Source organism: Deltaproteobacteria bacterium (genome assembly GCA_040223695.1).
Classification (GTDB): Bacteria; Desulfobacterota_D; UBA1144; order Nemesobacterales; family UBA2774; genus JAVKFU01.
On the sequence record JAVKFU010000009.1, the window covers coordinates 1 to 115,343 of the forward strand.

Consider the following 115,343-nt stretch of genomic DNA (forward strand, 5'->3'; position numbering starts at 1 on the left):
GAGCGTGCGGAAGAACCGGATGCCATTACCTCAAATCTACATAAGCTCGTTAAATCCAGGCAGATCGCTTCTACATTTAAAAGAGATTAAGGGGGGTGTGAAACCTCTCTAACACAACCAGCGGGCGCATTCCGCCCGCTCGTCCTGAGCCTGTCGAAGGATGTCATGTCAGGGAATAAATGATTTGACATCGGACTTAATTATTTATTAGTATCATTGAATGAAGAATAGAAGTAACCGGTTTGTTGTATTCGCCGCCTGTGTTTCATCTCTGGGCGGTATGATTTATGGTTACGATCTGGCGGGAATTGCGGGCGCCATTCTATTCATCAAGAAGGAGTTCGGTCTTTCAGACTGGATGCAGGAACTCGTGATGAGCTCGACTTTATTCGGGGCTATGATAGGCGCGGGTTTCGGGGGCAGACTGGCGGATCGTTTGGGACGCCGGAGGATATTGATTATTAGCGCATTGGTTTCGTTGCTCGGGGTTCTGGGCACTGCTCTGACGCCGGATGTCTTTGGGTTGATAATTGCCAGAATAGTCGTCGGTATGGCCTTCGGCGTGCTTTCATTCGCCGTACCGCTCTATATATCTGAAATATCCACTCCGAAGAAACGGGGCATGCTTGTTTCTATCTTTGTCGTAGCTATTCTATCCGGGTTATTGCTCTCCTATATTGTGGATTACCTGTTTTCAGCTCACAGGCAATGGCGTTATATGTTTGCTGCGGGCGTTATCCCCTCATTCTCGTTGCTCGTCGGTATGTTATTCCTGCCTGAGAGCCCGCGCTGGCTTGTTAAACACGGCTTTATTGATAGAGCCAGGGACGTATTGATGCGCATTAGGGGAACCCGGGACGTTGAAGAGGAATTGTCAGGGATTAAAAATGCTCTCAAGCAATCAAAAGCTGACTGGCGGGAATTGCTGAGTCCTGTGATTAAGCCTGCATTAGTACTCGGTTTGGGCCTTGCGCTGATAAGACAGTTAACCGGTCTTTCTCTGGCTACTTTTTACGCTCCGACCATTTTTGAGCTCGCAGGTTTTCATTCCGCCTCCACGGCGATACTGGAAGCTGTCCTGGTGGGTATTGTGTTCGTAGTTATGTCAATTGTGGCGATGAACCTTGTGGACAGGCTGGGCAGAAGACCTCTCATGTTATGGGGATATATAGGAATGTTTCTCGGATTGGTCATTCTGGGGCTCACTTTTTATCTTCCAAAAACCGATGGAAGCATTTTGGGATGGCTGGCTGTTGGGAGCCTGATACTTTTCGTGGCGGCTTGGACGATCGGACCCGGCTCCGTTGTTCAGCTGGTTATTGCGGAGATCTATCCACTAAGCATCAGGGGATTGGCAATGAGTGTGGCGACGGCGGTCATTTGGGCGACATATTTAATTGTTACTTTAACATTTCTAAGCTTAGTCGATGTGTTGGGAAGGCCCGAAACCTTCTGGCTCTATGCGGGGCTGTGTATCGTGTCCTACTTCTTCGTTTATTACTACATGCCTGAGACGAAGGGGATGAGTCTTGAAGAGATAGAGGATTACTGGCGAAGTGGTAAGCGCGCGCGTGATATGAGGAAATAACACACATAGTGTGTCTCTATAGCTACTCCCCCCGCTCCTCCGAATATCATCAGCGGGCAGTTTCCAGCCCGCTCTTCCTGATCCCGTCAAGCATGTCATTGCGAGCGCAGTGAAACGGAGCGCGGCAATCTTGCCTTTCAAGGATTGTCATTCTGAACTTGTTTCAGCATCTCGTTTTTTATTTTTGCCATCCTTAACTCTTTCTCTTTGTCATTGTCAGCTAGAAAAGCAACCGCTGCAATCTCCTCTTTGTCTCTTCATTTCCCCCCTTAGAAAAAGGGGAATTAAGGGGGATTTTCTTTTTGCTTAAGTCATTCTGAACTTGTTTCAGAATCTAGTATTTAATAAGCGCCCGTTCTTCCGGAGCGTACACAAAGAGTGCAGTCGAGGGATGCATTCGATTAATCAGTCATTCCGAAGAGGGCAAATTCCCTGTGGCAATCTCATACCTTTTTATCCTTACCTCCTTTGAAAAGGGAAGCCGTTCCAAGCGTGCGGAAGTACCGAACGCCATTACCTTAAATCTACATAAGCTCGGCACATGCAACCCGCTCACCCTGAGCCCGTCGAAGGGTATCACATTTAGTCCAACAGTGGAACTTTCTTCGTTGTCATTGCGAGGCTCCAAGGAGCCGCTGCAATCTTAAATCAGTCATCCTCAAAAGCCTTTTTCTCCGACATCACAGAATAGGCGTTTAAAAAATCTCATGTTAAAGCGTAAAAATGTTTTAGGACTGTGGGTGGAATTAAAACATTTTAGCGTTAACATGAGATTTTTAGCCATATTCTGTGTAGTCTTGATTTTTGTTTCTTTTTATCAAGAAAAAGAAAATACGGCATTTGTCTTACCTGCTCTCGACTCTATTTCAAAATCTCCCCCGTCTTCTCGCTCCACAGCACGAGATCAAGCTCGTCCATCGGAATACCTATATCGTCCGCAAATTGCTTCAGGCAATATTCTATGGCTATATATCTGTCCCTGGTGGCGGGCGGTTTCGGGCTTTCTATCAAACCGAGCTCGTAGAGTGTATTGAGAATGTGCTTGTCCAGAATACCGTAGCCTGAAAAGCCGATATTCCTCAGGAAATGACTCGCTTCCTTGTACCCTATTCCCTTTATATCCCTGTTCCCGGCGAAAAAATCCCTTCTTGCGTGCGGGTCTTCGATGGAGGCGGTCAATTCTTTTAATTTGAAGCCGTGCTCTCTTTTCAGATAGTCCCTTGTGTGAATTATGTAGGCCGGTCTATAGTTGGGGAACCTGTGGATACCTTTCAGTCTACTTTTGAGCTCCCCGAGACTTCCGTCCAGAAGGATATCCCTTATTGCTTCGACTGACTTGAGACCCATCCTGGCGCTTGCCCCTGCCGTGCAAATACAGAACGCAAGCTCTTCAAATATCTTGAGGTCGTCCGCCTCCCCGTAGATAGTCCTGAAATCGTTCAGTCTTGTTCTGATTAGCTCCTTCTTTTCGTAATAGGAGACTCTGAGCCTTTCGTAGCAATCCTTTGTCATTTTAATTATAAGTTATCTGTTGTGCAGGCAAGGAAAGGAAAAACCGGAATTATTTATAAATCGTCAATCTGTCGCCGGGTGTAAGGCTGGGAGATTCAAGGTTGTTCCACTTCTTGATACTTGTGACGGATACGTTATGTCTGCTCGCGATTTCCCACAATGTATCGCCTTTCTTGACTTTATATTTTATTACGTCGCTGCTTGCCGTCTGAGTAGATTTAGAGTGCCCGTTGGGTATTACAAGCACCTGTCCCGATCTTATACTAGTGCCGCTCAGGTTGTTCGCGCTCTTGAGCGATGCCAGCCTGACCCCGTGTTTTTGAGCAATCCCCCCAAGTGTATCGCCAGGTCTGACCTTATACTTCGAGCTGCCGTTAGTGCTTGCGTACCCGCTTGAGCTTGTGTGACTCCCGCCGGACGAGCCCGGGATACTCAGCACCTGTCCGTATTTTATAACCGACCCTTTTATGCCGTTGGCGCCTTTTATGGATGCGACCGAAACCCCGTGCCTTTGAGCTATGCTGCCCAAAGTGTCGCCGCGCTGCACTTTATACTTCGCCGCGCTTTTCGTGGTTCCGCTCGAGCCTGAGTAACTGCCCGTAGAGGAGCCGGGAATCGTCAGGACTTGCCCCCGTCTGATAGTTGAGCCATTTATATTATTTGCGCCTTTTATAGATGCGACCGAAACCCCGTGTCTTTGAGCGATACCGCCCAGAGTGTCCCCTGGTTTTACCTTATAACTGCCGTTGGAAGCGGTTCCGGCGGAATTGTTATTCGAAGCGGCATAGGTACTGCCGTTTGCGATGTAGGGAATGGTCAGCTCCTGTCCCGCCATAATGGTTGACCCTTTTATTCTGTTTGCCTGTTTTATTGTTGAGATGCTTACGTTGTGCCTGGCCGCGATGCCTCCCAGAGTATCTCCCGGTCTGACTTTGTATTTCGCCGCTTTAGCGGTATTGGTCGCGCTTGCCTGCGTATCGTAGTAACGTCCGGAAGCGCCCGGAATTGTAAGCACCTGTCCAGATTTAATTAGCGAGCCCCTGAGGCCGTTTGCGTTCTTGATTGATCCGATGCTCACCCTGTGCCTTGCGGCTATGGCCCCGAGCGTATCCCCGCGCCTCACCCTGTATTTAGCTGTCGTCGTATAATCCTTTGAAGAAGAATATGAGGAGGATGAGCCGGAACCGCCCGGTATTCTGAGCACCTGGCCGACTCTTATGGTCGAGCCTCTGAGCCCGTTCGCCCTTTTAATGCTCGATACGCTTACTCTGTAGCGTCCGGCGATTTTGCCGAGCGTATCCCCCCGCCTTACCTTATGTCTCGAAGCCACGCTTCTCTGAGACACGGCGGGATTAACATCTTTTAGCGCGTAAAGCTCTTTGCTCTTCCTTGAAGTTGCCGAGGCGTAGCCCAAAGGAACATTTAGTTCGTACATCCCTCCCGGAGGGGTGGCGTTCAATTGTAATGCGGGATTCAGCTCTACAAGCCTCGTCTGGCTCATGCCTATTACTTTCGCAATGTCGTTCAGGCTTTTTTGCGGCGGAACCATAACTGTTTCGGATGTTTCGGGATCGTGATAATCAATCCCTACGAATCCGTACTTGTCGGGGTTCTTGGCTATAATGAGGGCGGCCATCAGTTTTGGAACGTAGTTTTTAGTTTCCGTCGGTAGTGTGAATTCCGATATTTGCCAGAAATCGTTAATCTGATATTTGTCTATTGCGGCCTGGACGCGGTCCTCACCGCAATTGTATCCCGCTGCCGCCAGTTCCCAGGATTGAAACATGGCGTAGAGATCGCTGAGATAGTTTGCCGCTGCTATGGTCGATTTTCTCGGGTCCATTCTTTCGTCAACCCAATTATCCACTCTGAGACCGTATCTTTTGGCGGTAGGTTTTATGAACTGCCAGGGACCCACGGCAGCCGCGTGTGATCTGGCTTTTACATTGAATCCGCTTTCTATCATCGAAAGATAAACAAGATCGGGCGGCATACCTCTTTCTTCCAGTATCTCCTTCATGGACGGTATATATTTCCCCGAGCGGGCCAGCCATATACTGAAAGACTTCCGCCCCCTGTTCTGAAAATAAGACATGTAGTGGATTACCCTGTCGTTCAAAACTACGGGTATTTCGGTTTCCGTCTCCGGGACTACGTCCGGGAATTGTTCAAAAATGTTTTCAATGTAATAGTATGTTTTCCAGCCCTGCACCTGAGGATTCAGTATGAAGAAGCTTGATCTTATGTCCTCTGCCTGATTTATGGTGCTCTCTCTATCAATAAATCGTATCTCCGGATCGGCTTCAGTCTGGCTCATATGAATTCCCGGAACGGATGATCCAGAGGTTTTTGAGGTAAAGGATTTGCTCCCGCATCCGATCAGCAGAAGCGAAATGGTAGCCGTAAGTAGGAAATACCTGAAAAGCATTGACTGATTTTTTATCATAATTTGAATGTTAAGTCAATGGTTTAAGCTGAAAATCTAAGTATTTTTCTTAAAAAGCCGAAGATTACGCTGTATCTGATAAAGTATACAGCCAAATTTACGATAATTGCTTAAAACATGAATTATTTAACACAAGACCCGAAAAGGGCCGCGATTAAATCTATTTATCTGAGTATTGCGTCTGCAAAATACGATTTAAATTCACCCGGTTTCATATTCGCCGTTTTCGCTAGTATCTTCAGTTTTGCCTTATCTTCAAGATCGTCCCTGTTGAGTTTGATCATATACTTCTCCGCTACCTCATAGGACTCGGTGTTTATATCTACGTAACGTATCCTGCTTTTTTTTGTTTTTGGGTCTATAAATTTATCCAGTTTAATCGGGACCATTTTGGCTCTCTGTATGCTGATTAAATCTCCCGAGCCTCCGCCGGCCAGGTACTTTACCGCGCTGTAGCCCAGGCTTCTCGTGTAATTCGCGTCGAAAGGTATCGGGGGGGCCGACCTGAGCTCGTATCCTATGGTCTTATCTACTATTCTCAGTTTAATTCCCTTCTCTCCCAGAAATTGTGTGACTTGTCGTTTGAGCAGTTGTCCCAGATCGACTTCGGACAGTCTTATCCTGCCGAGCTCGTCCAGGTTTAAATCTTTCAGGTTCTTTAGTTCTTCCTCGTCGAGTTTCTCGGTTAGTCCCTCCGCCAGAATGACGACCCCGTCTTCCCTGCCCATAGAGAGCCGTTTTATTATTGAGCCTTCAAGTACTGTAACGAGCTTTCTGAGTGATATTTTACCTCTGCCGAACTCTTCGGGGATCAATGTAAGGGTTGCTCCCGAGGCCTTGCCGATTCCAAGGGCGAGGTGGCCGGTTCGCCTGCCCATGGTTACCACAAAATACCACCTGCTCGTTGTTCGGGAATCTTCCATCAGGTAGTCAACGAGGCTTGTTCCTATATGCCGCGCGCTCTCGAATCCGAATGTCGGAATGCGTCCGGGAAGCGGTATATTATTATCTATCGTTTTGGGCACATGGGCTATCTGAATTCTTCCCTTCATATCCTTCGCTAGCCTCTCGGCAAGGTAAATCGTGCCGTCTCCCCCGACGGTTATGAGGTACTTCACGCCGAGTTTTATCAGACTGCTTATGGTATTTTCAATCCTTTGCGCGCTTGTCGTGGGGTTCGCCCTCGAAATCCCGATTACGGAGCCCCCCCTGTTGTGGATACGGGAGGTGTTAGCTATGGTCAGATTTTCAATGTGCTTTGTATCCCCTTCGCAAATCCACTTGAATCCGTCCCTTATGCCGATCACTTCTATTCCTCTGTTGACAGCCTCGATCGTAGCCGCGCTTATCACCCCGTTTATTCCAGGAGCGGGACCTCCGCAAACGACGATTGCCAGTTTGTTTCTCTTTTGTTTCTTCGATTTCGCCATCGCTTAAAAACCCCTTGCGGGAAACTGTGAGAAACCTCTTTACCGGTAACTCTTGTAAAGTGATATTTTACAAGAAACGGGAAGATTTAGTGATAATATCTCCCGGTTGATTCCCTTAAATCATAGCGTCTTTTTACAAAATAACGCGCCAAAATCAGTCCCGAGATAAATCCCCCGATATGCGCCCAGAAGGCGACCCCTCCCGTTTCTACAGGGCCTCCGAGTGCGCTGACGCCGCTCAGAAATTGTATTATAAACCATATAAATATAAATACAGCGGCGGGTACGTGTATAAGTTGTATAAAGAAGAAAATCGGCACCAGAGTCAATATTCTTGACCTCGGGAAAAAGATAATATAAGCGCCAAGAACGCCCGATATGGCGCCGCTTGCTCCCACCATCGGTATCTCGGAGTGAATGTTCGTTATAAATTGAAACACGGCCGCCGCAAGCCCGCATATTATATAAAAAAGAAGATATTTGAAATGGCCCATTCTGTTTTCGACATTGTCACCGAATATGTAGAGGAACAGCATGTTCCCGATCAGATGAAGCCATCCCCCGTGAAGAAACATGGAGGAGAGGAAGGGATACAGGCGGTCATAAATCCCGGAACCCGAAGCCGAAGAAATTACTTTCTCCGGAACAAGGCCGTACTCGTATATGAAAATTATCATATCTCGGCCGAGCGAGACCTGGTAGAGAAAAATTAGAACGCTTATAATTATCAGTGTTATGTTGATGAATGGGAACCCTGCCGATTTGGTCGTATCCCGAAGCGGTATCATGACTTTTAAAATTATACATAGCTGAGTTCTCTCTCTCTACTTGCAATAACTGATTAATGGCTTACAATGCTAGGCTGACAATCTGCTTGTTATAAATAGACTAAATGTTTCAGAAACTCAGGTCCGACCTCTTTTTAAAGTTCTCTCAAATTAAGCTGGTTCTGGTTAATGCGGACGGCTTCGTCACCGATGGCCCTGAATCCGCAAACGGGAGTTTTATTAACGGCAACCACATAGAAGAGTTAAGGGAGTACGATGTGGAATTGATTGCGTTCTCAGAAACAAAGTCTCAGACGGTATCTTCCGTTGCGGAAAAACTTGGCATAGTTCTGCATCAGGGGATATCCGAAAAATCACTGTTTTATACAAAAATTAAGGAAGAATATTCCGTATCGGACAATGAGATCGCTCTTATTTGCAGGGACGATGCTGATTTGCCTCTCGTGCGCAAAGTAATTTTCTCGGCGGTCACTCCCGAAGCGCCCCTTCCTGTAAAGGCTCAGGCTTATTTTGCCACCTATAGCGCCGGCAGCGGAGCGGTAGGCGAGATTGCCGCCTTGATAGTGAAGGCAAAGAAATACCCGGGCGGATGGTCCGAATGATACTTGGCTGAATGCCGGTCGCGTGTTCACATGTTCCCCGGTACTGGGTGTTCCAAAGCTTATGCCCAATGAAATAGACTTTAAATCGCCGGTTGAGGCCGGCTTCTCTTTCGAAAAACCGGTTCGGCTTTCAGTTGACGATATATCCGAATTCGCGACACTTTCAGGCGACCTCAACCCCCTTCACCATAAGGCGCGGATTGCGGGAGCCAGCCGATTCGGGGGAATCATCGCAAGCGGCACCCATAGCGGCTCTCTCCTTATGGGCTCGGTCGCGACATATCTTGCCCCGGGATTTCTGACTCTGGGACTCTCGTTTGAGCTGGAATTTAGGGCCCCTGTGCGTCCGGGTATTGAACTGCTGATTCACTGGGAGGTTAAAACCGTCGAGCCCAAACCGAGCCTCGCAGGGTACATCGTGACCGTAGAGGGCGGCATAGCGGATAAAGGGAAAGATTTGGCTTGGTGCAGGGGCGCCTGTCTTATAGTAAACGAATCAACTTGAAAAGAATCGGCCACAAGCGTCTGGAATGCCTCTTTTCCTTTGTGATACAATTAATCCTGATGGGTATTAAGGAGCTGACCGATTCCATAAAATCCGAGGCGCTCGCGTTGGGATTTAATCTGGTGGGTATCTCTCCGGCCGATAAATTTCCGGAAAATCAGTTTTACAAGCAGTGGCTTTCAAAGGGATACGCGGGGCGGATGAAGTACATGGAGAGAAATCCCGAGAGGCGCCAGGACGTGCGGCAAATAATTCCAGACGCGAAATCCGTTATATCCTGCGCTCTCAATTACAATACGGATCACCCCTATTCGATCCGGGAAACCGATAAGACAAAAGGCTGGGTAGCCCGTTACGCCTGGGGGGACGATTATCACGATGTAATGGATCGGAAGCTCGGTTCACTTGGGGAATTTATAAGTGAGAAGATATCACCGGGGGCTGTTTCCCGCCACTACGTCGATACGGGCCCGGTACTCGAAAAGGTGTACGGAAAATACGCCGGTATAGGCTGGGTCGGAAAGAACACCTGCCTTATCAATCAGGAAATCGGTTCCTGGATATTTCTGGGGGAGATTATAACGAGTCTTGAGCTCGAGTATGACAACCCTGCGCCCGACAGATGCGGCACGTGCACGAAATGCCTGGACGCATGCCCGACAGACGCGCTGCCGGAGCCGTATGTGCTTGATTCGAGGCGGTGTATATCCTACTTGACGATCGAGCTAAAGGATAATATCCCTTTTGAATTAAGAGATAAAATTGACAATAACATTTTCGGCTGCGATATCTGTCAGGACGTATGTCCCTGGAATAAAAGGGCGGAGAAAACCGATGAGCCCGCGTTCCTCCCGCGGGAGGGGATATACAATCCTGACCTGGGTTCACTTTCGCAATTAAGCCCGGAGGATTTCAGAAATTTTTTTAAGGGTAGTCCCGTAAAGCGGGCCAAGAGACGGGGGCTGCTGAGAAATGTTCTCACCGCCATGGGAAATTCGGGAAACAGGAGTTTTGTACAGCTTGTAAAAGACTGCTTGTCGGACGAGGAGCCTCTCGTTAGAGTGCACGCCGCATGGGCACTATGGAAGCTCGAAGGGCAGGGCGCAAGGGGTACTCTCCTCCGTCAAAGGGAGAACGAAGATGCTCCCGAAGTTCTGGAAGAAATCGATTTTCTTTTAAACAATATCTGACCCATAAATTTTCATTAAATGGATACAATTTTAATATTTGGTTAAAATTAAGAGCCTGAATATCCTGGCAAAGTTTTTTGCCGTCGATAGTAAAAATGACAGGACAACTTAAAGATCAGGTCTTGAAGGCTAATGAAAAGTTTTATAGCGCTCTCGGGTCAGGTGATCTGGAGCTCATGCGGGAGGTCTGGGTCAGGGACTCCAAAGCCAGGTGTGTCCATCCCGGCTGGCCGATGCTTTACGGGTGGGATGCGGTAATGGAGAGCTGGAAAAAAATCTTCGAGGAAGGCGGGCCTGCGGGTATCGAGGTGTCCGACGTCAGGATTCGGATTTCGGGAAACCTGGCATGGGTTGTCTGCATTGAGAAAATCAGTCAGAGGGTAGATGAGGAAATAAGGTCCGGTTATGCCCAGTCCACCAATGTATTTGAGTACCGGGATTCATCCTGGCTGCTCGTTATCCATCACGCTTCGCCCGTACCGGTGCCCCGCGGGGAAGGAGCGTCCGACCACAGTTTGCAGTGAGACTGTGACAGGCCCGGCGTGATCTTTAAAAGCGCCTGCCATTTCACATGATAATCATTACGGGTGGAATGCGGAGGTAATAAGTGGAACTTCGATTTACTTGTAATTAAAGTTATAGAAGATATCAACTCCCGGATTTTCACCGCCGACATCGGCGTCTAGGGTTACGTTGTTAAAGATATTATACTCCACCAGGACCTTGTTTGTCGTTATTGTCGTAGAATCAAGAATTGAATCCGATGTGCCTCTTTCATAGGCTATGTAGAGGTCTTCTGTTAGGTATTTACCCACTTCGATTTGAGGGCCGTTCGTGCCGCCCCCGATGCTGACAACGTCCAGAGCGAGCTTGTCTCCAAAGACTTTCTCCAGTTGGGCTGCCGCTATACCTCCGGCAAGCCCGGTGGCGACACCCTGGATGGACGCCCTGTCTCCGGAGCCTATCTGGTCCGAAGGCGCCCCGAAGACGACATAGGAGACTATATCGGTTTGAGTCATCGGGGGATTGCTCGTCAGCTTTATTTGCGGAGAATCCGCCGTACCGCTTATGTTGACATAGATCTGGACATTGGAAACACGGTACACTGCTCTTATATCGAGATTCGGATTTATGTTTTCGCTGCCCGAGAAGCTCACCCTGCCTCTTTCTATCCTGAAAAGCTTTCCGAGGGTCTCGTATGTGCCCCTTACGGTGCTTATAATACCGCTAATTCTCACAGGTCTGCCGAATTCCTTACCTACATCGAGATCACCCTTAAGCTCTATATTGGCGCCGCGCCCCCTTACCCAGTTGTTTCTTGTCATTTTTACCTGCAGGTCAAGAGCGAAGTTTTCTTGAAAAAAGTCTGTGTCATTACCGCTTTTGACAACGAATTCCTCTTCTCTTTCATCGGCGAATTTAATCTCTTCTAATTGCTTCTCCTCCTGATCGGGAATTGTTATTCGGCTCTTTGCGACGGTTATCTTTCCTGATGCCTTGATTTTGCTCCCCTCACCCTCGACATTTATATCCCCGTCCAGATTTGCCGAAATTCTTTCCGGCTTGATAAGGAAATTTTCCATATTGCCCGTCAGGTTATAAGACATGTCCGAAACATCGATCTGTCCCTCGAATGTTCCTTTCCCCTTGCCTGACTGAATTTCAAGCTGCCTGAGAATCCCCTTCTGTCCCTGGAGCTCGACCAGGGCGTCGGCTACCTTAAACTGGTTGCCGAGCGACTGTATTTTAAAAACGGCGTCTTTTAAGCTTATCTGTCCGGTCGCCGCAGGGTTTTTTATGCTTCCCGTTACCTTAACGTCCACTAAAAGGGTGCCTTCAGATTTTTCGATCTCCTCGCTTATACTGGCGAGCGGGCTCAGGTCGACCCCGGCAGAATTTACCGTAAGGCTGATGCTGGCTTTATCGATATTCTCGTTCAGCTTTTTGAAATTGAGGTCAATATTGGAGTTTCCCGTAGCCTGCATTACTGTGGCCGTGTCGTCCGTGATTAACAGCTTGAAATTTAGGTTCTGATTTAGATAGGTGAGGTCGAAAGTTACCGTGTCGTTGTCGAATCCTCCGTAAACAAGGTCCCGGGTTGTTATGTTCGCGTTTAATTGCGGAGCTTCCATCGTGCCCTTGAGGTTAACGGTTGCCGAGATATTACCCTCAACAGAGGTTTTGACCTGAAACGGTTTGGTGATGTCGTCCAGGTTGAGATTGTTGAGCTTCAGGTCCGCATCGAGAGAGCCGTCATAAAAAATCCTTGCGTCGGCGAGCGCCGATGAGTCGCCGTAATAAAGATTGAATGAATCTATTATAAGTTTTTCGGGAGCTACTGTTATGAATATCGTATCCTTGTTTTTGAGTTCCGTATCCTCAAGGTCGAGTTTTATTCTGCTTATTTCTATATTTTTCTCGCGCCCGCCCAGGTTTTTTAGAGTTGTGTTTATTTCATAGTTTAATTGATCGTTTTCGACTATCTTGGCGTTAAGGTTGACTCCCTCCCCCTCGCTTTCAGCGTCGACCTCGATGCTTTCGATCTCCCTCTCTTTTACCTTCACGTCCTCGGCCTTTATTTCCGCTTTTAGCTCAGGATTGTCGAGATTTATTAATCCCTCTCCGTTTATTTTTACCGATTCCGCTGCGAAATCCTCATTTACCTCAAAGCCCTTCGCTTCAGCGTCGATTGTTACTTTGGGGCTGCTTATATCTCCCGTCACATCCCCCCGGGCTTTCAAAGAGCCGGCGAATTCCGTGCCGGACACAATAGCCGAGATGAAGCTCAAGTCCTCCACTTCGAGATCATAGCTGAAATCGAGACCCCTGGTTCCCGCGCTTCCGTCCTCGACCTTTAGATTAAAGGAGTCTCCGACGATGGACAGTGCTTTTATATCGAGGAGCTCGTTTTCATATGATAAGTCAACCTCTCCCTTCTTAATGTCAATCTTGTAGATTTTAGATGGACTTATTTCTCCCTTGACGCTCAAGGACGACTGCTCCATTATGTCTCCCTCGAGGGGAATCGTTCCTTTTATATCGAGTTCTGACGTTATATTGCTCTCGAGGTTTTCTTTGCTCAGGATGATTCCCAGGTCCACCTGCTTCAGGCTTGAGTTAATGTCGAGACTGAGACCGGAACTCGAATAGCCGGCCGTGCCCGAGAGCTTCAAGTCCCCCGCTTCCTTGCCCTTGATTTCGAGACTCTCGATTTTGGCGTCGGCGGTTAAGTCGCCGAATTCAACCCAGCTCCCCTCCGCGCGGATCTGAGTGTTGAGCACGGCCCCGAGCTCAGTGTTTATCGCCTCTGTCGTTGTACCTGACTTTTCTTCCAGGAGGGAAAATACCTCGGTTGTTTTTACATCCTTTAACGCAAGATTGATATTGAAATTATTGGCTCCCTCTCCCGCGATTATTCGGCTTAGGTCGGCGTTGCCCCCGATGGACAGTTCTCCGAGCTCTGTCTTGATATTCCCTTCGCCGATCTCAATTGTAGTGCCCGACATGGTGATTTTTTCGAGAGAGCCTGTTAGCTTCTTTCCGTATGCTTCCGATTCGGGAATTTTTATAGTGGCGTTCGCCCTTATGTCCTTCGGGCTTACGAATTTACCCTCACCCTTTGTCTCCAGATTGAAAGTGCCCACATCCTCGAGCTTGTAATTATGAGCTGACAGGTTAAATGAGAACTCGGGGTTGTCCTTCAGGTTGTCCGCTTTGGCGTCTATCTTTATCTCGGCTCCGTTGAGTAAAACCTGGAGATTGTCAATCTCCGCTTTTTCTTCTGAGTAAACGGCTTTTGCGGATAATCCTCTTACGCTTAAGTCCTGTGAAGGGGCGTCTAGGTCGGCGTTTTTGAGATCGACCTCTATCTTTTCTGTTATATGGGTAAGCGTGGCGGAGAGACCGGTTTCATGTATCTCATACCTGGTGACCTTATCGTTCTCCCGGTCGTCCAGGGTTATTTCAGCGTTCTTAAGCAAAGCGTCACGGATTATTATGTTCCAGACAGGGGGAGCCTTTTTTTCTTCGTCCTTTTCTTTGTCCTCGCCGCTTCCTATTTTGCTGAAGTTCCACGTACCGTCCTCGTATTTAATGAGATTTGCATTGACTCCCTTTATGTAAATTTTATCTACAGGAACCACCTTGCTGAAAAGCATAGTTCCGTCCAGCATGTGCGGTATGGAGTAATTGAGTGAAATTTCCTCTATGGAAACGAATTTTTCGTCTTCGACTGTGAAAGAGACGTCTTCGAGTTTTATATTGTAAAAGAAGTTGCCCTCTATTCTCCCGATCGAAAACTGTTGACCAGTGGAGGAGCTGACAATACTTTCGGCTGTTCTCCTGACAAGGCTCCTGAAGTATTCGGTCTGCGTGAAAAAGAACGCCGCTACAATAAGGACAATTAATACGGAGAAGAAAACGCCTATTGTTATGAGAATTTTATTACGCATGGTACGGAGTTAAAGGGAATCGGAGCTCAATGGCAATTATAAGTTCCTTTTGTAAAAAATGCTCAACTCCACTTATAGCTCATTACTGTCAAGTATACCCAAATGTGTATTCAAAATGAACTTTTAATATACGGTTTCAAATTTTGATTTATTTTCTGGAAATCCTGTAAATTCCGGCGATTATGAGCACCCCGCCCAGAACGGTTCCCGGGTCGAGCCTGTTCCCCAGTATAATCCAGTCGAAAATGAGTCCGAAAACGGGAACGAGCATCGATGAAAAGGTCGTAATGTTTATATCCAGCTTTTTTATGAGGTAAAACCATATCGTAAAGTCAACAGCCGAGGCGACGAGCCCCGTGAAGACAAGTATATATATAGAGTAAGCGGTCCACTCGATATTAAATATTCCGTGCGTCGGTATAGCCAGAATAATAAGCCCGACTGTCCCGAATGTGAGCTGTAGAGTGCTTACCTTGTAAACATCCTCCCCGGACATCCGTTTCTTGACCCATATGTTTGCAATCGCCCACGAAATCGCCCCTGTTATGATCATCAGTTCCCCCAGAAAAATTTGCAGATTCTGGTTTATGATAATGTCCCATCCCAGGATTGAGAGGATTCCGGCGCTTCCCAGCACTACGCCAGCCCACTTACCCGCGGTAAGTCTTTGCTTAAGGTAGAAGTGAACAAGCAGGATGGTCCAGATGGGCATCGTATAGAGGAGCACCGATGTTTTGCCTGCGGTAATCCGCTTCATCCCGAAAAGCATGAAGCCGAACATGAGCGTAGTCTGGAAAAGCCCGACCATGATATAGTCGGGCCAGCTTTTGACTGCGGGCCATTCGAGTCCCCGGAATTTCATGTATGCGATCAGGGCCGCCGCCCCTATTGCGCAGCGCCACGCGGCGAATGTAAGGGGTTCTGCGTAACCGAGGCCGATTTTCATAAGCACCCATGAATATCCCCAGGTCAGGATTACAAAGACGAGCAATATGATGTTTATCGCAGTATTATTCATGGCCGTTCAGGTAGCCGCGACTGCCGCTATCTTCAGGTTTCTTTTCGGAGTTGCCGCTCGAAATCACTACAAGTCCGTCCTTAATCCTAAGCGGTTTTACCGTCTTGACAAGGAATGGCCGATAATTATAATTACTTACCTTTTTGAATAAAAGTTGAATCCGGTCTTTATTCTTTTTGAGTTTTTAGTTATTTTACATATCCGGTCTGGGTAGCAAAGAGTTCCTGGAATGCCAAAGTAAGCTGGTCTTAAGTGCTCTAATTGAATCGCTTTTCTTTAATTATTTTGCTGCGCCGGGCTTGTAGGTTAATCCAAAAATCGGAGGTAGGCTAAAGGTGAAGATTTTAGTAATAGTAAGTCAGACCCAGGATACGGAGGCTAAAGTTAAGGTCTCCTCAAGCGGTGATTCGATAGATACCGACGGTATGAAATGGATCATGAATCCATACGACGAGTTTGCCGTCGAGGAAGCGATTCAGACCAAGGAGAAGCACGGGGGCGAAGTTATAATAGTAGCGATGGGACCCGGCAGGGTGATTGAGACGATCAGGCAGGCACTTGCTATGGGAGCCGACAGCGCAGTTCACATTAAGGACGAAGGATTCGCGGACGCCGATTCTTTCGCGATAGGGAAAGTAATCGCGAGCGAGATTAAGAAGCTGGGCGAATTCGACATTATTTTTACGGGTATGAAGATTATAGATTCGGAGTCGGGGCAGATAGGAATTCAGGTAGCCGAGGAATTGGGGATTCCCCATGTTTCCCTTGTAAGTAAAGTCATGGAAGTCGATCCGGACGAGAAAAAGGCGGTTTGTCAAAAGGAGATTGACGGAGGGCATGTTGTCGAAGAGGTTCAGCTCCCCTGTATGATTACTTGTCCTGACGCAATGAACGATCCCCGTTACGCGTCCCTTCCCGGAATTATGAAAGCCAAGAAAAAACCGCTTACCGAGGTCGCTCTTGCCGACATCAACGTACAAGAGTTGGGATTATCCGCGGATGCCCTAGGCAAGGAAGGCGCCAGGATTAAGACCGTAGAGATAAAGGTTCCTCAAATCGAGAGAAAGCTGAAGATTATTAAAGGACAGGACGAGCCCATGGTTAAGGGGGCTGAAGTCGAGCAGTCGGCTGAGGAACTTATAAAGCTTCTCAGGGAAGAAGCCAAGGTAATATAGGGCCTGAGCTTACTTATATTTTAGGAGGAATAAAATGAGCAACGAAGTCTGGGTAGTAGCGGACATGAAAATAGACGGCAGCGTCAGGCAGGTAACCTTTGAGGCCCTGTCGGAAGCGAAGAATAAAATCGCGGGAAAACTCGGAGGGAAGCTGTGCGCTGTCCTCATTGGCTCCGGGGTTTCCGGCCATGTAGCTGAATTGGGGAAATACGGGGCTGAAAAGGTCTATGTAGTCGATAACGAGCTTTTGAAAAACTTTAACACCGAAGGATATACGATCGCGCTCAGTGAATTAATAAAAAAACATGAACCTGCGGTAGTGCTGGCCGGAAACACGGTTTTCGGGCAGGACTATTTTCCGAGGGTTGCCGCGCGCGTGGGCGCGGGCGTTTCAATGGACGCTATAGAAATCGATCTCACAGACGACAATACTCTCAAGGTGCAGCGTTTTTCCCACTCCAGTAAGGCCATCCCGACCGAGGTATTCCACGCCAATTATCCCATGATGGCCACGGTCAGGCCGAATTCTTTTAAGGCTGTGGAGGACCCCAGGGAGCCCGAAGTCGTCGAAGGGGGGATCGAAATAAATCCAGCCGATATAAAGACCAAGGTCATTGAGCTAAAAACCAAGGAATCCGACCGGCCGGAGCTGACCGAAGCCGAAAGGGTTGTTTCGGGCGGCAGGGGTCTCGGAAGTGAAGAGAATTTCCAGTATATATATCAGCTTGCCGACATACTCGGAGCCGCCGCGGGAGCGACCCGCGCCGCGGTTGACGCGGGTTACTGCCCCTATGATATGCAGGTGGGTCAGACCGGAAAGGCGGTTTCCCCCAATCTTTACATCGCAATAGCTATTTCAGGCTCGGTCCAGCATTTTGCCGGAATGGGTTCATCGAAGGTTATTGTCGCGATTAATAAAGACCCGGAAGCCCCCATTTTCGAGAAGTGTGATTACGGCATCGTAGGCGATCTTTTCGACGTGCTTCCTCCTTTTACGGAGAAAGTAAAGTCTATTCTATCTCAAGGTTAACGATAATCTCCGGGGGCGGCTAAATCGCCGTCCCTATTATGTCGACCATATCTATCTTTTCTATATTTTCCCCGAGGAACCTTCCCGCGACCGACAGGAAGCTGTCCGAGACGTCCGTCAGAAAATACTGTCTTGACGGCGAGCCGGACCCCCGGTTCACAATATCATTCTCGCTCAGAATTTTCTCTATCTCCTTCGCGGTCTCCTCGGCGGAGTCTACGAGCGTTATGTCCTCACCCACGACTTTCTGTATTGTCCGCTTTAAAAGAGGGTAGTGTGTGCATCCGAGGACGAGTACGTCGATTCCGATCTGCCTGAACGGCTCGAGGTACTGTTCGGCTATGAGCTCGGTTATTTCCCCCTCTGTCCATCCTTCATCGGCCAGAGGCACGAAGAGGGGGCAGGCGCTCGAGTGAACTTTTATGTCCGGCGATATTTCCTGAATGGCTTTTTTGTAAGCGCCGCTCTTTATTGTAGAAGGCGTTCCTATGACACCGACATTTTTAGTCCCGGTTGCCGCGGCCGCTTTCTTCGCGCCCGGCTCTATAACGCCCAGCACGGGTATATCGAATTCGCGTCCGAGGCTCGGGAGCGAAACAGCCGAGGCCGTGTTGCATGCGACCACCAGAAGTTTTATCCCCTTCTTGATCAGGAACTCCGAATTGCTGTGGGAGTAAGCTATAACCGTCCTGCTTGATTTTGTCCCGTAGGGAACCCTGGCCGTGTCCCCCAGATAGATGATATTCTCCCGGGGCAGTCTTCCGATGATCTCCCTTACTACGGTCAGCCCCCCGATCCCCGAATCAAATACACCTATCGGCGCGCTGTTTGTTTCGTTGCTCATAATATCTCTCGAGTGAAATGATATACGGTTATCCGTCAGAAAAATACTTCGATTGCACTTTCCACGGAATCAACTCCGATAAGGGAAATAGAATCATCCCCGGAGCCGATTCTGTCAAGATTTATCCTGGGCAGAACGCACTTTTTAAATCCGAGCTTCCGGGCCTCGTTTATTCTCAGATCAACCTGAGACACCCCCCTTATTTCCCCCGCGAGTCCCACCTCCCCGAATACTACCGTATCCGGTCCAACCGGTTTGTTGAGGAAGCTCGAGACAAGCGCCATCGATATGGCGAGATCAATCGCGGGCTCCTCTATCTTTACTCCCCCCGCGACGTTCATAAAAATGTCCTGTCCCAGTATCTGAAGCCCCGCTCTTTTTTCCAGAACCGCTACGAGAAGGGAGACCCGGTTATTGTCGAGTCCGATAGTCGTTCTCCTCGGCACCCCGAATCCGCAGGGGGAGACGAGCGCCTGTATCTCCACCAGTATGGGCCGTGTACCCTCGATGCTCGGCGTCACAATAGAGCCCGAAGCGTTCTCCGGTCTTTCGGATAGGAATATCTCGGACGGATTTGCTACCTCCCTGAGCCCGCTGTCCAGCATCTCGAACACCCCAATTTCGTTAGTAGATCCGAATCTGTTTTTGACCGCTCTCAAAATCCTGTACGGGTGGTCCTTTCCCCCCTCGAAGTAGAGCACCGTGTCCACGAGATGCTCGAGAACCTTCGGGCCCGCTATAGTCCCTTCCTTCGTCACGTGGCCTATAAGAAAAATCGCGGTACCCCTGGACTTGGCGTGCTGCATCAGCTTGGCCGTGCATTCCCTTATCTGCCCCACGCTCCCCGGCGCAGAGCCGAAATCCTCCGTAAACATGGTCTGAATCGAATCAATCACCGCTATTTCAGGTTCGAGCTTCTCTATTTCCTCGAGTATCGTCTCGACCGAAGTTTCCGTAAGCACGAACACCGTATCCGAGGACACCCCTGTCCTCTCGGCTCTCATCCTGACCTGCTGCGGCGATTCCTCGCCGGTTACATAGAGGAGTCTGTAATCAGAGGAATTACGGCCCTCTTTTTTCCCGCCTATATCGTTCAGCATCTGAAGGGCCAGAGTCGATTTCCCGATTCCGGGATCGCCCCCTACGAGTATCACGGAACCCGGGACGAACCCTCCCCCGAGCACCCTGTCGAGCTCCTTATTCCCCGTCGAGATCCTGTCCTCCTTATCGGTCACGATTTCCGTAATGGCAACGGGCTCGACGGAATGCGCTTTTCGTGCTTTTCTCTTTCCCTTTTGGGTCTTCTCCTCGACGTAAGTGTTCCAGCTCCCGCATTCCGGGCATTTCCCGAGCCACCTGGGGGAGGAGTTGCCGCAGTTCTGGCATACGAACTGAGAGTGTGTTTTTGTTTTCTTCATCGGGCTGGCTTTAATCCACTCAGTCAGGGAAATTATACTATAAAAATTGAGACTGTCTTGAAGGCTTTTCATAAAAACAGGATGTATCCTTTATGGGAAAGGGAGATATCGGGTTATGATGGCTGCGCTTTTTCTACTGTTCGTAGTTACGATGCTGCTTGCATGGTACGGCAAACGAAGAGCATCGATTTATTTATTCTTTATTACGCTCGTTCTTTGCGCGTTGTGGTTCAGGCATCATATAACCGAGCATTTAAATATTAATTTGTGAATAAGAGCTTAAGTCATGAATCCTGCGCTTGCCAGAAACTTAAACGCCCTCGGCGTGCTTGGAATTTGCGGCGTTCTCCTGGGGGCCTACTTTATACAGTTCGTTAAAGGGGAGTTCCCGTGTCCGCTCTGCCTGCTCCAGAGACTAGGCATGCTGGGCGTCGCCTTCGGAGCAATGCTCAATCTGAGATTCGGGATTCGCCCCTCGCATTACGGTATTTCTCTCTTGAGCGCCGTATTCGGAGCCTCGGTCTCAGTCCGTCAGATACTTCTTCATATTGTGCCTGGTACGGGAAGCTACGGGTCCCCTGTCCTGGGTCTTCACCTCTACACATGGGCGTTCGTCGTCTTCGTTGCGGCCATTTTCCTTATCGGACTCATGATGCTCTGGGAGCGGCAATTCAGGGAAAATCATGAAAGTAATTCTCCCGAAAATATGAGCCGGTTCATTAAAACCGTATTCTTTCTGGCGGTTTTCATATCGGCCTCAAACGTAGTTACGACTTTTCTCGAATGCGGACCCGGTCAGTGTCCCGATAATCCCGTATCCTATGAAGAGCTTCGTTAAGGCTTCCCTGGCTAAACACGGTCGGCTGAGACGATAGCGGGATTCAGGATATAACTGAATTCGTTCCCGACAGGATGCTGACTTCTACAGTTTTAGCAGTATAATTAGTGACAAATATTCACTAAAGGAGGAATTCATCAATGTCAGACGGTTCAGCTTTTTCCAGACGCAGGTTTTTGCAAATAGGCGGAGCAGGAGTATTGGGCGCGGGATTTATTGATCCTTTGGGGAATTTTCTCCTGACCGGGGAAGCGAGGGCGGAGGATGTTAAGACTCCTAAAAACGGTGATGAATCTTTAAAGAAGCTGATGGAAGGCAACAAGCGCTTTGTCAATGCCACAAAAGAGGGTTATACGAGAAGAACTCCCGAACGCAGAGAGATCACGGCTCAGGGGCAGAATCCGTTTGCCGTAATTCTAGCTTGCGCCGATTCCAGGGTCGCGCCCGAGATTCTTTTCGATCAGGGCATAGGTGATCTGTTCGTCGTAAGGGTTGCCGGGAATATCGTCAATCCTCAGAACTACGGAATAAAGGGCAGTATCGAATTCGGTGTAAAGGCTCTGGGAGCGAATCTGATAATGGTGCTCGGACACAGCGCCTGCGGGGCTGTGGCGGGGGCAATCCAGGCTTTGGAGTCGGGGACCAGTTTTCCGGGCTCTATAGAAAATATAGTCAAAACAATCGAGCCCGCCGTGAAAAAGGTCAAAGGCGAGCCCGGAGACCTGCTCGAAAATTCTATCGTTTCCAATGTGAAGTTCGGAGTCCGGAAATTAAATAACTCCGAGCCGGTTATAGCTCCGATGGTGAAAGAGGGGAAGGTGAAAATCGTAGGAGGCAATTACGATTTAAAGACCGGCGAAGTCACGATTGTGACGTAGAATTTTTTGTTGATTGCGTGTTTCAGGTTAATTATTATTACTCAAGTGACGGGAGCGTTTTGCGTACTCTATTTAATCCATCTCACCTAAAGGACAGGAGTATTCGAAGTTGGCGTCGTCGTCCAAAAAAGTCATTTACGCGGCCCTGGTCGGCAACGCGCTCATTGCAGTTACGAAATTCATAGCGGCTATATTAACAGGAAGCTCCGCAATGCTGTCGGAGGGCATTCACTCGGTTGTCGATACGGGCAACCAGATGCTCATACTTCTCGGACTAAGGAGGGCTACAAAACCGCCCGACAAGAATTTCCCCTTCGGCCACGGAAAGGAGGTTTATTTCTGGAGCTTTGTTGTTGCGATTCTGATATTCGCCCTGGGCGCGGGAATATCCATTTATGAAGGCGTCCTCCACCTGATGCATCCCGAGCCCGTCGAGAGTCCTTACATAAACTATATTGTTCTGGGGCTGGCGATGCTCTTTGAGGGAGCCGCATGGTACTTCGCGTTTAAGGAGTTCAGCAGCGCCAGGGGCAAGTGGAGTTATCTCACGGCCGTTAAGCGCGCTAAAGACCCTACCGTATTCGTAGTGCTCTTCGAGGATTCGGCGGCTCTTCTCGGACTTGCCGTTGCTTTTCTGGGGATTTTTCTCGGCCAGATTACAGGTGTGGTTTATTTTGACGGAGCGGCGTCGATTGCAATCGGCATAATTCTCGGAGGAACGGCGGTATGGCTTGCCTACGAGACAAAGGGACTCTTGATAGGCGAGAGCGCCAATGAGTACATAGTGGAGGGGATACGCCAGATTGCGGGTAAAAATAAGATAATAGATCATGTAAATGAAGTTCTCACACTCCACATGGGGCCGGAGTTCATATTGGCCAATATAAGCATTGATTTCAGGGACGACGCCAGGGCCGAGGAAATTGAGATTGCCGTAGAGAAACTGGATAAAGAGATAAAGGGGCAATTCCCTCTTGTTAAAAGAATATTTGTTGAAGGCGAGGCGAGAAGAGAGCGTACCGGGAAGCGTAATAGCTGATCGGGCGTATCGACATGTCCCCTGTAATCCTGTGAGTTAAACCCTTGAAATTCTACCCGTGATGAATATCTTTCTATCGAATTATTGAGATACTGCAGGTTACTTAATCATCATTAGATATAGTCGGGAGGTTTTAATCGAAAATGGCCGGGAAATCCGCTAAAAAACATGAATTCCAGGCAGAGGTGAAGCAGGTCCTGGATATCGTTATCAACTCACTGTATACGGATAAAGAGGTATTTATACGGGAGCTTGTCTCAAACGCCTCTGACGCCCTGGAAAAAATGAGATATTTACAGCTCACTGAAAAAAATATATACGACGAAGAGCTTCCGCTCGAGATTAATATAAGAACTGACGAAAAAGAGAATACTATAGCGATAGAGGATCACGGTATAGGCATGAACGCCGAGGAGCTTGTAGAAAACCTCGGCACTATAGCTCATTCAGGCTCGAAGGCTTTTTTAAACGCCGTAAAGGAATCGGGGGAGGTGAATGACAACCTGATCGGGCAGTTCGGAGTGGGGTTTTACAGTGTGTTTATGGTCGCAGGCTCAGTCGAGGTTTATACCCACAGCTGGAAGAAGACGGGCAAGAGCCTTTTATGGAAGAGCGACGGCTCCGGGACGTACGAAATAGAGACGGTAAAAGGCGCAAGGCGGGGAACCAGAATAGTTGTCCGTCTCAAGGAAGATGATAAGGAATTTTCAAACGCCGAGCGTGTAAAAGAGGTTCTCACCCACTATTCGAGCTTTGTCCAGTTCCCCATAAAGCTGAACGGCGAGCAGATTAACAATGTTCAGCCGATATGGATGCGCGGCAAGGGTGAAATAACGGACGAGGAATATACGGAGTTCTACAAATTTCAGGCAAACGCGTTTGATGAGCCTCTCTATAGACTGCATTTCAGCTCGGACGCTCCCCTCGATATTAACGCGCTGATTTTCGTTCCCGGGGAAAACCCCGAGCGCTGGGGCCTGGGCAAGACAGAGCCCGGAGTGAGCCTCTACTGTAAGAAAATACTTATCGACTCCAAACCCGAGGGTCTCCTGCCCGATTGGATGCGGTTCTTAAAAGGCGTGGTGGACAGCGCCGACCTGCCGCTTAATATCTCGCGGGAGACCATGCAGGACAGTGCGCTTGCGAAAAAGATAGGGCAGGTAATAACGGGGCGCTTCATCAAGTTTCTGGAGGACGAATCCAAAAGGGACGCCGGGAAATTTGAGGAGTTCTACAAGGGCTTCTCGATATTTATCAAGGAAGGGGTCGCTGCAGATTTCAAAAACAGGGAGCAGCTCGCAAAGCTCCTTCGCTTTGAGTCCTCCAGTACCGAAAAAGGGAAGCTTGCAACATTAGACGAATATGTCTCCCGCATGAAAGAAGATCAAAAGGAAATCTACTATCTTTATGCGCCGAACCGGGAAACTCTGGAAGCGGGACCTCAGCTGGAGGCTTTCAAGGCGCAGGGGCTTGAGGTCCTTTACCTCTACGACCCGGTGGACGAGTTCGTAATGACGAGCCTCAAAAAGTACGGCGACAAGGAGCTAGTATCCGCCGACAACGCCGATATCAGGCTCGACGAGGCGTCGCCCGAATCGAAAGAGGAGGCGATTCCCGAGGACGAAGCAAAAGCCCTCTGCCAGTGGATAAAGGAAGCCCTGGGCGAAAACGTAAACGAGGTGAACGTGAGCAAGAGGCTCGTGGACAGTCCCGCAATCGCGCTTAACGCGGATAAGTTTTTGACGCCCTCGATGAGAAGGATGATGAAAGCCATGAAGCAGGACGTCGATATGAAAGACTCGGTTAACCTGGAGATCAACCCCGGCCATAAACTGATTAAGAACCTCAGCTCGCTCAAAGATAAAGATTCGGAGACGGCCAAGCTGGTTGCGGAGCAGATTTTCGACAACGCTCTAATTTCAGCGGGTTTTCTCGACGACCCGAGAGTTATGGTCAGCCGCGTTTATCAAATTCTCGAGCGGGTCGCCGAATCCTGAGTCGCGCTTCTTCGTGGCATAGAGGACTCTGCGGGTATGCGCCCCCGTTCCGCGTCCGGACGACGGGATCCATCTGATAAGATTTGACGGTTCAGTACCCCCTCTGAATCGCCGGTTGAGCCGCTATCCGGAATTCTGTTAATCGTGATGCGGTTTCCCGACAGTTTGATATACACCTTTATAAAAAGTATACTTTTATTACTTAGGGGACTGATACGGCTCGGATTGCAGTTAAGTATAATTCCTAATCTGAATTCAACTCGATAATAAATTAAGGGGTCAGAGAAATGAAATTCGAAGGCACAGAAAACTATATTTCGACAAGGGATTTGAATCTTGCGGTTAACGCTTCAATTACTCTGCAAAGGCCGCTCCTCATAAAGGGGGAGCCGGGCACGGGAAAGACCATGCTCGCTTTCGAGGTGGCTGAAGCCATCGGAAAGGAGCTGATAACATGGCACGTGAAATCATCTACGAGCGCGCAGCAGGGCCTTTACGAATACGACGCCGTCTCGAGGCTGCGTGATTCCCAGCTGGGTGACGAAAGGGTCAATGACATATCGAATTACATAAAGAAGGGCAAGCTGTGGCAGGCGTTTGAGTCTGAAGAACAGGTTGTATTGCTTATAGACGAAATAGACAAGGCCGATATCGAGTTTCCGAACGACCTCTTGCTGGAGCTGGACAGGATGGAGTTCTACTGCTACGAGCTTCGGAAAACGATAACAGCTAAAGAACGCCCTATAATAATAATCACTTCCAATAACGAAAAGGAGCTCCCCGACGCATTTCTCAGAAGGTGCTTCTTTCATTATATCAGCTTCCCCGACAGGGAGACACTGAAAGCCATAGTCAAGGTCCATTATCCCGACCTGGAGGACAAGCTCATAGAAAACGCCATGAATGTGTTTTACGATATCAGGGAAATCGACGGGCTCAAGAAAAAGCCTTCTACGAGCGAATTAATCGACTGGCTCAAGCTTATAATGGTCGGCAAGATTACGGAATCCGAGCTCGGGTCAGTGGACTTGTCCGAAAAGCTTCCTCCGTTCGCAGGCGCTTTGTTGAAGAATGAGCAGGATCACGAGCTTCTCACCCGCATCAGGCTCAGGTACAGGCGATAGCATTAATCCATTTACTTTATATTGGTAGATTCGGCGGTTAATCAAAAAAAGGTGCATGATGTTTTTGGATTTTTTTCTACTGCTTAAAAATGACGGCATTCCGGTTACGATAAGGGAGTATCTCACCTTCCTTGAGGCCCTGGACGAGGGCATAGCCGAGTACAGCGTCGATGATTTCTACTTCCTGAGCCGAACCACGCTTATCAAGCACGAGCATCATCTGGACAGGTTCGACCTACTTTTCGGATATTACTTCGAGGGGGTGGAGAAAATCGACACGGAAGATTTCATTAAAATCCCCGAGGAGTGGCTCCGCAAGAGCTTCGTAAACGCCCTGACCGAGGAAGAGAAGAAAATGATAAAAGCCATGGGCGGGCTTGATAAAATCCTCGAACGGCTTAAAGAGCTCATGGAGAAGCAGAAGAAAAAGCACCAGGGCGGAAACAAATGGATAGGCACGGGAGGGACATCTCCATTCGGAGCTTACGGCTACAATCCCGAGGGGATAAGGATAGGGCAGGAGGAGAGCAGGCACAGAAGGGCGGTCAAGGTCTGGGACAAGAGAGAGTTCCGCGATCTGGACGACGGAGTGGAGCTTCAGACGAGGAATATGAAGATGGCGCTCAGGAGACTCCGCATATTGACCCGGGAGGGAGTGGACGAGGAGCTCGACCTCGATAAGACTATCGACAGGACGTCGAAGAACGCAGGACTGCTCGAGCTTGAGATGGTTCCTGCCAAGAAGAACAATGTTAAGGTGCTCCTCTTTCTCGATATCGGGGGTTCGATGGACGACCATATCGAGCTCTGCTCAAGACTGTTCTCGGCGGCCAGGTACGAGTTCAAGCATTTGGAGTACTACTATTTTCACAACTGCCTATACGAGTTTGTCTGGAAAAACAACCAAAGGAGATGGCAGGAAGCCATTCCCACCTTCGAAGTTCTTCATACGTACAACAGCGATTACAAGGTAATCATGGTGGGTGACGCTTCAATGTCCCCTTACGAGCTGCTCTACCCGAACGGCAGCGTCGAGCACAATAACGACGAGTCCGGCTTCGTCTGGCTCGAGCGGCTCAAGACTCAATACCCCGACATTGTCTGGCTTAACCCCGTGCCCGTCCAGCAGTGGCGTTACACGGAGTCTATCGGCATGGTGAGGGAATTTATGGACGACCGCATGTTCCCCCTTACTCTGTCCGGGCTTCAGCAGGCAATCAAGGCGCTTAAAAACAAGAAAGTGAAATTTGACCAGCACTGATCTGCTTTAAGCACTATGTTCTTCAAAACTGATGATCCGCGCAATAGACCATATTAACTTCGTCGTTTCAAACCTCGAAAAATCCGTCAAGTTCTACACAGAGCTTCTCGGTTTTAAAGAGTCCAAAAGGGCGCACCTGGAAGGGGACTGGATAGAGTCTATCGTGGGCCTGAAAGGGGTTGTCGCGGACGTGGCATTTATTATAGCGCCTGCCGGCGAGCCGAGAATAGAGCTGCTGTGCTATAAGACTCCAACGGGAGAAGCACTGCCCGCTAACTCCCTCGCCAACACTATCGGAATAAGGCATCTGGCTCTCAGGGTGGACGACATAAACGGCATGGCTGAGAAACTGAAAAATGCCGGGGTCAGGCTTCTGAGCGACCCCGTCGTAGTTCCCGAGACGGTTGTCACTCACGACGCCGGACACAAGATGCTTTGCTACTTCCATGACCCCGATGGTGTGCTTCTCGAAATCACCGAATATAAATAGCCCGTGAGTTGATTCACAGGAAGCTGATGAAAGCCTTGTTCGAGACGTTGATCACAAGGTGCATTATATAGGCGGGCCAGAACGAGTTTCCCCTGTAGCAGATATAACCCCAGACGATGCCGCTCAGTATGGTGCTTATGGTTTCGATCTCGGGCTTTCCGATATGAAGGAGCGCGAAAGGGATCATCTGAATCAGAATGCTTCCCTCCCTGAATTTGTCCTTTAGACCGAAGAGCATGAATCCGCGGAATAAAAACTCCCACCCCAGGAAATAGACCGCCATCTGAACCGCGTACCATGCAAATTCTGTATGCCGCTTTGTATAGTATCTTTGTACCGATGACACGTCCGATGCCAAATAGAGTATCGGGATTGCTATTAGGAGGAATATCAACGCGTAAGCCGACCATAGCCTTACGTTTCCAATCCTGAGGCCGAAGTTGAGGGGATTCTTCCTCAGCACTATTAAAATCGTGGCTATCGGCAGAGCGGCAAAATAGATCAGAGAGCTTACCCAGAAGCTCCCTATTTGATGGTACTCATTGAGTATCATAAAGAGAGTGGCCGATGCGACGACGATTATTTCGGAAGAATAGGTAACGAGGAAGCTTCTCAGATTCTTGAGGTCGGAGGGGAATGAGTCGGACATGGCTTAATACTGATTGAAACTTTAAGCCGGGTCAAATTGAGAAATCATACGGGGTATTCAATAAAACAGAAAGTCAGTCTGTTCTGGATATTGCTCTCATGGTTTCGTTCGTTATGGCGGGTCCCCTCTCGATGAATTCCCCCTCCGGGCCGTAAATAATGAAATACGGCAGCGAAGGCAAATTGTAGTATTTCGGGAGAGGATTCTCCCAGTTGATAATATCTATCTCCCTGAGGGCGAGTGTGTCGCCGTCTCGCGCGAATTCTTCGAGCTTCGGTTTTAGTGTCTTACATGGCGCGCACCAGTCGGCGTAAAACATGAAGGCAGTATATTTGCCCGGCTCAATATAATCTATAACATTGATCAGTCTTCCCCTGCTGATTATTTTTACCTTATCGTAGCTGCCGTGCTGCTGCTCGTAGTCGTAACCGTCATGCGTGCTCGACGGGGGAGTGGAGTCGGTGTCGGTTCGCGATTTTGCTTCGCTCTTTATAATCTCGCTTTTGTGCCCGGAAGGGCAGGGGCTTGTCTTATAAGTCACACTGCCTTCTTCGTCCGTACACATATAGGTATCCGAAAGCGCATCGAACGGTTGCGAAGATAATAAGAGGAGAATTATGCTGATGCGGCATATGGTTTCGATTGCAAGGTCTTTCATCTGAAGCGTCCTGTTGATTGATACCCGGTCTAACTATACATTTATAAAGATGTGTAACGATAATTGTGTTGAATTCAGGCGTACCGGTTTACGCTCTCAGTCAAAAATGAGAGTCCTGTTTCCATAGACGAGTATCATCCTTTTCAGGTGGTACCAGATCGCCTGCGAAAGGACTACCTTTTCCAGGTCCCTTCCCTTCCTGACCAGATCCTCAATACTGTCCTTATGGGATACGCGTACGACGTTTTGTTCTATTATCGGCCCCGCGTCGAGATCGGCTGTGACGTAATGGCTTGTCGCGCCGATAATTTTGACCCCTCTCTCATAAGCCGAGTGGTAGGGCCGCGCGCCCGGGAAAGCCGGAAGGAAGGAATGGTGGATATTGATTATCCTGTTCTGATAGTGGCTTACGAAATCCTCGCTCAGAATCTGCATATATCTTGCGAGGACGACGAAGTCTATCTCATATTCCCTCAGAAGGTCGAGCTGCTTTTTCTCCGCGGCCTTTTTGTCCTCTTTCACATTCGGGGTAACGTGAAAATCGATCCCGAATGTCTTTGCTATCGGCTCCAGATCGCCGTGGTTACTGATAATGAGCGGCACCTCGACTTTCCATTCATCCGGATGGCATCGGGACAGTATGTCGTGGAGGCAATGAGGGAGCGTGGAGACGAAGATAGCCATCCGTGGGGTGTAGTCTGAGAAATAGAGATTCCACTTCATTCCGAATTTCTCCGCTATTAAGGTCTGGAAGTACTCCCCGATCTTCCCGGCTGGAATCGAAAAGTTAGTAAGATCCCATTCCACACGCATGAAGAACACCTTTTCCTGAGTATCCACGTGCTGATCGAGATATATGATGTTGCCGTCGTTCTTGAATATGAACTCCGTAATCGCGGCGACAAGCCCCTTCTTGTCCGGGCAGTGAATTAACAGTATTGCGGAGGGGCTTTGCTCTATATTGTTTTCTATGCTCATTTATTTATTTTCCGGCTTGTAAATAGATTCAGTCCCTTCCCATAAGCTCGTAGATCTCATCATCGGACAAGCCGAAGTAATGAGCGATCTCATGCTTGAGAACTTCATTTATCCTCTCTTCGATTTCCCTGTCGTTCCTGCAAACCTTTTCAATGTCTTTTTGAAAAAGCACTATTTCATCGGGGAGCCTCACGCCCTGCCAGACGCTTCTCAGGTGAAGCGGGGTTCCCCTGTAAAGACCTAGCAGGAGGCTGTCGCCCCGTACTTTAAGCTTTTCCAGATCGTCCCTGGTGGGATAGTCCTCTACTCTTATAACGACGTTATCGATTTTTTTCTTAAATTCTTCGGGAATTCTCTCGTAAGCCTTATCTACCAGTTCTTCAAACTTTTTTCTATTCAAATCAGTTGGGCGGTATCCGTTCGGGAATTTATAGTTGTAGTAATATTATAATAAGACGGAGCAGCTTTCAATCAGAATTAATTCGGAATTGAATTTGATTCGGTTTAATTATCCCCTGATCCGTTTTGCCTGTAATTCTCGACGAAGCTTATGACCTGCGGGAAAAATTCATGGAAGCTGTCCTCGAGCCGGTCGTAATTCGATTCGATTTCCTCGACCGCGCCCGCGAGTGTGTTTTCCCTGTTAAAACGTCTCCTGAGCCTGCCGGAGATTCTGTCGAGAGTCCTGCCTATTCCGTCAAGCTCCCTGTATGATCCGAGCCAGTCCTCGTCAATCATCCTGGGGAGAAAATACTGAAGTTTCTCAGGAAGAATTTCTCTGTGCCTCATTAAAAGCTCGTACGTATTTCCTATGAAGCCGGTTAATTCCGAACTTGAGTAGTCGGACCAGTTCTTTGCGAGGAAATGATCGAAAGTGAGGTCGATAATGACTCCGGCGAACCTGCGCCTCTCAGCGCCTATCATTCTTTTACTGGTGAGAAAATTTTCGTGGGAGTCCGTGAAGAGATCGACTTTCCTGTGAGTCTTTATCCCTTTGATTATCTCAGGCCCGTATTCGTCCCTTAGCGGGCCCTTGACGAAATCTCCGAGCAGATTGCCGAGAATCGACTCGTCCGAGTCCTCGGCCAGATATAAGTGCGCCAGATAGTTCATGATGAATTAACGGGCCTTTTCCTGGTATAGAGCGGCTTGTCCCTGCTATATTGAAACGCCGCTGCGGGGATTTTGACAGGAATGATTATTTCGATATATCTACCAGCTCCACGTCAAATATCAGTGTCGAGCTTGGCGGAATTACGGGCGGGTATCCCCGTTCACCGTAAGCCAGGTCCGGAGGTATTATCAATTGACGTTTGCCTCCCACCTTCATGTCTGAAATGCCCTCGTCCCAGCCCTTTATTACCTGTCCCACTCCGAGTACGAACTCGATAGGCTCCCCTCTTTTTACCGAGCTGTCGAAAACCGTTCCGTCCTCTAATTTTCCCGTGTAGTGGACGCTTACCGTTTGTCCCTTCTCGGGCTTGGTTCCATCCCCTTCCTCAATTACTATATATTGCAATCCTGATTCTGTCTTTTCGATTTTGGGTTCCTCCTTTTTTTCGTCTGCGTCCGCATAGAAGCTCACCAGGCTGGGAGCTATAAATGCCAGTAATAAAAAAACGGCGGTGCTTGTTTTCATAATCTTTGTCATATAGATGTCTCCGGGGGGCGGGTTATTTTGTCTGTTTACGCGACTGGGTTATCAATTTACCTGATTTTATTTAACAGAGCTAATTATTTTTGCTCTTGTTGCGGGCCTTCTTCAAATAACGGATTTATGTCTATATAACTGTAGAGCTTCTGAATCCTGTCGTCCCTTAAGTTATATATATCCGCGAATATCCTTTTTTTCTGCTTGTCTTCGGTCTATATATTCTGTGCGGTTCTGACGCGGAACGTATATTCTCCAAGCTACATAATGATGCGGTCTTGGTTCTTTCCCGCGTTGTTTATCGAGGAGTTCCCTCTCGGCAATGAGTATATTGAGAGGACCGGACAGCGGAAGACGGTCATAACCTGAGTTCTGTTGATCTACGTGAATATTACGACGGCAATAACGTGAATAATTTATATAAGTATACACAGCCTGTTTGTTAATTCCCCAAATCTCAAAATCCGGAGAATTCACGTTAGAGCCTCCGTTCAGGTGCAAACTAACACCGGGAATATATCTTCCGTGTATTTAACAGTAGGCTCCATTTTCGGATACTCGGAGTGAGTAGAGAGAGGGGGAGAAAGAATCAACCGCATCCAATGCATATATTGCTGTTCAGGTCCCAGCCGGTAATATCCCTGTAATTCTGCCAGTCCGAGCGCTTATCGCCATTCCATATCCAGAGGGTGCCTGCAACCCTCCAGATATTATTGTCAACGAAACTGTCCTCTGATTCGGAATCATAGACCTGAACCGCCGCAAAGTCAGGGAGACTGGTATGGAATTCATTATTTGTAATCGTATTATCTTGACTTTTCCAAATGCCGATAAAAGTCCAATCAACGTCATCAGTATTCGGCCTTGAGTCACCTATGAATATATTGTTAGTTATCACCGCACCTTCCACGTTGTAGTAGAGAGCTAGTCCCCATGAGTTGTTCTCAATCAGATTCCCGTCAACCAGCGTATCCGTCATTTTGCTCTGGCAGCCCTGACCGTTCCACTGAATCCCTCTTCCGCCATGGCCGAGAATATAATTATTGCGTATAACGATATTATCGATTCCCGAGCACTCGAAGTCGCTCATGTATATACCGTGGCAGTGTTTCGGGGATGACACACCATCGAATTGACATTCACCTGGATCAACCCCGTTATAAGCTATAGTATTGCTTTCTATAACGATATTGTCGGTAGAAATTATCAATATCCCCTGATAAAGATTATCATGTATGTAGTTGTTCCTTATGGTGTTATTCCCCTGATAAAACTTCACTCCGTCATATCCGCCTCTTATCTCGAAACCTTCGAGCACTACGTAATTGGCATTAAACTCCACACGGTTCCCTCTCTCGGTACCGGGGACAATAACAGGGTTGTGGTCGGGAAAGTTCGCTATCGTAATCGGATTCCCCGGGGCGCCACTCGTCATGATATTGATTTTACCCCTGTAAGTTCCGTTCTTAACGAGAATGACCGTGCCCGGTGAAGCGCCGTTCAGGGCCGATTGTATATCCCTGAAATCACCGCCCCCGCTTGCATCAACTATCCTTTCCGCGGAATCAGGAGTACCTGTAGACGACCCACCACCACTGCACGTGATACACAGAAAATACAATAATAGAACTGAAAAAACCGAAACTACCCTTTTCATTTGCATATTCCCCCTCGAAGCAAAGCACTTTAAAGCACTACCCTGAAAACTAATCCTTTTATCAAGGCGGAAGAAACACGGTCTTCATATTTCTCTTTCCAGCCTGATGCCTTACTTCGACCCCCCCATCCGATCGGTTGAATATAATACATCAGGAGTGTCGGAATAACCAAGGGGAAATCGCAAATTATATAATCGATAGGATGTAATTACTAATCATCACGGCTGGTTAAACAGCCTGCTTGATAGTTGTATTTTGCTGAATAAGGGGATAAGGGGTGACAACCGGGGGAAGTACGCGTTACGTGGTTGAAGATCCTCCCAGTTCATGAGACGGGTGGCGTAGACTTATCGCCAATCTGCTCCAAGGATTCACGCTTCCGAAATTGGTAAGTAATAATGCCCCTAATATAAGTAAGCTAAATCTCGGCTTCAAATTAGCAGTTACGTCTCTCTCGTTTGGTTGGGGTTATTTGTTGTTTGTCTAGAGTTCGGAGGTTAGATAAAACGTTACTAAAATGTTTGAGCTAATTCGGGTTCTGTTTTATGCACTGTCCCGTTCAAATAACGGATTTATGTCTATATAACTGTAGAGCTTCTGAATCCTGTCCTCTTTAAGGTAATAAATGTCCGCGAAAGGCAGGGTTATTTCGCTGTCGTCAAGCCTTGTGAACGTTACCTCCCCCTGAACTATTATCGAGTCCGGATGAATCCATCTTCTTATGACGTTAAATTTCACCCCTCCGATAAGCTCGAAGAAATCGCCTACCGCCTTTCCTATGGCCTCTCTTCCGACCAGGGGTTCGTTGTTCCCGTCCTGCAAGATAGCGTCATCGGTCAGAAACTTTATCAACTTGTCCGCGTCTTTAGTTTCAAAAGCGTTTAAAAATTTATCGAGATTGAAAGCCATTATGAATCCCCGGCCAGTAGCGTAACTACTTCTTTTTATCTAATAAACTAACATAACGACAAGCGAATTTCATGGTCAGGCTATTTTAAGCCTCGGATTAAGTATATGAGAGTTCGAATGTGCCTGGGCAATCCGATTTGCCGGCGTGTCCGGGGATTGACAACCCCCGTTTACCCTGTATTAATATCAGCTTTACGTAGAGAAGCTCAATTAACCTGTCGAGGAGGAGTCAAATGGGATTTGAATTTATCGGCTACGAAAGAGAACCGAACGATATAGGAGTTCTTACAATTAACCGTCCGAAAGTTCTGAATGCGCTTAACTGGGATACACTCAGAGAGCTCAAAGTTTTCCTGCAGGACGTAATGCCGAAAGAGGATTTGAAAGCCCTGATTGTAACCGGGGCGGGCGAAAAGGCTTTCGTAGCGGGCGCTGATATAGCGCAGATGAACGAAATGAAAGAACGGGATTTTCAGGATTATGTCGATTATGCTCACGGGGTTTATCAAATGATTGAAAACGATCCGTGCCCGTCTATCGCCGCTATTAACGGTTATGCTCTGGGGGGAGGCTGCGAGCTTGCGCTTGCCTGTGACATAAGACTGGCGTCGGATAAGGCGAGGTTGGGGTTTCCTGAGGTGAAGCTCGGAATATTTCCGGGATGGGGCGGGACACAGAGAATCACAAGGATACTCGGTCTCGGTAAAACGAAAGAGCTTGTGTTTACCGGGGAAATGATAACCGCTGAAGAGGCTCTCAGGATAGGCCTTGTCGAACGTGTGGTGCCTCATGAGGAAGTAATGAATGAGGCGAAAAAACTCGCGGGTGCTATTGCCAAAAGAGGTCCGATTGCTGTCAGGTTATCTAAAACTGCAATCAATGCGGGCTCCGAAATGGACTTACAAAAGGCGCTTCTGCTTGAAAAAACGCTGGTTTCACTGTGCTTTGACTCTAAGGACAGGGTAGAGGGCATGGAAGCCTTTCTGCAAAAGAGGGAGCCTGAGTTTACGGGCGAGTGAGAAGTTAGCAGACGCCCCAAATACTCCCGGGTTTCTAACTGCCCTGAATCCTTGAATATAACTTATACGCTTATATAAATTCCGTATGCCGGAGAAAGGCTTTTCCATTTCCGGGCACTGTTTCTAATCCTCCCCTCTTCAAGTTGACAAAAGAGCTATTAGGAATAAAATCTATAATCTTTGTTTAATGGGACTGTAAATTCTCAAGCTCTAGGAGGTGCTTTATGCTGGAACAGTTGCACGATTTAACTGACAAGGTTGCGGTAGTGACCGGAGGATCAAGGGGAATCGGCAGGTCTATATGCCTCGCTTTGGCCGAGGCGGGCGCCGATATATTACTCAACTATTCGCGTAGTGACAAAGAAGCCGATAAGGTGAAAAAAGAAATAGAAAAAATGGGCAGGAAATGCGTTACTTTGAGAGCCAATGTAGGTAATTTTCAGCAGGCGCAAAACCTTGGAAAAGCCGCCATGAACCATTTCGGAAAAGTCGACATTCTAGTCAATAACGCGGGTATAAACCGGGACAGGACTCTCAAAAGAATGACCTTCGAGCAGTGGAACGAAGTAATACAGACCAATCTTTCAAGCGTATTCAATTGTACCAAAGCCGTAATCGATCCTATGATGGAAAACGGCGGGGTAATTGTCTCAATATCTTCAATCATAGGTGAGATGGGAAACATGGGACAGTGTAACTACGCTTCTACAAAGGCAGGAATAATCGGTTTTACCAAAACTATGGCAAGGGAGCTTTGCCGGAATAATATACGCGTTAACGCCGTTGCCCCGGGTTTTGTTGAAACGGACATGCTCGGTACCGTGCCGGAGGATATCAGGGAGGGGATAAAGAAGGAGATAGCTCTCGCCAGATTCGGCACGCCCGAGGAGATAGCTCTTGCCGTTGTTTATCTTTGCTCTCCGGCCGCCTCCTGGATAACGGGAGTGACCTTAAGAATAAACGGCGGTCATTATATATAAGACTCATTTTGGAATCGTCCGTATTTGTGAACATTTAACGGCGATTTCACATGTTCACAAATACGGATCATCTATGTTTTTCTTCAATCCTGTTAAGAAGATCTCTTTATCAGCCAGTCGGCTACTTCCGGCCATAATCCCTTCAGCGACCTGCTGCTTACAGAGAGGCCGATATGACCTGTGGGGTATACAATTGTTTCCTTGTCTTTACTGGATATAAGATCGTTAAAAACAAGGCTCGAGGCAGGGGGGACAAGGTGGTCGTGTTCCGCGATCAGGTTCAAAACTGAACATTTAATCTCTTTAAGGTCAATCAGCTTGCCGTTAATCCTCAGCCTGTTTTCTGCCAGCTGATTTTCCTGATACAGATATTTTACGAATTCCCTGAATACCTCCCCCGCGACAGCGATGTTATCGTTGAGCCATTTCTCCATAGCGAGGAAATTATCGACAAAAGCCTCGTTATCAACATTTTCATAAAAGTTCACGTATTTTGAAACGAGGTTTTGCACCGGCTTCATAAATAAAAATCCCGATTGAAGAAATTCAGCCGGAGCGTTACCGTAGGCTTCGATGAACTTGTCTACATCGAAATTCGACTTGTCGCCCCAGAGGTTTAAGGTGCCATCCACCTTAAAGTCGATACCCGCCGTCATGAGTACGAGGTTTTGTACGTCCTCCGGGTAGAGAGCCGTGTACATCGCGGACATGGTGCCGCCCATGCAGTAACCGAGAATGCTTACCTTATCGGAACCGGAGTCTTTTTTAACCTTCTCGACCACTTTTTTGATATATCTGTTTATATAGTGGTTGAAACCGAGGTCTTTATCTTCATCCCCGGGGGCGCCCCAGTCAATCAGGTAAACATCGATTCCCTTTTTGAGAAGCACTTCCACAACGCTTCTTCCTGGTTTTAAATCGAGAATGTAAGGGCGGTTGACGAGAGCGAATATCATTATAAGCGGAACCGGCTGAGTCTTTTTCGCGACCGGATGGTAATGAAGCAGTTTAAGCTTGTTTTCAGTGAATATTACCTCATGGGGTGTTGTGCCGACTTCAACGTCAGGCGGATTGACCAACGCTAAATCAATAGCCTTGCTGAATTTGTCTTTCGCCTTCTCGGCTTTTTTCAATGCTGAATCAAGATAATTATTTTCCATAACTATTATGTCCCTCCTCGTTTGCTCGCATCAAATCTTGCAGAAGTCAAAATTGATAGGATGTTGTCAGGATTTATTTTTTAGATCTGCGTGCGGGTTTGCTTAAATCGTCGACTTTGTCGACTAGGTCGTTTATTTTTTCTTCCAGTTTATTTATGGAAGTTAACATTCTGTCCATGTCGCTTTTTGTCGGAAAGCGCATGTTCTTTAAAGTTTTCTCAACGGCTTCGTCGAAATGCTTTTTGAACTCGGAGGATTTTTCGATCGCCTTGCCCACGTTAGCGGCAAAAAGAGGGCTGTTGACCCATTTCTCCACTACTTCGGAAGATGACTTTTCCCATGTTTCGTAAAACTTTTTATACAGTTCCGCGGGGTCATAATCCTGATCCTCGTCCTTTGAATTACTGTTTACAAGTGGATTCTTTTTCCACATATCCATCGCTTCGGACATGGTTTTCTCCCAGGCTTCATAAAACTTTTTATAATGTTCCGTATAGTCGAATGCTTCTTTGCTCATTGTTTTTTCTCCTTAACTTTTTTTCTTGTACCGGCTGTCCTCGGTTTAGGTGTACTCTTTCTGGGGCTCGATTGAATCTTCTCGATTTTCATTTCGAGTTCCGATACTTTTTCCTCCAGAGACTCTATGGTGTCGATCAACCTATCAATATCCACTTTCTGAGGAATGTATCTTTTCTCAAGCGACTGATCTATAAAATTGTGGATGTAGTTTTTAAATTCCGAAGACTTCTCGACCGCCCTTTCCATAAGAGGGCTGTTCATCCAGACATCCATCATTTTGTTCGTTGATTCTTCCCATGACTCGTAGAGCTTTTTGAAATATCCGAAATAAACTATTTCATCGTACTCTTTTTTATTGCTCAAACCGGATCTCCTGAAACCAGAAAACAGAATATTTATATAAATTTTAAGCTTATATTAATATTACATGCTTCTGCCCTTAAATTATAGGGCATCGTTCTTCCTTCCGTTTAGCGTCATTGACTAAGATGGCTAATGTATCTCTCGAAGGCTGAAAAGGCTCTTTCTGCGGACTTTTGGTTGAGATCCAGTACTTCCTTCGAATAGTTGTCGGATGCCTTTTTGATGATTCTCAGGTAATTGTTCTGGAATTCAATCACACGATCAAGCCCCTCTGCAAAACCGAAGCCCGAATACTCTTTTGGCAATTTCCCGAAGAAGCTCTTCATCCGAGTTGTGTATTCTCTCTGAATTTTACCCAGCTGTTCGAACTGGGCATCAACGAGCCTCTTATTTTCCTCAAGCACCGAGTGAGCCGTGTCAAGCCCGATAAGATAGTTCTCTCTTACAAAGCCGCTAAGGCCGTTAACCGTGTCATCGGTGTTTTTTACCTTTGCTTCTTTTCTTGCCGATGTTTTTCTCCTTTGTGGAGATGTTTTTCTTTTTTGAGCCATTTTTTCCTCCTTTTTGAATCTTTTAACATTAATATAATTATTCTGAGATTTTTGTCAAGCAAATTTGTTAGCAATTGCACAATTATAATATCTAATAGTATAAGTCGGTTGTAGCGTTATATGATTTTTTTCGATAGCATTAGCGTAACAGTTTTATCCGATGTAAAAACAGTACTTGCTTCGTATCAAACCGTGCATCAACTATTCCCCGCGCGTCTGTATATTGGAGGTTTCATAAGGCCGATACCGGGGGGGTTTTGTAATTCCGAATATTCTTTTAATATTAAGAGCGCTAATATTCTTAAGCAGGGAGGCTCCGATAATTGATACTTTTCCGGCTATTTTGCCTGTTATTGCTATTGACCGCTGTTTCAAAGAATGTTCGTCCCGAAGAGCTGTCTGCGGATGATGGTTCCGGGAAAAAGTACTCGGCGCATACCCGGACATTCGGCTGCCTGCTGCCTCTGAGCGGAAGGTACAGGCTTATAGGGGAGAAGGCTCTCAGGGGAATCCTAGCTGCCGCCGGGGCCGGAACCCCGGGGGTCGAGTATAAAGTCATCGTAAAGGATATAGGTGAGGGCAAGGGAAAATTAGACGAGGCGTTTGAGAGCCTCGGTAAAACGGAAAATTTATCGTTCATCGTAGGTCCGATACCGAGCAAGTTCATTTCTACGATCAGTTCCCGGGTGAACTCGGCAAAAATACCCGCCGTCGTATTTCCTATATCCGAGAGCGAATCGTCGGGCGGCCCTTACTTCATTAAATATTATTATCCGCTTGAGGATCAGGTCGAGGCCCTTTCGCGATACGCTGCGCGGGAGCTCGGTGTAAGAACATTCGGAGTTCTATATCCCCGGACGGCGCTTGGGGAAAGATTGAGCCGGTCATTTGCCGAGAGCGTCAGGGGAACGGGCGGGAAGCTCGTCTATCAAGGCTCGTATAATCCCGAATCGAGGGATGTATCCGGTGAGGTAAGCTGGATAGCTTCAGTAAGTCCCGACGCCATTTTTATACCAGACGGAGCGGCATCATCGGCGGAGGTAATTTTAAAGCTCAAGAGAAACCCGGATCTGAGGGATGTGCTCTTTATAGGGCCCAGCACCTGGAACAGCCCCGTTTTTTTTGATCTTGTCGGGAAGGAAATCGACGGATTCGTATTCAGGGCAATCTTTACGGATGCCCTCTTCTACGGCGATGACGAATGGAAGCAATTTTCCCGGCTTTTTGAAATGGAATTCGCTCACCAGCCTGATTTCCTGGAGTTTCAGCTTTATAAAGCGGTAAGATTGATCCTTTCCTTACAAGGTTCGGATGGCGGTCCCGGAAGAAAGACGTTAATCGATTCCCTTATGAGCTTGAAAAATAATCCGGCGTATGAAATACGAAGGGACAAGAGCGGCAGCGTTCAGGTCTCGCCCAGGTATCGCATCATGTCGGTCAGCGACGGCGAGCTGATAGATATCATGAAGGCAAGGTGAATAATCCCTGATTATGGCCCCCAGGGGATTTGTTGTGAATTTTTCTTCAGAATTCCCCCAGGAAATCGTGCTGCCCGGGGGCAACGTATCCGATCACAAACAGGGTAAAAAGGACTATTCCGAATCCGAGCACCGCCCCAAGGGCCGCTTTACGGCCCTTCCAGCCGGATGAGAGCCTTCCGTGGATCAGCACCGCATATAATAGCCATGTAACGAGCGACCAGGTTTCTTTCTGTCCCCACACCCAGCTGGCCCCCCATATCTCCTTTGCGAGCAGCAGTCCCAGCGCGAGCCCTATAGTCATAAACGGAAAACCGACCATTAAACAAATATGGTTAATTCTGTCGAGTGTGGTAAGAGAGGGGAATTTCTGAAGCATGCTTCCAAGTTGCTTCGATTTTATCTTCTTTTCCTGAAATATGTATAACAGGCCGGAAATGAAGGCTATCGCGAATAAGGCCTGTCCGAACAGTATCAATATTATATGCACTACAATCCATGGATTACTCAGTGAGGGCTCGTGCTCTATTATTCCCTGAGGCAGGATTACGTGCGGGAGGGTCATTATAAAGGCCAGAGGAGAGACGAACGCTCCCAGGAGGGGTTCGTTAAATTTGATTTGCGATCCGATGAACACGAGCGTGATGAACCAGGCAAAGAGATAGAGGGTGCTGTCCAGATCACCCGCAATCGGAATTCCTCTGAAATAAACTATTACCAGGCTTATTGACTGAACAACCGTGCCGAGAGTAATGGTATAGAACCCAAGTTTGGGACCGCTTTTATTGTTGGTCCAGATGTGGCTCATATAAAAGATCGTGGAGACTAAGTAACAAAGAGCGGTTATCCAGAATAAATCCATTTCTATATTTTATTTATGATGGGGGATAAATACAATAAAAGCTTCTAAACTTCTTCAGAACTGTTGCACGCCCAAAGATACTCCCAACGGGCGCACACATTCGAAATGACGGGGTGGTGGGTGAGCGGCACATAACATGTGCCCGTATTCGGGAGTAACGGAACTGAAGAGGATGATAGGTCAGGCTGGGGAGGCAGGAGGAAATCGTCCTTCGACTACACACTTCGTGTGCGCTCAGGATGAGCGGCGCACAGACTCTGTGCAGAGTTCTTGGAATCACAACGTCTCAATGCATGTTGTAACCGCGGGCCTTTTTCCGATAACCTCACCCGTCTTGCATGAGAACGGTCCCGACTTATTCTTCTTCATGGCAAGCCCCGCGGTTAATTCACTGGTTCTCCCGAATATCTTTTGTCCGGCAATTTAGTTAATATTAAACTGGTTAATGTGTTTAAATATCACCAAAGATCCTGATTACAGCCAGAAGAAAATATCCGGGAAATTATTTTTAACCCGCCTTTAGCTCAGTCCTTTCAATAACTTATACACTTCATAGGTTCTTCATGAGCGCTCTGGCATGTGATTTGCACTTCCAATATGGATGTATTGAAAAGCGTCAGGGTGACGATTGGCATATCTGATGACTGAAGCGAAACCCTGAGAAACGTAACGAGGAGGCAGTAAATGAATGAAAATATAGCCGGAAAGACGGTGGTAATCACCGGTGGCAGCAGCGGCATCGGGGAGGTAACAGCGCGCCATCTTGCCCGGGCTGGCGCCAACCTGATGCTGTCGGCAAGGAGCGAGGACAAGCTTAAAGCGCTCAAGGATGAATTGGGTGACCGTGTGCACTATCAGAAGGCCGACGTAACCAGGCGTGATGATGTGGAGAGGTTATTTAAGTCTGCGAAAGAGCGGTTCGGCGCCGTCGATGTCATCATTAATAACGCCGGTATTATGCCCTTGTCACCTCTGGCTGCCGCCAAAGTCGATGAATGGGACAAGATGATAGACACGAATATAAAAGGAGTGCTTTACGGCATAGCGTCCGCACTCCCTGATATGCTTGGGCGGGAGTCGGGTCATATCATTAATCTATCCTCGGTCGCGGGCCATGTAAGCTTTCCGTCGGGAGCCGTCTACTGTGCTACCAAATATGCTGTCAGAGCAATTTCAGAAGCGCTGAGGAAAGAAACGGCGGGCAAAATCAGAGTCACCATAATATCCCCCGGAGCGGTCGGCACGGCACTGACGGAAACAATAACTCATCAGGATACAAAGGAATTTGTCGAAGAGTTATATGAAGACGCCATCTCGCCCGATGCGATAGCCCGCGCTATATGCTACGCGATAGCCGAGCCCGATGACGTCGGGGTAAACGAAATACTGATTCGTCCCAAAGAGCAGGAGTTGTAATGCGCTTTGAATAAGTTAAAAGCTTAGCTTACCGAGTCTGAGGAATAACAGATAGGTAAAACGATAGAGAAAAATAGTCCAGCACGCCTGTTTTGTGGTATGTTGAGCTGTTAACTGGAATTATTGGATATTTCAATCCAATCTGTGCAAACCAGTTTTTCTCAGGAATACACGGCTTCCTTTAGAAGCTCGGTCTGATAAAAGGTTGTTAGCGAATCCACCAGTTCGTCTAGCTCTCCGTTAAGAATAGATTCAATCTTATAGAGTGTAAGCCCGATTCTATGGTCTGTTATTCGCCCGTCCCTGAAGTTATAGGTCCTTATCTTTTCACTCCTCTCGCCGCTCCCCACCAGACTCTTTCGGGTGCTGGCTATTTCACTCTGCCGTTTTTGTTCTTCAATCTCGTACAGCTTAACCCTCAGCATCCTCATCGCGTGGAGGCGGTTCTTGTGCTGAGACCTCTCATCCTGACACTGCACTACGATGCCGGTCGGCAGGTGAGTGATCCTGATAGCGGAGTCCGTTTTGTTTACATGCTGACCGCCGGGGCCCGAAGCACGGTAGGTGTCGATCTTCAAATCCTTTTCATCAACCTCTACCTCGACTTCATCCGGCTCCGGGAGCACCGCTACCGTAGCGGTCGAAGTATGAATTCTTCCCCCTGTCTCCGTGGTAGGGACCCTTTGAACCCTGTGCACTCCGCTTTCATACTTGAGCCTGCTGTAGACATTTTTGCCTTCGATCGAAACAATAATTTCCTTAATTCCGCCGATTCCGGTTTCGCTCATGCTTATTATTTCCACTTTCCAGTTCTTCGCCTCGGCATATTTCGAGTACATTCTATATAGATCCGCCGCGAAAAGAGCGGCTTCGTCCCCCCCGGTTCCCGCTCGTATCTCAAGGAAAACGTTTTTGGAATCGTTTGGGTCTTTCGGCAACAGCAAAAACCGTAGTTTATTTTCTATATTTTCGAGTTCCCCGCCAAGCTCCGCGTTTTCCTCGCGCGCGAGATCCCCCAGTTCCTTGTCTTTGAACAGGGACCTGTTTTCCTCGATCTTATCCAGGATTTTCTTGTATTCACGGTAAAGCTCCACAATCTCGTCAAGGTCCGAAAGCTCCTTTGAATACTTGTGGATTTCGGGCGGACTAATATCCGGATTATTCAAACTTTTTTCAATTTCTACGTATTTTTTCTCGACTTCTTCAAGTCGTTTTAGCATGCCCGCTTCAGCCATTTCTGATTAATATCTTCACACATCTTGCAAAAATTTCAAGATAAGATTAAACTTGTGTTGGTAAGACAATGGAAACAATGGATATTCTGGAAGGTAAGATAAAAGAGGCTTTGTCGAGGAAGACAAAGCTTGAGGTGGAACATAAAAACCTTATGGAGGAAGTAACAAAACTTCGAGAGAGCGTTAAGGGTCTCGAGAAGGAAAGGGATGATATTAAACAGAAGTTAGACAGAGTCATCGAGAAGGTAGAGATTTATCTAAGCAGGTCCGAGGCATAATATGAAACGTCTGAAAATTAAATTCTTTGATATCGATTATATGATTAAGACGGACGCTGAAGAAGATTATGTCCGGGAAATAGCTTCATATCTGGAGCAGAAGGTAAAAGAAATATCCCAGCAGGAAAGTTCTTTGGCCGTACCCCGATCATTTCTTTTGGCTATGCTGAAGATTACCGATGACTACTTCAAAGTATTGAAAGACTTCGAGGACTTTAAAGACGGTGCTGAAGAGAGATCAAAGAGATTGGTTGGAATATTGGACAACTCCCTTAAAGAAAAAGAAGCCGCTGGTTTTGACGAAGGAGTCATTAGAGAGGAACTCGGTAGAGAGGAATTGGAAGACTCTTATAAATACAGATGATCTGGACAAACCTGAAGCGTTTCTTTCCCTTTCAGAGGCAGGGGGTTTTAATCTTTCCGAACAAAAAGACTACGTACGCTCATATATCTATGAGAAGAGAACGTGCCTTTCAGATGACGAAATAGAAGAAAAAAGCCGTCGTATATCCGAGAACCTGACCGGCCTCGAGCTTTTTAAAAATTCTCGCAGTATTGCTTTATATTATCCCTTCCGGAAAGAAGTAACGACCCGGCAAATATTCTATAAATCTCTGGAATCGGGGAAAAAGGTTTATTTCCCCAGGGTGAACGGTACATCCCTCTCGTTTCACCGGGTGGACAGACTAGATCAACTGGAAGCCGGCAGGTTCGGGATTCCCGAACCCCGTCCCGGTTCATTTTCCATAGAGCCCGAGAAGCTGGACCTTGTAGTTGTGCCCGGTGTCGCGTTTGACTCCGGCGGGAGAAGGCTCGGATACGGCAAGGGGTATTACGACCGTTATCTCCCGAGGATTCCTTCCCGAAAGAGAATTGCACTTGCCTTCGGTATTCAGATAGTGGAATCTGTCCCGGCCGGTGAAGGAGACCAGGGGGTGGGTCTGGTGGTTACCGAGTTTGGTATAATTTTTTGCAGGAGCATAAAAGGAGGAAATTGACATGTCTTTATTGATAGCTGCCGTGGCGGCGCTGATAGCTTTCGTACTCGGCTATTCCGCCCATCACATATACAACAAAATAAAATTGAATAAAAGAATCGGCATCGTAAAGGACGAGGCTGAGATCATTATAGACGATGCGAGAAAAGAAGCGGAAAAAATTAAGATTCAGGGTGAGCTGAGGGCAAAAGACATTGTAGAGAAGAAAACCGCGGAAATCGAGCATGATTCGAGAGAAAGGCATAGAGAAATATCCAAGGTAGAAAAGAGGCTTCAGAAGCGCGAAGAGGCGCTGGATAAAAAATTTGAAGGCCTTGAGAAAAGAGAATCCGAAGTATCGAGAAAGGAACGGGATTTGACTCAAAAACAGCAATCGCTTTCGGAGAGGGAGAGCGAGCTTGATGCAGTTATTGAGGAAGCCAAGAAGAAGATCGAGGATATTGCGGGGATGACGCAGGAAGCCGCGAAAAACGAGCTTATAAATATTATTGAGGACGAGGCAAGACACGAGGCTGCCAAGAAGCTCAAGCAAATAGAGGACCAGCTTCATGAGGAAGCCGAAAGGAAGGCCAAGGATATAATAGCCCTTGCGATGCAGAAGTATGCGGGAGAGTACACGAGCGAGAAAACAATCTCTGTAGTGAATCTTCCGAACGATGACATGAAGGGAAGGATCATAGGCAGGGAAGGAAGGAATATCAGGTCCATTGAGGCGAGAACGGGCGTGGATATTATTATTGACGACACCCCCGAGACGGTTGTCGTCTCCTCGCTTAATCCTATAAGAAGGGAAGTCGCAAGGGTCTCTCTTGAAAAACTTATCGACGACGGAAGAATTCATCCGGCGAGGATTGAGGAGATTGTTTCCGATGTCGAGAAGGAAATAGAACGTCAGATACAAAAAGCCGGGGAGGAGGCGCTCTTCGATCTCGGCATTCCCACTATGCATCCGGAGCTTGTAAAGCTCGTGGGGAGGCTGAAATACAGGACCAGTTATTCGCAGAATATTCTCAATCACTCTATAGAGGTGGCCTTTATCTGCGGCATACTGGCCTCCGAGATAGGATACGACATCAAGCTCGCCAAGCGCGCGGGTCTTCTCCATGATATAGGTAAAGCGGTTGACCATGAGATAGAAGGCTCACATGTCGATATAGGCGAGGACCTGGTGAGGAAATATGGCGAATCCAAGGCTATTATCGAATCCGTGGCCCTTGCCCATGACCCGCAGCCGCAGTCTTTGCTGGCAATTTTAGTTCAGGCAGCGGATGCGATTTCCGCCGCCAGACCGGGCGCGAGAAGAGAGACATACGAAGCCTACGTCAAGAGGATTCAGGACATAGAGAATATCGCAAGCTCGTTTAGAGGAGTGGAGAAATGCTATGCCATTCAGGCGGGCAGGGAAGTAAGAGTGATAGTCGAAAGCTCGAAGGTCAACGACGAGGAAGGGGCGCTTCTCTCTCACGAAATCGCCCAGAAAATAGAGAGGGAGGTCGCGTATCCGGGCCAGGTCAAAATTACAGTGATCAGAGAGGTGAGATCCACCGCCTACGCGAGCTAGCGTGAGGGAGCGGGGGGATTTAAATTCAGCGTTAAAACATTGATCGGGATACAACTCTGAAAATCTTGACCGTGCCGCCGGATAAATAGGTTTCGGCGGCATTACCCTTATAAGTAATTCAGTTGTAAAACGGGTTACCCGACGGCGCTCCGGATGGAATTCGCCTGAAGATTGAGATATCACTACTTGCTATTGAGCGCCGCCTTGGCCGCTGCGAGTCTTGCTATGGGCACCCTGAAGGGGGAGCAGCTCACATAGTCCATCCCTATGGAATTTGAGAATTCGATAGACTGAGGGTCCCCTCCGTGCTCGCCGCAGATTCCCACCTTGAGGCCCGGACGGGTTGTCTTTCCCTTTTCCATCGCAATTTTAATCAGCTCGCCTACACCCTTGTCCAGGGTCAGGAACGGGTCCTTTTCGAGTATCATTACATTTTTCCCGTCGATCGTCACTTGATTATTCATGTACGTCTTGATGATTTTCCCCGAATCGTCCCTGGAGAGGCCGAACATCATCTGGGTCAGGTCGTTCGTCCCGAAGGAGAAGAACTCCGCCTCCGTTGCTATTTCGTCAGCCGTGACAGCGGCTCGCGGGACCTCTATCATGGTCCCGATTTTATATTTTACTTTTTTCTTGTATTTACCGACTACCTCTTCGGCTACTTCCTGAATTACATCTTTCTGGGCCTTCATTTCCGTAACCATCGCCACGAGCGGCACCTTTATCTCGGGAACGGCCTTGCCCCCTTCCTCGACCACTTCGCAGGCCGCCTCCATAATGGCTCTCACCTGCATTCTGGTTATCTCCGGGATTAATATGCCGAGTCTGCAGCCCCTCAGTCCGAGCATGGGATTGAACTCGTGAAGCTCGTCCACCTTTTCAAGAAGGAGTTTCTTTCTCTTAAGAATCTTCGGGGATTGTTTTTTCAGCTCGAGCTCTTTTATCTCGAGCATGAGCTCTTCGAGCTTCGGGAGGAATTCGTGTAACGGAGGGTCCAGAAGTCTTATTGTCACGGGGTGCCCCGCCATATTGCGGAAAAGCTCTTTAAAGTCCCTTTTCTGCATGGGCAGGAGCTTTGACAAAAATTTGTCCCTTTCCTTTTCATTTTGAGAAAGGATCATTTTCTGCATTATCATTATTCTGTCCTTTGCGAAAAACATATGTTCCGTCCGGCAGAGCCCTATGCCTTCGGCCCCGAAACTAAAAGCGATTCTCGCGTCCTCCGGGGTATCCGCGTTAGTTCTTACCCCGATAGTTCTTATTTTATCCGCCCATTTCAGCACGCTTGAGAATATTTTGTAATTCGTCGATTTCTCCGGTTTTATCTTTCCCTCTACGGCCTGTATTATTTCAGATGGAATTACGGGGATGTCGCCCTTGTAAACCTTGCCCTCGAAACCGTCGAGCGATATGAAATCGCCTTCTTTGACCAGGGCGTCTCCGGCGTAAAAGCACTTTTTCCCTTCGTCGATACTTATCTCCTCGGCCCCCACAATGCAAACTTTGCCCATCTGTCTTCCGACTACGGCCGCGTGGCTTGTTCTCCCCCCCCTCGCCGTGAGCACGCCTCTTGCCGCCGCCATGCCCTTAATGTCGTCGGCGCTCGTCTCCTTCCGTACAAGAATAGTTCTACGGCCTTCGCCGCTAAACCTGACCGCCGTATCGGCGTCGAGCGCCACTGCGCCTGAAACAGCGCCGGGCGAGGCCGCAAGCCCGCTCGCTATCTCGATGTGATTCTCCTTTTCCTCCGGATTGAAGATGGGAAACAGAAATTGCTCCAGATGTTCCGGTTCAATCCTGGACAGAGCCTCCTCCTTGGTTATAAGTCTTTCCCTGACCATATCGTACGCGATTCTGAGCGCCGCGATACCGGTTCTCTTGCCGTTACGGGTCTGGAGGAAGTAGAGCTTCCCCTTCTCGATCGTAAACTCAAAATCCTGCATGTCCTTGAAATGTTTCTCGAGTATTGTCGCTATCTTTGCAAGCTCCTTATAAACCGCGGGCAGCTCGGCTGCGAGGGCATCTATATGTTTCGGGGTCCTTATTCCCGCCACCAGGTCTTCGCCCTGCGCGTTCATCAGGCACTCTGCATAAAGGCTCTTTTCCCCGCTAGCCGGGTCTCTTGTGAAACCGACCCCGGTTCCCGAATCCTCGCTCATATTGCCGAAAACCATAGCCTGTACGTTCGTCGCCGTTCCTAGGTCGTCCGGTATTCCGTACTGCTTTCTGTAGAATATCGCCCTCGGATTATTCCACGAGAGAAATACTGCGCGTATGGCCATATACAATTGCTCGCGCGGGTCCTGGGGGAAGTCGTTTCCCGATTTCTTCTTTACAATTTGTTTGGATTTCCCGATTGCATCTTTCAGGGCGGCAACCGTGAGTTCGGAGTCCTCTTTCACGCCTGATTTTTTCTTCACGTCCGCGAATATGCTCTCGAACTCCTCTTTATCTATTCCGAGTACCACGTCCGAGAACATCTGTATCAGTCTTCTGTAAGCGTCCCACGCGAATAACGGATTATCCGTTCTCCGGGATAATTTTTCCGCCGTCCGGTCGTTCAGTCCCAGGTTGAGGATGGTATCCATCATTCCGGGCATGGAAAACTTTGCGCCTGAGCGGACGGATACAAGAAGGGGGTTATCCAGGTCGCCCAGTTTTTTGCCCATTATTTTTTCAAGCTTGGATAGATTGAGCTCAATCTCCTTTTTGATATCCTCGGGTATGTGTTTATTATGCTTATAGAATTCGGCGCACGCCTCAGTGCTTATCGTAAATCCCGGCGGCACGGGAATACCTATTCTAGTCATTTCGGCAAGTCCCGCTCCCTTGCCTCCGAGCAGGTCTTTCATGCCTCCCTCTCCCTCTGCCTTTCCATTGCCGAATAGATATACGAATTTCTTCATGGTTGTTTCCTTTTAAAAGTTCTTTATGAGACCATCCCTTCAGGTCTTATCATTTTGAGTGCTCAATTTTGAGAAATCGGCGATTTTAAAGAACAGGTCCCTTATTGCCCAAAGCATCGAAAGCCTGTTTTGCCTTATTTCGGGATTCTCGTCCATTACGAGAACGTTATCAAAGAATTTATCCACCGGTTCTTTCAGGTCTTTCAGTATGGAAAGCGATTCAGAATAATTCCTGTCCGAAATTTCCCGGCCCACCTTTTTCTGAGTTTCGACAAAAGATTCGAACAGCTCTTTCTCCACCGGTTCCATCAGGAGCTCTTTATCGACCTCGTTTTTCGGCTGGCCTTTTACGATATTGACCACGCGTTTAAACGCGACGCCGAGCGGTTCAAATTCAGGCGCGGTGCGGAAATCTCCGAGGGCTTCGATTCTTCTTTTCACTTCAACGATATCGTCGAACCCCGCGCTTATCACGGCATCAACTACATCGTGTGAGAAACCTTCCCCTATCATGATGTGTCTGACCCTTTCCTTGATGAATTCCATTATCTCGTTCAGGGTTTTTCCTTCCGGGTCGTCGAATTTCCCCCCGGTTTGCTCGGTTATTGAATCAAGACTCAGTCTGAACAGATTGTCCAAATCCAGGTGAAACGTTTTAGCGATAACTATATTTATGATTGCTATAGCCTGCCGCCTTAGCGCGTAGGGGTCGGAAGTTCCGGTCGGTATCAGCCCCGATATGAAGCACGCGGAAACCGTATCCACCTTGTCCGCAATACTGATTATCGAGCCGTAATCCGTCGCGGGCAATTCGCCCTCCCGGGATGTGGGCATGTACTGCTCTTCGATCGCCCGTGCTACTTCTTCCTTCTCACCCGAGAGCCCGGCGTAGTATTTTCCCATAGTTCCCTGAAGCTCCGGGAACTCGAATACCATTTGTGTCGCGAGGTCAGATTTGGAGATCTCTGCCGCGCGAACAATATCTGTAAGCTCGTCCTTTAATCCGAGATCCTGTCCGATTGCTTTCGCCAGTATTTTTATTCTTTCCGTCTTGTCGTAATATGTTCCCAGGTCGGATAGAAAGACCATCCCTTTCAGATCTTCTGTTCTGTCCGAAAGCGGGACGCTTTTGTCCTCCTCGTAAAAGAACCTGGCGTCAGTGAATCTCGCCCTTATTACCCTCTCATTCCCTTTGACTACGACCGCTGTGTCTTTTACACGCGTTCCGCAGACGAAAATGAAATGCGGCAGCAGTTCACCGTCCCCGGAATTGGAGAAAACCGGGAAATATTTCTGGTGATTTTTCATGACGCTTACGAGGACCTCTTTGGGCAGCTTGAGAAAGTCCTCTTCAAAGTCGCCCTTTAAAACTACGGGATACTCGACCAGATACGTCACGGTTTCGAGAAGCTCTTCGTCCTCGTAAACGGTTCCGCCGATTCTCCGGGCCAGCTCCTTTATGCCCCCGGCGATGGACTCTCTCCTCTTTTCCTGGTCCAGCACCACGTATCCGTTTTCAAGCCCCGCCGCATAGTCTTCCCAGCCTGAGACCTTAAACCCCTTCGGATGCATGAACCTGTGGCCGTAGCTCTTTCCTCCGCTTTTCACTTCCTCTACGCTGAAGGGGACCTTTTTACCGCCGTAAAGAGCCAGTATCCATCTTATGGGCCGCGCGAAGGTCGTCTCGCCCTCTCCCCATTTCATTGATTTCCTGAACGGGAGCGAGGTTATGATTTCAGGCAGCATGTCTATCAACAGTTTTTCCGTTTTCTGTCCCTTAATGTGTTTGACTGCGGCGAGAAATTCTCCCCTGTCTCTTTCCACCCTCACCAGTTCGCCGACTTCCACTCCCTGAGATTTGGCGAATCCGACGGTCGCCCTGGTCGGGTTCCCGTCCTCGTCGAACGCGATGCGGACCGGGGGGCCGTAGAATTCCTTAAATTGATCCTCCTGCTTCTCGCTCAGGTCTTTTATTCTGAGGGTCAGTCTTCTCGGAGTGCCGAACGTTTCTATTTGTCCGAAGGAGAGCGCGTTTTCATTTAACTCCTGCTTCGCAATCTCGGCCAGGTTCGTGATCGCGTCATTCATGAATCCCGCAGGTATTTCCTCTGTCCCGATTTCCAGTATCAGCTCTTTGCCCATGGATTGTTTTTAACTAGGGGAAAACCCATTTCCTCCCTTTGCGCGAGATATCCCTCGGCGCATGATTTTGCGAGAGCCCTCACTCTGCCTATATAGGAAGCGCGCTCCGCAACCCCTATGGCTCCCCGTGCGTCAAGCAGGTTAAACGCGTGAGAACATTTGAGACAGTAATCATAAGCGGGGAGGGGGAGCTTCTTCCGGACGAGCTTTTTGCACTCCGCCTCGAATTTGTCGAACAGATCTCTAAGCATTTCGGGATCCGATTCCTGAAAGTTATAGGTCGAGAATTCGTACTCGTCCCGGTGGTGGATCTCGCCGTATGTTATCCCCCTGGTCCATTCGAGATCGTAAACGCTTTCCACGCCCTGAAGATACATAGCGATTCTTTCCGTGCCGTATGTGATCTCGGCTGAAACGGGTTTGAGGTCGATGCCTCCCGCCTGCTGGAAATACGTGAACTGGGTTATCTCCATCCCGTCGAGCCACACTTCCCAGCCAAGTCCCCACGCTCCCAGTGTGGGGGACTCCCAATCGTCCTCAACGAACCTTATGTCGTGTGCTAGGGGGTCGATGCCGAGGTGCCGCAGGCTGTCCAGATAAAGCTCCTGTATGTCCTTCGGCGAGGGTTTTATAATCACCTGAAACTGATAGTAGTGCTGGAGCCTGTTCGGGTTGTCTCCGTACCTCCCGTCGGTAGGGCGCCTGGAGGGCTCTACGTACGCGACGTGCCAGGGCTCGGGACCGAGGCATCTGAGGAAGGTCGCCGGGTGAAACGTCCCCGCCCCCTTCTCCACGTCGTAGGGCTGCATTACGATACAGCCCTTTTTAGCCCAGTAGCTTTGGAGTGAGAGAATCAATTCCTGAAAAGTCATTCATGTACCTTTAACTACAAAAATCAGACGGAAAATAATACCATTATATAAGTTTTTTGGAAATTTGAGTAATTGAATATCAAATTTTCAGAAGGTTCCGTTCTAATCACCCTTTGATTATTTTTACTCGTGGTTTTTTCCCCGGATGCTTATTTTCCGGATAATATCGGAGATGCGTGGAGAGCTTCTATTCGTAGACAAAAAACTCCCCTCAGGTATCTTTCCAGCTTGTCATGCCGAAAACCACTTATAAAAGCTCTGGCGTAGACATTGACGCCGGCAGCCGGTTGATCGAGCTTATAAAGCCGCTCGCCAAATCGACCTCGAATAAAAGAGTGCTCGGTAAAATCGGGGGCTTTTCCGGAGCGTACGAGCTGCCGGAGGGAGAGTACAAAAAACCTGTCCTCGTCGCCGCTGCGGACGGGGTCGGAACGAAGCTCAAAATCGCTTTTATGACCGGAAGGTTGGACACAGTCGGTATCGACCTTGTTGCCATGAACGTGAACGACCTGGCCGCGTGCGGGGCCGCGCCGCTCTTCTTTCTAGACTATCTCGCCACGTCGAAACTCGACCCCGAGCAGGGGGCGGAGATCATAAAGGGCATTGCGAAGGGGTGCAAGCTCGCCGGGTGCGCTTTACTGGGGGGCGAGACCGCCGAGATGCCGGGATTCTACCGGAAAGAAGAGTTCGATCTTGCCGGGTTTGCCGTGGGGATAGTGGATAGGGATGACATGATAGACGGCTCGGATGTTGTGCCGGGAGACGCCGTAATAGGCCTTACGTCGAGCGGCCTCCATTCAAACGGCTACTCACTCGCGAGAAAGGTCCTCTTAGAGAAGAAGAGGTATCAGCTCTCGGATACGCCGGCGCCGCTCAAGCGCTCTCTCGCCGATGAGCTCTTGGAGCCGACACGTATATACGTAAAGACTATAGAGAAGCTCAGGAAGCAATTCAAAGTAAAAGCGATCGCTCATATTACCGGAGGAGGACTCGTGGAAAATATCCCGAGGGTTATCCCGAAAAACTGCGCCGCTTTTCTTGAGAGCTCTTCCTGGACTGTTCCCCCGGTCATGGAGCTTATCAAAAAACAGGGACGGGTAGATACGGAGGAAATGTTGAGAACCTTTAACTGCGGCATAGGCATGGTGATTATCGTATCGTCAGGGGATGCGGATTCGGTCATAAAAAGACTTCGAGGGCTCAGGGAAAAAGCCCGTATCATCGGGGAAATTAAAAAGAGAGCCGGGAAAGATGATCCGGTGATTATCGCATGACGCCGGTTTTCAGTCTTTCGCCGTCCCTATCTGATAAACCCGCCGAATTGATATATGAAGGTTGCTTTTATGTGCAGCTTTTCCAGTGAGCCCCAGTCTTTGGGAAACGGTGGGTAAGGAGCGGCCACGCGTATGGCGCGCACTGCCTCGTTGTCAAGGCGCGCGTAGCCTGATGAGGTCAAGAGCTCTATATTCTCGAGCTCTCCGTTGCTTCTGATTGTAAAAATGAGAAACAGCTGCCCCTCTTCTCCCTTGTATCGCGATTCCTGCGGATAGTTCCATACCCCTTCAATCTGTCTTTTGAGCTTTGCGAAGTAGGAAATGTACTTGTATTCCGTCGTGCTCAACTCGACGGTGTCTTCTTTCTTATTTACATCCCTCGCTCCCAGATAATCGGGCGTATTCTGCGCGACCTGCGGAAACGAGCTCGGCACGTTGCTGAACAGCTCCTCTTTGGATATATCGGGTGTCTCTTTTGTGCGCTGCTCCGCCTGTGGTTTCTTCGATTCCTCGGGTTGTTTTTGGTATTGCTCTCTCCGCAGCGAGTCGAGGGTTTCCTTCCGGAGCAGATCCGCCCTCGATATCTCCTGCTGTGTTTTATCCTTTTTCGGCTCTTCGGCTACTTTTGGTTCGGGTTTTTTCTCTACTTTCTTTTCCGTTTTTTTGGTTTCCTGCTTTTGGGCCTCGGGCCTTGGTTTTTGCTGCGGGACCGGGTCCGGAAGAGGGGGTGTATTTACGGACCTCTTAGTGAATTCGTCTCTTGTCTTTTCTTCCGGCACGTCTCTAGACCTTTCCGCGAGCCGCCTGGTTTTCTCCGGAGGCTTGGTCTCTTTTTCCTTGGGTACAGGCAGCTCGGTTATTTCTATGAATTCCGGCTGTTTCTTTTCATCTTTGGCCCGCCTGTCTAAGAAATCGAACTGGTATACGACGAACAGAAGCAGCAAAAGCAGATGGAATAATACGGAGCCCAGTATGTAGGGCATGATTTTGCTTTTACGCCGTCTTCGTTTGGGGCTGATCTGTATTTGCTTCACCGACTATAAGGATACCATTCGGATTTTTTAATTTCTATTTCTGTTTAGCGCCTTTTTCTTCAAACTTTATAAAATGCTTTAATATTGCCGAGTTCCACCCGCGCGGGCCTGCCCCGTCTGCGAGCGTGATGTTATCGAGCCTGATTTCAGCGTCATATTGCCCGTTCGGTTTCTGGACCAGAAGGGGAACATCTACCGTCTCGAGCATCGGCAGATCATTCAGGCTGTCCCCTATCCCGACCGTTTCAATATGCCCCGCTTCGTTTTTATATAATTCTGTCAGGATTCGCACCGCCTTACCCTTGTCATTCGCGCCCAGTATATGATGAAACCTGCCGCCCCGTGTATATCCGTAACCTTTATTGTATATCCGATCTTTAACGATCTCAGCCGCGCCTTCATCTCCCTCTATAAGAAACGGCTCCCCGTAGTCCCTTTTTGAGGCCGATTTCGCGGACTCCTCGTCCAGCCCTGTCTTTTTCATTATTTCGGAGACCCCCATTTCGGAGATGCCCGTTATCTGAATCCCCGTTTCCCTTGAAATTGATTTTAGCGCGTCTTTCAATTCCGCATGAGGCGTTCCGAGTTCAATCACCAGGTATCCTTCTCCTCTGGTGTCGAAATCGAACCCGCGTGTGAAGTAGCCTTCCGGTATGAAAATCGCTCCCCCGTTTTCCGCTATGAACGGATGCTTGTTCCGGAGAAGCTTTCGGTATCTTTCGATTTCGGCGCGCGTTTTACTCGTGCAGATGACAAGCGGGATTTCATTTGACTCCAGAAGCCTGAGGGCGGGTAGCGCCGGTTCAAAAGAATATGTATCGTGGTCGAGGAGGGTCCCGTCGAGGTCCGTAAAAATTACCAGTCTATAACGCATTATCCTTTTCTACCGCGTCTTTTAACTGGTCGAGGAAATCGGGTATCGCCGAGGTTACCCTGCTCCAGTTGGGAATTAAAGGCGAACCGAGGGGGTCTTCAAGAAATTGCTGACTCGCGATTCTTATTCCTCTGGCGAATGTTTCAACCGCCAGGCCCTCCGCGTGCCTGTCGAAAAACAGTCCGTTGATTGCGGCGTCGTCGTTGTACATTTTTATCGTATCCTGCGCTATTCTCAGATAGGTTACGAGGAGGGTATTGAACAGGCTCTCGGAAAAGGTTACGCCCTCTGACGACAAGGTTCTGAATAGCGCCTTTGAAATGTCCGCGCACATTTTCAAAAGCCCTCCGGAAGGATCGTCGGCCGATACTTCCTGGTGCTTGTGATCGTAAGTGTCCGCAAGGTCAACCTGGCATACCCTTTTCAGGGATACGTTGCGGAATACCTCCGCCAGTGAGCCTATCTCGAGACCCCAGTCGGACGGAATTCTGTTTATCCTGACAAGGTCCGTTTTCATTGAGAACTCGCCAGCGAGCGGGTATCTGAAGCTGTCCAGATAAACGAGAAACGGGAGATGCCCGACGATTTTTGTGAGCGCCCGTATTACAGGGGTTATGAAGAGTCTCGTAACCCTGCCGTACATCCTGTCCGTCACCCTCGGATAGTAGCCCTTGCAGAACTCGTAATCCATATTCGGGTTCGCGAGCGGGTAGCACAGTCTTGCCAGAAGCTCGCGGCTGTAGGTCAGAACGTCGCAGTCATGAAGCGCTATAACCTCACTTGAATCCTGGGCCAGCACGTATCCGTAGGCGATCCAGGCGGCCCTTCCTTTTCCGGGGTCCCCGATTTCAAGGCCGTTTTCCCTCAGAAGATTAAAGAGCGAAGTAATTCTCTCTCCGTCGTCCCAGATAAGCCTGTAGTTTTGAGGGAGTATTGAAAAGTAGTCCTGAGCGTGTTTGAATTCGTCGAGGTTCGCCCTTCCGAGTGTAATCACTATTTCGTTCAGGTAGGTAACGTCCTTGAGTTTCTCCAGAATGTCTTTCAGTGCTTTCCTCTTAAGCTCCGAATAGAGGCACGGGAGCACAAGCGCAATAGGGCGGTTTTGACAGTATTCGTTTAGCTGATCTTCCAGTTGCTCGACATTTTTTCTGTTCAGCCTGTGAAGTGTGGAGATGGTTTCTGTCTGATGAAAATCGCCCATTTTATTGTTCTCCCGGAACTAAATATATTATCATAACGGTATTAAACTACATAATCCTGATAGAGTGTTCATTGGTTCTGAGGACAGGGCGATAGTTCGTAAGCAGCATGTTTATAATAGGTATTTAACGGCCACGAAACCCAGCACCAGGAGTATAAAGAACAGGGTTACGAGTAAATTAAAGTATTTGTCGATGAAGGATTTGATTCTCGCTCCGTAAAAATGGATTAGTCCCGCTTCTATAAAAAATCTCGCCGATCTGCCGATAACCGAGGCCGCAATCAGTACCAGAAGATGTATCTTGAATACGCCCGCGGCTATTGTAAATACCTTGTAAGGTATAGGGGTAAAAGCCGCTCCCAGTATTGTCAAAAAGGCGTTCTCCTCATATTTGCCGCTAACATACAGGAAGGTGTCCTGGCTGAAGACATACGTAAAGAAATAGCCGCTTACGAGCTCCCATATTCCCCACCCGATAAAGTACCCGAGTATACCTCCAAGGACGGACATCACTGAGCAAACCGCCGCGTACCAGAAAGCTCTCTCCGGCTTGCCCAGGGATAAGGCCATCAAAAGCGTATCGGGCGGGACGGGGAAAAAAGAGGATTCAAGAAAGGATGCGACGGCCAGTGCCGGGACGGCGTACCTCGTGTTTGCCCAGCCCAGGACCCAGTCGTAAAGTTTTCTTATCATACTCATAAACTCCTCAGGAGGTCTTCCCTCAATTTTTGGAGAAAACCGTAGTTCGTAAGATCCAGGCTTATGGGGGTAACCGAAACGTATCCGTCCCTGACCGCCGCTATGTCCGAGTTTTCAATATCCAGAAATCCGAGTTCATCCCCTCCAATCCAGTAGTATTTCTTTCCCCTCGGATCGATTTTTTCAACTATCGGCTCTCCGTATACACGCTTGCCCTGCCTCGTTACCTTTATGCCCTTTATCTCATCCCGTTGGAGACCGGGGATATTCACGTTCAGTATAGTGTCCTTGGGCAGCGCCGTTTCCAAAACGAATTTCGAGACTGATTCTGAATAATATGAAGCGGCATCGAATTTGAAATTATTTTTGCCCGCGAGAGAAACCGCTATCGAGGGCACGCCCAGCAGAGCTCCCTCCATGGCGGCGCTAACGGTTCCGGAATATGTAATATCGTCCCCCAGGTTTTCCCCCTTGTTAATGCCCGATACGATCAGATCTGGCTTTTGATCCTTCATTATGCCGTTTACCGCGAGGTTTATGCAGTCGGTAGGGGTTCCGTCAACCGTGTACACAGAGTCCGATACTCTCTCGATCCTCAGCGGCCGGTACAGGCTGAGCGAATGGCTCACCGCGCTTTGATCGCGGTCGGGCGCCACCACTACGACCTCGCCGAGCGCCTTCAGGGTTTCATGCAGCTTGTGAAGCCCCTCTGAGTTTATACCGTCATCGTTAGAAATAAGAATCGTTGCTGACATTATCTATATTCGGTTTGAAAAGGGGTTGTAAACCAACCCCTTAGAAAATACACAAATAACTCTCGCGGGCAAGTATTGGAGGCAATATTATTGAGGATATTGGTAAAATTTATGGTCGGGGTGGCCGGACTTGAACCGGCGACCTCCGGTCCCCCAGACCGATGCGCTACCAAGCTGCGCTACACCCCGTATAAGTACTTTTTGAAAAATTCAAAGAGAAATAAGGAAATGCGGACTATTTATCCCAGGTTTTGCTTTATGGATTTTAATTCGCCCAGGATCTCGTGCAGCAGAACATTTACCTTGGTGCTGACCCGTTTCTGACTGGCTTCTTCTTTGAGCTTCTTTTTAGCCCCGGCTATAGTGAAGTTCTGCTCGTAAAGCATATTCTTGATTCTCATGATAGTATGTATGGCTTCCCTGTCGTAAAGCCTCTGGGACTTCCTTCTGATAGGGTTGATTTCCTCGAATTCACTCTCCCAATATCTTAACACGTAAGGTTTGATCCCGGTGAAATCGCTGACCTCGCCAATTCTGAAATATATTTTATCCGGTAAATTTACCTCGGCTCTGTTCTGAAGCATCAGTTAAAAATTAGACCAATTTTTACTAATTGTCAAGCGGAATTCATGACGCGTTTCAATTGAAAGGGATGTACGGGCCCGGCCGAAAAAAATCAATTTTCGTATCCTCCTCCCTATCGGGTGTTCATGGCCGGATTTGATAATAAAAAGGGCTCAAAACCTGAGATCAGGTCAAGGGCTCTCCGGGCTATAATCTTTTTCTTCTCCGCTTTTCTTATTCGCCCGGACGGGGGCGGAAAAAGACCGAAGTTAATGTTCATAGGCTGAAAATTTTTGATGTTTTGATCCGTAATGTAATTGAGCAGCGAGCCTATGGAGGTCTCCGGAGGGGGTACGACGGGTTCTCTGTCAAGGCGGATTCTGGCCGCGTTTATGCCCGCGATTATCCCCGTCGCCGCGGACTCGGCGTATCCCTCAACCCCCACTATCTGCCCCGCGAAGAATATCCTGTCATGCCCGAGGGTCTGAAGCGTGGGTCTGAGCAGAGCGGGTGAATTGATATAAGTATTTCTGTGCACGCTTCCGAGCCTCATGAACTCAGCTTTCTCGAGACCGGGAATCATTCTGAACACCCTCCTTTGCTCGGGATATGTGAGCTTGGTCTGAAATCCGACCATGTTGTACATGGAGCCCTCCCTGTCCTCGGACCTCAATTGAACCACCGCAAAAGGGGTATTACCCGTGCGGGGATCCTTCAGCCCCACGGGTCTTGCGGGCCCGAATCTTAGCGTATCCCTTCCGCGTTCGGCTATAACTTCTACAGGGAGGCAGCTTTCAAAATATATTCCCTTCTCGAAATCCCTCGTTTCGATCTTTCCGGCGTTCATGATTTCGTCTATCAGACGGTAGTACTCCTCTCTGTTAAGGGGACAATTCAGGTAATCTCCCTCGCCGTCCTCATATCTCGAAGCCCGGTAAACCTTCGAGCAGTCAATCGAATCTCCGTCAATTATCGGAGATATGGCGTCGTAAAAATACAAGTGAGACGAATCGGATAACTCCGCTATTTTCTCTGACAGCGTGTCCGAGGTGAGGGGTCCGGTGGCGATTATGAAAGGGTTATCCGGATTTGAGGGGATATCCGTTAGTTCTTCCCTCCGTAACTCGATGAGAGGGTTTTCTTCAATCTTCTCGGTTATATACCGGGCGAATTTAATCCTGTCGACGGCAAGCGCCTTTCCTGCGGGGACACTGTTTTTATCCGCCGCCTCGATTATAAGGGAGCCCAGCCGTCTCATCTCCTCTTTCAGAATTCCGCTCGCGTTATCAAGGGAGTCGGATTTAAGCGAGTTGCTGCATACGAGCTCCCCGAGATCCCCCGAGTTATGCGCGGGGGAAACGCGGTGGGGCCTCATTTCGATAAGCCTCACCTTCACGCCGAATTTTGTAATTTGGTGGGCGGCTTCAGTGCCCGCGAGCCCGCCGCCCGCTACTGTGATTCTGTCCGACATGACCGATATTCTACCTGAATAAATTCCACCGTTTATTAATCCTCTTATTTTCCGCCTCGTAGCCGCGGCACGGAGTAGACAGCGGGCGCGCTCAACAAGGCTTTAGCAATTCCCACAGTGAATTCGGGTGTTTATATTTCCTGTTCTGAATCAAGCCGGGCATGATGACAATTTTAGTCCCATTTATACAATATTCGTCAACTTAAAACGCCAGTAATAACTGAAGGTTACGCCTCATTTTTAATAAAATATTGTAATTATAATGACTTAGGGGGTGAGATGTCGGGAACACCATATGGCATACAATTTGCACAATTTATACTCTGCGTAATTGAAATAAATTGACTACTAAGGGGAATAACAGTATAAATTGTTTAAGGACTTTAAACGGAAAAGGGCAAACTATTTGAAAGGATAGGGCGCAAAGTTTCTGGCCTAAATCTACCCGGCGTCAGTTTTGACTCCGGCACGGGATACGGCGGCAGGGCTACCCGCTTAACGGATATGCCGACTATTTACTATCCTGTCTGATTGTTCTCTACCGGTTTGATCGTCCGAAAAACAATTTAAGCAGGCATTGCTGAGATGGGTGTGACCGGAAATGTGCCAATGGCTTAGGCGGTAAATCGAAAACCACGGGTCTCAAGAAGAGAACATGAAAGAACAGCGAGTCAGCGCACAGATGGGAGATATTTTGATCAAGGAAGATGTAATAAACCTTGATCAGTTAAAAACTGCGATACAGGAGCAGAAGCAGACCGGAAAGAGGCTTGGAGAAACGCTTCTCAACCTGGGGTACATAGACGAGCATCAGCTTGTGGCGTACCTGAGTAAGCAGTACGGTGTGCCCGCCATTAATCTGGACCAGTTCAACATATCCGGGGACATCCTTAAATCCATATCCAGAGAAACAGCCACAAAGCATAAACTCATACCTATTAATAAAACGAACTCGACACTTGTGGTGGCGATGTCCGATCCCTCTAATATTTTTGCGGTCGATGATCTCAAATTTGCGACAGGATACAACATCGAGGTAGTCGTAACATCGGAGAGATCCGTCAGAAACGCGATAGAGAGATTTTACGGCTCCCAGCAGGAGTGGGAAGACGCCCGGAAAGCCCAGGAGAGCACCGCAGCGGTGGACAGACTGCTCGGAGACCTGGACGACTTCATGATAGAAATAAGCGGTGAAGAAGACGTGGATATTAATGATCTGGAGAAGGCGTCCGAAGAGGCTCCGGTAATAAAGCTTGTCAATCACCTGCTAATGGATTCGATACGAAAGGGCGCAAGCGACATACATATTGAGCCCTATGAGAAAGAGATGCGGGTCCGGTACAGGATCGACGGCGTTCTGTACGATTTCATGCACCCGCCGCTGAAGCTGAAGAATGCAGTTTCTTCCAGGATAAAGGTAATGTCCAACCTTGATATAGCCGAAAGGAGGCTTCCGCAGGACGGCCGTATCAAGGTAAAGCTTCCCAATAATAAGGCAATGGAATACCGGGTATCGGTAGCGCCTACGCTGTTCGGGGAAAAAGTCGTAATGAGAATTCTTGATAAGGATTCCCTGAAGCTGGACTTGACGAAGCTGGGTTTCCACGACGATCAGCTCAAGGTTTTCAGGGACTCAATTTACCAACCCTACGGAATGGTTTTGATTACGGGCCCCACCGGTAGCGGTAAAACCACGACGCTTTATTCGAGCTTGATGGATTTAAACCGGGCGGACGTAAACATATCGACGGCGGAAGACCCGGTGGAGTACAGCCTTCCGGGTGTAAATCAGGTACAGGTGCACGAAGAGATCGGGCTTAGCTTCGCCGCTTGTCTCAGGGCATTTTTAAGGCAGGATCCCGATGTAATATTGGTCGGAGAGGTAAGAGACTATGAGACGGCGGAGATTGCGATAAAATCCGCGCTAACCGGCCACCTTGTGCTTTCGACCCTTCATACCAACGACGCGCCCTCAACGATAACCAGGCTCCTTAACATGGGGGTTGAACCCTTCCTCGTTACCGCTTCTCTCAACTGCATAGTGGCGCAGCGTCTTGTAAGGGTGATTTGTCCCGAGTGCAAGCGCGAGCAGGAAGTCGCCCCTCAGGTGTTAATCGATCTCGGAGTTTCTCCGAAAGAAGTCTCGGACTACATAATTTATAAAGGCGAGGGCGAGGGCTGCAAGGCTTGCTCCGGCACGGGCTACAGGGGCAGGCTTGCCGTATTTGAGGCAATGGATATAAACGAAGAGCTGAAGGAATTTATACTGAGCGGCGCTTCCGCTCTTGAAATTAAGCGCGAGGCGATAAGGCAGGGGATGAGGACCTTGAGGAAGAGCGCGCTCGACAAGTTGAAGCAGGGACTTACCACAATCGAGGAAGTTGTAAGAAATACCGCAGCGGACGATTAACGGGAGCCAGACTTATGGGAATAGCTATTGACAATCTTTTAAAGCTGATGGTTGATAACGGGGCGTCTGACCTGCATATCACTGCGGGCGTGGCTCCTATGCTCAGAATCGACGGCAAGCTGGTTCCGGTCAAGCATCCGCCTCTTACACCTCCCGAGACGAAGGAGGTGTGCTACAGCGTGCTTACGGATGTGCAGAAGCACAGATTCGAGGAGAATTGGGAGCTCGATTTTTCTTTCGGCAAGGAAAATCTCGGACGTTTCCGCGGCAATATTTATACCCAGAGAGGCGCGGTCGCGGGGGCTTTCAGGCTTCTCCCTTTTGTGCTTAAGTCCTATCAGGAGCTCGGACTCCCGCCCGTTCTGGCGGAGTTAGCCAGAAAACCCAGAGGATTGATTTTGATTACGGGGCCAACGGGCTCGGGTAAAACCACGACGCTCGCCAGCGTTGTCGATCAGGTCAATCAGGAGCGCCATGAGCACATCATAACTATCGAAGACCCCATCGAATACATATTCAAGCATAAAAATTGCATAGTAAACCAGAGAGAAGTCGGCAGTGATACGAAGGGCTTCACGAACGCCCTTAGGAGCATTCTGCGTGAAGACCCGGACGTTGTCCTCATAGGCGAGATGAGGGACCTGGAAACGATTAAAGTAGCGCTTACTCTCTCGGAGACGGGTCACCTGACACTCGCCACACTCCATACTAATACAGCCGTTCAGACAATAAACCGTGTGATCGACGTCTTTCCGCCTCACGAGCAGTCTCAGGTAAGGGCGCAGTTATCGTTCGTACTGGAGGGCATTCTTTGCCAGAACCTGATTCCTAAAATCGGAGGCGGCAGGGTGCTCGGGGTGGAAGTCCTTGTTCCCAATCCCGCTATTAGAAATCTTATTCGTGAGGATAAGGTGCATCAGATTTATTCTCAACAGCAAATCGGTCAGGAAAAATGGAAGATGCAGACCCTTAATCAGAGCCTTGCTGATTTATATCTGAGAAAACTCATTACTTACGAAGATGCGATATCCAAATCACAGGAGCCCGAGGAAATGAAGAGGATTATATCCGAACGCTCTCCTTCCGGCGATGCCAGGGAACGGGCGGTGAGGCAGTGAGGTCCGGTCTCGGGATGCATGAGCGGGGAATCACTGTCGTAATAGTTAAAGAAGGGAGGAGTTTGTAATGCCGGTATTTGTTTGGCACGGAAGAGCAGAGGGCACCCTGAAGAAGGGTGAAATGGAGGCACCTAGCAAATCCGCAGTGCTCGCAAGGCTGAGGCAGATGCAGATTCAGCCGATCCCCAACAGGATAAAGGAAAAGGGCGGATTCCTTAAATTGAGCTTTTCTTTCGGCTCCGTCACGACCAGAGACCTGGTTGTATTCACAAGGCAGTTATCTACGATGATTGACGCCGGACTGCCGCTGGTCAGAGGGCTGGACATAATAGCCGCTCAGCACCCTAACAAGAAATTCAAGGAGATTATAACGAAGGTCAAAGAAGATGTGGAGGCAGGCTCCACTTTCGCCGATTCCCTTGCAAAGCACCCGAAGGTGTTCAGCAATTTGTACACTCAGTTAATCAAGGCCGGAGAGACAGGCGGTGTGCTCGATGTGATCCTTCAGAGGCTGGCTACATATCTGGAAAAGATGGATTCAATCAAGAGGAAGATTAAAGGGGCTCTCATTTACCCCGCAATCGTTATAAGTGTGGCCGTGCTGGTACTGGCCATAGTAATAATATTCGTTGTTCCTGTCTTTGCTGAAATGTTCAAGGACATGGGCACAACCCTTCCGGCGTTGACCCAGGTGGTTGTGGATATCAGCTCTTTCACAAGACACAATATTCTCTATATCCTGATCGCAATCGGAGTCATTTCATTCCTTATCGGCTTGCTTTACAGAAAGTCCAAAGGGGTGCGCAGACTCTTTGATGCGTTTCTGCTCAAGATGTTTCTCATAGGACCTTTGATACAGAAGACCGTTATTTCGAGGTTCTGCCGCACGCTCGCAACCCTCACGGCAGGGGGTATATCCATACTCGACGGTCTTGAAATTACGGCCAGGGCTTCGGGGAACATGATAACCGAAGAGGCCATATTCCAGGCGAGAAAAGCCGTAAGCGAAGGTCAGACCGTTGCGGAGCCGCTCGCGGCCAGACCCAAGTTGTTCCCTCCTATGGTGGTTCAAATGATATCGGTGGGTGAGCAGACGGGCGCCCTTGAGGATATGCTCAACAAGATCGCGGATTTTTATGAGGAAGAAGTCGATATAGCCGTTGCATCTCTCCTGTCCGCACTCGAGCCGATAATGATTACCTTTCTCGGCGCCACCGTAGGCGTAATCGTTGTATCAATGTACCTGCCGATGTTCAAGCTTATATCAGCCCTCTCCTGATGAAGGTGAAGATGCGGCGGATAAAAGAGCTGTCGAAAATAATTGATGTCAAACTCAACGATTAAATCCGCGTTTCCGCGCCGGAGCGATATTGCAACAATCTGACCGAAGGTTTATAGTTTTTATTCTGATATGAAAATTCTTCAAGGGGCCGATTCGGGCTTCAAGAGTTACATAGTTTTAAGGATAGTAATTACGACACTTGTGCTCGGCTCGGGCGCGGTTATATACTACGGAAAGGGCGAGAGAAAAGAGGCCTTTTATCTTGCGGTCATAGTGGCGCTTATCTACTTTCTGAGCCTTCTTTACCTTCTTCTGCAGCCCTATTTCCAGCGTCAGCCCGTAAAGTTCAAGATAACACAGATTTTCTTCGATATGGTCCTGGCATCGGCCGTTATCTTTGTCACAGGGGGGAGAACGAGCCCCTTCCTCTTCCTCTATGTTCTCATAATTATTTATTCAAGCATCATGCTTACCAAGGCAGCGAGTTACCTGACTGCGCTTGGATCGGGCCTGATTTACCTCTTAATAGTTTTTTATCAAATACGGCTCGAGGCCCCTCCCGGGTTGGAACAGGGCATGCTGAGCTCGGTTTCGGTGTGGGGAGAAATCGGGCTCGTTTCGAGCTATTTTCACCTGACCGGATTTCTGCTGGTCGCCGTTCTCGCGGGGTATCTTTCCGAGAGATTTCGAAGGGCCGGCGAGGAGCTCGGTGAAAGCGAGAGAAGCCTTCGGATACTTCAAAACCTTCACGAGAATATACTTCAGAGTTTGACAAGCGGAGTTATCACTCTGGACCTTGATGGGAAGGTCATCTCGGTGAATAAAACCGCTCTCGAGATTCTCGGCATAGGAATTGAAGAGAAGCTCTTAGGAAAGGACCTCAGCAATATTATGTCCGGTTTTCATATGGAGGAGCTTATTTCCAAAAAAAGGGAGCAGATGCTCTATAAAAGCCCTGACGGGAAAAAGCTTACTCTGGGTTTTTCTTCGTCCGATCTCAAAGCCACTGACAATGAGACACAGGGCTACATAATAATATTTCAGGATCTGACTGAGGTTAAAGAGCTTGAGAAAAAACTCAGAACCACCGAAAAGATGGCTCTTCTGGGCCAGCTTGCCGCGGGTTTGGCCCATGAGCTCAGGAATCCTCTTTCGGCAATCAGCGGAGCTGTGGAGATCCTTAGCAGTGACGTTAAACCGACTGAAGAAAATCTCCGTCTTATTAAAATGGCGTCCCGTGAAGTCGACAGATTAAATCTGCTGGTGGAGGATTTTCTGATACTGACCATGCCGATTCAGAAACTAAACTCTTTCGTTGATCTGGGAAGCATCGTATCCGACACGGTGGAATCGTTCGCGAAAACCATCGGAAGAAAAAACATTCAAATCCTGAACGAAGTCCAGAACGGCATATACGTCCAGGCCGACTCGTACCGCCTGAAGCAGGCGGTATGGAATCTGCTCCTGAATTCTGTTGACGCGATGCCGATAGGAGGTCTGATTTTAATCAAATCCCGGTTCGATGACGATAATATAGTGGTTGAAATATCGGATGAAGGAAAGGGGATTGACGAGAATTTTATTTCCAGGATTTTCGATCCGTTTTTTACCACTAAAGAGGTCGGTACCGGACTCGGGCTGGCAATTGTACAAAAAGTTATTGAAGGTTATAATGGAAAGATTGACGTGGTTAGCTCCGAAGGAAAGGGAGCGACTTTCGTAATAACTTTGCCCAGATACGAAGAGGTGCCTGCTGATGTCAAGCACTGAACAACTGCCGGAGGTTATAAATGGAGCAGAATGACAACAGGATTATCGTTGTTGACGATGAGCCTGGCATGAGGGAGTTTCTCGAAATTATGCTCCGGAAGGACGGCTATACAGTCGATACCGCGGCCGATGGGCCTGAGGCCCTGGATAAAGTAGACGAAAATCTATATGATCTGGCAATTGTCGATATTCAAATGCCCGTGTTGAACGGAATAGAGGTTCTTAAAAAAATCAATGAGAAGAGCTCCGAGACGACTGTGATAATGATCACGGCCTACGCTTCCCACGAAACGGCGATAGAGGCAATGAAACTGGGCGCTTACGACTATATAACTAAGCCTTTTAAGATAGATGAAATTAAGCTTGTTATAAAAAAGGCGCTCGAGAAGAAGAAGCTCGAGCGTGAAAATACGAGATTGAGAAAGGAGCTTGAGACTCAATACGGTTTCGGAAATATTATCGGCAGAAGCCCTTCAATCGTAAAGGTATTCGAATTGATAAAAAGGGTCGCCGAGCTCAACGTAAATGTGCTGATTACCGGGGAGAGCGGAACGGGGAAAGAGCTTGTGGCGCGGGCTATTCATTACAGCGGGTCAAGGCACGATAATCCTTTTGTCCCCGTAAACTGCGGAGCCATACCCGAGCAGCTCATGGAAAGCGAGCTGTTCGGATACATCAAGGGAGCTTTCACGGGCGCTTCAAGGGACAAAAAGGGTTTGTTCGAAGAGGCAAACAACGGAACCATATTTCTCGATGAGATAGGGGATCTCCCGCTTCACCTTCAGGTAAAGCTTCTCAGGGTAATCGAGGAAAAAAAGATAAGGCCGCTCGGCTCTACGGAGTCGGCGAGCGTTGATATCCGCATAATTGCCGCGACGAACAAAAAGGTGGAGGAAGAGGTCTCGAACGGGAAATTCAGGGAAGACCTGTTTTACCGTTTGAACGTAATAAAAATTGTTTTGCCCCCCCTTCGCGAAAGGAGAATAGATGTGTCTCCTCTTGCCATACACTTCATTAACAAATACTCGCGCGAGATGGAAAAGGACATACGGGGGATTTCACCAAAGGCGCTTGAGGTGCTGGAGAATTATCATTACCCGGGCAATGTAAGGGAGCTTGAGAACATTATAGCGAGGTGCGTAGCCCTTGAATCTTCTAACGTCATAAGGCAGGAGACGCTGCCGCAGCTGGTCGCCGGGAGAGATTATCTGGATCTTGATACGAGCTTTTCCTCGAATTCCAACCTGGACGTGCTTTTAGGCGATGTGGAAAAGAAAATGATAGAGAAGGCTCTCAGAACCACCAACGGGAATAAGACCGAAGCCGCGAGGCTTCTGGGCATAACCCTTCGCTCTTTCAGATACAGGCTGGCTAAACACGAGCTTGATGACGGCGGCGGCGGGGAAGAAGATGAGGAGCTCATAGAAGAGGCGCGGGAGCTTTGACCGGACCCTGCCTGACCGGACAGGATAATTCCTTTTTCACATTTTGTACTTGCCGAAATCACCCTCCGACATGTTTTCCAGAAGCTCGGCTAACTTTTCCTTGTCTTCATCTATCTCTATTTTCTTGGATTTTTCGAGCACGTCCTCATTTACGAAAATAGGGGAGTCCGTCCTCAACGCTATAGCTATTGCATCGCTTGGTCTTGAATCGAGGGAGTACTCTTCACTGTCTCTCTTAAGATAAATGCGGGCGTAAAAGGTATCGTTCTGAAGGTCGGTTACTTCTATTTTTGTAACGACAAACTTTAATTTCTCAATCAGATTTTTAACCAGATCATGCGTGATGGGTCTTATCCTGGGAGTTTTTTCGAGCTCCATTGCAATTGAGCTTGCCTCCATAAAACCGATCCAGATAGGAAGTGTTTTTTCGTTTATATTATCCTTTAATATAACGATCGGCGTATTCGTAAACGGATCAAGCGCTATACCGGATACCTTCATTAGAAGAAACATATTTCACCTCCTTATTAATTATACCGCCAGTTCCCCCCTAAGCGAATTTGAGAGGCCTTCGGTGATTCTCACTTTCATAATCTGCCCTGTAAGCTCTTTTGTGCCGGGGAAGTGCGTGATCCTGTTGTGAGTGGTTCTGCCTGTTAAAAAGTCGGGATTGTTTTTGCTCGTTCCCTCGACCAGGACGTGCTCAACCAGTCCTACCCGTTCACAGTTTTTTTTGATGGTAATGTCACGCTGAAAGCTCTGAAGCGCGGTTAATCTCCGACCGGCCTTCTCTTCATCTATAATCTCTTCCTCCGGGCACTCCGCGGCGGGCGTGCCGGGACGGGGTGAGAACTTGAATGAAAAAGCGCTGTCGAATTCTACTTCTTCGAGCAGGGTCATGGTGTCCTGGAAATCCCGGTCCGTCTCCCCGGGGTATGCGACGATTATGTCTGTTGAAAGGGCCATGTCCGGTACTGCGTCTCTCAGTCTTTTCACCGTATCGGAATACCATTCCTTTGTATATGTTCTTTTCATCATGCCGAGCACCCTGTTGGAGCCTGACTGAACCGGCAGATGCATGTGCCGGCATACCTTAGGGACGCCTTTTAAGGCGTCTATCATTTTTCTGGTTATGTCTCTCGGGTAGGATGTCGTGAAGCGTATTCTTTCAAGGTCATCTATTTCGGCGGCGGCCCTCAGGAGGTCCCCGAATTTGTAGCCGTTTTCTTTCCACGAGTTTACAGTCTGTCCGATAAACGTTACCTCGCGCGCGCCCTTGCCCACGAGATTTTCCGTTTCTTTAAGAATATCGTCGAGCGGTCTGTTTACCTCGTTCCCCCTGACATGGGGAACGATGCAGTATGAGCATCTCTTGTTGCACCCTTGCTGCACGGAAACGAATGCTGTTACCTTCCCTTCTTGATGATGCGGCTCCACGTCGAAGATTTCTTCGATGTCGTATGACGTTTCAACAGGCCTCAGTTTCTCGGAGCGTATTCTGCCGATGATTTCAGGGAGCCTTGGAATCGCCCTTGGACCGAGAACAAAATCGAGATGAGGCATTCTTTGAAGGAGCTTGTCTCCGTAGAGCTGGGCGACGCAGCCGGAGATGCCTACTATAAGATCGGGGTTTCTGGCTTTGAGGTGTTTAAATCTTCCGAGGCTGCTAAACGCCTTCTGATCGGCTTTATCCCGTATGGCGCATGTGTTGATGATAATAATATCGGCCTTCTCGGCCCTATCTGTCTCAACTGCGTCGATCGCGTTTCGGATTCTGTCAGAGTCGTACTCGTTCATCTGGCAGCCGTAGGTTTCTATGTATAAACTCTTGCTGTTCATGTTTCTAACAATTTAACGCTCAGGCCTGTTTTAGTCAAGAAAAAAAGCGGGGATGAAAAGTCACGGGAGTTGCAGTACATTATTAGTACGTGCGTAGTTTGAAAATACCGCATGAATACCCGCAGCCCCGGCAGGGGTTGCGGGATTGACATAAATAGTGAAATTTAGTAGGATGGAAAAAATGTAATAAGTCTCGGGCATTGGGAGGCCGGTCCATGAGTAACGACACGTCAGGTGTTAGCGTTTCAAAACAGGGGCTGTTCAACTGGGTTCATGATATTGACTCCGATCAGTGGAAGGCCTTTCTTGCGGCATTCCTGGGATGGACGCTCGACGCGATGGACCTCCTGCTCTTTGCTTTCGCGGTAGGCTCGATAGGGCATGTGTTTAACCTCTCCGAAGCCTGGGTCGGCGCGCTTTTCTCGGTAACCCTCTTTGCGTCCGCTTTCGGCGGCGCGGCGTTCGGCATTATTTCGGATTATATAGGAAGAGTAAGAGCGCTTACGTACAGCATACTACTATACTCGGCATTTACGGGACTCAGCGCATTTTCTCCCAATGTGGCTTTTCTCCTTGTCTGCCGTTTGTTTCTGGGACTGGGCATGGGCGGGGAATGGGCCTCGGGCGAGGTGCTCGTTGCGGAGAAGTGGCCCAGGGAGCACAGAGGCAAGGTTATCGGTATGGTGCAGAGCGGCTGGGGCATAGGTTATATCCTGGCTGCGGTTCTGGCTACTTTGATTATCCCTAATTTTAAAGAAGGCGTAAGTTATACCATCCCCGTAATAGGCATTACACTTGACGGTCTTGACCTTGGCTGGAGGCTCCTTTTCCTCGTCGGCGTATTGCCGGCTTTCCTGGTTTTTTATATAAGGAGGCATCTTGATGAGCCCGAGGTCTGGGAAAAAACGAAGGAGCTCAGAAAAGGGGGACAATTGAGCGAGAAGGGACAGGGTTTTACACTGACCCAGATATTCAGGCCCGACCTGATCAGATACACCATCACGGCAACGCTCCTTACGAGCCTCTGTATGATAGCTTACTGGGGTCTTTACTTCTGGCTTCCTCAATTTCTCGCAAGCGAAAAGGGCGTCGGTTTGAACACGAAAGGCTTTATCTGGATTATCCCTATAAACATCGGCGCTTTTATAGGTTGCAACACATTCGGTTTTATAAGCGACAGGCTTGGGAGAAGGCCCGTCTTTGTAGCTTACCTTCTTATAATGGCGGTGCTCGTCTGGTTCTTCGGCCACGCCACCACACTTCGCGAGGTACTCATATTAGGGCCGTTCATAGGATTTTTCGGCACGGGATTTTATTCCGGCTTCGGCGCGATATTCTCAGAGATATTCCCTACAAGGGCGAGAGGAACTGCCCAGGGCTTCTGTTACAATGTCGGCCGGGGCGTGTCAGCCATTGCCCCCCCGATGATAGGTTATCTGGTGGGGAAGTACGGCTTCGCGACCGGGTTGACTACTGTGTCCGTATTCGCGGTTGCAGCCGCGGTCGTTGTATTGACCCTTCCCGAAACGAGGGGAAAGGTGCTCGAAATAGAATAACAGGCTCCGGTTTTTTAGGGACCACCATCCCCGCCGGAATAGACGGGGCATTAACGCAGTTCCGGCTATCTGTACATTCATATTATTCAGGTGATCTTTTCAGCCCTCTGATAATATCCGGCATGCATGACTCGCTGGTTTGTCCGAAGCATCAAAATGCTTGAAAATCAATCTTCCGTGCTTAATTACTAGGCATCTCCGGTTGTCTTCGGAGCGGTTCCCGTTTATTTAACGCTTTCAAGATAATTCAATGATATCAGGCATAAATGCCTGAATTTGGAAAGGCTGTTTTCGCCCCGTGTGCTTGGCATGTCTCTTGCACCTGTCATATAGAAAATATTCTGGTTTCAACACCCTTCCAAAGGAGGACTTTGAGATGAAAAAGTTTTGGTGTGCATTCAGGGGCATGGGAATAATTAAAAGCCTCTTACCCCTTTTTACAATATTAGTTATGAGTTCGGTCGCGGCTTACGCACAGGAGGATGCGGGGCCTACGGCTGCAGATGCAATATTTACTGCAAATAACGTCTGGATGCTAGTTGCGACGTTTCTCGTCTTCATTATGCACCTGGGATTCGCGACGCTCGAATCCGGGCTTACGCGCGCAAAAAATACCGTAAACATTTTATTCAAGAATGTCTCTATCATTTCGCTGGGGATTCTCACTTACGCGCTCGTGGGTTTTAATCTTATGTATCCCGGCGAATTCAACGGCTTTTTCGGATTCGCGGGGTTCGGTATCGCGTCGCCTGAAGGCGCCGCCGGTCTTATAGAGTATGCGGACGGAGGCTATACCTACTGGACTGACTTTATATTCCAGGCTATGTTCGCCGCCACTGCCGCCACAATTGTTTCGGGAGCCGTTGCAGAAAGAATAAAGCTCAGCAGTTTCCTTGTGTTTTCCACAATTTTTGTAGCGATTGTTTACACGATTGCAGGCTCTTGGAAGTGGGGAGGCGGCTGGCTGGACGGTATGGGTTTCTATGATTTTGCCGGCTCGACCCTTGTTCACAGCGTAGGCGGCTGGGGGGCTCTGATAGGGGCGATGCTGCTCGGGCCGAGACTCGGCAAGTACACTAAATCCGGAATAAAAGCAATACCCGGTCACAGCCTGCCGCTTGCGACAGTCGGCGTTTTCATGCTGTGGTTCGGATGGTACGGGTTTAACGGCGGTTCGGTTTTGTCCGCCGACCCCGGTCCGGTATCGCTTGTTTTCGTAACCACATCTCTCGCCGCCGCCGCCGGTGTAATAGGCGCGATGATTCTTTCCTGGATAGTGTTCAAGAAGCCCGATCTCTCGATGATCCTGAACGGTTCGCTTGCGGGTCTTGTGGGAATCACGGCGGGAGCCGACGTTATGACTCCCCTGAGCGCGGTAATCATAGGGCTTATTGCGGGCCTGATTGTAGTCGCATCGGTGCTTTTCTTTGACAAAGTTGTAAAAATAGACGACCCGGTCGGTGCTATCTCGGTTCACCTTGTATGCGGTATCTGGGGTACTCTGGCAGTTGGCATATTCAGCACTAACCCTGAGCACAGCTTTATCACACAGCTCATCGGTGTAGCCGCATACGGTGTGTTCACCGTTGTATGCGCACTGATACTTTTCCTTCTAATCAAGGTGTCCATGGGACTGCGGGTCTCTCAAGAAGAGGAGATGGAAGGACTTGATCTCGGAGAGCATGGAATGATGGCATATCCTGATTTTCAACAGATTGCCGAGGGAGGCGGTTCTACAATGACTATGTATGAGAAAGAGGAGCCGTCAGGAGCCGGAGTACTCACCGAAAGCGAGCAGAAGTCGTAAGTAAAAAAATGAATTCGGGACGCTGTCCCTCCGGCACTCACGTCCGGGGGACGGCGGAGTCAGAAACAATGTTTGATAAAACAATGAAAAGGAGGATAAGTCAGAAATGAAAAGGTTAATGATTGTTTTAGCCGTACTGACTGTTTTATCGCCCTTCGGTTCCGTGACGTCATTTGCCCAGAGCAGTGAGTCACAGATACAGGAGTTAAAACAGATGATTGAGCAGAATCGTCAGCAGAACGAAGAGCTCATGAGAAAAATCGAGCAGCTTGAGGCTGACAAAGCCGCTAACCAGATGAAAATGGAAGAATTCATCACAAAACAGGAAGACAAGGATTTGAAATATGACGGTCTGTTTAAATTCTTCGATTCCGTAGATCTGGGTTTTTATGTCGATACGACATACCAGTACGTGTTTGACCGCGGCTCGACGAATGACCTTCAGCTAAGGTCGCTCTATCCTGATAACGAGCAGTTCGCGATAAACGCGTTTACCGTCTCTGTCTCAAAGACCCCCAGCATGGAGGGCGGAATCATGGACCTCCTGGGATTCAGGGCGGACATCCTGTTCGGGGAACAGGCGCCGCTCCTTGCTTCAAACGGACTCGAGAGCGACGTGGTTGACCCTTATCAGGCGTACCTCCAGTTTTTAGCTCCTGTCGGAAACGGGATCAACTTCTATGCAGGTAAATTCGTAACGCTTGCGGGATACGAGGTTATAGAGGCCAAGGACAACCCCAACATCACGCGCTCTATCCTGTTCGGATTCGCCATACCGTTTACTCACACCGGTATAAGGGCCGACTACACTGCGGGGCCGTTAACACTGACGGCAGGGCTTAACAACGGATGGGACCAGGTCAAGGATCTCAACGACAACGCGACGATTGAGAGTCAGATAGCGTTCAGTTATTCGGGCGGAGCCATTAGTGACGCATGGCTGGGCGTAACCGGATACTTCGGAAGGGAGCCAGATGACTTCGGATTCGGAGGCAACGGATGGCGCGAGCTTATTACCGCTGTAGGCACACTGACTCTGATGGATAAGGTCACTTTCATCGTGGATGCCGACTTCGGCTGGCAGCAAGACGTTATATTCGACGAGCTGGGCAACGATGAAGGCGTTTCCTGGTGGGGTATAGCAGGCTACGTAGTGCTTGATCTTCATCCGGCTGTCACACTGGCTGTCAGAGGCGAGTACTTCGACGATCCGGACGGATTCAGGACCGGGCTCGAGCAACAGCTGTTTGAGGTTACGCCGACCCTGTCTTTCAAACCGTTTAAAGGTCTTATCGCCGATAACAGGTATCTGGATAATTTTGAAGCCAGAGCGGAATTCAGATGGGATCATTCGGACGAGCGTTTCTTCGAAACCGAAGACGGGTCGTTTGAAAAAGACCAGTACGGCGTAATGGGGCAGTTGCTTTACTGGATTGAATTGTAATTAGACTGAAAAAAAATTAGAGACTCTGGATCAGGGTTCTCATCTCTCCATATCTCCTTTGTGTGGGCGGGGGGAGAACAGCACGGAAGAAAATTCGCTGTTCTCCCTTTTGTCTCACTTAAGACCGAAAAAAATTAGTCGTAAATAGCTGAATTTCACACTTGCTTGTAAATTAGTAGTTGGGTAGAATTTTATCCGCTTTTTGAGTTTTATCTCAATTTGCAGCAATTCATAAATCAACTTTCTGTACGCTTCATTCATGCCCGGATAGCTCAGTCGGTAGAGCAGAGGACTGAAAATCCTCGTGTCGGCGGTTCAATTCCGTCTCCGGGCATAATTCTAATAAAGTTCATCCAGTCTTAAGTTTTTCTCCGGACGTCATAGCATTGTAAACAATATAGTTATATCGAAAGGGCGTGGATTAGTATTACATGTCGGAACGGGATCGATACTCAGATCTTCCCCAAAAACCGTTACATCGGTCGGCCATGTCTGTCGCAGGACTTTTATAAAGCAGAGCTATAGTTTTTGTTGCCAAGAGCTGTGAAAGCCTATTTATAGCTTGTTGACTGCCACGGAAAACTGCACTACATTTGGATAAATATTCTTATAAACAGCAGTTCAGGCGATTTAATTCTTTTGACTAATTGTTCTATTTAAAAACAAAGAAATCAAAAAGGAGTAATCACTGGATGGGATTCTATCAACTTAGCACATCTAATAATATCTTTGGCGGCTTGAGGTTCCCAGAGTGGATATATCTGACGTTTATCCTGGTCCTAATTGTCGGCGGCTGCTCCTCCGATGGAAATAACGGAGAGAGTTTTATATTGTACACGCCAAGCATATCGACTGAGACGTATTTATTCGACGGTTCGTACAATGTTGCTTATCAGTGGTCCAGCGAGCTCTTCGCCGGGCAGTCGGCCTTTCTCCAGGAGGACGGCAGTATAATACGCGCTGGATCGATCAACAATATCGTGCCCGAGAATCGCTTCGTAAAGGCTTACAGTGATGCGAACAACGCCACCTTTCAGATTGGAGGCATTGTCGAGCGCATCTCAAAAGACGGTGATGTTGTCTGGACGTTCGAATACTTCAGCGACGACTTCGCGCCTCATCATGTTGCCACAGTGATACCTAATGGAAATCTCCTTATGCCTGTGTGGAGGTACTACACCGAAGAGGAGTCCATAGCGCTAGGACGCAACCCGCAACGCCTTACCTCCGGTGGATTATGGATTGATTCCATCATAGAGGTACGACCGACGGGAAGTAGTGGAGGAGAGATAGTTTGGGAATGGAACGCTGCCGATCACCTCATTCAGGACTTCGATCCGACAAAGGCCAACTTCGGGAATTTAGAAGAAAATCTCGGGCGGATCGACATCAACTACGGAAGTGGCTTAACCATTCCAGAGGATTTCATGCACGTGAACTCTGCCTTCTATATTGAAGAGCTCGATCAGATTGTTTTCACATCATTCCACTACAGCGAACTCTGGGTAATCGATCACTCTACCACCACTCAGGAGGCAGCCGGGAGCACGGGCGGACGTTATGGCCGGGGCGGAGAGCTCTTGTATCGATGGGGCAACCCATGGGTTTATGGCCGGGATGATGCCGATGTTTTCCTCCTATCCGCGGTGCACGATCCTAAATGGATCGCTGAGGATCGCCAATTCATTATGTACGACAACAATATCTCAGACCCAACAAGAGGACTTGAGGGTGGTAGCAGCATGGTCGTGAAAATCGAGCCTCCAATTTTGCCCGATGGCAGTTACGAGCTGGAAACAGACGGCATATACGGACCTGCCAGGCCTGTTCTGGCGGCCGACCTAGGTGTGCAGGCGACCTCTGTGGGAACGGCCCAGCGTCTACTTGACGGGCGCACACTCTCCTGTGACTGCCCGAACAGTCTGGCAATCTGGTTGGATGCGGATGGTACAGTCACCGAAACCGAGGACCTCTTCGAAGCAGCCATGGTAGATTCTGATAACGAGCAAGTGTTTCGACTGGTGGGCTACCCGAAAGACTACGAGGGGGTACGGTCCCTCCAAAACTCAGACGAATAATGTGAGCATCAGAGGGTCTGAGTGTTGGGTGGCTGAGCCCCATAAAGCATCTCTACAGGAACTAAGGAGAGGTGGCTTTGACCTTAATTTTCGTTTTATAGTTTTTGGGTGGGCACAGTAATTCCCTATGGTGGTCGGTTATAAATCCAAATTAGACAAGAGTTAGTATATTGTTTAAGGACGTGGAGTATCAAAGTAGAAGAATGGATGTCTAAGAATAATCTAAGAACCAACCATAATTAACCCTTTCCGTTGTACCCCGTATAACATATATAACAAATAGAAACCCCTGAAAAAGGGTTTTTTCCCATTTTATAAATAGTATCAATACCTTACCCGAATATACGAAAACCGACTGAAAATCCTCGTGTCGGCGGTTCAATTCCGTCTCCGGGCATTTTTTAGGACCACTATAAACTGGTTTATGTATCCTTTCCAGCTTTTCTGGCCGACATCATAGAAAGTAAAATTAAGTATTATTTAACAAGACCTTACTGCTTCCCGTCAATAATCCGGAAGAAGTCCATTTCCTCTCCCGAACCACGCTTGATAATGAAGCTGTACAGTTCCGGACAATAACTATGAACGGGCAACCATCTTCCTCTTAGAGAGAAGCCCATTAACACTAATCTTGGTGGGCTTCTCAATTTCTTGCATCCTAGAGTTAAAAACGTGCATCTCAGAGTTAGAAAGGTTTTGGGGGTTTGATAGATGAGCATAAGATATAAGAAAACAATAAAGACAAAAATGCTATTTTTTATCGCATCATTAATTATGGCCTTGAGCGCAATGGCTGCGCCGTTTTCTCTTGCCGAGGAGGGGAATATGGAAGAACAGCCATTGATTGCAAAAGCAGGTTTGGATACACCGGGCGAAGCGGCGATCCTGGCGGCGCCGGATACCGGGGATGTTGTGTCTAGTACGCTGGTAAAGCTATCGCCTGATACGGCTAATCTGTTCAACAGCGGGGGATTTAAAATAGCTCGAAATCAAACGGACAGCGCCGGAGCAGAAGAAGAGGAATTTAGTCATCTGAATGTCTCTGCTCTTGAATATAAGGCAAAGTCTATAGACCTGAAAGAAATTCTTCCTTCAATATCTACTATATCAAGTGATGACAAGAAAATCCTCGGTGTCGTTCTCCCGCCTTTTGTGTACCTGGGCAAAACATTTTAGTAGTGAAGTATGCTGGATGCGGCCCTGAATTAGAGGCCGGATAAGAATCAATATTCTTGCGCGGGTCGCGGCGCTCAAGTCCTGTCTCCTGTTATAGTCAGGAGTAGTAATTGCGATATATTTAAGCTCGCCCCGTATGTGCTGTCATCGGATTACTTAATTAAGAGCAATGCGGCATTTAAGCTTTATAAGAATATGAATCGATAAATTTTATTAAGTCCCCGGTTCTGTTGTCTAACCAGCTTTCCCTGACGAAATCAGCAGGGCAGCGGCCACTCCAAATCATATCCTGAAGCGAATCCATATAAACGGTTTCGTTTTCGCCCTGGTTGTTTAGCGTGTTTTGTTTGCTCAATCCGTTTATCGCAATCAGCATAAGCTCCTTTGCCAGCTCGGTAAAAGTTACACCCCTGATTTTTGTGTCAAGCGCTATCAGGTGCGCTGAATGATAAGCGTCGAGCCTCTCCTCCCAGGACATATCCCTGACCAGGTCCCGGGCGGCCAGGAGACAGTCGTTATCGTAAAAAATTCCCTTGATGATAGCGGGAACGGCCATTACAAGTTGTTGAGGAATATTGTCAAAACATCTAATCTCGATATATTTTTTCATACGCACTTCAGGGAATAAGGTTGATAAATGGAGGCCCCAGTCATCAACGGTCGCATAATGTCCTTCACAGCCCGTTTCCATAAATTCCTTAAACGTTAGTCCGGTCATGTCCAAAAGCCGTTCATCTCGGGATATGAAATACATAGGCACGTTTAGCGCATAGCGTATATAATCCTCGAAACGGACATTTTCGTTAAAGGCAAACTTCAACAGACCGCAGCGTTGAGAATCGGTGTTTGCCCAGACGTGTCCCCTGAAGGTCATATAGCCGTTGAGTTTGTTATCGGAGATTGGAGAATTTGCGAAAATAGCGCTGAGCAGCGGTACGAGTCCCATTGCCGTACGAAATTTATTCATTGCGTCCGTCTCGCTCGAATAGTCAATATTTACCTGAACAGAGGCCGTCTGTTTCATCATCCTGTGACCCAGGGTGCCGACTTTCTCCATGTAGGGAGCCATAATCCTGTACCGTTCTTTCGGCACCCATTGAATTTCATCTAATGTACTGACAGGCTGCATGCCCAGACCCAGAAAAGATATATTGAGGCCTTCCGCCGATGTCAGGAGTTTGTTTATAAATTCATTGTACTCCTCTTGAGCGGTATGGACATTTCTGTGCGGTTTTCCCGACAGCTCGATTTGTCCGCCTGGTTCCAGGCTGATTCCGGCGTCCGGTCCCCTTAACCCGATGACATGATTACTGTTTATTACTGGGTCCCAATTATATAGAAGAGAAAGTTTCTTGAGAATCGTCTCAATCCCGCGATCACCTGAATAATCTACTGCTTTCGCATTCTCCCGGTAAACGCCGATACACTCGTACTCCGTTCCTATTTTCCATTCTTCCTCCGCTTTGAGGTTGTCCTCGAAGTAATTCAGCATATCCGGTATGGAGTTAATCTTTTCAGAACCTGCGTTTTGCTTTAAATGCATTTGCAATATCCCTGATCAATGTTGGTTTAAAAACAGACGTGGTTTAAAGTTTACTCTAAATAGAAAATATACATATCGTCGGATGACTTTGACCGCGTATCTCCAAAATCCTGAGATAGTCCTTCTATCGTTTAAAAGTATTTTTTATTTCCTGATGTTGAACCAGGCTGTGTATTTGAAATAAACCGTGTCCTTCTCGGTCAAAAATGCACCTTTTTCCTTTCTTTTCTCCGCCGCTTAAGCGCCTCTTTAAAAAGTATTAAATAGTCTTGCGTTCCAATACATTTATAATGTAAAATTAATTAGTCACTCTAATTAATTTAGGGATACCCTTATTCTCCGGAGGCAATAATGAGATTTGGCGATTATTTAAAGAGCAAAAGGAAACAAAAAAATATTACGCAGGAGGATCTGGCCCGCTCGCTCGAGGTTTCAAGCGTTTTCATACATCAGCTTGAAACGGGGAAGGTCGATGCCCCTTCGCTTGAAAGGTGCCAGCAAATTGCATCGATACTTGAGGTAAAGATGGAGGAGCTGTGGACTGTCGCCAAAAAAGAGCGCCTCAAAAGATTTATGGATAAGGAAGAGATTTCTGAAGACAGTTTTGAGGTTCTGACGGATGCGGAGAAAGCGCTTATTAACCTGTACAGAAGTCTCGATCAGGACATGAGGAAAGATTTCGGCGGAATGATTTTTATGCTTCTGAGACATTCTCAGGATGAAGGAATTCAGGAAATACTCGAAGAGTTTATGAAGAGCGCCTGATGAATAAATTTTCGACTATCGCAAAAGCAATTGGAATAGAGCTGTGTATTCTGGCCCTGATAGGACTGGTGTTTCTATTTCAATTCAATAAGGCGAAAGGCGAGTTCGTGACCAAGACGAGGGCGATTTCCGAAACTATCGGTGACTTGGCAAGTGACTTTTATTCGGAGGAGGGCAAAGAGCCGACAAGCGGAGAATTCTATCATTTCCTTGATAAGAGACTGGGAAGAAAGAAATTATTCAACACGTTTGAGATAGCGCCTAAGTTCTTCAGTGTCGTTTTTAAAAAGGACGTTGAAAAGGGGCTGGACACCTATGGTTTATTCATGAAGGAGTTTTATCCTGAAAGCGGATACACGGTTAAGGATAATAACGGGATTATATCGGTATCCGTGCCTTTTACTTCGCAGGCCGAAACGGAGCCGTTCGGTATAGTGAAAATAGATTCGGACACAAAGGCTATTTTAAAGAAAGTCCTTGCCGATAATTACCTTCTCTATGCGGCGATGCTGATAGTATTAAATAACCAGGCGTTTATTTTCTATCTCCTGATGGCGAGGAAAAAAAGAGAAGTCGTTTTCGAAAAGGGTTACCTCAAGGAGCATTCGATCGGCGCGCTCAAAATAATGCATAAGGTGCTCGGCGATATAATCGACGATCATAAGACCGATCAGCAGTCGGATGGCAAGGTGAAAAAAAGGCAGGAATCCGGTAAAAATGTAATTTCAATATCTGAGCTGGCTGAGAAAAGAAAGAAATGAAAAAGTATATGGTCCTCATAGTTATAATGGTCTTGTCAGTCTGGGGATGCGCCAGCCCCGAGGGGAATGGTACGGTTGAGCTTGACGGTCCCATACTGGAGAGTTTCGACAGGGAAGGAAACCTCGAATTCAACGGCGCGGTAATTAACGTCGGGGATGAGGCGGTAAGCTCGCTCTACGTGGTAATAGTGCTTAAAGACGAGAACGGAAATGTAATTGAAGCAAATTCGGTCTCCGTTTTTGGAGATGATCCGACCGCTTTGCTCTATCCGTCCGAAAGGGTATTCTTCAGCTTGTCCGTAGCGTCCGACCCGAGCAGGGTATTTTCAAGAGAGGTCGAGATCTATTATGAAGACGGTACGGATGTTTCGCCTTCTTCCTAGAAACTTCTTGTTTTACTTTAAATTCCATTTAAATGCACCCGATTTCCCTGGGTAAAATTCTTGACATATAGGCTCTTAAGCGGTACTTTTCAATTTATGGTATAGGTTTTCCGGCAGATAAAGGGCAGACTACGCGAAAGTGTGGGACGCAAAACCGATGGCCCGGGGTGGATGAACCTGTGGCGGGAGGGTTGCCTGAGTTGAAACAATGATTACCGACTACCTTAATAAATCACTTTCAGATGATAACGCCGTTTTGTACGGCACCGCAAGCTCTTTCCACTCTTCCCTCTCTCTTTCAAAATTAATAGCTGCCCGGCATAAATTTATACATTAGTAGATATTGAATAAAATCAAGTATTTCAGTACGATAACATAAATGATTAAAGGGCGGATTGATATGATTTAAAGTAACTATTGCAAATATTTTAAAAAAGTGGTTAAATTAGTATTGTAACTAAGGAGGATCACTTGTTTTTACGTAGGAAAGGGCTTATAGGCCTAGATATCGGTTCCAATACTGTCAAGCTGGTGGAGCTTCAATCTACCAAATCCGGCTACCAGCTGAAGAATGTCGGACAGACGGTTCTGCCCCGTCAGTCTATCGTAAACAAAGTTATTCAGAACCACGATGCCGTCGCTGAGGCCATATCCTCTCTGATAGACGACCTGAAGATTAAAACAAAGAACGTTGCGATTTCAATCTCCGGCCACTCCGTAATAATCAAAAAGGTGAGTCTGCCGAAAATGTCCGAAAGCGAGCTCAGGGAATCCATTCCCTGGGAACTTGAGCAATACCTGCCCCAGAGCATAGAGGATGTAAATTATGATTATCAGGTTATTCCAGGTGAGACGCCTGAGGGTAATATCGATGTTCTGATTGTGGCCGCAAAAAAGGACGTTACCAACTCCTACGTTTCGATTGTCAAAGAGGTCGGACTCAATCCGGTTGTTGTCGATGTGGATGTTTTCGCCCTGGAAAATATGTACGAAATAAATTACATGGAATCCGAGGACCTTGTCGCGCTGGTCAATATCGGGGCTTCGGTTACAAACATAAATATTCTAAAGGGCGGCGTCTCGATCTTTACCCGCGACATAACAACCGGCGGAAATCAGTTTACTGAATGGATAATGAATGAATTGGGGCTCGAGTATGAGGAAGCAGAGAAGATGAAATTTACTCCTCCGGAGGAGGAATCGTCTTCCGAGGTCGGCTCTCTAAGGCAGGATTTCATTGAATTGATAAGCGGGGAAATCAAGAGGACTCTCGAGTTCTTTTCTTCAACCTTATGGACTGGCAAAGTGAACAATATTTTGATCGGCGGAGGCTCATCGATGGTCCCGGGGTTGAAAGAAACCCTGGCCGACCTTAACGAGGCAAAGGTGGAGTTCATGAATCCTTTCAGGAGCGTCACTTACGACAAGGGTGATTTTGATCCAGAATATATAGAATCCATAGCGCCGATGATGAGCGTTGTTATGGGCCTTGCTTCGAGAAAGCCGGGGGATAAGCAATGATAAGAGTAAACCTCATCCCCACACCGGAAAAAAGAGAGGTAAAAGGGTATGGAGAGCTCCTTATAGGGACTTGCGTGATTATTGCTTTATTCGCCGTCATAGCGACTCTTCATATTCTCCAGAATAAGAAGATAGAGGATTTAAACACGCAAATAAGAGTGGGGGAAAACCGGATCAAGGAGCTTGAGGTTATAAAAAAGAAAGTGGATGATTTCAAGGCGAAAAACGCTGAGCTTAACAGAAGAATTGAAATTATAAATGTACTGGAAAAAAATCGTACCGGACCTTTATACGTCATGGATGCCCTCGCAGGCGCCATACCGAACAAGGCATGGATCGACGAGTTCTCCGAAAAGGGGCAGCAGGCGAAGCTAATCGGCGTGGCGGATAACGAGTTTACCGTCGCGGACTTTATGCAGGCGCTTCAGATCTCACCTTTTTTTAAAGGTGTGGAGCTCGGAGTAATAAAGAAAGCGGAGATAAGAAAACAGAATCTTAGAAGTTTCGTTATCGATACCAGGCTTGACTATGCGGGTAATAAAAAAAGCCCGGCAGACGAGGAAGAAGTCGATAATCAGGCGCAAAGCCCTTAGGCAAAGAAGGTGAATGAGAGACAATGGATTTCTTAAATGATATTGCCGAAAGAATTAATGAACAGTCCCTGCAAAATAAAATCGGGATTCTGATAGCGATTGTCGTAGTTATATCAGCGGTCTATTGGTATTTCTTCTGGTCTCCTAAGGCCGAGGAAATAACACGGGCCGAAGGGAGGCTGAGACAGGTACAGAATAAGGTCAGGGAATATGAAGCTATCGCCGCCGAGCTGCCGAAATTTGAAAAGGAATTCGAACGCCTGAACAGGGAATTTAAACTGGTAGCGCGGAAGCTTCCAAAGGAGAAGGAAATACCGACTTTGATAGACAGCGTATATTCGGAGATATCGGCCTCGAATCTGGATTCAATCATTTTCGCTCCCCAGGGGCAGGTCACAAGAGAAATTTACGCCGAAATTCCTGTACAGATGGAAGTAATAGGGTCTTACTATAATCTGGCTGACTTTTTTGACCGCATATCGAGGCTGCCGAGAATCGTTAACGTAAGAAACCTGGAGCTGACCCGAAATAATGTTAACGGGGGCAAGGTCTTACTCAATGCCAAGTTCAATGTAGTAACTTTCAGGTTATTACCTCAGCCCCCCGTGGCGCCGAAAAAATGAAAAGCAAAGGGAATGCGCAAAGGAAAATAGCGGTTGGACGACAAATGAGAAATATTTTGAAAGGAAAGGGGAAATTAATTGGCGGGTTCCTTATCTTGTCGATAGTGGCTCTCTGTCCGATTCGTGGTCTTTATTCTCAGGAGGCGGGAGTAGATGTCGATGACGACACGGTTTCTGAGGGCTATGAGGTAATCAAAAAAGCGCGTAATAATAAAAATGAAATATCTGATGAAGCGGGCGGTGAAGATGTTCGGGATGAAAATCCGCCTGCCCCTGAAAACCCGAATGCAACACAGGGTGATTCGAGCGACGCGCAGCTCCCCGGAAGGGGTGATTCGCTGGCCGCTCAGGAGAAACCGCCCTATGACTCGGCGGGAAAGCGCGATCCTTTCAAGCCGTTTTTAAAATTGGTGGCCACGCCTGTCGGGCCTTCGCCCGTAGTGCGTCCTCCGATCCAGAGATACTCGCTGGATCAATTCAGAATCTCCGGCATCGTGTGGATAGGAGGAAACCCCCAGGCAATGGTAGTCGACCCTGAGGAGAATACTTACTTTCTCGGGGTGGGAGACAAGATCGGAAACAACGAAGGCGTCATATTGGAGGTCAGAGATACGGGACTGCTCGTTCAGGAGACGGCCAGATTTGAAAATGTGTACGGAGAAGTGAAGGTAGAAGTGAAGGAGTCGGTTTTGGCGTTTCAAGATGATGAAGAGTGAATAGCGGAATTAATATAAAGGAGGATTATTAAGTTAAGGAGGATGGTTTTATGAGATTCCTGTTCAACCCGGTGATTTTGCTCGCGGCCTGTTTCCTGTTCTCAGGAACATGGGCTCAGGGCAAGATGCATCTTGAGATAAACGATTACAGCGAAACAGAGATTCAGCCGGCCGGCCCTGGTTCGGGAAATGAAACGGAACTCATGCAAATCGCTCAGGCCCAGACCGGCACCTCGGGCGTATACCCGGATTACGGGAACAGGCCTAATCCCTCGGACGGATTCAATTCCGTTGAAAGCATAGGGTTCGAGGTCCAGCGGGGTATGGGGATAGTATCGATCGGTACTTCCATGCCGGTACAGTTTGAAAGGCTTACGGATGAAGAAAAAAAAGTAAGCCTGAAAATTATGAATGTCATACTTGCCGATAAATTCCAGGTCTCCAGAGATGTGAGTGATTTCGACAGTCCGATTAATTTCATTTCGTCTTTCAGGGATCCGATTAAACCGAATGACGTTATATTGGTGATCGAGCTCAAGGAAGAAGAAGTTCCGGTCGAAATGGGGCAGGATGGAAATCTGATTACCCTGAATTTCGGCGAGATCCGTAAAATGGCTGATGAAATCCAGGGGGATAGAGAAGTCGAGGTCGCGGTCAAGCCTGAAGACCTTTACGCTTTTGATTTCAGACTTACAACAATGCCCGGAGCGACCAAGACATACAAGGGACAGCTGGTTTCCTTTGATTTTAAGGATGCAGATATAAGGGATGTTTTGAGGATCATAGCCGATATAAGCGGTTTCAATATGATTATTGCCAGAAACGTCACAGGGACGGTTACTTTAAAATTAACGAATATACCGTGGGACCAGGCGCTTGACGTGATTTTGGAAGACGCCGGTCTCGGGGCTTTCCTTGACGGGAATGTAATGAGAATAGCGCCGCTCGGAACCCTCCAGGCAAGACAGCAGGCGGTACAAAGGGCGGCTCAGACCAACGAGCAGCTTGAGCCGCTGATAACGAAGCAGGTTTTCGTTAACTACGCGACCGCCGCGGAGTTGATTCCGCTTGTGGAGCCCCTTTTAAGTCCGAGGGGGGAGATAAGAGTGGATGTTCGTACGAACAGCATATTGATCAACGACACCGGAATAAGAGTGAGGCAGATTGAGGATCTGGTCGGGGACCTCGATACCAGGACGCCGCAGGTTTTAATCGAGTCCCGCATAGTTCAGGCGACCCTCAATTTCACTCGCGACCTCGGTGTGCAGTGGGGTTTTAATTACCGCGCGTCCGCGGCTACCGGAAATCCTACCGGAGCGACGTTTCCATCGAGTGTGGAAGTCGGAGGAACTTCGGTCGGCGCCCCTTTCGGCACCACCGGCGACAATTTTATTATAGACCTGCCTGCCGCCGCGAGTACCGGCGCGGGAGGAGTTCTGGGAATCGTCCTCGGAAGCCTCACAGGCGCGTATGATCTCGACCTCAGGCTCTCGGCTCTTGAGTCCAGAGGCGACGGAAGGGTGCTGTCTTCGCCCAAGGTTTTAACCCTCGACAATACGCCCGCGAGAATAGAGCAGGGCGTATCGATTCCCTTTCTGAGCGTCTCCGCTGCGGGTACTCAAACGCAGTTTGTGGATGCCACGTTAAGGTTGTCCGTCACGCCTCAGGTCACGAACGATAACAGGATATTGATGGAGATAGTGGTTACGGACAACGCCCCCGACCCGGCGGTTACGGGGGCCGGAGGGCAGCCGAGCATCAGAAGAAACGAGGCCACGACTCAGGTCCTCGCCAGCGACGGCGAGACGATTGTGATCGGAGGAATTTTTACGCGAAGGATAAACGATACCAACGACAGTCTGCCGTGGTTTTCGAGACTGCCTCTCTTCGGCTGGCTGTTTCAGAGGAATTTAACCAATGATGAGAGGAGGGAGCTTATAGTTTTCATAACTCCCAGAATTATCAGATAGAAGCTGATAAAGATTAATAGTAGGAGGATGATCTGATGAATAGAAAACTTATAGGGAAAGTATTATTCCCGTCTCTTGTTGCCGGAGTTCTTCTGGCAGGGATAATCGCGCTCAGTTGCGGAGGCGCCAACCCGGCGTTCGCCCCGTTCGGCTCGACCGTGGAAATCCTCGATCCGCCCGGTGATACTACAATCCCCGACAATTCGCTCACAACACGGCTGGTCCAGGCTCAGGTTTTAGGTCCCGATGGAGAGCCTCTTAATGATGTACGGGTTATATGGATCGCCTCCTTTGCAGGTCAAAATGACTTCGTAGTTGACACTAACGGAGACGGCGTGAGCGACGCCAGAGCGGTTCAACTCGTAAACGATAAGGCCTGTTCGCCCCAACGATGCTCTTCTACTCCCATAACTGAATGGTTCAGCATGGGGGCTTTTGTGGATTCCCCGTTTGATATTCTTACCGATAATAGAGGAATAGCTTTCGTAATAATATTATTAAGCGGAGAAGATATTATCAATCCTGCTTTTCTGGAGGCATCGACGGACAGCGGCTCTGTGGATGTAGTCGAGTTTTCGGTGAATGCTAATTAGTCGCATCAATTTTCGATTAAGGAGGGATGGTTTTTCATGGATATAAAACGAATTCTGACAAACAAACCTTTTAGACGGTTTTCTGCCCTTTTGTTTGTTGCACTGATCATGGTACTTCAACATTCCTGTAATGATAGTCTGGATAACAATAAGGTGTCGGATAAGCCCATAAACACGGCCATAATCGGTATAAGCGGCAATCCGGGGGCGCTTTTTGGAAACGCCTGCGACGAATCGGTTATACAGGTCAACACGGAGCTTGTCCCGGACGGCACGCCTATCGATTTCGAAATTACATTCTCGAACGACCTGCCCCCTGTATTAAGGGGCTGTCTTTTCGGCGGAAGTTTAACAGTCGAGGGGGGCGTGGCATTTGTGAATTACCTTTCCGGAGTTCTCATTGGTATAAATGAGCTTGCAACGGTGAACATTGCGGTAACGGTAAGACCCATAGACGGCGATGAGGAGAGTGATTTCATTACCATTACACTCGAGGGTGTGGGGATAATTCCGCCTGACAATCAGGATATCACTGTTCCGAATCCCATGGATGCGGAAGCTCAGGATATATTTTTGACCCTAATCTTCAATACAATCGGGATTAAACCGGGGACTCTAGCTGAGGTATCGCTGAGCAACCCGGATATCGGATTATTTAACGGAGGGTTTGCAGTTGTTGAAGTCCCGGTATCGGGAAGCGTTGAGGCCGGGGAGTTTGTTGTTCAGTATAACCCCGCAAGAGCCGGCGGAACTCAAATAATGACCGCAAGGATATTTCTCGAAGTTCCCCCAGAGCTTGCTGCATTCTGTCCTATACCTCCGCCTGAAGATTTAGTTATAGAAGCTACGGTTGTCATCACTCAGTCAGTTGAGGAGGAGACTCCGCCGACACCCGGACCATAATGTTGCTTAAATGTTCGGTGCTAGTTTGGTGTGAACGGAAATATTTAATGAAAATTATTTAACGACGAAATAATACCTTCTATCCCGTATATCTTTGATCCTCCTTTTTTCGGAATATGCGGGATAGAAGCTTTCTCCGGCTAACCCCAAGTTTCTTCTCCCCTGTTTATTTTGTATCCCGGTCTCGATTTTCTTCCCCGTTTATCAAATAACTGTTTAAATCCACCCGGAATTTTAGTACTATTTATAATGAGGGCCGTAAATTTATATATGGTTCTTGAAAAATCACCGAATTCCATAGGGTCGGAGGCACGGATGTCGATTGATAAAGAAGAGCTCTCCAAACTGACGAGAGCAAGAGAGAAGTGGGAAAAAGAATTTGATAATTCACCGAAAAGGGAAGCCGACTTTACAACCGTATCGGGCATGAAAGTGGACCCGCTCGTCACACCCCTCGAGATGAGCGGATTTGATTACTCAAGGGGTCTGGGATTTCCCGGTTCCTATCCCTATACGCGCGGTATCCACAGCACGATGTACCGGGGCCGCCTCTGGACTATGCGACAGTTCGCGGGATTCGGCTCGCCGGAGGATACGAACAGGAGGTTCAAGTATCTGCTCTCTCAGGGACAGACCGGTCTCAGCACCGCCTTCGACATGCCTACGCTTATGGGTTATGACCCCGGCCATGAACGCTCGAGAGGGGAGGTCGGAAGGGAAGGCGTGTCTGTTTCTTCTCTTGCGGACATGGAGGTTCTCTTTGACGGGATTGATCTCGATAAAGTAACGACCTCAATGACCATAAACTGCACCGCGAGCATTATATTCGCCATGTATCTCGTAATGGCGGAGAAGAAGGGGATAAGCTGGGAGAAGCTCAGGGGAACCCTTCAGAACGATATGCTGAAGGAGTTCATAGCTCAGAGGGAGTGGATATCGCCGCCTGAGCCTTCCGTGAAAATTAATGTGGATATTATCGAGTTCTGCGCTAAACAGGTCCCCGGATGGCACCCGGTTTCGATCTCGGGCTATCATATCAGGGAAGCGGGCTCTACCGCCGTGCAGGAACTCGCTTTCACCCTCGCGGACGGTATCGGCTATGTCGAGGAAAGCGTAAAACGGGGCCTCGACGTTGACGACTTCGCTTCCCGCCTCTCTTTCTTTTTCAATGTCCATAATGATTTCCTTGAGGAAGTGGCGAAGTTCCGGGCCGCCAGGAGAATGTGGGCCCGGATTATGCGCGAGCGCTTCGGGGCGAAGAATCCTAAATCCTGGATGTTGAAGACCCATGCCCAGACAGCGGGCGCGAGCCTCACCGCGCAGCAGCCGTTGAATAACATTGCCAGAGTGACCATTCAGGCACTGGCGGCGGTGCTCGGGGGCACTCAGTCCCTTCATACGAATTCCATGGATGAAACCCTCGCCTTGCCGACTGAGGAGTCGGTGACGGTCGCGCTCAGGACACAGCAGCTAATTGCCGAAGAGAGCGGGGTTGTAAATTCGATCGACCCCCTGGGCGGAAGCTATGTCGTCGAATCGCTCACGGACAGGATAGAGAGTGAGGCCGCCGGTTATATAGAAAGAATAGACCGTATGGGCGGCATTATAAAGGCGATAGAGGAGGGCTATCCCCAGAAGGAGATAGCCGACGCGGCCTACAGGTACCAGAGGGAGCTCGATACGGGTACGAAGACCGTAGTTGGGGTGAATAAATACAATACGGACGAAGAAGCGACTATTTCCACGCTGAAAATAGATGACAGGGTGGAGCGGGAACAGGGCGAAAAGCTCAGGCGGATCAGGGAGAGAAGGAATGATAAAGCGGTTAAAAAGAGACTCGAAGATATTTTGACTGCGGCCAGGAGGGAGGAGAATTTAATGCCTTCGATTATCGACGCGGTCAGAGAATACGCTACCCTGGGCGAAATAAGCGACATATTCAGAGAAGCGTACGGGGTGTACAGGGACCCGGGCTATTTTTGATTGAGAAATTTCCGTTTTCTTATGCTGTTTTTGCCGGAAGCGCGGTGAAGGCGGGTGAATCGTTAAATGACGGACCGGAGAAGACTCAGGATACTGATAGGCAAAGCCGGCCTCGACGGGCATGACAGGGGCGTTAAGATTATAGCTAGGGCTCTCAGGGATGCGGGATTCGAGGTTATATATACGGGCCTTCATAACACCCCCGAGGCGATAGTCGAGACTGCGCTTCAGGAGGATGTGGACGCTGTCGGGTTGAGTATTCTCTCGGGCGCGCACAATTTCATATTCCCCGAGATAATTCGTCTTTTTGATGAGAAAGGGGTGAGGGATATAACTATATTCGGAGGGGGGATAATCCCCGCGGAAGACGTTGAGTCACTCAAAGAAAAGGGGGTCAAGGCGGTTTTCGAACCCGGCGCGAGGACGGATGAGATCATAGCCTGGGTAAGAGAAAACGTTTCTCCGAGGGCTTTGTAGGCCGGTACAATGAAGTGTGTAATCTGTGACAAAAGAAAGGCGAAGAGATACTGTCCCGCCAAGAGGGCTTCGATATGTCCTGTCTGCTGCGGCGAGAAGAGGGGTGTCGAGATTAATTGTCCGCCTGACTGCAAGTATTTCGTAGAGGGGCAGAAGCACCATCAGCAAAAGGTAATGAAGCAAAGGTTGAGAAGAGAGGGGGCGGCGAGCTACGTCCGGAGGGCTCAGCTTTATAACAGGAATCCTGCAATTTTCGCCAGGATTGAGAAGATTATCGCCGATTCGCTTCGCGCGAACGGAAGTATTAAAAATGAGGACCTGGTCTCTGCATTTGAGCTCGTAAAAAACACGCTGGAGACGGAGAAGAAGGGGTTGATCTACCAGCACCAAAGCGATAACCGATTCGCGAATGAAATATCGACGCGGGTGCTGATTACGCTAACCGAGGACAAGGACAGCCCCGACCTGAGCCAGGACAGAGTCACCCTCGATTACGCGGTGAGTGTTGTTAATGAATTTCTAAAAGAAGTGAAGTTTTATGCTGAAAACGACCCGAACCCCCAAAGTTACCTGATACATATTTTGCGTTACCATCCTGATGAAGAGGCGGCGGGACCCGGCGGCGGAAGCGAGCTTATCATTACACCGTGATCGAAGAGGGCCGGAAGAAGGGAATTATATTAACTATTCGTGTTCTTACCGGACGGCACCGTATTTATAATGGCGGAAATAATCAGCGCGATTACGGCCACTATGGCCAGAACCTTGAAATAGGCGGGCCAATTCAGTGATATTCCCAGATAAAGCCCCACACCGACAAATGAGAGAACGACAAGAACTATTAATACGGCCCCCGGTATGTTTTTCCTTAGCATCTGGATACGGATCTCCTTGATTATGCGACGTTCTGTTTGAAGGGGAAATTTTATCTGAATCTCATGATTTATTCAACCGTATGGAAACGGGAGCCGCCGGGCTCGAAATAAGCACGGGAAAACGGGCGGACTTACGCGGATTGAACTTGAAAGATAAACTGTGTAAAATTACATACTGTTAATTTCTCTTATGGAAAATTATCCACATTGTAACTATCGGTAAATAATAACTATCCGTACACGAGTCATTAATTCAATCTATAGATGAAAGTTCCCAAGCCTAAAGAAATACTCAGTTTACTCAAGAGTTCGGATAATCGTCCCATGAGGTCAAAGGAATTGACGCGCCGTCTGGGGATGCCGAAGGAAGACAGGCCTGTCCTCAAGAAGATTATCCGGAAAATGGTAAGGGAGGGAAAAGTCGGCAGTACGAAAGGCGGATATATAATTCCGGAACGCAAACAAGAGTCTCAAAATAAAAAAGAGACGCCTCAGACCAAGGCCCCGATTAAAGGAATGATAAAAGGGGGCAGGATTCTGGGAAAATTTGTGAGAACGGGAAAAACCGGAAAAATTATCCCCAAAGACGAACGAATCCCTCATATACCGCTTCAGCCCGGGCAGATCAGACGTCTCAGGAACAACAGTCTGGTCGTGTTCGAAATAAGCGGCAAGGTTTCCCCCGGCCGTAATATACGGGGGCGTCTGGTGGATGTGCTCGGAAAAGCGGGCAATCTGGAAGTCGAACGAAAGGGCCTCTTGGTAGAGTATGACTTAAAAGAGGAGTTCCCGCCCGAATGCCTGAGAGAGGCTGAAGGGATACCGGACGACATTGCCCGCAGAGAGATTGAAAAAAGGGTGGATCTGAGGAATGAAATTATCTTCACGATAGACGGCGACGACGCGAAGGATTTTGACGACGCTGTCGGGATACAAAGAACCAAATCCGGCTACAGGCTTTTGGTCAGCATTGCCGATGTGTCTTATTACGTGAATCTGGGGAGTGAAATCGATAACGAGGCGCTTAACAGGGGCACCAGTGTGTACATGCCCGCCAAAGTGGTTCCCATGCTGCCTGAGAAGCTTTCAAACGACCTTTGCAGCCTTGTTCCCTTTAAGGACAGGCTTACCAAAACAGTCGAGATGGATTTTAACCGCAGGGGCCAGATGATAAAATCCAGGTTTTACAACAGTGTAATTAAGAGCGCGGCGCGCCTCACATACAGCAAAGTAGCCGATATTCTGAAAAAAAAGGGCAGGATATCGTCGGAGGAGAAACATATCACTCCCAAGCTCAGGATAATGCACGAGCTCTATGAGCGGATCAGGGCCAGAAGGATCGAGAAGGGCGAGCTCAACTTTGACATACCCGAACCCGATCTCATAAGGGACGAGCTGGGGAGGACAGTGGACGTGGTCAGGACCCAGAGAAATGTCGCTCACGTCATTATCGAGGAATTTATGATAGCGGCCAATACGGCGGTGGCGAATCACATCAGGAACCTGAAAATTCCCTCCCTTTACAGGGTTCATGAACAGCCCGAAAAGGAGTCTCTCGTCGAGCTGTCGGAGGGTCTGAAGAAGCTCGGCTACAGTCTGCCCGTTAACGGGGATCTGAACACTCTCGACATACAGCGCGTTATTGACAGGAGCAGGGATAAGCCTGAGGAAATCGCCGTTAACATGCTCATTCTGCGTTCATTAAAGAGGGCTGTTTATTCTACCCGTGAAGCGGGTCATTTCGGGCTTGCTATCGATCACTACACCCATTTTACTTCCCCGATAAGGCGTTATCCCGATTTAATCGTCCACAGGATTTTAAATGCCATCCTCAAAAAGAGCAGTCAACCCTATGACCGGGAGTCTCTCGACTGGATAGCGGAGAACTCTTCAAACAGGGAGAGGTACGCCGATGAAATCGAAAGGTCGGCCATAAACCTCGAGAGAGCCCATTTGATGAAGTCTCATGTCGGGAAGGAATTCGACGGTGTTATATTGAGCGTCCTCCCCTTCGGCATGTTTGCGGAAGTCAAGGAAGTGTTCGTTGAGGGGCTTATACCTAAAGACAGCGTCAATAACTGGAAGAAGCGCTGGTTCGATATCGGTCAGTCGGTCAGGGTTAAGGTTGTGAACGCCGATGTCGAGAAGAGGAGGATTACCCTGAATCTGGCCTCATAATCTCCCCTTTTATACAATACAATTCTCCGGACATAAACTAGGTATTCATGAATATTTCCTCACCCCGGATACAAGCCGGAATTACCCTTCTGGAATTGCGGTCAAACCCGTAGGGGTTTATTCATAAATACGGACAGACAGTCACTGTCGGGCCCTCCGGTCAAATTGGCTGTTTCTCGTTCTTCTGAGGAATCTCACCGTGAAGACCAGTATCGGGATTAGCAGAATGAATGAATTTATAACCCCGGTTCCCGAAACGCCGGCATTCCCCGCGGCCTGAATCGAGCACCCGCCTCCGCCGTCCGAATTATTCTGGCCGTCCACCGGGGGAGGGTCGCCTCCGTCGACCGGAACGCCTCCGCTCCGTGCTATAGCCTCCTCGACGGCTGCAAAAGCGTTTATGCTCCCGAAACCCGATACGTTGTCGAATCCCGGGGGAGGTATATCGTCGGCCGTAGTTGCTAATATGTCTCTTACTTCCTCAACCTGCCTCACGGCGACCAGACCGGACTCAGCCCTGCTCAGAGCTGCTATATTCGCTCCGAAACCCAGGCCCTGAAGCACAAGCGCCGCTACACCCGCCACGTGAGGCGCCGAAGCGGACGTGCCCGCGAACGTTTCGAACCCGGGAGCCGTAGTGGATATTCTGTTCGGCGCAGCAATAGTCGGCGTTTGCCTCTGCTCGAGAACGGGCTCGGCTCGTTCGGAAGATATACCGGAGACCGTTACCGTCGGGGAGAAGAATATCGAGGAGGGGCCCTGGGCGCTGAAAAATTCGATTTCTCCGTCATTAGTGGCGCCAACGGCTATAACTCCCGGCGCCGCCGGGTGTCCGTAAATACTGTTCTCCGGAACGTTATATTCGGTCGGAGAGCCGCTTAGGTTAAAAAATATTTCGAATGTCTGATCCTCTCCGCTGAACTTTCTTACTAGTATATCGAAAAAACCCTCGCCGGGACCGCCATTGGACACCCCTACGATTTCTATCGGGTCGTCATTGCCGTCTTGCTCGTCCGTGCTTGAGTCCAGTATCTCCCCCGTAAATGAATCGACCAGGAAAAGATCGTAATCGTCCGAAGCTTCCCCGAACGGGTTGGTCCACTGAAGCACAATGACGGAGTCGCTGAAACCGGGGATCTCGACCGTCATCCCGATATCGCTCCCTTCGCCCGCCGCGGCGCCGAAATCGTGAAAGTCGAGTTCCGTGTCCTCCGGGTCGTCGTCGAGGAATATATCCTGGTAATGCCTGTCAGCGTCGTTTCCTGCCGCTGATACGAAAATAATTCCGTCCTCGACCGCCTCTGCCGCCTCCTCCGCGACGGAGCCGTCCTGGAAGTAAGGCTCCGACAGAAAGCCGACGTCGTCCACAATCACGTCCACTCCGTTATTTCGGAAAAAGTTTATCGCCTGTATGAATTTCATTCTGGATGTACCGTTATGGAATGCCAAATCCGCGCCGGGCGCTATGTCGTGGACGATTTCGAGCATGGCTGTACCCTCGTCACCGCTTCCGGGATCGCCTATGTCTATGAAATCGGGCAGGTCGCCCGTAAGCTGGGACGCGGCCATGCTGTCGACCCCGTTAGAAATCACACCGACTTTAATTCCCGCGCCGTCCACCCCGAACGTATCCCTGGCTATATCGGAACCCATGATTCCGTCTCCCTCCGTGGTTACCGAGCCTACCCTTGTGTGACCGTAGGCCGGGGGCGTAATTCTGGATACGAATCCGAGATTTGCCGCTTCTTCGAGCTTATCGTACGGAAGCCAGCCCTGAACTACCTTGTATTTTTCACTGACGACCTCGGTTTCGAGCCCGAGGCTGTAAAGCTGCTCCATATTGGTTCCGGATGTCTCATCGCAGTATATATTTACCTCTATATTTCCCTCATTGCTGACTCTGACGAGCGGAGTGGACAGGTCTTGGGCTGAAAGGTTCCGCATGTCGCTTCTCTCAGCCCCCATGTCTTTAAGCTTGCCCATCATCCGGCCCAATCTCGGACTTATCTTGGGAATTTCCTTATGTGTGAGATTACCACTGTTTAGGCCGAGTCCGCTGAGCGCCTGGTCCGCGCTGGATTCGGCGGAAAATAGAAAACCCGGTACCGTGAGGAGTATAGCGGTGAGAGCAGCGAGAAACTTATTCATGAATTTCCTCCATCTTAAGGGAAGTGATTTTTATACTATAACCAACGAGAGTGAGGGTCGGTCGAACTATTTTCAAGAATATCGGAGTTCTTCAGTAGCCCCCTACATATATTTTACCACCGGTTTTTCACAACAGGCTCACAAAAATTATCTTATAAAATCGTGAGCATATGCTGCTTCCCATTAAGAAGTAGTAGAAATAAGCTAGTAAAATATCTGTAAAATAAAGCGGTAGAAGAGCAATGAAGCCAAAAAGAAGGGACTATTTAAAGGAGAAAGCTGACTTTTTATCTTAGCCCGAGGTAGACTTGGTCTTTGCTTTTTTACTCGTTTTTCTCCTCGCTCCGGTTGCTCTGCGTCTTGGTTTTTTATTTTCTTTGAGGGCCTTCTTACCGCCCTCGACAGCACCTAACGCTGCAAACTGTAAGACTTTTGTAGCCTTGTGTAAGACATCCGCTGAGCTTTTCATAATCTCGGATGCCGAATCGCTTACTTTTTTAGCAACATCTTCAGATAACTTTGTAATATCACTTTTTCTGGTCATACCTATTTTTGTTTTTAACTCTATAATATCTTTTTTGATCTCATCAAAATGCTGGATAACCTTGTCCTTGCTTTGTTCTTTGGGTTTACTCGGTTTTTTTGTTGCCATATTACCCATACCTCCTCATTTATTTTAATTTGATCATCATCGCCCGGAATTGCTATTTATATAGCTTTATTAAGTATGAAAAGTATATACGGCATGACGGATAACCACAATATGTCAGGTCTGTGAGTCAGCTTGGATATTCGACGGGAAACCCTATACACTGGAGGTCGGCTAGTTGGCTTTATTAATAAAACCCAGTATAAAATCCTCCGGATCGCCGGAGCTGTCAACGTCAATTATAGGGGCTACGGCGAATGAGCCTGCCTTTAGATATAGAATGGCGTCTTCATGCGACATTTTGTCTGTCGGTATGAGCTTCACGTCGGGGAACATATCACGGAGCCTTGCAATCCACTCCGCCCCTCCCACCAGAGAGCAGGGAAAGATGCTGACCGCATCCGCTCTCATATCGTAGGCGCCGTAAACCTCTCCGGGCGTCAGGGCACCCGGGGCGTGGAAGACGTTCTCCGATCTACACTTTCTCAATATGCCTCTGTCGAAATGAGTCGGGAATAAAAAGGAGGCTCCAGAATTGACGGCTACCCTCGCCTCCTTTGCCGTGCTGACGGAGAAAACGCCTATGTTCTTTTCGCCTCTTTTTTTAAGGAATTTGAGCCTGTCCTTTAGCTTAGGGATTTTGAAATCGAATCCGAGCGGGCAGCCGGTGCTCTCCCTCAGTGATTCCGCCGTTTTGAAAATCCGCTCGGGAGAATTCCCCGTAAGAAGTATTATAATCTTTTCCTTCTCTATGCGTGCGGTCAGTTCTCTGTGAAATTCCTTCGCCTGGTGTCTGGTTGTTTCTTTTACGGTCATGCGTTATCCGTTTATGTACAGTGCGGAGGGAGTGGGATTCGAACCCACGAGAATCTTGCGACTCTACTGGTTTTCGAGACCAGCGCCTTCGTCCGCTCGGCCATCCCTCCCGTTAATACATCCCTGATAAACTACCAAAAGTGTTATGTTTAAGCAATAACCGGATTATCCCGTCATCTGTGAAACTCCATCAAATTATGTAGACTTTTCCCCGTGGACAGGGAACTGCTTTCAAACAGCGTTAAAAACAGAATAAGAATATCCATCGAGGAGGCCTCGGGGAACGAGGTGTTTTTTGTAGGTTCCTTTACCGGGAGCGCGGTAATAGATGAGGTGAGAGTTGTGGCGCGCGGCAGCAATTACGCGGTGCCCGCGGTTATCGATTCCGCAAGTCCCGGCGAGGTCGTGATTCACAATCATCCTTCGGGCAACCTGACCCCTTCCGGACAGGATTTACAGATAGCCTCCGTATTCGGGAACCAGGGCATCGGATTTTACATAGTCAACAATAACGCCTCCGAGATTTACGTCGTGGTCGAGCCTTTTGCCGAAAAGGAGATCGAGCCTCTGGGCATTGAGGGATTAAGGGAGATGCTTCTTCCCGGGGGTGAGATAGCGGAATTAATGGGCGACAAATACGAGCTCAGGGATGAGCAGCTCCATATGCTGGAGGCTGTAACAAACGCGTTTAACGACGAAGAGGTGTCGATCATCGAAGCCGGAACCGGCACGGGCAAAACACTTTCGTACTTAATACCGGCTGTAAAATGGGCGCTTCAAAACGGCGAGAGAGTGGTTGTCTCGACGAATACGATTAACCTCCAGGAACAGTTGATTGATAAGGACATCCCTCTTGTGCACAGGGCGTTTGACGAGGACTTTAACTATTCGCTCGTCAAGGGTATGGGAAATTATCTGTGTCTGCTGCGGGCGGAGACTATAAACGACGGCCTCTTCGAAATGGCGGAAGAGGATGAGGTGGATGCGATTTCAAATATCCTTGAATGGGCGGGGATGACCGACGACGGATCGCTCTCGGACCTGTCGTTTACCCCGCCCGAAGGTGTGTGGGATAAAGTATCCGCCGAAAGCGATAGCTGCCTCCGCGCCAGGTGCCCGTATTATTCGAGATGCTTTTTCTATAAATCCAGGAGAGAGCTCGCCTCTTCGCAGCTGCTGGTGGTGAATCATCACCTGCTTTTCTCCGATCTCTCGATCAAGGGCGCGTCCGAGAAGAGTGACGCGGGGATACTTCCGCCATTCAGGAGGGTAATATTCGATGAGGCTCACCATCTTGTCGACGCGGCTACTTCGCACTTCGGCATGAGGGCCACCAAGTACGGGATAATCAGGATATTGAGGCGTTTAAAGAGAAAGGGGAAGGGCGGGGAGACAAAGGGGCTAATCTATTACACGGCGTCAATCGCCTCAAAGCTAGTAAGGCATATGAGGAAAGGAATTGTCAACGACGTCCTGAGAAGGGTAGAGCAGAACCTCTCCCCCAGGATCGATACCGCCGAGGAATATGCGAGGGACGCGTTCGATACCCTATTTTCATTCTCGCTCGCGGTAACGCGGGAAAAAGAGCCGTCTGCCGAAGAGGTGAGCTTAAGGCTGACCGAGGAGGTATTCAAGCGCGAGGACTGGGAGGAGATAGATAGGAAATTCTCAATTCTCAGAATAAGACTGAAAGAGCTGTATGAGGAAATTAAATCCTTCACTGATATCCTGCTGGATTATGAGTCGGAGAACGATATAGCGAAGCTCATGGTCGAGTTCAGGGGCGCGTCGAACAAGCTCGATTATTATTCGGATGTTATAAGCACGTTCCTCAGCCCGGAGGATGACGGCCATGTGAGATGGGTCGAGGGCAGGGAGGGGAGAGGGGGCGTAATATCGGGGCTCGGGTTATCCCCCCTCGATATATCCCAGCCGCTTAAAGAGAGGCTCTATTCCAAATGCGGCACAGTGGTTATGACTTCCGCCACCATGTCCGTGAGAAAGGACTTCCGGTTCATTAAATCGGGGCTCGGGCTTGAGGATGATGAGAGGGTCTCGGAGCTCATACTTCCCTCGCCTTTTAATTACGAGAAGCAGCTTCTTCTGGCAGTGCCGAACGATATACCCGAGCCGGGCGCAATGCGCTATTCGCAGGCGATAGCGCCCCTCATCGCTCAGGCGGTAAGAGCTTCGGACGGAAACGCGCTTATTCTATTCACATCCTACTCGCTTCTCGAAACTGTATATAAGGATATTTACCGGGAGCTCGAATCGGACGATATTCTTACGCTCAGGCAGGGAGCTATGCCGAGGGCGAGACTGCTCGAAAAGTTCAGGATAGTGGACAGATCGGTCCTCTTCGCCACGGACAGCTTCTGGGAGGGAGTCGATGTCCCGGGTAACGCGCTCAGGCTTGTAATAATTGCAAGGCTTCCTTTCAGAGTGCCCACGGAACCCATAATAGAGGCCAGGGTAGAGCATATGGAGAGTCAGGGGCTAAACTCATTTATCGAGTACAGCGTTCCTGTCGCGGTACTAAAGTTCAAGCAGGGATTCGGAAGGCTCATCAGGACAAGAAGCGATATAGGCGCCGTTTTAGTTCTGGACAAGAGAATAATCAGTAAATTCTACGGGAGATACTTTCTTGAATCCCTACCCGACTGTAACCGGTTAATATCCGGTTCAGGCGAGATAATAAAAGAACTCGAATCCTTTTTCGCGGAAAAGGACTGAGCGGAAATCACTGCTTATTCTAAAGGGGGACAGTAAAGATGTCCTGCAAATTCGTTAAGTTAAATTAAGCGTATTTGCGCTTTGATCCGGGTCAACCGATCCAGAGCAATGCATGACTCCGGGAGTAATAAGAACAACGGCAAGACTTATGAAAACGAAAGATATTTTAAGCCCTTTTGATAATCTTTTCGACAGTTTTATCATCTACTTTCTCCTCCTAAATAAGTTCGATATAATGATCTATTGATTTTCAGGCTGAATACTGACTATTTTAACGGTGTCAACGCTGTCGGCAGCGGCGTCTATACCGCCCTCACACCTGCAGCCGTATATAAACAAGACTGCTACGATAAATATTGCAGGCAGGAAAGCCTTTTTGTTTTTCCTCATCAACTGGATAAGCTTCATCGTGAGTCCCCCCTTTGAATGTTATTTCTCTCCGATCATCATAAATGTGTTAATCATTAATAACGATTACGAACCTAATAATAGCATAGTAAAACTTCGAGAGCAACAGAATTTTAATCCGGAGCCCTTTCACCTAGAAACTCAGGATTGAAGGGATTTTACTATCTTCCTGACGACCGAACGGGGGAGGAGCCGCAGCATGAACGGGGTAATTTTCTGCTTTACTCCCGGAACTATGATTACTTTTCCTTTTCTGAACCCTTCGTAGGCGGTCTTCGCGACGGGCCCGACATCCATGAGGCTGAGCTTGAATAGAAGGGAATCGTCGAGCTTTGACTTGGAGCCGAATTCCGTCCTTACAGGGCCAGGGGCAAGACAGGTGATTTTGATGTTCGGATCGGTTATTTCCTCGGACAGCGCTTCGGTAAATGAAAGAACGTACGCCTTTGTAGCGTAGTAGACAGCGAGGTTGGGACCAGGCTGAAACCCGGCCAGTGAGGCTACGTTCAATATCCCTCCGCGGCCCCTTTCGACGATCCCCGGCAGAAAAAGTCGCGTCAGGTGGGTGAGGGCGGCCACGTTCACGTGAATCATGTCCATCTGCAGGTCGGCGCCGAGTTCAAGCACGCTGCCTCGCGCTCCGAATCCTGCGTTGTTGACAAGCACGTCAATTTGTATCCTCTCCTTCCGGAGTTTGCTGAATATCTGTCTGGGCGCGGTTTTTTTCGAAAGGTCCGTGGGTAAAATAAAAACATCCACTCCGAACTCGGATTTTAGCAGGTCGGCAAGCTCGCCGAGCCTGTCTTCCCTGCGGGCTACGAGCACGAGGTTCGAGTTGTCAGAGGCGAACAGTTTTGCAAGCTCCCATCCGATTCCCGAAGACGCTCCGGTTATTAATACGGTCTCTGTTGCCATTTCCATCCTCTCTCGGTCTGATAAATTGACATATTGTTTTACATCCCGTCTCCCGTCATGTCAACAAGCTCGGAGGTACGGGAAGCCGGGCTGATCCTCAGGACGTTCGGATGAATCAGTGCCCCCGCCCGGTTCCGGTTCAATTTATATTTTTCAGATACCCTGCGCCGCCCAGGTTATTCATCTGCCCCGCGACCCACGCCGCCCTCCTTTTCATATACGTTGACGGTTTTGCGGGAGACATTAATCGAGGGTTGGGAAGGGAGACCGCGATTAGAGCCGCCTCCCCCTGGTTCAGATTCTTAGCCGATTTGCCGAAGTATATCTCGCCCGCCCTCTCCACTCCGTAAATACCTTTCCCGGTCTCAATCACGTTTAGGTACACTTCGAGAATCCTCTTCTTCCCCCAGATTTTCTCAATAAGAAATGTAAAATAGGCCTCGATCCCCTTTCTCAGCCACGATCTGGAAGGCCACAGGAATACGTTCTTCGCGGTCTGCTGTGATATCGAGCTCGCTCCCCTGAGCCTGTCCCCTTTCATCCTCTCGTCTATAGCTTCCTCTATGGATTCGATGTCAAATCCGTCGTGAAAAGGGAATTTCTGGTCCTCGGCGGATATCACCGCCATTTTCATGGAGCCTGAAATCTCGTTATAGTCCCGCCACCCTTTCTCGATCCTTCCCGCCCCGCCGAAATATCCGATAACCATCAGCGGTGTGAGCGGCGGGTCTACGTACTTATAGAGCAAAACCCAGCCGAGCGACAGGATCACGACAAAGATTAAAATTTTCAGAATAAAGTTGAAAAGTTTCCTGTAAGCTTTCTTCATTGATGTAAAAATTCGGGTTTCCGGTCGATTTTCCCGTTCCGATTACCGGTGCTCAAAAGTCGGGCACTTTTAGTGTGTCATATAATATATCCGGAGGCAAATTAATTGACTCTTACCCTCCTCTCATATAACCTACTCAGCCAATATTTATAGTTATTAGGAGGACTTTATTTAAATGACAACGCCGTCTCAAATTTTGCCCGTCAACATCGAAGACGAGATGAAGGAGTCCTATCTCAGCTATTCGATGAGCGTCATTATAGGGCGCGCTCTTCCCGATGTAAGGGACGGGTTAAAGCCCGTTCACAGAAGGCTGCTTTTCGGAATGGAAGAAATCGGCAATCAGTGGAACAGACCCTATAAAAAGTCCGCGAGAATCGTGGGAGACGTAATGGGTAAATACCACCCTCACGGGGACGCCGCGCTGTACGACGCGCTTGTGAGGATGGCCCAGGACTTTTCCATGCGCTACACGCTCGTTGACGGACAGGGCAACTTCGGCTCAATAGACGGCGACCCGCCCGCCGCCATGAGGTACACGGAGGTCAGGCTCGACAGGCTGGCGAGCGAAATGCTTCAGGACCTCGACAAGGAGACGGTTGATTTCGTCCCGAACTACGACGGGGGAGAGCATGAGCCGCTTGTTCTTCCGGCGAAGGTCCCGAACCTCTTGCTTAACGGCTCCTCCGGCATAGCGGTCGGTATGTCAACTAATATCCCGCCCCATAACCTAAATGAGCTTGTAGACGCCGTGACGGCTCAGATTAAAAATCCGGCCATCACGCTTGATGAGCTCATGACCCATATTCCGGGGCCGGATTTCCCTACAGGCGGTTTTATTACGGGAAAGAATCCCATAAGGGAAGCGTATGAAACCGGAAGGGGAATAATCAAGATAAGGGCAAAGGCGAGGATAGAAAAGCAGAAGAAAGGGGACAGGGAAATAATAATCGTCGATGAAGTCCCGTATCAGGTTAACAAAGCAAGGCTCATAGAGCGCATAGCCGACCTAGTGAAGGAAGAAAAGATAAAGGGGATATCCGATATAAGGGACGAGTCGGACAGAGAAGGCATAAGGGTTGTAATCGAGATCAAACGCGGCGAGAACGCCGAGGTCGTGCTGAATCAGCTTTACAAGCACACGCCGATGGATACGTCCTTCGGCATAATCATGCTCGCGCTTGTCAGGAATCAGCCCCGCGTGCTGCCGCTCAAAGACACGATTAACCATTTCATCGAGCACAGAAAAGAGGTCGTAACCAGACGCACCCAGTTTGAGCTCGGCAAGGCGGAAGCGAGGCTTCACATTCTCGAAGGTCTCAAAATAGCCCTCGATCATCTTGACGAGGTCATCGCTCTTATACGTAAATCGGACAGTCCGCAGACGGCAAAGGACGGCCTGATGCAGAAGCTCGGCCTTACCGACGTACAGGCTCAGGCAATACTGGATATGAGGCTTCAGCGTCTTACCGCCCTTGAAAGGGATAAAATACTCGAGGAAAGAAAAGAGCTGATAGAGACTGTTAAACGCCTCAAAGAAATACTGGAGCACGAGCATCTGATACTCGAGATCGTCACCGATGAGCTAAAGGAAATAAAAGACAGGTACGGAGACGAGAGAAGGACGGAGATTCTCGAAAGCTCGGAGGAGATTTCAATAGAGGACCTTATCGCGGACGAGGATATGGTCGTAACAATAACCCATGACGGTTATATAAAAACCACCCCTCTAAGCATATACCGGAGCCAGAGGAGGGGAGGCAAGGGCCGCACCGGGATGACCACGAAGGAGCTTGACTTTGTCGTGACATTATTTATCGCCTCAAAGCATAACTACGTGCTCTTTTTTACCAACCTCGGCAGATGCTACTGGCTCAAGGTTCATGAAATTCCCGAGGCCGGCCCCACGGCGAGGGGGAAAGCCCTTGTTAATCTGCTCAGTCTGGCACCGGACGAGAAGGTTGCGGCCGTGCTGCCCGTAAGGGAATTCAAGGAAGACCGGTATATCATCATGGCTACCAGGCAGGGCATAGTGAAGAAAACGAAGCTCATGGCCTATTCCAACCCGCGCTCGGGCGGTATAATCGCCCTCAACATTAGAGAGGATGACGAGCTTATAGAGGCCAGAATTACAAGCGGACACGACGAGATTCTGCTTACGTCGTACTTCGGGCAGGCTATAAGATTCAAGGAAGAGGACGTGAGGGACATGGGGAGAACGGCGACAGGGGTTATCGGGATAAGACTCGACGAAGGGGATCACGTAGTGAGCCTCGAAGTTATAGAGAACCCCGAAGCCCAGATACTTACCGTTACCGAGATGGGCTACGGTAAAAGGACACTCGTCTCGGCTTACAGGATTACGGGGCGGGGCGGCAAGGGAATCATCACCATTAAGACCACCGGGAAAAACGGCAGGGTAATAGGCGCTTTTCAGGTAACCAACGACACTCAGATAATGATAATAACGACTCACGGCGGCAAGGTAATCAGGATGAACGCCTCCGAAATAAGCGTATTCGGAAGGGGGACTCAGGGCGTAAGGCTTATCGGTCTCGCTCCCGATCAAAGGGTCGCGGCAGTAGCCAAGGTGCTGGAGAGAGAATAGTCGTCCGCGAATAATCACTTATACGGATTAGAAAAAGAAATAGTGAGCAAGTCTTAGCGATTCTGACCCTTAAAATGATTCGAGAGATTGAAAATATTTTCCTTGATTTCCCCGGGTACGGATGTTTCGCCTGCGATCCGAGGAATAAACTCGGGCTCCGCCTGAAGTTTTTCGCGGACGAGGAAAACGGGGACGTTTTTACCAAAATAACCCCCGAGAAGCACCTGGAGGGGTTTCCTGGCATTCTTCACGGCGGGATACAGTGCGCCCTTGTCGACGAGGTCGCTTTCTGGACGATGTTCGACAGGCACAGGAAAATTGCCCTTACCACCAAAATAGATATGGAATTTCTGAGGCCCGTCGGCACTTCGGGGGAATTGATCGTAAGGGGCAGGATAGTCGAGGAGAAAGAGCGGAGTGTGGGGGTGGTGGTCAATATACTCAACGAAAATGATAAGGTTTGCACCAGAAGCAGGGTAGATTATATTATTCCCAGGAGAGAGATAACCTGCAAAATTATGGGAAAAGAGAGATTCACCGGAAAATTTCAACAGTATCTGGAAGATTGATCATGTTGACGCTATACGACCATCCCCTTTCGGGAAATTGCTACAAGGTAAGGCTGGCTCTGGCCCAGCTAGCAGTCGAATATAAAAGGGAATATCTCGATATATTCGAGGGGGCGCAGCACGGCGGCGATTATCACAGGCTGAACCCTAACAGAAAGATTCCGGTTTTGATAGACGGGGAATTCAATATATGGGAATCAAACGCTATTCTTCTCTATCTGGGAAAAAAGTATTCACCCAATCCGCTTTATCCCGAAGACCTCGAAACGTTCGGAGCGATGTGCCAGTGGCTTTTTTTCGGGAAAACGTCTATCGATCCCAATCTTGCAGTCGCCAGATATCTTCTGCGTTTCGCAAGCCCGGAGCAGAGGGACGAAAGAGACCTGAATAAAGTACAGAGTCAGGGGAAAGCGGCTCTTCAGGTTCTTGACAGCCACCTGGAACATAACGATTTTCTCGCGGGAGCTTATACAATTGCCGATATAGCCTGCTACCCCTACGTGAAAACGGCTCATCAGGGGGGAGTTGACCTTTCTCCTTACCCGAGCGTAATACTCTGGCGCGACCGCATGGAATCTCAACCCGGATATATTTCGATGGAGGAGTAATTGATTGGAGCGGGAAACGGGATTCGAACCCGCGACCTTCTCCTTGGCAAGGAGACGCTCTAGCCAGCTGAGCTATTCCCGCTTGGTAGAGCAAATAAGATAGCAAGGTGCCGGCATATTGTCAAGGATGGCATTGTATATAGACGCATTTGAAAATTCATAATAGACGGCTCACGAATGAAAAAGTCGGATAGAAAATCAATAATCCCGAAGGTAAAGCGCGTAATAGTCAAGATCGGGAGCAGCGTGCTTACGGACAGGAAGGGATATTTGTCAGGGAGCGCTTTCAAGCTCCTCGCGGGGGGAATTTCCGAAATCAAATCAAGGGGCATCGAGGTGGTGGTGGTTTCCTCGGGGGCAATCGCTTCGGGCATGAAGAAACTCGAGATCAATAAGAAGCCGACCGAGATATCGATGAAGCAGGCGATAGCCGCGTGCGGCCAGAGCACTCTCATCTGGAAGTACGAGAGGGCGTTTTCCGCTCACGGGCAGATTGTCGCGCAGATACTTATCACCCATGACGGGCTTGCGGACAGAAAAAGATTCCTGAACGCCCGCAAAACCCTTATTACTCTTCTCAATATGGGAATAATCCCGATTATAAATGAAAATGACACGGTTGCCGTTGAGGAAATCATGCTCGGTGATAATGATAATCTGGCCGCGCTCGTAACTTCGCTTATAGAGGCAGATCTGCTTATCATGCTTACCGATATAGAGGGGCTTTACAGCAAGGACCCCAGAAATAACCATGACGCCGAATTCATATCGCTGATCGATCAGATCGGGGATGAGATAGAGTCCGTGGCCGGGGACACGCTCGGCAGCACCACGACCGGGGGGATGAAGACCAAAATACAGGCCGCGAGAACCGCGGCCGCTTTCGGGGTTCCTACGATCATAGCCAACGGTAAGTCGGGAACTACCCTTACGGAAATATTCGACGGGAAAGAAGTTGGGACGCTTTTCCTCCCCGCCAAAAAGAGCCTGAGCGGAAGGAAACACTGGATAGCTTTTACATTAAAATCCGCGGGGAAAATCGTAATAGACAGCGGCGCAAAGAAAGCCATCGCCTCCGGGGGAAAGAGCCTTCTTCCCTCGGGCATCAAGGACGTAAGAGGCAGGTTCGGGATAGGGGACTCTGTAACATGCGTCGACGAGAGCGGGACCGAGGTGGCCAGAGGGCTATCATGTTACGGCTCGGACGAGATAAAGAAGATTATGGGCCGCAGCACCAGGGACGTGGAAAGCATTCTCGGATACAAGTACAGCGACGAGGTTATTCATCGGGACGACCTGGCCGTTATCACGAAATAAATAATTTATCCTGATATCTAATTATGGGTTTCACTAAGCTTCGTGCCGTTCTGGCAATCTTTTTCGTAGTTCTTATTCTGGCGGGGGCGGGCCTCCTGGGGGTTTTCTACTATGTAAATAATGTCCCTTCTGTTCGTGAGACCACCGTGATCGATATATTAAAAGGGGAGGGCCTCAGGAAAATATCTACCAGGCTCGAGGAGGCGGGGCTTATAATTGACGACCGTCTGTTCATCCTCTATGTGGCGAGCAGGGGGTGGCAGAACAGCTTGAGAGCCGGCGAATATGAGTTTAAAGAAGGCTCGACACTGTCGGAGGTTGCCGAGAAAATCGCAAAGGGGGATGTGTTGATTCACAGAGTCACCATCCCGGAGGGCCTGACGGCAAGGGAAATAGCCTATCTCCTGGACGAAAAAAAAGTCCTCGACGGAGGGGAATTTCTCAGGGCGATTGACAATAATAAAGAGCTCCTCCGCATGCTCCCGGGGAGGCCGCTAACCGGCTTTGAAGGTTATCTCTTCCCGGATACGTATAGATATACGAAGGCTGTTACGCCTGAAGAATTTATCCTCATGATGATAAACAGGTTCAATAAGGTCTACGGTTCGCTCACTGATATGAGGGACGGCGTGAATCTCACCGATAACGAGATAATTACGCTTGCTTCGATAATCGAGAAGGAAACCGGGGCCGCTTCCGAGCGTCCCCTTATATCGGCCGTTTTCCACAACCGCCTCAGGATGGGAATGAGGCTTGAGAGCGATCCTACCGTGATATACGGAATGGGAGAGGACTTTGACGGGAACCTTACTAGGCGGGATCTGCGTACGGAGACAAGATATAATACTTACATCAACAGCGGCCTCCCGCCCGGCCCAATAGCCAACCCCGGAAAGGATTCTATAATCGCGGCGCTGAATCCCGCGGACGCGGACTATATTTACTTTGTGTCCAGGGGCGACGGGACGCATAAATTCTCAACTAACTATAGCGACCATCAGAAGGCCGTCTTCGAGTATCAAAAATGACGTCCCTCTAGGCGAAAACCTTGCTGAAAGGATCGACCTGCCCTTTCTCCTCAGACGGGGGAGGCAGTAACTTTTTGTCTCTTCTTTCAATCCTGATGGTTCCGTCTTTTCTCCGTGTCGCTATGAACTGGGTGCCGCTGGTTTCCCCGGAAATCTTCTGCAGAATCCTCGGGTAGTTTTTGGAGCCTATGAATATGGAGTGAATGCATACCCCCAGTTTTTTCGCCCTTATTCTCTCCGTTATCACGTCACAGTCTCCCGAAGTCGGAATTCCGTCGGTGATAAAAAGAATGTGCTTGTTTCTGAGCCCCCTTCCCCTGAACTCCGTGAGCGCGTCTTTAAGCGCGTCTTCGTAGTTCGTATTACCCGAGCATTCGGTCTTGGACGCGAGCTCCAGCATCCACTGGTAATCCCTGGTGAAGAATTTGGAGTTTCTTTTGTACTTATAGGAGCGGTGGTTGAATTCCACGTACCCCACCCGCATTCTCTTGGACCTCGCGAGCTCTATTACACCCCTCACGACCGAGGAAGACCATTCGCTGTACACTCCCATCATGGAGGTGCTCACGTCCCTCAGTATCGCTATCTCCCCTCCCATCATCTCTTTCTCGCGCTTGTGTACTCTCGGGAGCGTCGGTGTGGTGTGCTCGCTCCAGAACATCGCCTCGTAAGGATCCACATCTTCGATCTCGTCGAAATAGCTCATTCTCTTCCACTTTCTTGGTAAGCCTCCGGGATGCGGCGCCCTGAGCGCAATGCTTTTTTGAATATTTCCCTCAAGAACCTTCATGATCACTTTTACGTTATCGGCGGACTCGAGGTTTCTCTTGCCTCCGATCCAGTAGTCCTCTTCGTCTCCCGGATCGGGGGATTTGCTGGCATATACTTTACTTGTCTGGGGTGGTTTCTGGTCGTCCCTTCTCCGCCCGTCATCCGAAGCCTGCCCTTCGGGATCAGAAGGAATATTCATGTCCTCCGGCGGAGCCATATCACTTTCCTTCTGGATGTTTTCCTTGAGTTCTTTTAGGGCCTGGAAGAAGGTCTTGCGGGCTTCTGAAAGCTGGTCCTGATCCTGCTCGGACTCTTTTTTACCCTCGTCATCGGGGACTTCCTGGTTCTGGTCCCCCAGCATATCCTTGTCAAATTCTGACGACGGTTGTTCTTCTAGTTCGCTCCCCCTGTCCCTGTCTTTTTTTTTTTGGTCGTCAGATCCTCCAGAATCTGGTCCAGCTGGAGGAAAACCTCTTCAGGGACCCGGAAAGCGGTCATGTATTTAAGAGCGTTCAGGTCCTCTATTGTGCAAACATCCCTGTCCTGAAGAAGCGCGTGCGCTCTCATGATCTTGAGTGATTTTACGAAGAACGTTCTGTCGGAGATAAGTGAGTTGGTCTCGTCGCATCCGTAGTCCTCAATAAGGGTCGCTACGAAATTAGCGAGACCTTCCTGAACCTCGCCGGGAATTTCTACTTTACCAAGCCTCGCGTAGTATTTATCGAACACTTCCTTACTTACCCTTACGGGCACTTCGTATTCGAACGGTTGGTCCGTGTAGAGCTTGATTACTTCCTTGGCCTCTTCCCACTTCTTGCCGTAGGAGAGGCCCTGTGATTTGATCTGGAGGACAAACCTGTCCAGGTTCGCGGGGTCGAGCGGCTCGTTATAGTACTCGTCAGCCGTAGGATTGCTGGTAGCTATTGCGGTTAAAAGGGGTATTTGTTCGTCAAAAAATTTCCTTTCGTTAAGTATTCTGAGTAGTATGTTAAGCGATTCTCCGGGGGCTCTCGATATATCGTCCAATAGGCAGACCTCGGCGGTCAATATCCCGCCTTTGACTACTTTTTGCTTAATCACTTCCCCGGTTTCCGTTAAATCCTTTGATATAACCAGGTCTCCTACTAATTCAGATAGTCTCGTATCTCTATGGAGCTGATAGAAAAAGAAATTAAGCTGTGCGGCTCCTGATATGATTTCAGCAAGCATGGTTTTCGCCGTTCCGGGAGGGCCTTCGACATATATGTGCTCTCTTGCAATTACTCCGAGAAGCAACGACATTTTTACTTCATCATGGCCGATAACCAGCTTATCCATTTCTTCTCTAAGCGCTACGAATGGATTTTGTGATGTCATTCTTGGATTTTGCCTCCGTATATTTCCTTACGATATAGACTAATTGTACATAAGGGGGTTTTCTTTTGCAATAACAATACCGCCCGGGCAATGTAAAGCGGCCGGGAATATAAATTACCTCAATATCCGTTTTACGCCTTTACTATAAGTATTTAAATATGATAAATTTGTACTCTTCAGGATCGGTACTCGGTGCTAATTCATGCAGACGGAAATCACGCAATATCTTTCGTACCTGAGCGGAGTAGTGTGGGGCATCCCGCTGATAGCGCTCCTTCTCGGCACAGGCGTCTATCTCACGATAATGCTCAGGGGAATACAGTTCCGCGCCCTAATCCCGGCATTAAAGCTCGCCCTTGTCGACAGAGACGCGGACCGCGAGGAGCAGGGCGATATATCCCACTTCCAGGCTTTGATGACCGCGCTCTCGGCAACCGTCGGCGTAGGTAATATAGCTGGTGTGGCAACCGCGATCGCCGTGGGCGGGCCGGGCGCGCTTTTCTGGATGTGGGTGACGGGGCTTGTGGGAATGGCGACCAAATACTCCGAAGCCGTGCTTGCCGTCAAGTACAGGGAAGTGGACAAATTCGGGACCATGAGCGGCGGGCCCATGTATTACATTTCAAAAGGTCTCGGGCTTAAATGGCTCGGCATGCTGTTTGCCATATTCGCGGCCATAGCCGCCTTCGGTATCGGCAATATGGTTCAGTCCAATTCCGTGGCGGACGCCCTTCAAAGCGCTTTCGGCCTGCCGGTATGGATTACCGGTATCGTTCTTTGCGCGGCGACGGGGCTCGTCATCCTGGGCGGCATAAAAAGTATAGCGAGAACGACAAGCGCGATTGTCCCTTTCATGATAGTTTTCTATCTTATAGGGGCCTTACTGACTCTCGCGGTTTACTGGAAGAGTATCCCTGAGGCTTTTTACCTGATTTTTTACCATGCTTTTACCCCTACCGCGGCAGCGGGTGGTTTTATAGGGGCCACCCTGGGCCAGACGCTGCGAATGGGGGTGGCACGGGGTATATTCTCAAACGAATCCGGGCTTGGGAGCTCTCCGATAGCAGCGGCAGCTGCCCGGACCAAAAACCCGGTCGGGCAGGCACTCGTCTCGATGACCCAGACGTTTATAGACACGATTGTCATATGCACGATCACGGGTGTGGTTATCATAGCGAGCGGATTGTGGACAGACGGCGAGACGGGAGCCGCGCTCTCGGCGCTGGCTTTTGAAAGCGCCATACCCGGGCAGGTCGGCGCCGATGTGGTCGCTATAAGTCTCGCGTTCTTCGCCTACTCGACGCTGCTCGGATGGAGCTATTACGGGGAGAAAGCGATAGAGTATATTTTTAAAGAGGGAGCCGTAAAGCCCTACAGGCTGGTATTCACACTCGTTGTTTTTGTCGGCGCCGTCGTCAAGCTCGATCTTGTCTGGACATTCGCGGACATTATGAACGGACTCATGGCGCTCCCTAATTTGATCGGTCTATTGGGGCTTTCGAGGATAGTCGTTGACGAAACCAAAAAGTATCTGCATATCGAGGTCGCAAGAGAAAAATATGTGTCGCGATAAATGCGCGAAGCGTTATTTATGTCCTTGAATCAGGGATGAACATAATATAGTTTAACGATCTAATTATCCTCCTTCGCATACAGGTGATTTTTTGGCTACAATATATTCAAGCAAATCATGATAAGGGTTACATGCAGCTTAGTATTTACCGCGGCGCTAATCATCATGACGCCGTTCGTAGCCGCCTCAGTGGAATGGAAGCTGCTCGGATACGGAACTCTGGACGACTCCGCCAGGTTCGATGTTTTTGTCGATACTGAAACTATCAGGGATCTTAACGGTAATATAAGGTTCTGGGAGGGGCATGTGTTTTATTCAGAGCAGCCTCTTCCTTCAGGCGGCTCTTACCTCCGGGTTTCCATATTAAGGATTGTTCATTGCGGGGAAAAGAGCGACTCCGATCTCGAGGCGGTGTTTTACGGTTCCGACGGTTCGGTTGTCGACAGGTTCGCCGCTCGCGGGGCGGGAGGGCTCAAGCCCGTCGATGCAGGCACCATAAGGGGCGCGGTGTTGGAATTTGTTTGCGATTACCAGAGAGATGGAGGCATGTAGATAATATGATAGCGAAGAAGTTTTCCGTATTTGCTTTGATTCTCCTTACATTAACAGTGTTTTTCTTCTCCTGCGGGAGCGATAATAAAACAGATGAAAGATGGAAATATGTGGGGGGGATAAAAGGCGAAAAGGAGCAGACTATATCCGTTTACATGGATATGTCCAATATAGAGATTGACGATAATAAAAGAAAGTTCTGGATAAAATACATGGACTTCAAGAAAGACGGCAGCGCGGAGCAGTATATTCGCCAGACAGGCTACTGGGAAGTGGACTGCTTTGACAGGAACCTGTTTCGGCTGGGCGAGGAATACTACGGCCCTGACAATCAGCTTCTGGGAAGATCCGAAGAAAGGGTGAAGGAGGAATCCGCTTCATCCGAGTCTCTTGGGGCAAAAATGGCGGACGTAGCCTGCAGGTACGCTGGTAGATAACCGTTCCGCGCAAAATCGCGATACCTGGTCGGGCCCCAAACCGGCGTCAGTGTACTATGTCGTTCGGGATTAGCACCATCTCCCAGAGAGAAAACATAACTTCTTCTTTTTCATTTAACTCCATGGTCTTTCCCGCGAGCATATCTTTCGCGTATTTATTGGCAAATTCATTTAGATCGCTTATAGTTACGTTAATCTCTTCTTTGTTGTCGGGTAAAATAACGCGGTACCCGTTCTCCGTCTGAATTGCAGTGAATTTGTTTAGTTCTCTATCCATAGTTTCGACTCCTTTTTTTACAGTCTCAATATAATCACCGGAATCGTCTTTTAAAGGGGGGAATTTTATAACGCTCATTTACCCTCTTTATCGTTATCGTATTCGGATTTGGTTACATAGTCCCGCCTTGCTCAGGCTTGTCACAGCAATTTAATACTTAGTTTTCCGTTTGTCGCCAGAAGGTCGAATCTTCGGTTCTGTTTAAATTCCTTCCACTCGTAGGGAGTCCCGTCAAAGTGAAGAATATCGCCTCCCGCTTCTGTGACAAAGAGAACGCCGGCTGCGATATCCCAGAGGGAAATCTTTGTAGTCATATAGCTCTCGGCTCTCCCCATTCCCACTGAGGCGAGCTCGAGCGCGGCGGATCCCAGTTTTTTCGTGTCCCTGAGCTGAAGATAGTATTTGCCGAGCAGCTTTAGGGACTCCTTCTTGTTTTTGACTCCTCCCTCGCAGTAGACCCCGTAAGCGCTGCTTGCCCTGCTCACATCCGATACCCCCGCCTTTTCGGTTTTTTTTCTGAGCAGGTCGTAATGATAAGCCCCGTAGTTTCTTACAGCTACGAACCTTTCATGCATCATTGGAGCTTCTATGACCGCCAAAACAGGCTCACCACTTTTCCAGAGGGCAACGGAGACCGCGAACATCGGGTTCTGGTCGGCAAAATTGCTCGTTCCGTCAAGGGGGTCGATTATCCAGAGGTAATCGGAGCCTTTATCTATAAAGCCCGTTTCCTCGGTGACGTAGGAGTGTGTCCCGAAGTATTTTTCTATCGAGTCTCTGATAATCCTGTCTGCCACCAGATCGTATGCGCTCTTTACTTCTTTTACGGTGCCGCGCTCCACCGGGTCCTCCTTTCTGAAGCTTTCTATGAGTTTCTTTCCCGCTCTGCCCGTAATCTCCATTGTCCGCTTTAGCGCCTTTCTCTCTTCGGCGGGTAATTTCAAAAGTGGGTCTTTCATAATGTTCCCCCTCGATATGATTTTTTCCGCACCCGGAATGATGTAGAATAAATAATATACGATCAGGGGGGAGATATGAGCGGGCCTTACCTAGAGGGAGAAAGGGCTTTGGAAAGGCTTGGCGATTTGACCGAGCTTATTTGCAGGGTTGCCGAAAAGAAGGGGCTTGACCGTGAGAACAGAGCCCTTATGGATGAAATTATAGGTGAGATGGGCGAGGCGCTTACGGAAAGGGATCTCGTGAGGGCCAAGAAGCTCGTTACCCGCCTTCTTTCCGAGGTTCTCGGATACGACACGAGCAGAGCCGGGTTCGTCATGAACAATCATCTCAATAAAAATGCCGGGTGGGACTGAAGCGCCTGATTTTTTAGCTCCCTCTGTATTCAATCACACGTTGTAAATTTTTGTCATACGCAGATTAGGGAAGCCTCTCTCCCTGATTGGATATTATCACCATAGTTATCTTTATTCATCTCCAGGATGCATCTCAGCTGGAAAGAGCATATTACAAGAATTACGCTTAACTTTTAAATGGCGCTTGACGAAAGCGGAGCGGTATAAGTCTTCTCCAATATCTATATTGATATAAAAAGTTAATTATGCTATTATGGACAATATTTACGCATACTTTTACTTTAGGGA

General features: G+C 48.6%; 104 protein-coding genes, 4 tRNA genes and 2 riboswitches. Of the genes, 59 read left to right on the forward strand and 49 right to left on the reverse strand.

The genetic code is table 11. The annotated features are described in order from the left end of the window. Nucleotides 1–220 precede the first annotated feature (220 nt). Entirely contained in the window at nt 221–1,588 is a 1,368-nt protein-coding gene (locus tag RIG61_01625; protein ID MEQ9617855.1) for a sugar porter family MFS transporter, read from the forward strand. An 861-nt stretch (nt 1,589–2,449) separates the two neighbouring features. Here RIG61_01625 and RIG61_01630 read toward each other — a convergent pair. From RIG61_01630 to RIG61_01645, 4 genes are all read right to left on the reverse strand, one after another. After that, nucleotides 2,450–3,100, reverse strand: a complete 651-nt coding sequence (locus RIG61_01630) for an N-glycosylase (protein ID MEQ9617856.1) — start codon at nt 3,098–3,100, stop codon at nt 2,450–2,452. 49 nt (nt 3,101–3,149) lie between these two features. Continuing rightward, nucleotides 3,150–5,417 carry a LysM peptidoglycan-binding domain-containing protein gene (locus RIG61_01635; GenBank protein MEQ9617857.1) on the reverse strand — a complete coding sequence of 756 codons (2,268 nt, stop codon included), beginning with the start codon at nt 5,415–5,417 and terminating at the stop codon, nt 3,150–3,152. A 293-nt stretch (nt 5,418–5,710) separates the two neighbouring features. Then, nucleotides 5,711–6,976, reverse strand: coding sequence for a diphosphate--fructose-6-phosphate 1-phosphotransferase (pfp, locus tag RIG61_01640; GenBank protein MEQ9617858.1), 1,266 nt, complete (start codon nt 6,974–6,976; stop codon nt 5,711–5,713). Between the two features lie 86 nt (nt 6,977–7,062). Further along, complete coding sequence (locus tag RIG61_01645; protein ID MEQ9617859.1) at nt 7,063–7,764, reverse strand: rhomboid family intramembrane serine protease; 702 nt, start codon at nt 7,762–7,764, stop codon at nt 7,063–7,065. A 104-nt stretch (nt 7,765–7,868) separates the two neighbouring features. Here RIG61_01645 and RIG61_01650 point away from each other — a divergent pair, with 104 nt between their 5' ends. From RIG61_01650 to RIG61_01665, 4 genes are all read left to right on the forward strand, one after another. Further along, a complete protein-coding gene (locus tag RIG61_01650; GenBank protein MEQ9617860.1) occupies nt 7,869–8,366 on the forward strand; it encodes a hypothetical protein in 498 nt (165 codons plus the stop codon). 61 nt (nt 8,367–8,427) lie between these two features. Beyond that, nucleotides 8,428–8,871 (forward strand): MaoC/PaaZ C-terminal domain-containing protein, encoded by a 444-nt coding sequence (locus tag RIG61_01655; GenBank protein MEQ9617861.1) that lies wholly within the window; start codon nt 8,428–8,430, stop codon nt 8,869–8,871. Continuing rightward, nucleotides 8,868–10,061 carry a tRNA epoxyqueuosine(34) reductase QueG gene (gene queG, locus RIG61_01660; GenBank protein MEQ9617862.1) on the forward strand — a complete coding sequence of 398 codons (1,194 nt, stop codon included), beginning with the start codon at nt 8,868–8,870 and terminating at the stop codon, nt 10,059–10,061. The genes RIG61_01655 and queG overlap by 4 nt, the downstream gene beginning before the upstream one ends. Before the next feature lie 95 nt (nt 10,062–10,156). Beyond that, nucleotides 10,157–10,585 (forward strand): nuclear transport factor 2 family protein, encoded by a 429-nt coding sequence (locus RIG61_01665; protein MEQ9617863.1) that lies wholly within the window; start codon nt 10,157–10,159, stop codon nt 10,583–10,585. Nucleotides 10,586–10,681: 96 nt separating this feature from the next. Here RIG61_01665 and RIG61_01670 read toward each other — a convergent pair whose 3' ends face one another. Then, nucleotides 10,682–14,512 carry a translocation/assembly module TamB domain-containing protein gene (locus RIG61_01670; protein MEQ9617864.1) on the reverse strand — a complete coding sequence of 1,277 codons (3,831 nt, stop codon included), beginning with the start codon at nt 14,510–14,512 and terminating at the stop codon, nt 10,682–10,684. A gap of 148 nt (nt 14,513–14,660) precedes the next feature. Continuing rightward, nucleotides 14,661–15,530, reverse strand: coding sequence for a DMT family transporter (locus RIG61_01675; protein ID MEQ9617865.1), 870 nt, complete (start codon nt 15,528–15,530; stop codon nt 14,661–14,663). Between the two features lie 335 nt (nt 15,531–15,865). Between RIG61_01675 and RIG61_01680 the strand changes: the two genes are divergently transcribed. After that, complete coding sequence (locus tag RIG61_01680) at nt 15,866–16,705, forward strand: electron transfer flavoprotein subunit beta/FixA family protein (GenBank protein ID MEQ9617866.1); 840 nt, start codon at nt 15,866–15,868, stop codon at nt 16,703–16,705. A 34-nt stretch (nt 16,706–16,739) separates the two neighbouring features. Further along, a complete protein-coding gene (locus tag RIG61_01685) occupies nt 16,740–17,735 on the forward strand; it encodes an electron transfer flavoprotein subunit alpha/FixB family protein (protein ID MEQ9617867.1) in 996 nt (331 codons plus the stop codon). A gap of 19 nt (nt 17,736–17,754) precedes the next feature. Here RIG61_01685 and murI read toward each other — a convergent pair whose 3' ends face one another. Together murI and radA are read right to left on the reverse strand one after the other, a co-directional pair. Continuing rightward, a complete protein-coding gene (gene murI / locus RIG61_01690; GenBank protein ID MEQ9617868.1) occupies nt 17,755–18,579 on the reverse strand; it encodes a glutamate racemase in 825 nt (274 codons plus the stop codon). A 35-nt stretch (nt 18,580–18,614) separates the two neighbouring features. After that, on the reverse strand, nt 18,615–19,997 hold the full coding sequence (radA, locus tag RIG61_01695) for a DNA repair protein RadA (protein MEQ9617869.1): 1,383 nt from the start codon (nt 19,995–19,997) through the stop codon (nt 18,615–18,617). A gap of 115 nt (nt 19,998–20,112) precedes the next feature. Here radA and RIG61_01700 point away from each other — a divergent pair, with 115 nt between their 5' ends. From RIG61_01700 to RIG61_01735, 8 genes are all read left to right on the forward strand, one after another. Then, the gene (locus RIG61_01700) at nt 20,113–20,268 is read left to right on the forward strand and encodes a DUF5993 family protein (GenBank protein ID MEQ9617870.1); all 156 of its coding nucleotides are present in this window, start codon (nt 20,113–20,115) and stop codon (nt 20,266–20,268) included. 15 nt (nt 20,269–20,283) lie between these two features. Then, on the forward strand, nt 20,284–20,835 hold the full coding sequence (locus RIG61_01705; GenBank protein ID MEQ9617871.1) for a disulfide bond formation protein B: 552 nt from the start codon (nt 20,284–20,286) through the stop codon (nt 20,833–20,835). Between the two features lie 140 nt (nt 20,836–20,975). Further along, nucleotides 20,976–21,713 (forward strand): carbonic anhydrase, encoded by a 738-nt coding sequence (locus RIG61_01710; protein ID MEQ9617872.1) that lies wholly within the window; start codon nt 20,976–20,978, stop codon nt 21,711–21,713. Nucleotides 21,714–21,822: 109 nt separating this feature from the next. Then, complete coding sequence (locus RIG61_01715; GenBank protein ID MEQ9617873.1) at nt 21,823–22,752, forward strand: cation diffusion facilitator family transporter; 930 nt, start codon at nt 21,823–21,825, stop codon at nt 22,750–22,752. 143 nt (nt 22,753–22,895) lie between these two features. Further along, complete coding sequence (gene htpG, locus RIG61_01720; GenBank protein MEQ9617874.1) at nt 22,896–24,749, forward strand: molecular chaperone HtpG; 1,854 nt, start codon at nt 22,896–22,898, stop codon at nt 24,747–24,749. A 287-nt stretch (nt 24,750–25,036) separates the two neighbouring features. Beyond that, the gene (locus RIG61_01725) at nt 25,037–25,873 is read left to right on the forward strand and encodes a MoxR family ATPase (protein MEQ9617875.1); all 837 of its coding nucleotides are present in this window, start codon (nt 25,037–25,039) and stop codon (nt 25,871–25,873) included. Nucleotides 25,874–25,931: 58 nt separating this feature from the next. Next, nucleotides 25,932–27,134 (forward strand): VWA domain-containing protein, encoded by a 1,203-nt coding sequence (locus tag RIG61_01730; protein ID MEQ9617876.1) that lies wholly within the window; start codon nt 25,932–25,934, stop codon nt 27,132–27,134. Between the two features lie 31 nt (nt 27,135–27,165). Further along, nucleotides 27,166–27,624 (forward strand): VOC family protein, encoded by a 459-nt coding sequence (locus tag RIG61_01735; GenBank protein ID MEQ9617877.1) that lies wholly within the window; start codon nt 27,166–27,168, stop codon nt 27,622–27,624. A 13-nt stretch (nt 27,625–27,637) separates the two neighbouring features. On the opposite strand, the gene RIG61_01740 is transcribed toward RIG61_01735, so the two are convergent. The 8 genes from RIG61_01740 to RIG61_01775 all read right to left on the reverse strand — a co-directional run bounded on the left by RIG61_01740 (nt 27,638) and on the right by RIG61_01775 (nt 34,127). Continuing rightward, nucleotides 27,638–28,273, reverse strand: coding sequence for a CPBP family intramembrane glutamic endopeptidase (locus RIG61_01740; protein ID MEQ9617878.1), 636 nt, complete (start codon nt 28,271–28,273; stop codon nt 27,638–27,640). A 73-nt stretch (nt 28,274–28,346) separates the two neighbouring features. Further along, the gene (locus RIG61_01745; protein MEQ9617879.1) at nt 28,347–28,931 is read right to left on the reverse strand and encodes a thioredoxin domain-containing protein; all 585 of its coding nucleotides are present in this window, start codon (nt 28,929–28,931) and stop codon (nt 28,347–28,349) included. A gap of 96 nt (nt 28,932–29,027) precedes the next feature. Continuing rightward, nucleotides 29,028–29,909, reverse strand: a complete 882-nt coding sequence (gene purU, locus RIG61_01750; protein ID MEQ9617880.1) for a formyltetrahydrofolate deformylase — start codon at nt 29,907–29,909, stop codon at nt 29,028–29,030. Nucleotides 29,910–29,937: 28 nt separating this feature from the next. Then, nucleotides 29,938–30,309, reverse strand: a complete 372-nt coding sequence (locus RIG61_01755) for a metallopeptidase family protein (protein ID MEQ9617881.1) — start codon at nt 30,307–30,309, stop codon at nt 29,938–29,940. 104 nt (nt 30,310–30,413) lie between these two features. Further along, the gene (locus tag RIG61_01760; GenBank protein MEQ9617882.1) at nt 30,414–31,022 is read right to left on the reverse strand and encodes an ACP phosphodiesterase; all 609 of its coding nucleotides are present in this window, start codon (nt 31,020–31,022) and stop codon (nt 30,414–30,416) included. An 85-nt stretch (nt 31,023–31,107) separates the two neighbouring features. Beyond that, nucleotides 31,108–31,560 carry an FKBP-type peptidyl-prolyl cis-trans isomerase gene (locus RIG61_01765; protein ID MEQ9617883.1) on the reverse strand — a complete coding sequence of 151 codons (453 nt, stop codon included), beginning with the start codon at nt 31,558–31,560 and terminating at the stop codon, nt 31,108–31,110. Nucleotides 31,561–32,149: 589 nt separating this feature from the next. After that, nucleotides 32,150–33,217, reverse strand: a complete 1,068-nt coding sequence (locus tag RIG61_01770) for a right-handed parallel beta-helix repeat-containing protein (GenBank protein MEQ9617884.1) — start codon at nt 33,215–33,217, stop codon at nt 32,150–32,152. A gap of 544 nt (nt 33,218–33,761) precedes the next feature. Further along, nucleotides 33,762–34,127 carry a nuclear transport factor 2 family protein gene (locus tag RIG61_01775; protein MEQ9617885.1) on the reverse strand — a complete coding sequence of 122 codons (366 nt, stop codon included), beginning with the start codon at nt 34,125–34,127 and terminating at the stop codon, nt 33,762–33,764. Nucleotides 34,128–34,360: 233 nt separating this feature from the next. Between RIG61_01775 and RIG61_01780 the strand changes: the two genes are divergently transcribed. Together RIG61_01780 and RIG61_01785 are read left to right on the forward strand one after the other, a co-directional pair. Continuing rightward, the gene (locus RIG61_01780) at nt 34,361–35,146 is read left to right on the forward strand and encodes an enoyl-CoA hydratase-related protein (protein ID MEQ9617886.1); all 786 of its coding nucleotides are present in this window, start codon (nt 34,361–34,363) and stop codon (nt 35,144–35,146) included. Nucleotides 35,147–35,370: 224 nt separating this feature from the next. Further along, a complete protein-coding gene (locus RIG61_01785; GenBank protein MEQ9617887.1) occupies nt 35,371–36,126 on the forward strand; it encodes a 3-oxoacyl-ACP reductase family protein in 756 nt (251 codons plus the stop codon). A 92-nt stretch (nt 36,127–36,218) separates the two neighbouring features. Here the strand turns inward: RIG61_01785 and phaC are convergent, their stop codons facing one another. The 4 genes from phaC to RIG61_01805 form a co-directional block, all read right to left on the reverse strand. Continuing rightward, nucleotides 36,219–37,286 (reverse strand): class III poly(R)-hydroxyalkanoic acid synthase subunit PhaC, encoded by a 1,068-nt coding sequence (phaC, locus tag RIG61_01790; protein MEQ9617888.1) that lies wholly within the window; start codon nt 37,284–37,286, stop codon nt 36,219–36,221. 73 nt (nt 37,287–37,359) lie between these two features. After that, nucleotides 37,360–37,803, reverse strand: a complete 444-nt coding sequence (locus RIG61_01795; GenBank protein ID MEQ9617889.1) for a poly(R)-hydroxyalkanoic acid synthase subunit PhaE — start codon at nt 37,801–37,803, stop codon at nt 37,360–37,362. Then, nucleotides 37,800–38,168 carry a hypothetical protein gene (locus tag RIG61_01800; protein ID MEQ9617890.1) on the reverse strand — a complete coding sequence of 123 codons (369 nt, stop codon included), beginning with the start codon at nt 38,166–38,168 and terminating at the stop codon, nt 37,800–37,802. Before RIG61_01800 ends, RIG61_01795 begins: the two co-directional genes overlap by 4 nt. A 113-nt stretch (nt 38,169–38,281) precedes the next feature. Then, nucleotides 38,282–38,719: a hypothetical protein gene (locus tag RIG61_01805; GenBank protein MEQ9617891.1), complete on the reverse strand. Its 438-nt coding sequence runs from the start codon at nt 38,717–38,719 to the stop codon at nt 38,282–38,284. Nucleotides 38,720–39,042: 323 nt separating this feature from the next. Between RIG61_01805 and RIG61_01810 the strand changes: the two genes are divergently transcribed. Beyond that, nucleotides 39,043–40,197 carry a penicillin-binding protein activator gene (locus RIG61_01810; protein MEQ9617892.1) on the forward strand — a complete coding sequence of 385 codons (1,155 nt, stop codon included), beginning with the start codon at nt 39,043–39,045 and terminating at the stop codon, nt 40,195–40,197. A gap of 46 nt (nt 40,198–40,243) precedes the next feature. On the opposite strand, the gene ccsA is transcribed toward RIG61_01810, so the two are convergent. Beyond that, on the reverse strand, nt 40,244–41,005 hold the full coding sequence (ccsA, locus tag RIG61_01815) for a cytochrome c biogenesis protein CcsA (protein MEQ9617893.1): 762 nt from the start codon (nt 41,003–41,005) through the stop codon (nt 40,244–40,246). Nucleotides 41,006–41,743: 738 nt separating this feature from the next. Here ccsA and RIG61_01820 point away from each other — a divergent pair. Further along, nucleotides 41,744–42,475 (forward strand): SDR family oxidoreductase, encoded by a 732-nt coding sequence (locus RIG61_01820; GenBank protein ID MEQ9617894.1) that lies wholly within the window; start codon nt 41,744–41,746, stop codon nt 42,473–42,475. Nucleotides 42,476–42,636: 161 nt separating this feature from the next. Here RIG61_01820 and prfA read toward each other — a convergent pair whose 3' ends face one another. Further along, nucleotides 42,637–43,695: a peptide chain release factor 1 gene (gene prfA / locus RIG61_01825; GenBank protein MEQ9617895.1), complete on the reverse strand. Its 1,059-nt coding sequence runs from the start codon at nt 43,693–43,695 to the stop codon at nt 42,637–42,639. An 83-nt stretch (nt 43,696–43,778) separates the two neighbouring features. Here prfA and RIG61_01830 point away from each other — a divergent pair, with 83 nt between their 5' ends. The 4 genes from RIG61_01830 to rny are packed head-to-tail and all read left to right on the forward strand — an operon-like array spanning nt 43,779 to nt 46,547. Further along, nucleotides 43,779–43,988, forward strand: coding sequence for a hypothetical protein (locus tag RIG61_01830; GenBank protein MEQ9617896.1), 210 nt, complete (start codon nt 43,779–43,781; stop codon nt 43,986–43,988). A 1-nt stretch (nt 43,989) separates the two neighbouring features. Beyond that, the gene (locus RIG61_01835) at nt 43,990–44,352 is read left to right on the forward strand and encodes a cell division protein ZapA (protein ID MEQ9617897.1); all 363 of its coding nucleotides are present in this window, start codon (nt 43,990–43,992) and stop codon (nt 44,350–44,352) included. Continuing rightward, nucleotides 44,285–44,986 (forward strand): 5-formyltetrahydrofolate cyclo-ligase, encoded by a 702-nt coding sequence (locus RIG61_01840; GenBank protein ID MEQ9617898.1) that lies wholly within the window; start codon nt 44,285–44,287, stop codon nt 44,984–44,986. Before RIG61_01835 ends, RIG61_01840 begins: the two co-directional genes overlap by 68 nt. A gap of 1 nt (nt 44,987) precedes the next feature. Continuing rightward, on the forward strand, nt 44,988–46,547 hold the full coding sequence (rny, locus tag RIG61_01845) for a ribonuclease Y (protein ID MEQ9617899.1): 1,560 nt from the start codon (nt 44,988–44,990) through the stop codon (nt 46,545–46,547). Nucleotides 46,548–46,729: 182 nt separating this feature from the next. Here rny and ppdK read toward each other — a convergent pair whose 3' ends face one another. The 3 genes from ppdK to glyQ are packed head-to-tail and all read right to left on the reverse strand — an operon-like array spanning nt 46,730 to nt 52,467. Next, nucleotides 46,730–49,453: a pyruvate, phosphate dikinase gene (gene ppdK, locus RIG61_01850; GenBank protein ID MEQ9617900.1), complete on the reverse strand. Its 2,724-nt coding sequence runs from the start codon at nt 49,451–49,453 to the stop codon at nt 46,730–46,732. A 39-nt stretch (nt 49,454–49,492) separates the two neighbouring features. Continuing rightward, entirely contained in the window at nt 49,493–51,595 is a 2,103-nt protein-coding gene (gene glyS / locus RIG61_01855) for a glycine--tRNA ligase subunit beta (protein ID MEQ9617901.1), read from the reverse strand. Further along, nucleotides 51,580–52,467: a glycine--tRNA ligase subunit alpha gene (glyQ, locus tag RIG61_01860; protein ID MEQ9617902.1), complete on the reverse strand. Its 888-nt coding sequence runs from the start codon at nt 52,465–52,467 to the stop codon at nt 51,580–51,582. The genes glyS and glyQ overlap by 16 nt, the downstream gene beginning before the upstream one ends. Nucleotides 52,468–52,700: 233 nt before the next feature. Between glyQ and purM the strand changes: the two genes are divergently transcribed. Continuing rightward, a complete protein-coding gene (purM, locus tag RIG61_01865; GenBank protein MEQ9617903.1) occupies nt 52,701–53,741 on the forward strand; it encodes a phosphoribosylformylglycinamidine cyclo-ligase in 1,041 nt (346 codons plus the stop codon). Nucleotides 53,742–53,767: 26 nt separating this feature from the next. Here the strand turns inward: purM and RIG61_01870 are convergent, their stop codons facing one another. From RIG61_01870 to trmFO, 8 genes are all read right to left on the reverse strand, one after another. Continuing rightward, on the reverse strand, nt 53,768–54,724 hold the full coding sequence (locus RIG61_01870; protein ID MEQ9617904.1) for a TonB family protein: 957 nt from the start codon (nt 54,722–54,724) through the stop codon (nt 53,768–53,770). 85 nt (nt 54,725–54,809) lie between these two features. Next, entirely contained in the window at nt 54,810–55,649 is an 840-nt protein-coding gene (gene mpgP, locus RIG61_01875) for a mannosyl-3-phosphoglycerate phosphatase (GenBank protein MEQ9617905.1), read from the reverse strand. Then, complete coding sequence (locus RIG61_01880; GenBank protein ID MEQ9617906.1) at nt 55,639–56,850, reverse strand: glycosyl transferase; 1,212 nt, start codon at nt 56,848–56,850, stop codon at nt 55,639–55,641. The genes mpgP and RIG61_01880 overlap by 11 nt, the downstream gene beginning before the upstream one ends. A 111-nt stretch (nt 56,851–56,961) precedes the next feature. Continuing rightward, nucleotides 56,962–57,543: a YqaA family protein gene (locus RIG61_01885; protein MEQ9617907.1), complete on the reverse strand. Its 582-nt coding sequence runs from the start codon at nt 57,541–57,543 to the stop codon at nt 56,962–56,964. Nucleotides 57,544–57,545: 2 nt separating this feature from the next. Beyond that, complete coding sequence (gene surE, locus RIG61_01890) at nt 57,546–58,304, reverse strand: 5'/3'-nucleotidase SurE (protein MEQ9617908.1); 759 nt, start codon at nt 58,302–58,304, stop codon at nt 57,546–57,548. A 112-nt stretch (nt 58,305–58,416) separates the two neighbouring features. Next, nucleotides 58,417–58,493, reverse strand: a tRNA-Pro gene (locus RIG61_01895). A gap of 50 nt (nt 58,494–58,543) precedes the next feature. Continuing rightward, on the reverse strand, nt 58,544–58,888 hold the full coding sequence (locus tag RIG61_01900; protein ID MEQ9617909.1) for a MerR family transcriptional regulator: 345 nt from the start codon (nt 58,886–58,888) through the stop codon (nt 58,544–58,546). Nucleotides 58,889–59,001: 113 nt separating this feature from the next. After that, nucleotides 59,002–60,339 (reverse strand): methylenetetrahydrofolate--tRNA-(uracil(54)-C(5))-methyltransferase (FADH(2)-oxidizing) TrmFO, encoded by a 1,338-nt coding sequence (gene trmFO / locus RIG61_01905; protein MEQ9617910.1) that lies wholly within the window; start codon nt 60,337–60,339, stop codon nt 59,002–59,004. A 386-nt stretch (nt 60,340–60,725) separates the two neighbouring features. Further along, nucleotides 60,726–60,834: riboswitch (cyclic di-GMP riboswitch) on the forward strand. Nucleotides 60,835–60,994: 160 nt separating this feature from the next. Between trmFO and pilB the strand changes: the two genes are divergently transcribed. From pilB to RIG61_01930, 5 genes are all read left to right on the forward strand, one after another. Further along, nucleotides 60,995–62,749, forward strand: coding sequence for a type IV-A pilus assembly ATPase PilB (gene pilB / locus RIG61_01910; GenBank protein ID MEQ9617911.1), 1,755 nt, complete (start codon nt 60,995–60,997; stop codon nt 62,747–62,749). 14 nt (nt 62,750–62,763) lie between these two features. Beyond that, nucleotides 62,764–63,867 carry a type IV pilus twitching motility protein PilT gene (locus RIG61_01915; GenBank protein MEQ9617912.1) on the forward strand — a complete coding sequence of 368 codons (1,104 nt, stop codon included), beginning with the start codon at nt 62,764–62,766 and terminating at the stop codon, nt 63,865–63,867. 67 nt (nt 63,868–63,934) lie between these two features. Continuing rightward, complete coding sequence (locus tag RIG61_01920; protein ID MEQ9617913.1) at nt 63,935–65,146, forward strand: type II secretion system F family protein; 1,212 nt, start codon at nt 63,935–63,937, stop codon at nt 65,144–65,146. A 132-nt stretch (nt 65,147–65,278) separates the two neighbouring features. Then, the gene (locus RIG61_01925; GenBank protein ID MEQ9617914.1) at nt 65,279–66,919 is read left to right on the forward strand and encodes an ATP-binding protein; all 1,641 of its coding nucleotides are present in this window, start codon (nt 65,279–65,281) and stop codon (nt 66,917–66,919) included. Nucleotides 66,920–66,939: 20 nt separating this feature from the next. Further along, nucleotides 66,940–68,364: a sigma-54 dependent transcriptional regulator gene (locus RIG61_01930; protein ID MEQ9617915.1), complete on the forward strand. Its 1,425-nt coding sequence runs from the start codon at nt 66,940–66,942 to the stop codon at nt 68,362–68,364. Between the two features lie 36 nt (nt 68,365–68,400). On the opposite strand, the gene RIG61_01935 is transcribed toward RIG61_01930, so the two are convergent. Together RIG61_01935 and miaB are read right to left on the reverse strand one after the other, a co-directional pair. After that, nucleotides 68,401–68,877, reverse strand: coding sequence for a bifunctional nuclease family protein (locus RIG61_01935; GenBank protein ID MEQ9617916.1), 477 nt, complete (start codon nt 68,875–68,877; stop codon nt 68,401–68,403). A gap of 18 nt (nt 68,878–68,895) precedes the next feature. Beyond that, nucleotides 68,896–70,203 carry a tRNA (N6-isopentenyl adenosine(37)-C2)-methylthiotransferase MiaB gene (gene miaB / locus RIG61_01940; GenBank protein ID MEQ9617917.1) on the reverse strand — a complete coding sequence of 436 codons (1,308 nt, stop codon included), beginning with the start codon at nt 70,201–70,203 and terminating at the stop codon, nt 68,896–68,898. Nucleotides 70,204–70,418: 215 nt separating this feature from the next. Between miaB and RIG61_01945 the strand changes: the two genes are divergently transcribed. From RIG61_01945 to RIG61_01970, 6 genes are all read left to right on the forward strand, one after another. After that, nucleotides 70,419–71,759, forward strand: a complete 1,341-nt coding sequence (locus RIG61_01945; GenBank protein ID MEQ9617918.1) for an MFS transporter — start codon at nt 70,419–70,421, stop codon at nt 71,757–71,759. Between the two features lie 451 nt (nt 71,760–72,210). Further along, a complete protein-coding gene (locus tag RIG61_01950) occupies nt 72,211–73,566 on the forward strand; it encodes an ammonium transporter (protein ID MEQ9617919.1) in 1,356 nt (451 codons plus the stop codon). A 106-nt stretch (nt 73,567–73,672) separates the two neighbouring features. Next, the gene (locus RIG61_01955) at nt 73,673–75,010 is read left to right on the forward strand and encodes an outer membrane beta-barrel protein (protein MEQ9617920.1); all 1,338 of its coding nucleotides are present in this window, start codon (nt 73,673–73,675) and stop codon (nt 75,008–75,010) included. A 261-nt stretch (nt 75,011–75,271) separates the two neighbouring features. Continuing rightward, nucleotides 75,272–75,344 (forward strand) — tRNA-Phe (locus tag RIG61_01960). Between the two features lie 358 nt (nt 75,345–75,702). After that, entirely contained in the window at nt 75,703–77,088 is a 1,386-nt protein-coding gene (locus RIG61_01965; GenBank protein MEQ9617921.1) for an aryl-sulfate sulfotransferase, read from the forward strand. Nucleotides 77,089–77,799: 711 nt separating this feature from the next. Further along, nucleotides 77,800–78,264 carry a hypothetical protein gene (locus tag RIG61_01970; GenBank protein MEQ9617922.1) on the forward strand — a complete coding sequence of 155 codons (465 nt, stop codon included), beginning with the start codon at nt 77,800–77,802 and terminating at the stop codon, nt 78,262–78,264. 178 nt (nt 78,265–78,442) lie between these two features. Here RIG61_01970 and RIG61_01975 read toward each other — a convergent pair whose 3' ends face one another. Then, the gene (locus RIG61_01975; protein ID MEQ9617923.1) at nt 78,443–79,807 is read right to left on the reverse strand and encodes a glutamate-cysteine ligase family protein; all 1,365 of its coding nucleotides are present in this window, start codon (nt 79,805–79,807) and stop codon (nt 78,443–78,445) included. Between the two features lie 351 nt (nt 79,808–80,158). On the opposite strand from RIG61_01975, the gene RIG61_01980 reads away from it, so the two are divergent. The 13 genes from RIG61_01980 (at nt 80,159) to RIG61_02040 (ending at nt 91,746) form a co-directional block, all read left to right on the forward strand. Next, nucleotides 80,159–80,572, forward strand: a complete 414-nt coding sequence (locus tag RIG61_01980) for a helix-turn-helix transcriptional regulator (protein MEQ9617924.1) — start codon at nt 80,159–80,161, stop codon at nt 80,570–80,572. Further along, a complete protein-coding gene (locus RIG61_01985; protein MEQ9617925.1) occupies nt 80,572–81,333 on the forward strand; it encodes a hypothetical protein in 762 nt (253 codons plus the stop codon). The genes RIG61_01980 and RIG61_01985 overlap by 1 nt, the downstream gene beginning before the upstream one ends. Next, nucleotides 81,330–81,716 carry an FxLYD domain-containing protein gene (locus RIG61_01990; GenBank protein ID MEQ9617926.1) on the forward strand — a complete coding sequence of 129 codons (387 nt, stop codon included), beginning with the start codon at nt 81,330–81,332 and terminating at the stop codon, nt 81,714–81,716. Before RIG61_01985 ends, RIG61_01990 begins: the two co-directional genes overlap by 4 nt. Before the next feature lie 113 nt (nt 81,717–81,829). Beyond that, nucleotides 81,830–81,915: riboswitch (cyclic di-GMP riboswitch) on the forward strand. Between the two features lie 272 nt (nt 81,916–82,187). After that, complete coding sequence (gene pilM, locus RIG61_01995) at nt 82,188–83,237, forward strand: type IV pilus assembly protein PilM (protein MEQ9617927.1); 1,050 nt, start codon at nt 82,188–82,190, stop codon at nt 83,235–83,237. Then, nucleotides 83,234–83,830 carry a PilN domain-containing protein gene (locus RIG61_02000; protein MEQ9617928.1) on the forward strand — a complete coding sequence of 199 codons (597 nt, stop codon included), beginning with the start codon at nt 83,234–83,236 and terminating at the stop codon, nt 83,828–83,830. The genes pilM and RIG61_02000 overlap by 4 nt, the downstream gene beginning before the upstream one ends. Before the next feature lie 23 nt (nt 83,831–83,853). Continuing rightward, nucleotides 83,854–84,453: a type 4a pilus biogenesis protein PilO gene (gene pilO, locus RIG61_02005; protein ID MEQ9617929.1), complete on the forward strand. Its 600-nt coding sequence runs from the start codon at nt 83,854–83,856 to the stop codon at nt 84,451–84,453. Between the two features lie 44 nt (nt 84,454–84,497). Then, nucleotides 84,498–85,169, forward strand: a complete 672-nt coding sequence (locus RIG61_02010; protein MEQ9617930.1) for a pilus assembly protein PilP — start codon at nt 84,498–84,500, stop codon at nt 85,167–85,169. Between the two features lie 50 nt (nt 85,170–85,219). Beyond that, complete coding sequence (gene pilQ / locus RIG61_02015) at nt 85,220–87,139, forward strand: type IV pilus secretin PilQ (GenBank protein MEQ9617931.1); 1,920 nt, start codon at nt 85,220–85,222, stop codon at nt 87,137–87,139. 35 nt (nt 87,140–87,174) lie between these two features. Further along, nucleotides 87,175–87,732: a hypothetical protein gene (locus RIG61_02020; protein MEQ9617932.1), complete on the forward strand. Its 558-nt coding sequence runs from the start codon at nt 87,175–87,177 to the stop codon at nt 87,730–87,732. 36 nt (nt 87,733–87,768) lie between these two features. After that, the gene (locus RIG61_02025; GenBank protein MEQ9617933.1) at nt 87,769–88,635 is read left to right on the forward strand and encodes a hypothetical protein; all 867 of its coding nucleotides are present in this window, start codon (nt 87,769–87,771) and stop codon (nt 88,633–88,635) included. A gap of 315 nt (nt 88,636–88,950) precedes the next feature. After that, the gene (locus tag RIG61_02030; protein MEQ9617934.1) at nt 88,951–90,618 is read left to right on the forward strand and encodes a methylmalonyl-CoA mutase family protein; all 1,668 of its coding nucleotides are present in this window, start codon (nt 88,951–88,953) and stop codon (nt 90,616–90,618) included. A gap of 66 nt (nt 90,619–90,684) precedes the next feature. After that, entirely contained in the window at nt 90,685–91,095 is a 411-nt protein-coding gene (locus RIG61_02035) for a cobalamin B12-binding domain-containing protein (GenBank protein MEQ9617935.1), read from the forward strand. Between the two features lie 9 nt (nt 91,096–91,104). Further along, nucleotides 91,105–91,746: a hypothetical protein gene (locus tag RIG61_02040; protein ID MEQ9617936.1), complete on the forward strand. Its 642-nt coding sequence runs from the start codon at nt 91,105–91,107 to the stop codon at nt 91,744–91,746. A gap of 29 nt (nt 91,747–91,775) precedes the next feature. On the opposite strand, the gene RIG61_02045 is transcribed toward RIG61_02040, so the two are convergent. Then, the gene (locus RIG61_02045; protein MEQ9617937.1) at nt 91,776–91,970 is read right to left on the reverse strand and encodes a hypothetical protein; all 195 of its coding nucleotides are present in this window, start codon (nt 91,968–91,970) and stop codon (nt 91,776–91,778) included. A 324-nt stretch (nt 91,971–92,294) separates the two neighbouring features. Here RIG61_02045 and rnr point away from each other — a divergent pair, with 324 nt between their 5' ends. Further along, nucleotides 92,295–94,148 (forward strand): ribonuclease R, encoded by a 1,854-nt coding sequence (gene rnr / locus RIG61_02050; protein MEQ9617938.1) that lies wholly within the window; start codon nt 92,295–92,297, stop codon nt 94,146–94,148. Nucleotides 94,149–94,289: 141 nt separating this feature from the next. Here rnr and RIG61_02055 read toward each other — a convergent pair whose 3' ends face one another. From RIG61_02055 to RIG61_02070, 4 genes are all read right to left on the reverse strand, one after another. Next, complete coding sequence (locus RIG61_02055) at nt 94,290–96,296, reverse strand: S8 family serine peptidase (GenBank protein ID MEQ9617939.1); 2,007 nt, start codon at nt 96,294–96,296, stop codon at nt 94,290–94,292. 292 nt (nt 96,297–96,588) lie between these two features. Next, nucleotides 96,589–96,948 (reverse strand): hypothetical protein, encoded by a 360-nt coding sequence (locus tag RIG61_02060; GenBank protein ID MEQ9617940.1) that lies wholly within the window; start codon nt 96,946–96,948, stop codon nt 96,589–96,591. Between the two features lie 171 nt (nt 96,949–97,119). Further along, the gene (locus RIG61_02065) at nt 97,120–97,761 is read right to left on the reverse strand and encodes a bifunctional 4-hydroxy-2-oxoglutarate aldolase/2-dehydro-3-deoxy-phosphogluconate aldolase (protein MEQ9617941.1); all 642 of its coding nucleotides are present in this window, start codon (nt 97,759–97,761) and stop codon (nt 97,120–97,122) included. A gap of 23 nt (nt 97,762–97,784) precedes the next feature. Then, nucleotides 97,785–97,871: transfer RNA gene (locus RIG61_02070), tRNA-Ser, on the reverse strand. Nucleotides 97,872–97,974: 103 nt separating this feature from the next. Between RIG61_02070 and RIG61_02075 the strand changes: the two genes are divergently transcribed. Continuing rightward, complete coding sequence (locus tag RIG61_02075) at nt 97,975–100,494, forward strand: helicase C-terminal domain-containing protein (protein MEQ9617942.1); 2,520 nt, start codon at nt 97,975–97,977, stop codon at nt 100,492–100,494. Between the two features lie 240 nt (nt 100,495–100,734). Here the strand turns inward: RIG61_02075 and RIG61_02080 are convergent, their stop codons facing one another. The 3 genes from RIG61_02080 to mtgA all read right to left on the reverse strand — a co-directional run bounded on the left by RIG61_02080 (nt 100,735) and on the right by mtgA (nt 102,646). Then, entirely contained in the window at nt 100,735–100,902 is a 168-nt protein-coding gene (locus tag RIG61_02080) for a hypothetical protein (protein MEQ9617943.1), read from the reverse strand. Between the two features lie 141 nt (nt 100,903–101,043). Beyond that, on the reverse strand, nt 101,044–101,823 hold the full coding sequence (locus RIG61_02085) for an SDR family oxidoreductase (GenBank protein ID MEQ9617944.1): 780 nt from the start codon (nt 101,821–101,823) through the stop codon (nt 101,044–101,046). 133 nt (nt 101,824–101,956) lie between these two features. Further along, complete coding sequence (mtgA, locus tag RIG61_02090) at nt 101,957–102,646, reverse strand: monofunctional biosynthetic peptidoglycan transglycosylase (GenBank protein ID MEQ9617945.1); 690 nt, start codon at nt 102,644–102,646, stop codon at nt 101,957–101,959. A 175-nt stretch (nt 102,647–102,821) separates the two neighbouring features. Between mtgA and gyrA the strand changes: the two genes are divergently transcribed. From gyrA to RIG61_02105, 3 genes are all read left to right on the forward strand, one after another. Next, on the forward strand, nt 102,822–105,254 hold the full coding sequence (gyrA, locus tag RIG61_02095; GenBank protein MEQ9617946.1) for a DNA gyrase subunit A: 2,433 nt from the start codon (nt 102,822–102,824) through the stop codon (nt 105,252–105,254). 74 nt (nt 105,255–105,328) lie between these two features. After that, a complete protein-coding gene (locus RIG61_02100) occupies nt 105,329–105,823 on the forward strand; it encodes a PaaI family thioesterase (GenBank protein ID MEQ9617947.1) in 495 nt (164 codons plus the stop codon). A gap of 2 nt (nt 105,824–105,825) precedes the next feature. Further along, nucleotides 105,826–106,431: a glutathione S-transferase family protein gene (locus RIG61_02105; GenBank protein MEQ9617948.1), complete on the forward strand. Its 606-nt coding sequence runs from the start codon at nt 105,826–105,828 to the stop codon at nt 106,429–106,431. Nucleotides 106,432–106,436: 5 nt separating this feature from the next. Here the strand turns inward: RIG61_02105 and RIG61_02110 are convergent. Beyond that, nucleotides 106,437–106,513, reverse strand: a tRNA-Gly gene (locus tag RIG61_02110). Nucleotides 106,514–106,608: 95 nt separating this feature from the next. Here RIG61_02110 and proB point away from each other — a divergent pair. After that, a complete protein-coding gene (proB, locus tag RIG61_02115; protein ID MEQ9617949.1) occupies nt 106,609–107,748 on the forward strand; it encodes a glutamate 5-kinase in 1,140 nt (379 codons plus the stop codon). 23 nt (nt 107,749–107,771) lie between these two features. Continuing rightward, nucleotides 107,772–108,776 (forward strand): endolytic transglycosylase MltG, encoded by a 1,005-nt coding sequence (mltG, locus tag RIG61_02120; protein MEQ9617950.1) that lies wholly within the window; start codon nt 107,772–107,774, stop codon nt 108,774–108,776. Between the two features lie 7 nt (nt 108,777–108,783). Here the strand turns inward: mltG and RIG61_02125 are convergent, their stop codons facing one another. Together RIG61_02125 and RIG61_02130 are read right to left on the reverse strand one after the other, a co-directional pair. Beyond that, a complete protein-coding gene (locus tag RIG61_02125; protein MEQ9617951.1) occupies nt 108,784–109,908 on the reverse strand; it encodes a vWA domain-containing protein in 1,125 nt (374 codons plus the stop codon). A gap of 32 nt (nt 109,909–109,940) precedes the next feature. Then, nucleotides 109,941–110,903, reverse strand: a complete 963-nt coding sequence (locus RIG61_02130; GenBank protein MEQ9617952.1) for a MoxR family ATPase — start codon at nt 110,901–110,903, stop codon at nt 109,941–109,943. Between the two features lie 202 nt (nt 110,904–111,105). Here RIG61_02130 and RIG61_02135 point away from each other — a divergent pair, with 202 nt between their 5' ends. The 3 genes from RIG61_02135 (at nt 111,106) to RIG61_02145 (ending at nt 113,465) form a co-directional block, all read left to right on the forward strand. Further along, a complete protein-coding gene (locus RIG61_02135) occupies nt 111,106–112,476 on the forward strand; it encodes a sodium:alanine symporter family protein (GenBank protein ID MEQ9617953.1) in 1,371 nt (456 codons plus the stop codon). A gap of 165 nt (nt 112,477–112,641) precedes the next feature. Continuing rightward, the gene (locus tag RIG61_02140) at nt 112,642–113,028 is read left to right on the forward strand and encodes a hypothetical protein (GenBank protein ID MEQ9617954.1); all 387 of its coding nucleotides are present in this window, start codon (nt 112,642–112,644) and stop codon (nt 113,026–113,028) included. 5 nt (nt 113,029–113,033) lie between these two features. Then, the gene (locus tag RIG61_02145) at nt 113,034–113,465 is read left to right on the forward strand and encodes a hypothetical protein (protein MEQ9617955.1); all 432 of its coding nucleotides are present in this window, start codon (nt 113,034–113,036) and stop codon (nt 113,463–113,465) included. Nucleotides 113,466–113,511: 46 nt separating this feature from the next. Here the strand turns inward: RIG61_02145 and RIG61_02150 are convergent, their stop codons facing one another. Beyond that, complete coding sequence (locus RIG61_02150) at nt 113,512–113,820, reverse strand: hypothetical protein (GenBank protein MEQ9617956.1); 309 nt, start codon at nt 113,818–113,820, stop codon at nt 113,512–113,514. A gap of 62 nt (nt 113,821–113,882) precedes the next feature. Continuing rightward, nucleotides 113,883–114,701, reverse strand: coding sequence for an inositol monophosphatase (locus tag RIG61_02155; GenBank protein MEQ9617957.1), 819 nt, complete (start codon nt 114,699–114,701; stop codon nt 113,883–113,885). 75 nt (nt 114,702–114,776) lie between these two features. Between RIG61_02155 and RIG61_02160 the strand changes: the two genes are divergently transcribed. Then, nucleotides 114,777–115,055 carry a hypothetical protein gene (locus RIG61_02160; protein ID MEQ9617958.1) on the forward strand — a complete coding sequence of 93 codons (279 nt, stop codon included), beginning with the start codon at nt 114,777–114,779 and terminating at the stop codon, nt 115,053–115,055. The last annotated feature ends 288 nt before the right edge of the window (nt 115,056–115,343 follow it).

Bases quoted from the DNA above. Each gene is read 5' to 3' on its own strand.
- RIG61_01625 (MEQ9617855.1), top strand. From the start codon at position 221: ATGAAGAATAGAAGTAACCGGTTTGTTGTATTCGCCGCCTGTGTTTCA.
- RIG61_01630 (MEQ9617856.1), bottom strand. From the start codon at position 3,100: ATGACAAAGGATTGCTACGAAAGGCTCAGAGTCTCCTATTACGAAAAG.
- RIG61_01635 (MEQ9617857.1), bottom strand. From the start codon at position 5,417: ATGAGCCAGACTGAAGCCGATCCGGAGATACGATTTATTGATAGAGAG.
- pfp (MEQ9617858.1), bottom strand. From the start codon at position 6,976: ATGGCGAAATCGAAGAAACAAAAGAGAAACAAACTGGCAATCGTCGTT.
- RIG61_01645 (MEQ9617859.1), bottom strand. From the start codon at position 7,764: ATGATACCGCTTCGGGATACGACCAAATCGGCAGGGTTCCCATTCATC.
- RIG61_01650 (MEQ9617860.1), top strand. From the start codon at position 7,869: ATGTTTCAGAAACTCAGGTCCGACCTCTTTTTAAAGTTCTCTCAAATT.
- RIG61_01655 (MEQ9617861.1), top strand. From the start codon at position 8,428: ATGCCCAATGAAATAGACTTTAAATCGCCGGTTGAGGCCGGCTTCTCT.
- RIG61_01665 (MEQ9617863.1), top strand. From the start codon at position 10,157: ATGACAGGACAACTTAAAGATCAGGTCTTGAAGGCTAATGAAAAGTTT.
- RIG61_01670 (MEQ9617864.1), bottom strand. From the start codon at position 14,512: ATGCGTAATAAAATTCTCATAACAATAGGCGTTTTCTTCTCCGTATTA.
- RIG61_01675 (MEQ9617865.1), bottom strand. From the start codon at position 15,530: ATGAATAATACTGCGATAAACATCATATTGCTCGTCTTTGTAATCCTG.
- RIG61_01685 (MEQ9617867.1), top strand. From the start codon at position 16,740: ATGAGCAACGAAGTCTGGGTAGTAGCGGACATGAAAATAGACGGCAGC.
- murI (MEQ9617868.1), bottom strand. From the start codon at position 18,579: ATGAGCAACGAAACAAACAGCGCGCCGATAGGTGTATTTGATTCGGGG.
- radA (MEQ9617869.1), bottom strand. From the start codon at position 19,997: ATGAAGAAAACAAAAACACACTCTCAGTTCGTATGCCAGAACTGCGGC.
- RIG61_01700 (MEQ9617870.1), top strand. From the start codon at position 20,113: ATGATGGCTGCGCTTTTTCTACTGTTCGTAGTTACGATGCTGCTTGCA.
- RIG61_01705 (MEQ9617871.1), top strand. From the start codon at position 20,284: ATGAATCCTGCGCTTGCCAGAAACTTAAACGCCCTCGGCGTGCTTGGA.
- RIG61_01710 (MEQ9617872.1), top strand. From the start codon at position 20,976: ATGTCAGACGGTTCAGCTTTTTCCAGACGCAGGTTTTTGCAAATAGGC.
- htpG (MEQ9617874.1), top strand. From the start codon at position 22,896: ATGGCCGGGAAATCCGCTAAAAAACATGAATTCCAGGCAGAGGTGAAG.
- RIG61_01725 (MEQ9617875.1), top strand. From the start codon at position 25,037: ATGAAATTCGAAGGCACAGAAAACTATATTTCGACAAGGGATTTGAAT.
- RIG61_01730 (MEQ9617876.1), top strand. From the start codon at position 25,932: ATGTTTTTGGATTTTTTTCTACTGCTTAAAAATGACGGCATTCCGGTT.
- RIG61_01735 (MEQ9617877.1), top strand. From the start codon at position 27,166: ATGATCCGCGCAATAGACCATATTAACTTCGTCGTTTCAAACCTCGAA.
- RIG61_01740 (MEQ9617878.1), bottom strand. From the start codon at position 28,273: ATGTCCGACTCATTCCCCTCCGACCTCAAGAATCTGAGAAGCTTCCTC.
- RIG61_01745 (MEQ9617879.1), bottom strand. From the start codon at position 28,931: ATGAAAGACCTTGCAATCGAAACCATATGCCGCATCAGCATAATTCTC.
- purU (MEQ9617880.1), bottom strand. From the start codon at position 29,909: ATGAGCATAGAAAACAATATAGAGCAAAGCCCCTCCGCAATACTGTTA.
- RIG61_01760 (MEQ9617882.1), bottom strand. From the start codon at position 31,022: ATGAACTATCTGGCGCACTTATATCTGGCCGAGGACTCGGACGAGTCG.
- RIG61_01765 (MEQ9617883.1), bottom strand. From the start codon at position 31,560: ATGACAAAGATTATGAAAACAAGCACCGCCGTTTTTTTATTACTGGCA.
- RIG61_01770 (MEQ9617884.1), bottom strand. From the start codon at position 33,217: ATGAAAAGGGTAGTTTCGGTTTTTTCAGTTCTATTATTGTATTTTCTG.
- RIG61_01775 (MEQ9617885.1), bottom strand. From the start codon at position 34,127: ATGGCTTTCAATCTCGATAAATTTTTAAACGCTTTTGAAACTAAAGAC.
- RIG61_01780 (MEQ9617886.1), top strand. From the start codon at position 34,361: ATGGGATTTGAATTTATCGGCTACGAAAGAGAACCGAACGATATAGGA.
- RIG61_01785 (MEQ9617887.1), top strand. From the start codon at position 35,371: ATGCTGGAACAGTTGCACGATTTAACTGACAAGGTTGCGGTAGTGACC.
- phaC (MEQ9617888.1), bottom strand. From the start codon at position 37,286: ATGGAAAATAATTATCTTGATTCAGCATTGAAAAAAGCCGAGAAGGCG.
- RIG61_01795 (MEQ9617889.1), bottom strand. From the start codon at position 37,803: ATGAGCAAAGAAGCATTCGACTATACGGAACATTATAAAAAGTTTTAT.
- RIG61_01805 (MEQ9617891.1), bottom strand. From the start codon at position 38,719: ATGGCTCAAAAAAGAAAAACATCTCCACAAAGGAGAAAAACATCGGCA.
- ccsA (MEQ9617893.1), bottom strand. From the start codon at position 41,005: ATGAGCCACATCTGGACCAACAATAAAAGCGGTCCCAAACTTGGGTTC.
- RIG61_01820 (MEQ9617894.1), top strand. From the start codon at position 41,744: ATGAATGAAAATATAGCCGGAAAGACGGTGGTAATCACCGGTGGCAGC.
- prfA (MEQ9617895.1), bottom strand. From the start codon at position 43,695: ATGCTAAAACGACTTGAAGAAGTCGAGAAAAAATACGTAGAAATTGAA.
- RIG61_01830 (MEQ9617896.1), top strand. From the start codon at position 43,779: ATGGAAACAATGGATATTCTGGAAGGTAAGATAAAAGAGGCTTTGTCG.
- RIG61_01835 (MEQ9617897.1), top strand. From the start codon at position 43,990: ATGAAACGTCTGAAAATTAAATTCTTTGATATCGATTATATGATTAAG.
- rny (MEQ9617899.1), top strand. From the start codon at position 44,988: ATGTCTTTATTGATAGCTGCCGTGGCGGCGCTGATAGCTTTCGTACTC.
- ppdK (MEQ9617900.1), bottom strand. From the start codon at position 49,453: ATGAAGAAATTCGTATATCTATTCGGCAATGGAAAGGCAGAGGGAGAG.
- glyS (MEQ9617901.1), bottom strand. From the start codon at position 51,595: ATGGGCAAAGAGCTGATACTGGAAATCGGGACAGAGGAAATACCTGCG.
- glyQ (MEQ9617902.1), bottom strand. From the start codon at position 52,467: ATGACTTTTCAGGAATTGATTCTCTCACTCCAAAGCTACTGGGCTAAA.
- purM (MEQ9617903.1), top strand. From the start codon at position 52,701: ATGCCGAAAACCACTTATAAAAGCTCTGGCGTAGACATTGACGCCGGC.
- RIG61_01870 (MEQ9617904.1), bottom strand. From the start codon at position 54,724: ATGCCCTACATACTGGGCTCCGTATTATTCCATCTGCTTTTGCTGCTT.
- mpgP (MEQ9617905.1), bottom strand. From the start codon at position 55,649: ATGCGTTATAGACTGGTAATTTTTACGGACCTCGACGGGACCCTCCTC.
- RIG61_01880 (MEQ9617906.1), bottom strand. From the start codon at position 56,850: ATGGGCGATTTTCATCAGACAGAAACCATCTCCACACTTCACAGGCTG.
- RIG61_01885 (MEQ9617907.1), bottom strand. From the start codon at position 57,543: ATGATAAGAAAACTTTACGACTGGGTCCTGGGCTGGGCAAACACGAGG.
- surE (MEQ9617908.1), bottom strand. From the start codon at position 58,304: ATGTCAGCAACGATTCTTATTTCTAACGATGACGGTATAAACTCAGAG.
- RIG61_01900 (MEQ9617909.1), bottom strand. From the start codon at position 58,888: ATGCTTCAGAACAGAGCCGAGGTAAATTTACCGGATAAAATATATTTC.
- trmFO (MEQ9617910.1), bottom strand. From the start codon at position 60,339: ATGTCGGACAGAATCACAGTAGCGGGCGGCGGGCTCGCGGGCACTGAA.
- pilB (MEQ9617911.1), top strand. From the start codon at position 60,995: ATGAAAGAACAGCGAGTCAGCGCACAGATGGGAGATATTTTGATCAAG.
- RIG61_01915 (MEQ9617912.1), top strand. From the start codon at position 62,764: ATGGGAATAGCTATTGACAATCTTTTAAAGCTGATGGTTGATAACGGG.
- RIG61_01920 (MEQ9617913.1), top strand. From the start codon at position 63,935: ATGCCGGTATTTGTTTGGCACGGAAGAGCAGAGGGCACCCTGAAGAAG.
- RIG61_01925 (MEQ9617914.1), top strand. From the start codon at position 65,279: ATGAAAATTCTTCAAGGGGCCGATTCGGGCTTCAAGAGTTACATAGTT.
- RIG61_01930 (MEQ9617915.1), top strand. From the start codon at position 66,940: ATGGAGCAGAATGACAACAGGATTATCGTTGTTGACGATGAGCCTGGC.
- RIG61_01935 (MEQ9617916.1), bottom strand. From the start codon at position 68,877: ATGTTTCTTCTAATGAAGGTATCCGGTATAGCGCTTGATCCGTTTACG.
- miaB (MEQ9617917.1), bottom strand. From the start codon at position 70,203: ATGAACAGCAAGAGTTTATACATAGAAACCTACGGCTGCCAGATGAAC.
- RIG61_01945 (MEQ9617918.1), top strand. From the start codon at position 70,419: ATGAGTAACGACACGTCAGGTGTTAGCGTTTCAAAACAGGGGCTGTTC.
- RIG61_01950 (MEQ9617919.1), top strand. From the start codon at position 72,211: ATGAGTTCGGTCGCGGCTTACGCACAGGAGGATGCGGGGCCTACGGCT.
- RIG61_01955 (MEQ9617920.1), top strand. From the start codon at position 73,673: ATGAAAAGGTTAATGATTGTTTTAGCCGTACTGACTGTTTTATCGCCC.
- RIG61_01965 (MEQ9617921.1), top strand. From the start codon at position 75,703: ATGGGATTCTATCAACTTAGCACATCTAATAATATCTTTGGCGGCTTG.
- RIG61_01970 (MEQ9617922.1), top strand. From the start codon at position 77,800: ATGAGCATAAGATATAAGAAAACAATAAAGACAAAAATGCTATTTTTT.
- RIG61_01975 (MEQ9617923.1), bottom strand. From the start codon at position 79,807: ATGCATTTAAAGCAAAACGCAGGTTCTGAAAAGATTAACTCCATACCG.
- RIG61_01980 (MEQ9617924.1), top strand. From the start codon at position 80,159: ATGAGATTTGGCGATTATTTAAAGAGCAAAAGGAAACAAAAAAATATT.
- RIG61_01985 (MEQ9617925.1), top strand. From the start codon at position 80,572: ATGAATAAATTTTCGACTATCGCAAAAGCAATTGGAATAGAGCTGTGT.
- RIG61_01990 (MEQ9617926.1), top strand. From the start codon at position 81,330: ATGAAAAAGTATATGGTCCTCATAGTTATAATGGTCTTGTCAGTCTGG.
- RIG61_02000 (MEQ9617928.1), top strand. From the start codon at position 83,234: ATGATAAGAGTAAACCTCATCCCCACACCGGAAAAAAGAGAGGTAAAA.
- pilO (MEQ9617929.1), top strand. From the start codon at position 83,854: ATGGATTTCTTAAATGATATTGCCGAAAGAATTAATGAACAGTCCCTG.
- RIG61_02010 (MEQ9617930.1), top strand. From the start codon at position 84,498: ATGAGAAATATTTTGAAAGGAAAGGGGAAATTAATTGGCGGGTTCCTT.
- pilQ (MEQ9617931.1), top strand. From the start codon at position 85,220: ATGAGATTCCTGTTCAACCCGGTGATTTTGCTCGCGGCCTGTTTCCTG.
- RIG61_02020 (MEQ9617932.1), top strand. From the start codon at position 87,175: ATGAATAGAAAACTTATAGGGAAAGTATTATTCCCGTCTCTTGTTGCC.
- RIG61_02025 (MEQ9617933.1), top strand. From the start codon at position 87,769: ATGGATATAAAACGAATTCTGACAAACAAACCTTTTAGACGGTTTTCT.
- RIG61_02030 (MEQ9617934.1), top strand. From the start codon at position 88,951: ATGTCGATTGATAAAGAAGAGCTCTCCAAACTGACGAGAGCAAGAGAG.
- RIG61_02035 (MEQ9617935.1), top strand. From the start codon at position 90,685: ATGACGGACCGGAGAAGACTCAGGATACTGATAGGCAAAGCCGGCCTC.
- RIG61_02040 (MEQ9617936.1), top strand. From the start codon at position 91,105: ATGAAGTGTGTAATCTGTGACAAAAGAAAGGCGAAGAGATACTGTCCC.
- RIG61_02045 (MEQ9617937.1), bottom strand. From the start codon at position 91,970: ATGCTAAGGAAAAACATACCGGGGGCCGTATTAATAGTTCTTGTCGTT.
- rnr (MEQ9617938.1), top strand. From the start codon at position 92,295: ATGAGGTCAAAGGAATTGACGCGCCGTCTGGGGATGCCGAAGGAAGAC.
- RIG61_02055 (MEQ9617939.1), bottom strand. From the start codon at position 96,296: ATGAATAAGTTTCTCGCTGCTCTCACCGCTATACTCCTCACGGTACCG.
- RIG61_02060 (MEQ9617940.1), bottom strand. From the start codon at position 96,948: ATGGCAACAAAAAAACCGAGTAAACCCAAAGAACAAAGCAAGGACAAG.
- RIG61_02065 (MEQ9617941.1), bottom strand. From the start codon at position 97,761: ATGACCGTAAAAGAAACAACCAGACACCAGGCGAAGGAATTTCACAGA.
- RIG61_02080 (MEQ9617943.1), bottom strand. From the start codon at position 100,902: ATGAAGCTTATCCAGTTGATGAGGAAAAACAAAAAGGCTTTCCTGCCT.
- RIG61_02085 (MEQ9617944.1), bottom strand. From the start codon at position 101,823: ATGGAAATGGCAACAGAGACCGTATTAATAACCGGAGCGTCTTCGGGA.
- mtgA (MEQ9617945.1), bottom strand. From the start codon at position 102,646: ATGAAGAAAGCTTACAGGAAACTTTTCAACTTTATTCTGAAAATTTTA.
- gyrA (MEQ9617946.1), top strand. From the start codon at position 102,822: ATGACAACGCCGTCTCAAATTTTGCCCGTCAACATCGAAGACGAGATG.
- RIG61_02100 (MEQ9617947.1), top strand. From the start codon at position 105,329: ATGATTCGAGAGATTGAAAATATTTTCCTTGATTTCCCCGGGTACGGA.
- RIG61_02105 (MEQ9617948.1), top strand. From the start codon at position 105,826: ATGTTGACGCTATACGACCATCCCCTTTCGGGAAATTGCTACAAGGTA.
- proB (MEQ9617949.1), top strand. From the start codon at position 106,609: ATGAAAAAGTCGGATAGAAAATCAATAATCCCGAAGGTAAAGCGCGTA.
- mltG (MEQ9617950.1), top strand. From the start codon at position 107,772: ATGGGTTTCACTAAGCTTCGTGCCGTTCTGGCAATCTTTTTCGTAGTT.
- RIG61_02125 (MEQ9617951.1), bottom strand. From the start codon at position 109,908: ATGCTGGGGGACCAGAACCAGGAAGTCCCCGATGACGAGGGTAAAAAA.
- RIG61_02130 (MEQ9617952.1), bottom strand. From the start codon at position 110,903: ATGACATCACAAAATCCATTCGTAGCGCTTAGAGAAGAAATGGATAAG.
- RIG61_02135 (MEQ9617953.1), top strand. From the start codon at position 111,106: ATGCAGACGGAAATCACGCAATATCTTTCGTACCTGAGCGGAGTAGTG.
- RIG61_02140 (MEQ9617954.1), top strand. From the start codon at position 112,642: ATGACGCCGTTCGTAGCCGCCTCAGTGGAATGGAAGCTGCTCGGATAC.
- RIG61_02145 (MEQ9617955.1), top strand. From the start codon at position 113,034: ATGATAGCGAAGAAGTTTTCCGTATTTGCTTTGATTCTCCTTACATTA.
- RIG61_02150 (MEQ9617956.1), bottom strand. From the start codon at position 113,820: ATGAGCGTTATAAAATTCCCCCCTTTAAAAGACGATTCCGGTGATTAT.
- RIG61_02155 (MEQ9617957.1), bottom strand. From the start codon at position 114,701: ATGAAAGACCCACTTTTGAAATTACCCGCCGAAGAGAGAAAGGCGCTA.
- RIG61_02160 (MEQ9617958.1), top strand. From the start codon at position 114,777: ATGAGCGGGCCTTACCTAGAGGGAGAAAGGGCTTTGGAAAGGCTTGGC.